General features: G+C 67.8%; 96 protein-coding genes, 2 tRNA genes, 1 pseudogene and 1 riboswitch (1 of these 100 running past the window's edge). Of the genes and pseudogenes, 57 read left to right on the top strand and 42 right to left on the bottom strand.

The window, feature by feature from the left end; all coding sequences use genetic code 11:
- The 3 genes in view from GVY41_RS11130 to GVY41_RS11140 are tightly spaced (at most 49 nt apart) and all read right to left on the bottom strand, a layout consistent with a single transcriptional unit that may run on beyond the window.
- Positions 1–300: the beginning of an SDR family oxidoreductase gene (locus GVY41_RS11130; protein WP_229726029.1), read on the bottom strand. 585 nt of this gene lie to the left of the window's left edge; the window shows 300 of its 885 coding nt (coding positions 1–300); its start codon is at positions 298–300; the stop codon falls past the left edge of the window.
- 27 nt (positions 301–327) lie between these two features.
- On the bottom strand, positions 328–621 hold the full coding sequence (locus GVY41_RS11135; RefSeq protein WP_161346415.1) for an Rdx family protein: 294 nt from the start codon (positions 619–621) through the stop codon (positions 328–330).
- Between the two features lie 49 nt (positions 622–670).
- Complete coding sequence (locus tag GVY41_RS11140; protein WP_161346417.1) at positions 671–1654, bottom strand: DNA topoisomerase IB; 984 nt, start codon at positions 1652–1654, stop codon at positions 671–673.
- 215 nt (positions 1655–1869) lie between these two features.
- Between GVY41_RS11140 and ade the strand changes: the two genes are divergently transcribed.
- The 4 genes from ade (at position 1870) to GVY41_RS11160 (ending at position 6554) form a co-directional block, all read left to right on the top strand.
- Positions 1870–3675 (top strand): adenine deaminase, encoded by a 1806-nt coding sequence (ade, locus tag GVY41_RS11145; protein ID WP_161346419.1) that lies wholly within the window; start codon positions 1870–1872, stop codon positions 3673–3675.
- Positions 3672–5156, top strand: a complete 1485-nt coding sequence (locus tag GVY41_RS11150) for an AMP nucleosidase (protein ID WP_161346421.1) — start codon at positions 3672–3674, stop codon at positions 5154–5156. Before ade ends, GVY41_RS11150 begins: the two co-directional genes overlap by 4 nt.
- A 127-nt stretch (positions 5157–5283) precedes the next feature.
- Positions 5284–5571 (top strand): HU family DNA-binding protein, encoded by a 288-nt coding sequence (locus GVY41_RS11155; protein WP_161346423.1) that lies wholly within the window; start codon positions 5284–5286, stop codon positions 5569–5571.
- A gap of 104 nt (positions 5572–5675) precedes the next feature.
- Positions 5676–6554, top strand: coding sequence for a DMT family transporter (locus GVY41_RS11160; protein ID WP_161346425.1), 879 nt, complete (start codon positions 5676–5678; stop codon positions 6552–6554).
- Between the two features lie 22 nt (positions 6555–6576).
- On the opposite strand, the gene GVY41_RS11165 is transcribed toward GVY41_RS11160, so the two are convergent.
- Positions 6577–7194 carry a glutathione S-transferase family protein gene (locus GVY41_RS11165; RefSeq protein WP_161346427.1) on the bottom strand — a complete coding sequence of 206 codons (618 nt, stop codon included), beginning with the start codon at positions 7192–7194 and terminating at the stop codon, positions 6577–6579.
- Between the two features lie 64 nt (positions 7195–7258).
- On the opposite strand from GVY41_RS11165, the gene GVY41_RS11170 reads away from it, so the two are divergent.
- Positions 7259–7945 (top strand): helix-turn-helix transcriptional regulator, encoded by a 687-nt coding sequence (locus GVY41_RS11170; RefSeq protein WP_161346429.1) that lies wholly within the window; start codon positions 7259–7261, stop codon positions 7943–7945.
- Here the strand turns inward: GVY41_RS11170 and aroC are convergent.
- Positions 7942–9045: a chorismate synthase gene (gene aroC, locus GVY41_RS11175; RefSeq protein ID WP_161346431.1), complete on the bottom strand. Its 1104-nt coding sequence runs from the start codon at positions 9043–9045 to the stop codon at positions 7942–7944. The genes GVY41_RS11170 and aroC overlap by 4 nt on opposite strands.
- Positions 9046–9136: 91 nt before the next feature.
- Positions 9137–9240, top strand: a riboswitch (TPP riboswitch).
- Positions 9241–9305: 65 nt separating this feature from the next.
- Between aroC and thiB the strand changes: the two genes are divergently transcribed.
- From thiB to GVY41_RS11190, 3 genes are read left to right on the top strand one after another with little or no spacing between them, the layout of a single operon-like run.
- Positions 9306–10289: a thiamine ABC transporter substrate binding subunit gene (gene thiB, locus GVY41_RS11180; protein ID WP_161346637.1), complete on the top strand. Its 984-nt coding sequence runs from the start codon at positions 9306–9308 to the stop codon at positions 10287–10289.
- Positions 10265–11833, top strand: coding sequence for an ABC transporter permease family protein (locus tag GVY41_RS11185; protein ID WP_161346433.1), 1569 nt, complete (start codon positions 10265–10267; stop codon positions 11831–11833). Before thiB ends, GVY41_RS11185 begins: the two co-directional genes overlap by 25 nt.
- Entirely contained in the window at positions 11820–12515 is a 696-nt protein-coding gene (locus tag GVY41_RS11190; RefSeq protein ID WP_161346435.1) for a thiamine ABC transporter ATP-binding protein, read from the top strand. The genes GVY41_RS11185 and GVY41_RS11190 overlap by 14 nt, the downstream gene beginning before the upstream one ends.
- A gap of 99 nt (positions 12516–12614) precedes the next feature.
- Here GVY41_RS11190 and GVY41_RS11195 read toward each other — a convergent pair whose 3' ends face one another.
- From GVY41_RS11195 to petA, 3 genes are read right to left on the bottom strand one after another with little or no spacing between them, the layout of a single operon-like run.
- Entirely contained in the window at positions 12615–13418 is an 804-nt protein-coding gene (locus GVY41_RS11195) for a cytochrome c1 (RefSeq protein ID WP_161346437.1), read from the bottom strand.
- Positions 13419–13435: 17 nt separating this feature from the next.
- Positions 13436–14773, bottom strand: coding sequence for a cytochrome b (gene petB / locus GVY41_RS11200; protein ID WP_161346439.1), 1338 nt, complete (start codon positions 14771–14773; stop codon positions 13436–13438).
- Positions 14774–14784: 11 nt separating this feature from the next.
- Complete coding sequence (gene petA / locus GVY41_RS11205; protein WP_161346441.1) at positions 14785–15351, bottom strand: ubiquinol-cytochrome c reductase iron-sulfur subunit; 567 nt, start codon at positions 15349–15351, stop codon at positions 14785–14787.
- A 262-nt stretch (positions 15352–15613) separates the two neighbouring features.
- Between petA and GVY41_RS11210 the strand changes: the two genes are divergently transcribed.
- Positions 15614–16282: an outer membrane protein gene (locus GVY41_RS11210; protein ID WP_161346443.1), complete on the top strand. Its 669-nt coding sequence runs from the start codon at positions 15614–15616 to the stop codon at positions 16280–16282.
- A 4-nt stretch (positions 16283–16286) separates the two neighbouring features.
- Here GVY41_RS11210 and GVY41_RS11215 read toward each other — a convergent pair whose 3' ends face one another.
- Positions 16287–16898 (bottom strand): glutathione S-transferase, encoded by a 612-nt coding sequence (locus GVY41_RS11215; RefSeq protein WP_161346445.1) that lies wholly within the window; start codon positions 16896–16898, stop codon positions 16287–16289.
- 316 nt (positions 16899–17214) lie between these two features.
- On the opposite strand from GVY41_RS11215, the gene GVY41_RS11220 reads away from it, so the two are divergent.
- Together GVY41_RS11220 and GVY41_RS11225 are read left to right on the top strand one after the other, a co-directional pair.
- On the top strand, positions 17215–18216 hold the full coding sequence (locus GVY41_RS11220) for a hypothetical protein (protein ID WP_161346447.1): 1002 nt from the start codon (positions 17215–17217) through the stop codon (positions 18214–18216).
- A complete protein-coding gene (locus tag GVY41_RS11225; RefSeq protein WP_161346449.1) occupies positions 18198–18788 on the top strand; it encodes a hypothetical protein in 591 nt (196 codons plus the stop codon). The genes GVY41_RS11220 and GVY41_RS11225 overlap by 19 nt, the downstream gene beginning before the upstream one ends.
- Before the next feature lie 46 nt (positions 18789–18834).
- On the opposite strand, the gene mtaB is transcribed toward GVY41_RS11225, so the two are convergent.
- Complete coding sequence (gene mtaB, locus GVY41_RS11230; RefSeq protein ID WP_161346461.1) at positions 18835–20094, bottom strand: tRNA (N(6)-L-threonylcarbamoyladenosine(37)-C(2))-methylthiotransferase MtaB; 1260 nt, start codon at positions 20092–20094, stop codon at positions 18835–18837.
- Entirely contained in the window at positions 20091–20930 is an 840-nt protein-coding gene (gene dapF / locus GVY41_RS11235; RefSeq protein ID WP_161346463.1) for a diaminopimelate epimerase, read from the bottom strand. Before dapF ends, mtaB begins: the two co-directional genes overlap by 4 nt.
- Positions 20931–21136: 206 nt before the next feature.
- On the opposite strand from dapF, the gene GVY41_RS11240 reads away from it, so the two are divergent.
- Positions 21137–21213: transfer RNA gene (locus tag GVY41_RS11240), tRNA-Lys, on the top strand.
- Positions 21214–21252: 39 nt separating this feature from the next.
- Here the strand turns inward: GVY41_RS11240 and GVY41_RS11245 are convergent.
- Positions 21253–21564: a DnaJ family domain-containing protein gene (locus tag GVY41_RS11245; protein ID WP_161346465.1), complete on the bottom strand. Its 312-nt coding sequence runs from the start codon at positions 21562–21564 to the stop codon at positions 21253–21255.
- A 193-nt stretch (positions 21565–21757) separates the two neighbouring features.
- On the opposite strand from GVY41_RS11245, the gene GVY41_RS11250 reads away from it, so the two are divergent.
- From GVY41_RS11250 to GVY41_RS11270, 5 genes are all read left to right on the top strand, one after another.
- On the top strand, positions 21758–22711 hold the full coding sequence (locus GVY41_RS11250) for a tripartite tricarboxylate transporter substrate binding protein (protein ID WP_161346467.1): 954 nt from the start codon (positions 21758–21760) through the stop codon (positions 22709–22711).
- A gap of 64 nt (positions 22712–22775) precedes the next feature.
- On the top strand, positions 22776–23252 hold the full coding sequence (locus GVY41_RS11255; RefSeq protein WP_161346469.1) for a tripartite tricarboxylate transporter TctB family protein: 477 nt from the start codon (positions 22776–22778) through the stop codon (positions 23250–23252).
- Positions 23253–23262: 10 nt separating this feature from the next.
- Complete coding sequence (locus tag GVY41_RS11260) at positions 23263–24792, top strand: tripartite tricarboxylate transporter permease (RefSeq protein WP_161346471.1); 1530 nt, start codon at positions 23263–23265, stop codon at positions 24790–24792.
- 185 nt (positions 24793–24977) lie between these two features.
- Entirely contained in the window at positions 24978–25406 is a 429-nt protein-coding gene (locus GVY41_RS11265) for a carboxymuconolactone decarboxylase family protein (protein WP_161346473.1), read from the top strand.
- Positions 25403–26383, top strand: coding sequence for a quinone oxidoreductase family protein (locus GVY41_RS11270; RefSeq protein ID WP_161346475.1), 981 nt, complete (start codon positions 25403–25405; stop codon positions 26381–26383). The genes GVY41_RS11265 and GVY41_RS11270 overlap by 4 nt, the downstream gene beginning before the upstream one ends.
- On the opposite strand, the gene GVY41_RS20545 is transcribed toward GVY41_RS11270, so the two are convergent.
- Positions 26380–26955 carry a TetR/AcrR family transcriptional regulator gene (locus GVY41_RS20545; protein ID WP_161346477.1) on the bottom strand — a complete coding sequence of 192 codons (576 nt, stop codon included), beginning with the start codon at positions 26953–26955 and terminating at the stop codon, positions 26380–26382. The genes GVY41_RS11270 and GVY41_RS20545 overlap by 4 nt on opposite strands.
- A gap of 113 nt (positions 26956–27068) precedes the next feature.
- Here GVY41_RS20545 and GVY41_RS11280 point away from each other — a divergent pair, with 113 nt between their 5' ends.
- The 8 genes from GVY41_RS11280 (at position 27069) to GVY41_RS11315 (ending at position 38552) form a co-directional block, all read left to right on the top strand.
- Positions 27069–28313, top strand: a complete 1245-nt coding sequence (locus GVY41_RS11280; protein WP_161346479.1) for an efflux RND transporter periplasmic adaptor subunit — start codon at positions 27069–27071, stop codon at positions 28311–28313.
- Between the two features lie 10 nt (positions 28314–28323).
- Entirely contained in the window at positions 28324–31404 is a 3081-nt protein-coding gene (locus tag GVY41_RS11285) for an efflux RND transporter permease subunit (protein ID WP_161346480.1), read from the top strand.
- A 150-nt stretch (positions 31405–31554) separates the two neighbouring features.
- Positions 31555–32406 carry a flagellar motor protein MotB gene (locus GVY41_RS11290; RefSeq protein WP_161346483.1) on the top strand — a complete coding sequence of 284 codons (852 nt, stop codon included), beginning with the start codon at positions 31555–31557 and terminating at the stop codon, positions 32404–32406.
- A gap of 83 nt (positions 32407–32489) precedes the next feature.
- Positions 32490–33797, top strand: coding sequence for a flagellar hook protein FlgE (locus GVY41_RS11295; protein ID WP_161346485.1), 1308 nt, complete (start codon positions 32490–32492; stop codon positions 33795–33797).
- An 88-nt stretch (positions 33798–33885) separates the two neighbouring features.
- Entirely contained in the window at positions 33886–35340 is a 1455-nt protein-coding gene (flgK, locus tag GVY41_RS11300) for a flagellar hook-associated protein FlgK (RefSeq protein WP_161346487.1), read from the top strand.
- Between the two features lie 3 nt (positions 35341–35343).
- On the top strand, positions 35344–36357 hold the full coding sequence (locus tag GVY41_RS11305; protein WP_161346489.1) for a flagellin: 1014 nt from the start codon (positions 35344–35346) through the stop codon (positions 36355–36357).
- The gene (locus tag GVY41_RS11310; RefSeq protein ID WP_161346490.1) at positions 36357–37454 is read left to right on the top strand and encodes a flagellar basal body P-ring protein FlgI; all 1098 of its coding nucleotides are present in this window, start codon (positions 36357–36359) and stop codon (positions 37452–37454) included. The genes GVY41_RS11305 and GVY41_RS11310 overlap by 1 nt, the downstream gene beginning before the upstream one ends.
- Positions 37455–38153: 699 nt before the next feature.
- Positions 38154–38552: a DUF2177 family protein gene (locus GVY41_RS11315; protein WP_161346492.1), complete on the top strand. Its 399-nt coding sequence runs from the start codon at positions 38154–38156 to the stop codon at positions 38550–38552.
- 51 nt (positions 38553–38603) lie between these two features.
- On the opposite strand, the gene pufQ is transcribed toward GVY41_RS11315, so the two are convergent.
- The 3 genes from pufQ to ubiA all read right to left on the bottom strand — a co-directional run bounded on the left by pufQ (position 38604) and on the right by ubiA (position 42297).
- On the bottom strand, positions 38604–38981 hold the full coding sequence (gene pufQ, locus GVY41_RS11320) for a cytochrome PufQ (protein ID WP_268234506.1): 378 nt from the start codon (positions 38979–38981) through the stop codon (positions 38604–38606).
- A 6-nt stretch (positions 38982–38987) separates the two neighbouring features.
- The gene (locus GVY41_RS11325) at positions 38988–41255 is read right to left on the bottom strand and encodes an OmpA family protein (RefSeq protein WP_161346496.1); all 2268 of its coding nucleotides are present in this window, start codon (positions 41253–41255) and stop codon (positions 38988–38990) included.
- A 61-nt stretch (positions 41256–41316) separates the two neighbouring features.
- The gene (gene ubiA / locus GVY41_RS11330; protein ID WP_229726028.1) at positions 41317–42297 is read right to left on the bottom strand and encodes a 4-hydroxybenzoate octaprenyltransferase; all 981 of its coding nucleotides are present in this window, start codon (positions 42295–42297) and stop codon (positions 41317–41319) included.
- A 12-nt stretch (positions 42298–42309) separates the two neighbouring features.
- Between ubiA and GVY41_RS11335 the strand changes: the two genes are divergently transcribed.
- The 4 genes from GVY41_RS11335 to GVY41_RS11350 are packed head-to-tail and all read left to right on the top strand — an operon-like array spanning position 42310 to position 45807.
- The gene (locus tag GVY41_RS11335) at positions 42310–43035 is read left to right on the top strand and encodes a 16S rRNA (uracil(1498)-N(3))-methyltransferase (RefSeq protein ID WP_161346500.1); all 726 of its coding nucleotides are present in this window, start codon (positions 42310–42312) and stop codon (positions 43033–43035) included.
- Positions 43032–43889 (top strand): GNAT family N-acetyltransferase, encoded by an 858-nt coding sequence (locus GVY41_RS11340; RefSeq protein WP_161346501.1) that lies wholly within the window; start codon positions 43032–43034, stop codon positions 43887–43889. The genes GVY41_RS11335 and GVY41_RS11340 overlap by 4 nt, the downstream gene beginning before the upstream one ends.
- Positions 43886–44404 carry a hypothetical protein gene (locus GVY41_RS11345; RefSeq protein ID WP_161346503.1) on the top strand — a complete coding sequence of 173 codons (519 nt, stop codon included), beginning with the start codon at positions 43886–43888 and terminating at the stop codon, positions 44402–44404. Before GVY41_RS11340 ends, GVY41_RS11345 begins: the two co-directional genes overlap by 4 nt.
- A 56-nt stretch (positions 44405–44460) precedes the next feature.
- On the top strand, positions 44461–45807 hold the full coding sequence (locus tag GVY41_RS11350) for a glutamate--cysteine ligase (RefSeq protein WP_161346505.1): 1347 nt from the start codon (positions 44461–44463) through the stop codon (positions 45805–45807).
- 12 nt (positions 45808–45819) lie between these two features.
- On the opposite strand, the gene plsY is transcribed toward GVY41_RS11350, so the two are convergent.
- From plsY to GVY41_RS11365, 3 genes are read right to left on the bottom strand one after another with little or no spacing between them, the layout of a single operon-like run.
- On the bottom strand, positions 45820–46428 hold the full coding sequence (gene plsY, locus GVY41_RS11355) for a glycerol-3-phosphate 1-O-acyltransferase PlsY (protein WP_161346639.1): 609 nt from the start codon (positions 46426–46428) through the stop codon (positions 45820–45822).
- On the bottom strand, positions 46428–47717 hold the full coding sequence (gene pyrC, locus GVY41_RS11360; protein WP_161346507.1) for a dihydroorotase: 1290 nt from the start codon (positions 47715–47717) through the stop codon (positions 46428–46430). Before pyrC ends, plsY begins: the two co-directional genes overlap by 1 nt.
- A gap of 10 nt (positions 47718–47727) precedes the next feature.
- A complete protein-coding gene (locus GVY41_RS11365; protein ID WP_161346509.1) occupies positions 47728–48690 on the bottom strand; it encodes an aspartate carbamoyltransferase catalytic subunit in 963 nt (320 codons plus the stop codon).
- Positions 48691–48804: 114 nt separating this feature from the next.
- Here GVY41_RS11365 and GVY41_RS11370 point away from each other — a divergent pair, with 114 nt between their 5' ends.
- Both GVY41_RS11370 and moaB read left to right on the top strand, forming a co-directional pair.
- A complete protein-coding gene (locus GVY41_RS11370; RefSeq protein ID WP_161346511.1) occupies positions 48805–49596 on the top strand; it encodes a uracil-DNA glycosylase in 792 nt (263 codons plus the stop codon).
- The gene (gene moaB, locus GVY41_RS11375; RefSeq protein ID WP_161346513.1) at positions 49593–50117 is read left to right on the top strand and encodes a molybdenum cofactor biosynthesis protein B; all 525 of its coding nucleotides are present in this window, start codon (positions 49593–49595) and stop codon (positions 50115–50117) included. Before GVY41_RS11370 ends, moaB begins: the two co-directional genes overlap by 4 nt.
- Positions 50118–50193: 76 nt before the next feature.
- Here the strand turns inward: moaB and GVY41_RS11380 are convergent, their stop codons facing one another.
- Positions 50194–51039, bottom strand: coding sequence for a protein-disulfide reductase DsbD domain-containing protein (locus GVY41_RS11380; protein ID WP_161346515.1), 846 nt, complete (start codon positions 51037–51039; stop codon positions 50194–50196).
- A 136-nt stretch (positions 51040–51175) separates the two neighbouring features.
- Between GVY41_RS11380 and GVY41_RS11385 the strand changes: the two genes are divergently transcribed.
- Positions 51176–51730: a YqgE/AlgH family protein gene (locus tag GVY41_RS11385; RefSeq protein WP_161346517.1), complete on the top strand. Its 555-nt coding sequence runs from the start codon at positions 51176–51178 to the stop codon at positions 51728–51730.
- A gap of 298 nt (positions 51731–52028) precedes the next feature.
- Positions 52029–53138: a 3-isopropylmalate dehydrogenase gene (gene leuB / locus GVY41_RS11390; protein ID WP_161346519.1), complete on the top strand. Its 1110-nt coding sequence runs from the start codon at positions 52029–52031 to the stop codon at positions 53136–53138.
- On the opposite strand, the gene GVY41_RS11395 is transcribed toward leuB, so the two are convergent.
- A complete protein-coding gene (locus GVY41_RS11395; RefSeq protein WP_161346521.1) occupies positions 53139–54686 on the bottom strand; it encodes a Na/Pi cotransporter family protein in 1548 nt (515 codons plus the stop codon).
- A 205-nt stretch (positions 54687–54891) separates the two neighbouring features.
- Here GVY41_RS11395 and GVY41_RS11400 point away from each other — a divergent pair, with 205 nt between their 5' ends.
- The 3 genes from GVY41_RS11400 (at position 54892) to GVY41_RS11410 (ending at position 56869) form a co-directional block, all read left to right on the top strand.
- Positions 54892–55881 carry a DMT family transporter gene (locus GVY41_RS11400; RefSeq protein WP_161346523.1) on the top strand — a complete coding sequence of 330 codons (990 nt, stop codon included), beginning with the start codon at positions 54892–54894 and terminating at the stop codon, positions 55879–55881.
- A gap of 62 nt (positions 55882–55943) precedes the next feature.
- Positions 55944–56020, top strand: a tRNA-Pro gene (locus GVY41_RS11405).
- A 138-nt stretch (positions 56021–56158) separates the two neighbouring features.
- On the top strand, positions 56159–56869 hold the full coding sequence (locus tag GVY41_RS11410; RefSeq protein WP_161346525.1) for a transporter substrate-binding domain-containing protein: 711 nt from the start codon (positions 56159–56161) through the stop codon (positions 56867–56869).
- Positions 56870–56928: 59 nt separating this feature from the next.
- Here the strand turns inward: GVY41_RS11410 and GVY41_RS11415 are convergent, their stop codons facing one another.
- Positions 56929–57954: a fatty acid desaturase gene (locus GVY41_RS11415; RefSeq protein WP_161346527.1), complete on the bottom strand. Its 1026-nt coding sequence runs from the start codon at positions 57952–57954 to the stop codon at positions 56929–56931.
- A 262-nt stretch (positions 57955–58216) separates the two neighbouring features.
- Here GVY41_RS11415 and GVY41_RS11420 point away from each other — a divergent pair, with 262 nt between their 5' ends.
- Positions 58217–59107, top strand: coding sequence for a glycosyltransferase family 92 protein (locus GVY41_RS11420; protein ID WP_161346529.1), 891 nt, complete (start codon positions 58217–58219; stop codon positions 59105–59107).
- Between the two features lie 134 nt (positions 59108–59241).
- The gene (locus GVY41_RS11425; protein ID WP_161346531.1) at positions 59242–59895 is read left to right on the top strand and encodes a peroxiredoxin; all 654 of its coding nucleotides are present in this window, start codon (positions 59242–59244) and stop codon (positions 59893–59895) included.
- Between the two features lie 15 nt (positions 59896–59910).
- Here the strand turns inward: GVY41_RS11425 and GVY41_RS11430 are convergent, their stop codons facing one another.
- The 3 genes from GVY41_RS11430 to GVY41_RS11440 all read right to left on the bottom strand — a co-directional run bounded on the left by GVY41_RS11430 (position 59911) and on the right by GVY41_RS11440 (position 62792).
- A complete protein-coding gene (locus GVY41_RS11430; protein ID WP_161346533.1) occupies positions 59911–60222 on the bottom strand; it encodes a DUF6525 family protein in 312 nt (103 codons plus the stop codon).
- Position 60223: 1 nt separating this feature from the next.
- Positions 60224–61453, bottom strand: a complete 1230-nt coding sequence (locus GVY41_RS11435) for a GTP-binding protein (protein WP_161346535.1) — start codon at positions 61451–61453, stop codon at positions 60224–60226.
- Positions 61454–61520: 67 nt separating this feature from the next.
- Complete coding sequence (locus GVY41_RS11440; RefSeq protein WP_161346537.1) at positions 61521–62792, bottom strand: Nramp family divalent metal transporter; 1272 nt, start codon at positions 62790–62792, stop codon at positions 61521–61523.
- Between GVY41_RS11440 and GVY41_RS11445 the strand changes: the two genes are divergently transcribed.
- Entirely contained in the window at positions 62791–63009 is a 219-nt protein-coding gene (locus tag GVY41_RS11445) for a hypothetical protein (protein ID WP_161346539.1), read from the top strand. The two genes, GVY41_RS11440 and GVY41_RS11445, sit on opposite strands and share 2 nt — an antisense overlap.
- Positions 63010–63124: 115 nt before the next feature.
- Here GVY41_RS11445 and pnp read toward each other — a convergent pair whose 3' ends face one another.
- The 6 genes from pnp to rbfA all read right to left on the bottom strand — a co-directional run bounded on the left by pnp (position 63125) and on the right by rbfA (position 69362).
- Positions 63125–65257, bottom strand: coding sequence for a polyribonucleotide nucleotidyltransferase (gene pnp, locus GVY41_RS11450; RefSeq protein WP_161346541.1), 2133 nt, complete (start codon positions 65255–65257; stop codon positions 63125–63127).
- Between the two features lie 277 nt (positions 65258–65534).
- The gene (rpsO, locus tag GVY41_RS11455) at positions 65535–65804 is read right to left on the bottom strand and encodes a 30S ribosomal protein S15 (protein WP_161346543.1); all 270 of its coding nucleotides are present in this window, start codon (positions 65802–65804) and stop codon (positions 65535–65537) included.
- Positions 65805–65954: 150 nt separating this feature from the next.
- The gene (locus GVY41_RS11460; protein ID WP_229726027.1) at positions 65955–67127 is read right to left on the bottom strand and encodes a calcium-binding protein; all 1173 of its coding nucleotides are present in this window, start codon (positions 67125–67127) and stop codon (positions 65955–65957) included.
- A 128-nt stretch (positions 67128–67255) separates the two neighbouring features.
- Positions 67256–68158, bottom strand: coding sequence for a tRNA pseudouridine(55) synthase TruB (gene truB, locus GVY41_RS11465; protein WP_161346545.1), 903 nt, complete (start codon positions 68156–68158; stop codon positions 67256–67258).
- Between the two features lie 54 nt (positions 68159–68212).
- The gene (locus GVY41_RS11470) at positions 68213–68962 is read right to left on the bottom strand and encodes a phosphodiester glycosidase family protein (RefSeq protein WP_161346547.1); all 750 of its coding nucleotides are present in this window, start codon (positions 68960–68962) and stop codon (positions 68213–68215) included.
- Positions 68946–69362, bottom strand: coding sequence for a 30S ribosome-binding factor RbfA (gene rbfA, locus GVY41_RS11475; protein ID WP_161346549.1), 417 nt, complete (start codon positions 69360–69362; stop codon positions 68946–68948). The genes GVY41_RS11470 and rbfA overlap by 17 nt, the downstream gene beginning before the upstream one ends.
- A gap of 111 nt (positions 69363–69473) precedes the next feature.
- Between rbfA and dapB the strand changes: the two genes are divergently transcribed.
- Positions 69474–70283, top strand: coding sequence for a 4-hydroxy-tetrahydrodipicolinate reductase (gene dapB, locus GVY41_RS11480; protein WP_161346551.1), 810 nt, complete (start codon positions 69474–69476; stop codon positions 70281–70283).
- 6 nt (positions 70284–70289) lie between these two features.
- On the opposite strand, the gene GVY41_RS11485 is transcribed toward dapB, so the two are convergent.
- Positions 70290–70463 carry a DUF1674 domain-containing protein gene (locus GVY41_RS11485; protein ID WP_161346553.1) on the bottom strand — a complete coding sequence of 58 codons (174 nt, stop codon included), beginning with the start codon at positions 70461–70463 and terminating at the stop codon, positions 70290–70292.
- Positions 70464–70552: 89 nt separating this feature from the next.
- Here GVY41_RS11485 and GVY41_RS11490 point away from each other — a divergent pair, with 89 nt between their 5' ends.
- From GVY41_RS11490 to GVY41_RS11530, 9 genes are all read left to right on the top strand, one after another.
- Positions 70553–71839, top strand: a complete 1287-nt coding sequence (locus tag GVY41_RS11490; RefSeq protein ID WP_161346555.1) for an RsmB/NOP family class I SAM-dependent RNA methyltransferase — start codon at positions 70553–70555, stop codon at positions 71837–71839.
- Between the two features lie 276 nt (positions 71840–72115).
- Positions 72116–73819: a heparinase II/III family protein gene (locus GVY41_RS11495; protein ID WP_161346643.1), complete on the top strand. Its 1704-nt coding sequence runs from the start codon at positions 72116–72118 to the stop codon at positions 73817–73819.
- Between the two features lie 22 nt (positions 73820–73841).
- Positions 73842–75428 carry a bifunctional phosphoribosylaminoimidazolecarboxamide formyltransferase/IMP cyclohydrolase gene (gene purH / locus GVY41_RS11500; RefSeq protein ID WP_161346557.1) on the top strand — a complete coding sequence of 529 codons (1587 nt, stop codon included), beginning with the start codon at positions 73842–73844 and terminating at the stop codon, positions 75426–75428.
- Positions 75429–75439: 11 nt separating this feature from the next.
- Positions 75440–75958 carry a signal peptidase II gene (gene lspA / locus GVY41_RS11505; RefSeq protein ID WP_308421084.1) on the top strand — a complete coding sequence of 173 codons (519 nt, stop codon included), beginning with the start codon at positions 75440–75442 and terminating at the stop codon, positions 75956–75958.
- A 95-nt stretch (positions 75959–76053) separates the two neighbouring features.
- Positions 76054–76599 carry a DUF3035 domain-containing protein gene (locus GVY41_RS11510; protein ID WP_161346559.1) on the top strand — a complete coding sequence of 182 codons (546 nt, stop codon included), beginning with the start codon at positions 76054–76056 and terminating at the stop codon, positions 76597–76599.
- Positions 76600–76707: 108 nt separating this feature from the next.
- Entirely contained in the window at positions 76708–78102 is a 1395-nt protein-coding gene (locus GVY41_RS11515) for a M16 family metallopeptidase (protein WP_161346561.1), read from the top strand.
- Positions 78099–79409, top strand: coding sequence for a M16 family metallopeptidase (locus GVY41_RS11520; protein WP_161346563.1), 1311 nt, complete (start codon positions 78099–78101; stop codon positions 79407–79409). Before GVY41_RS11515 ends, GVY41_RS11520 begins: the two co-directional genes overlap by 4 nt.
- A gap of 261 nt (positions 79410–79670) precedes the next feature.
- Entirely contained in the window at positions 79671–81491 is a 1821-nt protein-coding gene (gene mutL / locus GVY41_RS11525; protein WP_229726026.1) for a DNA mismatch repair endonuclease MutL, read from the top strand.
- On the top strand, positions 81488–82630 hold the full coding sequence (locus tag GVY41_RS11530) for a DNA recombination protein RmuC (RefSeq protein ID WP_161346565.1): 1143 nt from the start codon (positions 81488–81490) through the stop codon (positions 82628–82630). The genes mutL and GVY41_RS11530 overlap by 4 nt, the downstream gene beginning before the upstream one ends.
- A gap of 93 nt (positions 82631–82723) precedes the next feature.
- Here the strand turns inward: GVY41_RS11530 and GVY41_RS11535 are convergent, their stop codons facing one another.
- A complete protein-coding gene (locus GVY41_RS11535; protein WP_373283291.1) occupies positions 82724–83371 on the bottom strand; it encodes a ChrR family anti-sigma-E factor in 648 nt (215 codons plus the stop codon).
- Positions 83368–83946, bottom strand: coding sequence for a sigma-70 family RNA polymerase sigma factor (locus tag GVY41_RS11540; protein WP_237422090.1), 579 nt, complete (start codon positions 83944–83946; stop codon positions 83368–83370). The genes GVY41_RS11535 and GVY41_RS11540 overlap by 4 nt, the downstream gene beginning before the upstream one ends.
- A 227-nt stretch (positions 83947–84173) precedes the next feature.
- Between GVY41_RS11540 and GVY41_RS11545 the strand changes: the two genes are divergently transcribed.
- From GVY41_RS11545 to GVY41_RS11570, 6 genes are all read left to right on the top strand, one after another.
- Positions 84174–85466 (top strand): NAD(P)/FAD-dependent oxidoreductase, encoded by a 1293-nt coding sequence (locus tag GVY41_RS11545; protein WP_161346571.1) that lies wholly within the window; start codon positions 84174–84176, stop codon positions 85464–85466.
- On the top strand, positions 85463–86221 hold the full coding sequence (locus GVY41_RS11550; RefSeq protein ID WP_161346574.1) for a DUF1365 domain-containing protein: 759 nt from the start codon (positions 85463–85465) through the stop codon (positions 86219–86221). Before GVY41_RS11545 ends, GVY41_RS11550 begins: the two co-directional genes overlap by 4 nt.
- Positions 86221–86778 (top strand): DUF3833 family protein, encoded by a 558-nt coding sequence (locus tag GVY41_RS11555; RefSeq protein ID WP_161346649.1) that lies wholly within the window; start codon positions 86221–86223, stop codon positions 86776–86778. Before GVY41_RS11550 ends, GVY41_RS11555 begins: the two co-directional genes overlap by 1 nt.
- Positions 86775–87503 carry an SDR family NAD(P)-dependent oxidoreductase gene (locus GVY41_RS11560; protein WP_161346575.1) on the top strand — a complete coding sequence of 243 codons (729 nt, stop codon included), beginning with the start codon at positions 86775–86777 and terminating at the stop codon, positions 87501–87503. Before GVY41_RS11555 ends, GVY41_RS11560 begins: the two co-directional genes overlap by 4 nt.
- Before the next feature lie 151 nt (positions 87504–87654).
- The gene (locus tag GVY41_RS11565; RefSeq protein WP_161346577.1) at positions 87655–88389 is read left to right on the top strand and encodes a pseudouridine synthase; all 735 of its coding nucleotides are present in this window, start codon (positions 87655–87657) and stop codon (positions 88387–88389) included.
- An 83-nt stretch (positions 88390–88472) separates the two neighbouring features.
- Positions 88473–88865 carry a DUF3775 domain-containing protein gene (locus GVY41_RS11570; RefSeq protein ID WP_161346579.1) on the top strand — a complete coding sequence of 131 codons (393 nt, stop codon included), beginning with the start codon at positions 88473–88475 and terminating at the stop codon, positions 88863–88865.
- Here the strand turns inward: GVY41_RS11570 and GVY41_RS11575 are convergent.
- The 6 genes from GVY41_RS11575 to mbfA form a co-directional block, all read right to left on the bottom strand.
- Positions 88862–89788 carry an ornithine cyclodeaminase family protein gene (locus GVY41_RS11575; RefSeq protein WP_161346581.1) on the bottom strand — a complete coding sequence of 309 codons (927 nt, stop codon included), beginning with the start codon at positions 89786–89788 and terminating at the stop codon, positions 88862–88864. The genes GVY41_RS11570 and GVY41_RS11575 overlap by 4 nt on opposite strands.
- Entirely contained in the window at positions 89785–90405 is a 621-nt protein-coding gene (locus GVY41_RS11580; protein WP_161346583.1) for an HAD family hydrolase, read from the bottom strand. The genes GVY41_RS11575 and GVY41_RS11580 overlap by 4 nt, the downstream gene beginning before the upstream one ends.
- Positions 90395–90862 carry a YaiI/YqxD family protein gene (locus GVY41_RS11585; protein ID WP_161346585.1) on the bottom strand — a complete coding sequence of 156 codons (468 nt, stop codon included), beginning with the start codon at positions 90860–90862 and terminating at the stop codon, positions 90395–90397. Before GVY41_RS11585 ends, GVY41_RS11580 begins: the two co-directional genes overlap by 11 nt.
- Positions 90862–91695, bottom strand: coding sequence for an S-formylglutathione hydrolase (gene fghA, locus GVY41_RS11590; RefSeq protein WP_161346587.1), 834 nt, complete (start codon positions 91693–91695; stop codon positions 90862–90864). The genes GVY41_RS11585 and fghA overlap by 1 nt, the downstream gene beginning before the upstream one ends.
- Before the next feature lie 17 nt (positions 91696–91712).
- On the bottom strand, positions 91713–92645 hold the full coding sequence (locus GVY41_RS11595) for an AEC family transporter (RefSeq protein ID WP_161346589.1): 933 nt from the start codon (positions 92643–92645) through the stop codon (positions 91713–91715).
- A 299-nt stretch (positions 92646–92944) separates the two neighbouring features.
- A complete protein-coding gene (gene mbfA / locus GVY41_RS11600) occupies positions 92945–93922 on the bottom strand; it encodes an iron exporter MbfA (RefSeq protein ID WP_161346591.1) in 978 nt (325 codons plus the stop codon).
- Between the two features lie 184 nt (positions 93923–94106).
- Here mbfA and GVY41_RS11605 point away from each other — a divergent pair, with 184 nt between their 5' ends.
- Together GVY41_RS11605 and GVY41_RS11610 are read left to right on the top strand one after the other, a co-directional pair.
- Positions 94107–94277, top strand: coding sequence for a hypothetical protein (locus GVY41_RS11605; protein WP_161346593.1), 171 nt, complete (start codon positions 94107–94109; stop codon positions 94275–94277).
- An 80-nt stretch (positions 94278–94357) separates the two neighbouring features.
- Entirely contained in the window at positions 94358–94990 is a 633-nt protein-coding gene (locus GVY41_RS11610) for a TetR/AcrR family transcriptional regulator (protein WP_161346595.1), read from the top strand.
- Here GVY41_RS11610 and GVY41_RS11615 read toward each other — a convergent pair.
- Positions 94987–95748, bottom strand: a complete 762-nt coding sequence (locus GVY41_RS11615) for an NYN domain-containing protein (RefSeq protein WP_161346597.1) — start codon at positions 95746–95748, stop codon at positions 94987–94989. The two genes, GVY41_RS11610 and GVY41_RS11615, sit on opposite strands and share 4 nt — an antisense overlap.
- A gap of 109 nt (positions 95749–95857) precedes the next feature.
- A pseudogene (locus tag GVY41_RS11620) lies at positions 95858–95982 on the bottom strand (S-(hydroxymethyl)glutathione dehydrogenase); the annotation flags it as partial.

Below are 95982 nucleotides of genomic sequence, written 5' to 3' on the forward strand. Positions count from 1 at the left end.
GTGCGGGGCAGCGGCGATTTCATCGCGGTGGGCGGCCAGAACCGGGTCGCCATCTTCCTCGGGGGCGATGGAGGTCAGGAGGTGGGTCGCCTCGGCCAGCGCGGGGGCGATGGGGGTGCCGGGCCAGATCAGCGGCTCGATCCCGGTGGCGCGCAGCGCCTCGGCCTTGGCGGCAGAACGGGTGGTGCCGATGATCCGCCAGCCTTGCGGTAGCAGCAGGCGGGCGAGGGCCTGCGCCGAATAGCCGTGGCCGAGGGAGAGGAGGGTGCCGGGGCTGCTGGAAATATCTGGGTTCGTCAAGGTCATGCCCCCTATGTTGCGGGCAGTTTACGCGCTTGGGGACGTGCGGTCGAGATGGCCAAGATCGCGGTCCGGTGCGATGACGTCGCGGACCCTTTGTTTCAGCGCGCGGGCATCGGGGAAGCCGCCGTCGCGCTTGCGCTCCCAGATCACGGTGCCGTTCACCTGCACCTCGAACACGCCGCCGGTGCCGGGGATCAGGGCAACGGAGCCAAGGTCATGGCCGAAGGTCTGCAGCAGTTCCTGCGCCATCCAGGCGGCGCGGAGCAGCCAGTTGCATTGGGTGCAATAGGCGATGGTGACGGCGGGGGCATCAGGCATGGCGGGCTCCTTTGCGGCAGGATGGGCGCGCGGGCGGAGCTGCGCAAGCCTATCCATCCAGCAGGCGAAGCAGGGCGCGTTCGGGGAGGCGGAGGCCCTGGGAAGGGGGGAGGTCTGCGGCCAGTGCTGCGCGTTTGTCCAGTGAATGTGATGAAAAGTCAATGACTTGCGGGTGGATGTAGCTGCCGCGCGCGACGGTGGGGGTGTTGTGCAGGCGCGATGCCGCGGCCTGCGAGAGGCTGCGTATGGTGGGTTTCTCTTCGGAGAGGGCAGCCTCCAGCGCCGCGACGGAGCCGTTCCAGGTGCGGAAGGTCTTGGCCGTGGCGCCCGCATCGCCGACCAGATCCGCCAGACGGGCGTTGACCTGATCCGAGGTGACGGGGCGGGTGGTGCCGTCGTCATCCACCCATTTCGCGAGGCTCTGGCCGGGAAGATCGTCCAAAGCGGTTAACACCCGGTTGAGGGTGCGGTCCGCGACGGCGGCGCGGACGCGCTGGCCGCCCTTGGCGGTGTAGTCGAGGCTGAGACCGGAGGCGCTGAGCTTCAGGTGCTTGCGGCGCAGGGTAGTGGCGCCGAAACTGCCGTTCAGGCTGGCATAGGCGGGGTTGCCGACGCGGATCGACAGGCGGTCGATCAGCAGCAGCACGGCGGCGATGGCGAAGGCCTGGTCGCCCGCCTCGCCCTGCAGGTCGCGCAGGATGGCGCGGCGGATGCGGGGCAGGGCGGCGCCGAAAGCGGGCAGGCCGGCATACTTCTTCTCGGCCTGAAATGCAGTCCAATCAGGGTGATAGCGGTATTGCTTGCGCAGTCGGGCATCGCGGCCGGTGGCTTGAAGATGGCCATCGGGGCGCGGGCAGATCCACACATCCTCATAGGCGGGGGGCACGGCAAGGGCGGCGATCCGGGCGCGCTCGGCGGTGGCTGAGATGGTGGTGCCGTCGGGGGCCAGGTAGGAAAAACCGCGGCCGCGGCGCAGGCGGCGGATGCCGGGTTCGGTGTCGGGATAGTAGATCAGGGTGGGGCGGGGGGACATCGGCAGCGGCTCCTGCAGGGGCCACGGCGAAACCCGCGAGGTGCGTGGCGGGTTCCGAGCGGCCTGCGGGGGCGATGTGGAAACCATGCAGAACCCATACATATGTCATATGTAAAGGAAATCTGTCGGGCATTCGGTCCCGGTCCCTAGGCCGCACGCCGCCACGTCGTCAGATCGTCACTTGCAAGCCTTGCCGCGGTGAGAGAAGTTTCGGCATGGAACAGTCGAATTTCCCGCTGAAAAGCTGGGCGGACGCCGCCCCCCGCCTGATCGCCATTGCTGCCGGACGCGAGGCCGCCGATCTGGTGGTGCGCGGCGGGCAATGGGTCAACGTCCACAGCCGCGAGGTGCTGCCCGGCCATGACATCGCGGTGGCCGACGGGCGCATCGCCTATGTCGGCCCGGATGCGAGCCATTGCATCGGGCCCGAAACCGAGGTGATCGAGGCGGAAGGGCGCTTCATGATCCCCGGCCTCTGCGACGGGCACATGCATATCGAAAGCGGTATGCTGACGCCGGCGGAGTTTGCGGCGGCGGTGATCCCGCATGGCACCACGACCATGTTCACCGACCCGCATGAGATTGCGAATGTGCTGGGGCTGGCCGGCGTGCGGATGATGCATGACGAGGCGCAGATGCAGCCGGTGAACATCTTCACCCAGATGCCAAGCTGTGCGCCCTCGGCCCCCGGGCTGGAGACGACGGGATACGAGATCACCGCCGATGACGTGGCCGAGGCGATGCAGTGGCCGGGCATCATCGGTCTGGGCGAGATGATGAACTTTCCGGGCGTGATCGCCGGCGACCGCAAGATGCTGTCGGAGCTGAGCGTGACCCAGCGGGCGGGCAAGACCATTGGCGGGCATTATGCCAGCCCCGATCTGGGCAATGCCTTCTCGGCCTATGTTGCGGGCGGTGCGGCGGATGACCATGAGGGCACGTCCGAGGCCGATGCGATTGCGCGGGTGCGGCAGGGGATGCGGGCGATGCTGCGGCTGGGCTCGGCCTGGTATGACGTGGAAAGCCAGATCACGGCGATCACGCAGAAGGGGCTCGATCCGCGGAACTTCATCCTGTGTACCGATGATTGCCATTCGGGCACGCTGGTGAACGAGGGGCACATGAACCGGGTGGTGCGCCATGCCATCGCCTGCGGCTGTGACCCGCTGATCGCGTTGCAGATGGCCACGATCAACACCGCGACGCATTTCGGGCTGGAGCGGGATCTTGGCAGCCTGACGCCGGGGCGGCGGGCGGATATCATCCTGACCTCGGACCTGGCCAAGTTGCCCATCGAGCGGGTGATCGCGCGCGGGCGCACCGTGGCGATGGACGGCAAGCTGCTGGTGGAGTGCCCGCATTACGACTGGCCCGAGGAGGCGCGGGCCACGGTGCGGCTTGGCAAGGCGCTGGAGGCGGCGGATTTTGCGATTGCGGCGCCGGAGGGGGCGAACACCGTGACGGCCAAGGTGATCGGCGTGGTGGAGAACCAGGCGCCGACCAGGGCGCTGACCGCGGAACTGGCGGTGGTGGACGGGTTCGCGCAGCCCGATGAGGGCAAGGGCGTGGCGCAGATCGCGCTGGTGGAGCGGCACCGGGGCACCGGCAAGGTGGTGAACGGCTTCGTGTCGGGCTTTGGCTATACGGGGCGGATGGCGATTGGGTCCACCGTGGCGCATGACAGCCACCACATGATCGTGGTTGGGACCGACCCTGAGATGATGGCGGCGGCGGCGAACCGGCTGGGCGAGATCGGCGGCGGGATCACCGTCTGGAAGGACGGGGAGGAGATCGCGCAGGTGCCGCTGCCGATTGCGGGCCTGATGAGCGACAGCCCCGCGGTGGAAGTGGCGGCGAAGGCGGACCAGATGGTGGCGGCGATGGCGACGTGCGGCTGCACCCTGAACAACGCCTATATGCAGCATTCGCTGCTGGCGCTGGTTGTGATCCCCGAACTGCGGATTTCCGACCTCGGGCTGGTGGATGTGACGAAATTCGAACTGACGGGGCTGTTTGAATGAGCGGGCTGGACCATACGTTGCCGGTGGAAACGGCGCCGGTGCGCGCGGCCGAGAGCTTTACCGACCCCGAGGCGGCGGTGGCCCGGCTGGAAGAGCTGTATACCGAGGCGACGGAGTTCCTGCTGGACGGGTTCAACCGCACCCTGACCGGGGGGCGGCCGGGGGCGCGGATGCGGGCCTTCTACCCGGAGGTGCGGATCACCACGTCGAGCCACATGAAGGCCGACAGCCGGCTGAGCTTTGGCCATGTGGCGGTGCCGGGGACCTATTCGGCGACGATCACGCGGCCGGATCTGTTCCGCAACTATCTGGTGCAGCAGCTTGGGCTGCTGATCCGCAATCACGGGGTGCCGGTCAGCATCGGCCCCTCGACCACGGCGATCCCGGTGCATTTTGCGGTGGCGGGCAATCCGTCCGTCGCGGTGCCGCAGGAGGGGGTGCTGAGCTTCTCGCTGCGCGATGTGTTCGACGTGCCGGATCTGGCGACGATGGATGATGATATCGTCAATGGCACCAACCTGTCGCATCCTGACGGGTCTGGCCATCTGGCGCCGTTCACGGCGCAGCGGGTGGACTACTCGCTGGCGCGGCTGTCGCATTACACGGCGACCACGCCCGAGCATTTCCAGAACCACGTGCTGTTCACCAACTACCAGTTCTATGTCGATGAGTTCGAGGCCTTTGCCCGCTCGGTGCTGGCGGACCCTGACAGCGGGTATGAGGCGTTCGTGGGGCCCGGCAACATTTCGGTCACCACGGCCGACGGGGCGCTGCCGCTGCTGCCGAAGATGCCACAGATGCCGGCCTATCACCTGAAGCGCAAGGATGGGCAGGGGATCACGCTGGTGAACATCGGCGTCGGCCCGTCGAATGCCAAGACTGCGACCGACCATATCGCGGTGCTGCGGCCCCATGCCTGGCTGATGGTGGGCCACTGTGCCGGGCTGCGCAACAGCCAGAGCCTTGGGGACTTCGTGCTGGCCCATGCCTATCTGCGCGAGGACCATGTGCTCGATGCCGACTTGCCGGTCTGGGTGCCGATCCCGGCGCTGGCCGAGATCCAGATCGCGCTGCAGGAGGCGGTGGCCGAGGTGACCGAGCTGGAGGGGTATGAGCTGAAGCGGATCATGCGCACCGGCACCGTCGCCACCATCGACAACCGCAACTGGGAGCTGCGCGACCAGTCGGGCCCGGTGCAGCGGCTGTCGCAGTCCCGCGCCATCGCGCTGGACATGGAAAGCGCCACCATTGCCGCCAACGGGTTCCGGTTCCGGGTGCCCTATGGCACCTTGCTATGCGTCAGTGACAAGCCGTTGCATGGCGAGCTGAAGCTGCCGGGGATGGCGACGGAGTTCTACCGCACCCAAGTCAGCCGCCACCTGCTGATCGGGGTGCGGGCGATGGAGCGGCTGCGCGAAATGCCGCTGGAACGCATCCATAGCCGCAAGTTGCGTAGTTTCGAGGAAACAGCCTTCCTCTGAAGCCGGGAAAACTGGGCAAAACATGAGAAAAACGCTTGCCTTGCTGGCCGAAAACTTGTGTAGCAGCCGAATATGCCGAATAAGGCGCAGATGACCCTGAAATCGGGGCGCATGTGAGGAGATTCAAATGTCGAAACCGATGACGAAAGCGCAGCTGGTTGCCGCTGTGGCCGAGGCTATGGGCTCGGACAAGAAAACCGCCACCGCCGCGCTGGACGCGATCGGAACGGTTGTTGCCGCTGAAGTGACCAATGGCGGCGCCGTGACCATTCCGGGCATTGGCAAAGTGGTCTGCAAGGCCCGCCCCGAGCGCCAGGTGCGCAACCCGGCCACCGGCGAGACCATGACCAAGCCGGCCGACAAGGTCGTCAAGGTGACGATCGCCAAGTCGCTGAAAGACATCGTGAACGGCTAAGCCATCCGAGGCTGACGGTTTACGGCGGGGCTTGCGGCCCCGCACGCAATGGATAGGGTCGCGTTCCGGTCGGATACGCGGCCTTTTCCGTTTGAGGTGCAGGCATGGATATCCGCGCGATCCTGATGGGGCTGGCCTTTGCCTTCATGTGGTCCTCGGCCTTTACCTCGGCCCGGATGATCGTGGCGGATGCGCCGCCGCTGACGGCGCTGGCGGCGCGGTTCGCGCTGTCGGGGGTGATCGCCTGTGCCATCGCGCTGGCGATGGGGCAAAGCTGGCGGTTGACCCGGGCGCAGTGGCGGGCGGTGGTGATTTTCGGAATCTGCCAGAATGCCCTCTATCTGGGCCTCAACTTCGTGGCGATGCAATGGGTGGAGGCGTCGCTGGCGGCGATCATCGCATCCTCGATGCCGCTGCTGGTGGCGGGGTTCGGCTGGGCGCTGTTTGGCGACAAGGTGCGCCCGCTGGGGATTGCCGGGCTGGTCGCTGGCATGGCGGGCGTGGCGCTGATCATGGGGTCGCGCCTGTCGGGCGGCACCGATCTGGGCGGCGTGGCGCTGTGCCTGCTGGGATCGCTGGCGCTGACGGTGGCGACGCTGTCGATGCGCGGGGCGACGGGCGGCGGCGGCAATGTGATGATGGTGGTGGGTCTGCAGATGTTCGTGGGCGCCGCCGCGCTGGCGGTGGTGGCGGTTGCGACGGAGCCCTTCGTGGTCAACTGGACGCCGCGGCTGGCGGGGGCGTTCCTCTATACCACGCTGGTGCCGGGCGTGCTGGCGACCTGGGTATGGTTCCTGCTGGTGGGGCGGATCGGGACCATCCGCGCCTCGACCTTCCATTTCCTCAACCCGTTCTTCGGCGTCGCCGTGGCGGCGGTGCTGCTGGGAGAGCGGCTTGGCTGGGCCGATGTGGTCGGCGTGCTGGTGATCGCGGGGGGCATCCTGGCGGTGCAGCTGTCGCGGCAGGCGGACAGGCCGGCATAGCGCCGGCCCCCATGCGCCCCTGTCAGGCGGGCTGCCCCAGCCACGCCGCTTCGTCGGCCTCCCTCGTCCGCGCCGCTGCCGGGCGGGCCTCGCAGCGGGCCACCCAGTCGCGGATCGCCGGGTCATCGGGCGTGACGCCCGTCCACCAGGCATAGGGCGAATGGCAGAGCAGGTCTGCCGCGGTGAAGCTGTCCCCCAGCAGCCAAGGGCCCCGGTCCAGTGCCGCGCGCAGGCGGGCGTCGATCTCGGGATGGCCGCGCAGGGTGGCGTGCACATAGGGGTGGCTGATTCCCGCAGCCTCCAGAAGAAGCACCGGCTCCACCACGTTGCCATACCAGAACAGCCAGGTGAGGTAGGCGCCATGGCGCGGATCGCCCGGCTGCGGCGCGAGGCCTGTCTCGGGAAAAAGGCCCGTCAGATAGAGGATGACGGCGGCGGTTTCGGTGACCAGCGTGCCATCATGCAGCAGGGCGGGCACCTTGCGTTCGGGATGGGGGTTGGCGGCGTCGGGCTGGCCGGTGCCATCCACCCGCGGGATGGTGACGGTCTGGATCTTCACCCGGTCCTGCAGACCCATCTCGTCGATCAGCGTGACAAGGCGGGAGGAGCGGGACTGGGGCGCGTGGAACAGGGTGAGCATCTGGGTTCTCCATGGTTGAGGCCCATGGTATGGCTTGGTCCTCCTGTCAGAAGCTGTCAGCATCATGGCCCGATCCGACCGCCTGTTCCGCCTGCTCGATGCCCTGCGTCGGCTGCCCGCGCCGGTGACGGCCGCGCGGCTGGCCGAGGAGACCGAGGTGTCGCCCCGTACGCTGTACCGTGACATCGCGGCGCTGCGGGCGGGCGGGGCGCTGATCGACGGGGCGGCGGGGGTTGGCTATACGCTGACCGAGGACCCGGCCTTGCCGCCGCAGATGTTCACGCGGCTGGAGGTCGAGGCGCTGGTGCTGGGGCTGGCCGAGGTGCGGATGGCGGGCGACCCGGCGCTGGTGCGGGCGGCGGAACTGGCGCAGGCCAAGATCATCGCCACGCTGCCGGAACGGGTGCAGCGGCAGGCTCTGCATGCGGTGCAGCAGAGCTACCGCTTTGAGCGGCGCCCCGCCCCGCCGCCGCATCTGCCGTTGATCCGCGAGGCCTGCTGGGAGGAGCGCGCGCTGGACATCCGCTATACCGATCTGGAGGGGCGCAGCACCGTCCGCCGGGTGCTGCCGCTGTCGGTGGTGTTCCTCGACCGGGCGCTGATGCTGCTGGCCTGGTGCTGCCTGCGCAAGGATTTCCGCCGCTTCCATATCGGCATGATGGCCGGGGTGACCGCCACTGAGGAGAGCTTTCGCCCGCGCAGGGTGCCGATGCTGCGCGAGTTTCACGCGCAGATGCGGCGGCGGGTCTAGCCGATCTGGCCGCGGATGCCGCCGGTCTGGCCACGGTCGAGCAGCAGGTGGTCGAGCAGCACGCAGGCCATCATCGCCTCGCCCACCGGCACGGCGCGGATGCCGACGCAGGGGTCGTGGCGGCCCTTGGTGATGAGGTCGGTTTCCTTCCCCTCGACCGTGATGGTGCGGCGCGGGGTGAGGATCGACGAGGTCGGCTTGACCGCGAAGCGCACCACGACATCCTGCCCGGTGGAGATGCCGCCAAGGATGCCGCCCGCGTGGTTCGACAGGAACAGCGGCTTGCCATCATTGCCCATGCGGATCTCGTCGGCATTGTCGACGCCGGTCAATTCGGCGGCGGCCATGCCGTCGCCGATCTCGACCCCCTTCACCGCGTTGATCGACATCATCGCGGCGGCAAGGTCGGTGTCGAGCTTGCCATAGACCGGCGCGCCGAGGCCCGCGGGAACGCCGCTGGCGACCACCTCAATCACCGCGCCGACAGAGTTGCCGGATTTGCGCACGCCGTCGAGATAGGTGGCCCATTCGGTCGCGGCTTGCGCGTCGGGCACCCAGAACGGGTTCTGGTCGATCTGGGTGGCGTCAAAGCGGGCGCGGTCGATCCGGTGCGGGCCGATCTGCACCATGTAGCCGGTGATCGACAGGCCGGGCACCAGCGCTGCCAGCGCTGCCCGCGCCACGCCGCCCGCCGCCACCCGCGCCGCGGTTTCCCGCGCGCTGGAGCGGCCGCCGCCGCGATAGTCGCGCAACCCGTATTTCTGGTGATAGGTGATGTCGGCATGGCCCGGGCGGAAGGCCTGCGCGATCTCGCCGTAGTCCTTGGACCGCTGGTCGGTATTCTCGATCATCAGCTGGATCGGGGTGCCGGTGGTCAGCCCGCCGAAGGCGCCCGACAGGATGCGCACCTGATCGGGCTCCTGCCGCTGGGTGGTGTACTTGTTCTGGCCGGGTTTGCGCCGGTCGAGCCAGTGCTGGAGCATCGCCTCATCCACCGCGACGCCCGGGGGGCAGCCATCGACCGTGGCGCCAAGCGCGGGCCCGTGGCTTTCGCCCCAGGTGGTGACGCGGAACAGGTGGCCGAAGGTGTTGAGGCTCATGATGCGGGCTCCCTTTGCCCGGGGCATAGCGGGGCGGGGGAGGTCGCTCAAGACATTTCGGCTTGCGCGGGGGGCGGGGGTGGCTATGGTTGCCCCTACCTCGGGGTGCCCTGCGTTGCAGGGCTGAGATGCGCAAGCGAACCCGTCGAACCTGAACCGGTTAAGACCGGCGGAGGGAAGGTGGATGTGCAATCTCCTGTCCTTGCTCCGCCCGTCGCCGAATGGCTGGAGGTGTTGAGCCGATGAGACCGATCCCGTTGATGGCGCTGGCGCTGGTTGCCGCCCCCGTTGCACTGCCGGCCGCCGCGCAGGACCTGCCGGTGCTGACCGTCTACACCTATGACAGCTTCACCGCCGAATGGGGCCCGGGCCCGCTGGTGGAGACCGCCTTCGAGGCGACCTGCGGCTGCGACCTGCAGTTCGTGGCCGCCGGGGATGGCGCCGAGCTGCTGTCGCGGCTGCGGTTGGAGGGGGAGCAGACCGAGGCGGATATCGTCCTTGGCCTCGACACCAACCTGATGGCGGCCGCGGCGGAAACCGGGCTGTTCACCAACCATGCCCTGGGCGAGCGTGACTATGACCTGCCGGTGGTCTGGGACGATCCGATGTTCGTGCCCTATGACTGGGGCTATTTCGCCTTCGTCTACGACAAGACCCGCCTGCCGGAACCGCCCGCCAGCTTCGAGGCGCTGGCGGCGAGCGACATCAGCATCGTCATCCAGGACCCCCGCGCCTCGACCCCCGGCCTCGGGCTGTTGCTGTGGGTCAAGGCCGCCTACCCCGACCGTGCGGCCGAGATATGGGAGGCGCTGGCGGACAATATCCTGACCGTCACCCCCGGCTGGACCGAGGCCTATGCGCTGTTCACCGAGGGGGAGGCGGACATGGTGCTGTCCTACACCACCTCGCCGGCCTATCACCTGATCGCGGAGGGCGATGACAGCAAGGCCGCCGCCTCCTTCACCGAAGGCCATTACCTGCAGGTGGAGGTGGCCGCCCGGCTTGCCTCGACCGATGAGCCGGATCTGGCGGACAGGTTCCTGGCCTTCATGGTCAGCGAGGAGTTCCAGAAGGTGATCCCCGAAACCAACTGGATGTATCCGGCGGTGACGCCGCCCGGCGGGCTGCCCGCGGGGTTCGACACGCTGATCACGCCCGAGCGGGCGCTGATCTACCCGGCGGGCGAGGCGGCGCTGATCCGCGATGAGGCGCTGGCCGAATGGCAGACCGCGCTGTCGCGCTGAGCGGGCGTTTGGGGACGGCGTTTGGCCTCGCGGTGGCGGGGCTGGTGCTGTGCCTGACGCTGGGAACGCTGGCGGCCGTGGCCTGGCGGGCCGAGGCGGCGAGCGGGCTTGGCCCGGCCGACTGGGCGGCGGTGCGCTTCACCCTGCTGCAGGCGGCGCTGTCGGCGACGATATCCCTGCTGCTGGCGGTGCCGGTGGCGCGGGCCTTTGCGCGGCGGCGGTTCCGGGGGCGCAGCGTGCTGATCGCGCTGCTGGGGGCGCCGTTCATCCTGCCGGTGATCGTGGCGGTGCTGGGGCTGCTGGCCGTGTTCGGCCGGTCGGGCCTGCTCAATGATGCCCTGCGCGCGGTGGGGTTGCCGGAGGTCAGCATCTACGGGCTGCAGGGCGTGCTGGTGGCGCATGTGTTCTTCAACCTGCCGCTGGCGACGCGGCTGATCCTGCAAGGCTGGGCGGCGATCCCGGCGGAACGGTTCCGGCTGGCCGCCAGCCTTGGGCTCGGCGCGGCAGAGGTGGGGCGGTTCCTCGAACGCCCGATGCTGCGCGCGGTGCTGCCGGGGGCCTGGGTCGCGGTGTTCGTGGTGTGCCTGACCAGCTTTGCCGTGGCGCTGACGCTGGGGGGCGGGCCGGCGGCGACCACGGTGGAGCTGGCGATCTATCAGGCGTTCCGGTTTGACTTCGACCTGTCGCGTGCGGCGCTGCTGGCGGCGGTGCAATTCGCGCTGTGCCTTGCCGCGGGCGGGCTGGCGGGATGGGTGGCGCGCCCGGCGGGGTTTGGCGCGGGGCTGGACCGACCGGCGGATCGTTGGGACGCGCGCAGCGGCTGGCTGCGGGCGCAGGATGCCGGGGTGATCGCGCTGGTGTCACTGTTCCTGCTGCTGCCGCTGGCGCTGGTGCTGCTCCGCGGGGTGCCGCAGCTGGCGGCGCTGCCGGGGTCGGTCTGGGCGGCGGCAGTGCGGTCTGTCGTGGTGGCGCTGACCTCCACCGCGCTGTGCCTGGCGCTGGCCTTGCCGCTGGCGATTGCGGCCACCGGGCGCGGCGGGCGCTGGATCGAGGCGGCGGGGATGCTGGGCCTTGCCACCTCGTCGCTGGTGCTGGCGACCGGGCTGTTCCTGCTGCTGCGGCCCTTCGTGCGGCCCGGCGATCTGGCATTGCCGGTGACGGTGCTGGTCAATGCGGTGATGGCGCTGCCCTTCGTGCTGCGCGCCCTGCTGCCGGCGCTGCGCGACCTGCAGGCGGGCTATGGCCGGCTGGCGGCCTCGCTGGGGCTGCGGGGGCTGGCGCGGCTGCGGCTGCTGACCCTGCCGCGGCTGCGCGCGCCGCTGGGCTTTGGCGCCGGGCTGGCGGCGGCGCTGTCGATGGGCGACCTGGGGGTGATTGCGCTCTTTGCCGATCAGGGGACCGAGACGCTGCCCTTGCAGCTCTACCGGCTGATGGGCGCCTACCGGATGGATGATGCGGCGGGGGCGGCGGTGCTGCTGCTGGGGCTGAGCCTTGGGCTGTTCTGGGCATTTGACAGGGGAGGGCGCGGCCATGCTGGTCTTTGAGCGCGCACGGATCGTGCAGGGCGATTTCACGATGGCGGCCGATTTCGCGGTGCCGGAAGGTGCGCGGGTGGCGGTGATCGGCCCCTCGGGGGCTGGCAAATCGACGCTGCTGGCGGCGGTGGCGGGGTTCATCCCGCTGGCCGAGGGGCGGATCCTCTGGGCCGGGCAGGATCTGGCGCCACTGGCCCCGGGGGCGCGGCCGCTGTCGATCCTGTTTCAGGACCAGAACCTGTTCCCGCATCTGACCGTGCTGCAGAACGTGGGCCTCGGCCTGCGCCCCGATCTGCGGCTGGACCGCGGCCAGCAGGCGCAGGTCGCGGCCGCGCTGGAGCGAGTGGGCCTCGCCGGCCTTGGCGCGCGCCGCCCGGCGCAGTTGTCGGGCGGCCAGCAGGGCCGCGTGGCACTAGCGCGGGCGCTGCTGCGCGCCCGGCCCCTGCTGCTGCTGGACGAGCCCTTTGCCGCGCTTGGCCCGGCGCTGAAGGCCGAGATGCTGGACCTCGTCGCCGAGATTGCCGCCGAGACCGGCTCCACCGTGCTGATGGTCAGCCATGAGCCCGCCGATGCCCGCCGCTTCGCGCCGCTGTCGGTGCTGGTGGCCGAGGGGCGGGCAGAGCCGCCCTTGCCGACCGCCACGCTGCTGGACAGTCCGCCCCCGGCGCTGGCGGCCTATCTGGGCCATTGAAAAGCCGCCCGGCGGTCTCCCGCGGGCGGCTTTCCCATTCTTGCTGGCCTAAGTATCCCGGGGGTCCGGGGGCGGCGCCCCCGGCCTCTCCCCCGGCGCTCAGGCCAGTTTCTTGCCCTTGACGTTCGCCCAGATCCGCTTGTTCGTCAGATACAGCAGCACCGACAGCATCCCCAGGAACAGCACGGCGACGAAGCCGACCTGCTTGCGCGCCATCATCTTCGGCTCTGCCGTCCACATCATGAACGCCGCGAGGTCTTCGGCCATGTGCTCCACCGTGGCGGGATGCCCGTCTGCATAGGTCACAAGGTCTTCCGACAGCGGCGGCGGCATCGAGATCCAGCCGCCCGGGAAGGCGGTGTTGGCGTAGAACAGCGTGCCCGCTTCCTCTTTCTCCTCGCCGGTATAGCCGGTGAGCAGCGAGACCAGGTATTCCGGGCCGCCGGTGCCGTTCAGCAGCTGGCTGATGCCGGTGCCGTAGGGACCGTGAAAGCCGGCACGCGCCTTGGCCATCAGCGACAGGTCCGGGCCCATGCCCATCCCGGTCACGGTGGGGAAGTGGTCGGTCGGCACGCGGGGGCGGGTGTCATCCAGCTCGGCATCGTAGATGTCGAACTGGGCGGCATAGGCGCGGACCTGATCGGCGGGCAGATGCGGCCCGCCTTCGTCGGCCAGGCTGCGGATCGGCACGAACTTCATCCCGTGGCAGGCGGCGCAGACCTCGGTATAGACCTGAAGCCCACGCTGCAGCTGGAACTCGTCGAAGGTGCCGAACGGCCCCTCGAAGCTGAACGAGGTGTCGTGGATATGGCCTTCGGCGCCGGCGGCAAGGGCCGCGCTGCCGAACAAGGTGCCCGAGAGCGCCAGGGCCGAGAGGGCGGAGAGTGCGAGTTTCCTCATCATCTGTGCTGTCCTTTCGCTCATTCGGCCGCGACGGTCTTGGTGCCGCCGGTGTTCGGAGAGTAGTGGGCGTTGAAGTCTTCCTCGATCGTCGCCGGCGGCGTGAGCGGCTTTTCGATCACCCCCAGCAGCGGCAGAAGCACGAGGAAATAGGCGAACCAGTAGGTGGAGCCGATCAGCGAGATCCAGGGATAGATCCCCTCGGTCGGCATCGCGCCGACCCAGGTCAGCACCACGAAGTCGATCACCAGCAGCGCGAACCACCACTTGAACATCGGGCGGTAGCGGCCCGAACGCACCGAGGAGGTATCGAGCCAGGGCGCCAGCGCCATGACCGCGATGGCGCCGAACATGGCGACCACGCCGAAGAACTTGGCGTCGACGATGCCGAAGGTCACGAGCTGCACCAACTGCACCACCCAGACATCGGCGGTGAAGGCGCGCAGGATCGCGTAGAAGGGCAGGAAGTACCATTCGGGCACGATATGCGCCGGGGTCGAGAGCGGGTTCGCCTCGATGTAGTTGTCGGGGTGGCCAAGGTAGTTGGGCATGAAGCCGACGATGGCGAAGAACACCATCAGGATCACAGCCAGCGCGAACAGGTCCTTCATCACGAAATAGGGCCAGAACGGAACGGTGTCCTTGGCGGCCTCTTCCTTCGAGGTGCGGCGGACGTCCACCCCGGTCGGGTTGTTGTTGCCGGTGGTGTGGAAGGCCCAGATGTGGATGGCGACCAGCGCCGCGATCACGAAGGGCAGCAGGTAATGCAGCGAGAAGAAGCGGTTGAGCGTGGCGTTGTCGACCGCCGGGCCGCCAAGCAGCCAGGTCTGCAGCGACCCGCCGATGCCGGGGATGGCGCCGAACAGGCCGGTGATCACCGTGGCACCCCAGAACGACATCTGGCCCCAGGGAAGCACGTAGCCCATGAAGGCGGTGGCCATCATCAGCAGGTAGATGATCATGCCGATGATCCAGGTCACCTCGCGCGGGGCCTTGTAGGAACCGTAGTACAGGCCGCGGAAGATGTGCAGGTAGACGGCGATGAAGAACAGCGAGGCGCCGTTGGCATGCATGTAGCGCAGCATGTAGCCGCCGTTGACGTTGCGCATGATGTGCTCGACCGAGGCAAAGGCCATGTCGACATGCGGGGTGTAATGCATCACCAGCACGATGCCGGTCACGATCTGCAGGACGAGGCAGAAGGTCAGCACGATGCCCCAGATCCACATCCAGTTCAGGTTCTTGGGCGTGGGGATCATGATGGTGTCATAGAGCAGCCCGACGATCGGCAGGCGCTTGTGAAGCCATTTTTCGGCGCCCGACTTGGGCTCGTAGTGGTCGTGCGGGATACCAGCCATGGGTGCGCTCCTCAGCCCAGCAGAATAGTGGTTTCGTCGGAAAACTGCGCGGTCGGGACCGGCAGGTTCTCTGGCGCGGGACCTTTGCGGATACGGCCGGAGGTGTCGTAATGCGAGCCGTGGCAGGGGCAGAACCAGCCGCCGAAGTCACCGGCGCCATTGCCGATCGGCACGCAGCCAAGGTGGGTACACACGCCCATCATCACCAGCCATTCGCCGGCTTCGTCCATCGAGCGGTTCACGTCCGAGGCATCGGCATCGGCGGGCGCGTTGGCGTTGCGGGCGAAGCGGTCGATCATGTCGGCTGCGGTGTCTTCCGACCGGGCGCGCTCGATTTCCTCGGGCGTGCGGCGGCGGATGAACACCGGCTTGCCGCGCCATTTCACGGTCAGCTGGGTGCCGGTCTCGACACCGCTGATATCGACGAAGATCGAGGACAGGGCCTGAACGTCGGCAGAGGGGTTCATCTGGTTCACCAGCGTGAAGCCTGCCGCGCCCGCGGCGATGGCTCCGGCGCCGGCCGTGGCGTAGTAGAGGAAATCTCTGCGGGTGCCTGCGTGGTCTTCTGCGTGGGACACGTGTGTTCTCCCTTCCCTGGCCGCGGACAGGGCCAAATACGGTGATTGGGCCACGGTTTGCGCAGCCTTATGGGCCGGTGTTTAGCGGCCAATCCGGGGCCAGTCCAGCGGACAATCGGGCGCAGGCGGGCAGGGCGGCGCGGTTGTTGCAAGGCGATGACTCAGTGAACCTTGGAACCGAACGGGGTGGTGGTGCGTTTAGCCGCGTTACGCGGACCGTTGCATTTTGTCTGGCGGACCAGGGGTGGGCAAGGGGCTGCAGATGAGACATCAGGGGAGACGGGGCGCTGTCTTTGCGGCCGCGATCTGGGCGGCGGTGACCGGGACGGCGGTGAGCGGGACGGCGGCAGGGGCGGGACAGCTTGAGATCAGCGTGTATGGCGGCGTGCAATCTGCGCCGCCCAGCCGGATCGACAGCCCGGCGGCAGGCGGGGACCGCGTCACCTGGAAGGGGCGCTCGTTCGAGGAGCCGCCCTACTACGGGGTCCGGGCGACATGGTGGCAAAATGACCGCTGGGGTTGGGGCGTCGAGGTGAACCATGCCAAGGTCTATGCCGATGACCCCGAGGATTATGGCTACAACCGGCTGGAATTCACCGACGGGATAAACTTCGTCACCGCGAACGTCTTCCGCCGCTGGCAGCAGCCGGACAGGCGCATCACCCCATATGTTGGGGCGGGTTTCGGCGTCGCCATACCGCATGTGGATGTGCAGCCCATCGGTGGCGCGCAGACCTTCGGCTTTCAGGTCACCGGGCCGGTGGTGCAGCTGGTCGCAGGCGCCAGCTATGCGCTGGATGACCGCTGGTCGGTGTTCGGCGAGTACAAGGGCACCTGGTCGCGCCACAAGGCCGATCTCGACTCGGGCGGAAGCCTGAAGACCGAGCTTCAGACCAACGCGCTGAACATCGGGATCAGCCGCAAGTTCTGAGCCGTCAGGCGGGCGGCCGGGTTGCCTGCATCGAGGCGCGTTCCGCGAATCCGGCATACCAGCCGGCGAGGGTTTCGCGGCCCGCGCGCCAGTCGCGGGGGGCGTGGCGGAAGTCGAGATAGGACAGCGCGCAGGCGACGGAGATCTGGCCCATGTCCAGCGCCGGGTCTTCGAGATGGGCCATCCAGCGGTCCTGCAGCGTGTCGAGCGAGCGGGCGATCTTGGTCCATTGCCCGTCTTCCCAAGGGGCGAAGCGCTTGTCTTCAGGGCGAATTTTCTCTTCATACACCATCAGGATCGCCGCATCGAGGATGCCGTCGGCGGTGGCTTCCAGCACCAGCGTGTCCCACAGCCGCTCGCTATCGGGGTAGAGACCGGCGCCGGCGCGGGTATCTAGATACCGGCAGATCACCCGGCTGTCATAGAGGGCGCGGCCATCGGCCAGCTCCAGCGCCGGGATCTTGCCAAGCGGGTTGTGCATCACCGGCATGGAGCCGGGATCGACCGGGTTGCCGGTGGCGGGGATCAGCATCACATCGGCGGCCTGGCCGGTTTCCAGCAGGAGGACCATGACCTTGCGGACATAGGGAGAGGTGGGGGAGTGGAAGAGGCGCATGGGGGATCCGTTCGCGGGAGGGGATTGCGGACGGATGCTAGGGGCGCGGGGCGGGCGTGTCCATCGCCGGTGGGGTGGTTATGCAGAACCCGGTGCAAGCCCTTGGGAACATGAGATTTCAGTATATGGAACCCATATGGAAACCGTATGGGAGTCATACATACGAATTGCCGCAACCCTGCCGCCTCAGACCTTGCTCCCTTGAACGCTCGATGCGCGTTGAAGCAATCGCCAAAGATGTGGCGAACGAATGCTTGCAATGGCAAGGTGCGTAGGCGGGATTTTTCATTGGGGCTGTTAGGGAAGGGAATTTAGTTTGGGGAAGAAAGCAACGGTTCAATACCGGGAATTGAAGGCCGAGGGCCCGCTTGAGGGTGTCGAGCTCAAGGCGATGTTGGTCGGTATTTTACGACGTAGTAGAGAGCACCACACGATCGGAGAAAACGCCCGCCTGAGGGTCATCGATCTGGAGCAAGACGGGACGTTCGTGATCCTAAACAAGGTTTCATCTCCTGATACATGGGACGGTGCGATATTCTGCGGGCAACTGATCCATCTTCACACAGGTGCCGATGTGCAGGCCGTTCTTCAGTCACTCGACGAGGATACCGATGAGTTCATCCTGCAGAACGTCCAGCTTGGAGACGGCGCGCGGGTGGTTAAGGGGGTCTTGTACTTTGCGGTGCACAAGAACCACGTCGGGCTCATCGAGGGGCATTCCGTGAGGGGCCAGTTGCTGGAGAGATACTTCACCGCCCTGTTCCAGCAGGCCGGCGAACTTGAACCTGGACAGCAGGTGATTTTGAGAGGGCAGTTCTCGGCAGAAGGCCAGAAAGGGCTTACGGAATTTAGCGACCTGACGATCAATGCGCGACCAAAGCTCGCGTCCACTGCAGATGCTCTGCCTCAGATGATCGAAGAAGAACGCGCGGCCGGCCTAGCTAGGGATGAGGGACATAACGTCTTTGACATCCTGCGCTTGATGGGCTGGCCGGAGCAGGCGCTGGAGCGGCTTGAAGCTCAGATTCCGGTAGGTGGGCGGATCGAAGGGCTCTTCAAGGTGTTCATCAAGATCAAGCGGTCGAAGCTACGGATTCCTAGGGCCGCGGTCGATGAGGCCTTGCGGAACTTCGAACCTTCGGAGCTTGGCCTTCAAGGGGACGGGCGCGAGAAAGGTGGACTGGTGAAGCTATCTGTGGTGAAGGACGTCCGCACCGATGGCTCCCTTCTCGACCCCGAAGATGCTATGGCTAAGATCATCGAGGCCCTTCATGAGTGGGCCGCAGCAGGAAAAATCGATTGTCGCTTCGACAGCTGAAATGGCTTGCACTGATCGCGGCAGCGCTTAGCGGCGCGCTGCTGTCGCCGGACATTCTGTCCGGCGACCCTGCCCGCATGCTCGTCACTTTCTTAGGGCTCGTTTCTGCGAGCATCCTTCCGACCGCTTCCCTCGTCATCGGAAGTATGGCTGGGACCGGGCGATCAGTTAAGCAGATCGTGGGGCTCTTCGAAGAGCTGCAGGGAGCGATTCGCGCGCTTTTTTCGACGTTTGGCCTGGTAGCTTTGGCGTTTGGGATGCTGCTAGTTTTCACAATGGTGCCAAGATGGGACCTCCGGGTGACGGTGCAAGGCATTGAAGTGGTGGTATTGGATCTGCCGCGCAGGTGCGTGCAGGTGCTAGTTGCGATCAGTTCAGTCGTAGCAGCGATCAGGGCGATCAAGGTGCCAGATCTCCTGCTTCGGGTCTTAGAGATCAAAGCCGAAATCGCTGTTTTCGAGGCGCGAAAGTCCCTCCGCGAGCAAGCCCCGACCGAGGCGGACGTAAAGCAGATGTTCAAGAAAAAAGAAGGCTTCGGGGTGTCAGTGGTGCTTGAGCGCTCCGAGCACTAGCTTCCTTCCGGCCAGCATGCCATTCATGTGCCCCGCATCGCCCGCCTCAGGCCAGAAGCTGCGTCCCGTTCTGGCCGGTGATGGCGGCGGTCAGGATGGTGCCTTCGGGCTGATCGACGCTGAAGGCGACCTCGGTAAACTGCTCGGTGCGGCCCATGCGGGGGCCCTCGGTCAGGATCAGGTGGCGGCGGCCTTGCTGTGCTTGCAGGTGCCCGGCCAGCCGCGCCTGGCCGGCGGCGCGCAGACGGGCGGCGCGGTCCTTGATCGCCGGGCCGCGGACCTGCGGCATCCGGGCGGCGGGGGTGCCGTTCCGGGGGCTGAACGGAAAGACGTGCAGGAAGGTCAGCCCGCAATCTTCGACCAGTTTCAGCGAGTTTTCGAACATCGCCTCGGTCTCGGTCGGGAAGCCGGCGATGATGTCGGCGCCGAAGACCATGTCGGGGCGCAGGCGCCGGGCGTCTTCGCAGAATCGGATTGCGTCGTCGCGCAGGTGGCGGCGCTTCATCCGCTTCAGGATCATGTCATCCCCGGCCTGCAGCGACAGGTGCAGGTGCGGCATCAGCCGGGATTCGGTGGCGACGGCCAGCATCAGGTTGTCATCGGCCTCGATCGAGTCGATCGAGCTGATCCGCAGGCGGGGCAGGTCGGGCACGAGGCGCAGGATGCGCATCACCAGATCGCCGAGGCGCGGCGTGCCGGGCAGGTCGGCGCCCCAGCTGGTGAGATCGACGCCGGTCAGCACCACCTCGTTGAAGCCGCGCCCCACAAGGCGCTTGATCTGCTCGATCACCACGCCGGCGGGGACGGAGCGGGAATTGCCGCGGCCGAAGGGGATGATGCAGAAGGTGCAGCGATGATCGCAGCCGTTCTGGACCTGCACATAGGCGCGGTGGCGGCCGAAGCCGTCGATCAGGTGGCCGGCGGTTTCGGTGACCGACATGATGTCATCGACGAGGATCTTCTCGGTCGCGCCGATCAGGTCGGGCACGCGCGAGGCGAGGCCCTCCCAGGTGCCGGCCTGCATCTTCTCGGTATTGCCGATGACGCGGGCAACCTCGGGCATGGCGGCGAAGGTTTCGGGCTCTGTCTGCGCGGCGCAGCCGGTGACGATGATGGTGGCGCCGGGATGGGCGCGGGACAGGCGGCGGATTTCCTGCTTGGCCTTGCGCACCGCCTCGGCCGTCACGGCGCAGGTGTTGACGACCACGGCGTTTTCCACGCCTGCGGCCGCCGAAAGCTCTTTCATCGCTTCGGTTTCATAGGCGTTGAGGCGGCAGCCCAGGGTGGCGAAAACAGGGGCGGTCATGCGTGGCGGGCCAGGAAGTCGGGCGTCAGCCAGCCGTCGAAGACATGGGCCGTGGGGCCGGTCATCCAGACGCCGTCTTCGCGCCAGTCGATCTGCAGCGTGCCGCCATCGACATGCACGGTGACGCAGCGGCCGGTGAGGCCGCGGCGGGCGGCGGCGACCGCGGCGGCGCAGGAGCAGGAGCCGGAGGCGAGGGTGATGCCGGTGCCACGTTCCCAGATGCGCAGGCGGATCGAGTCGTGCGAGAGGACCTGCACGAACTCCACATTGGTGCGCTGGGGGAACAGCGGGTGATGCTCGAAGGCAGGGCCGTCGGCGGCAAGGTTCACGGCTTCGGCATCCTTCACGAAGAAGGTGCAATGCGGGTTGCCCATGCCGGTGCCGACCGGATCGCCCGGGACCGGCAGGTGCAGGGTGTCTGTGGGTTCGGCCAGCGGGATCTGGTCCCAGTCCAGCATCGGCGCGCCCATGTTGATGCGGGTCAGGCCATCCCCGGCATCCTCGGCCGCGAGCAGGCCGCGTTCGGTGCGCAGGGTCAGGGAGGGCAGGGCGGATTCGTCCATCAGGTAGCGGGCGATGCAGCGGGTGGCATTGCCGCAGGCGGCGGACAGCGAGCCATCGGCGTTGTAGAAGGTCAGGCGCGCCTCGGCGCCGGGATCTTCCTCGATCACCGCAAGCTGGTCGAAACCGACGCCCATGTGACGGTCGCCGAGCGCACGCGCCAGCGCCGCCGTCACCGGCAAAGTGCGGCGGCGGGCGTCGATCACCACAAAATCGTTGCCTAACCCGTGCATCTTCATGAACGGCAGGCCCTGCGGGGCGGATGAGTCCTTCATGGCGCGCGATATACGCGGGCGCCGGGGTTTTTGCCAGTGCCGCGATGTTTGCGCGGATTTTCCGCTTGACCGCACCGGAGGACGTTTCTAAGTAGGCGCCCTGTCGGGCCTGTCGCCCGGCCGGGGGTTCCGGCCGTGCTGCAGGGGTTTTTGCCAAGGGTCAAGTGATTGGCCCGGCTGGGGAAACGCCCGTATCGGGACGGTGAGGGCGGGTAGCTCAGTTGGTTAGAGCACGTGACTTTTAATCATGGGGTCGAGGGTTCGAATCCCTCCCCGCTCACCAGTCTCGGATAAGATCAATCAGATCATAGCGGTGGACGCGTCAGCAGCCCTGGAAGCGGCGCCGGGCCTCTTGCTCGATGGCGAGTCGCAGCTGCAGGTCGGCGAGTTTGGCCAGTTCCGGGGCGCGGGCGTCGCCGGTGATGCCTTGCAGGATGCGGGTCTGCTCCTCGATGGCCTTGCGCAGCTGGATCTCGCGCGGGAGGGCGCCTGCCTCGGCCATGATGCGGAAACCCACGGCTTCGGTGCTGGCATCTGCGCTGGCCAGCGGCTTGCCGGCGCCCTTGAGATTGTCCAGCTGCCCCTCGGCCTGAGCCTTCAGGATCTGCCGTTCTGCGAGGCTTGAGAAGCGCATTTTCCTGTCCTTCAGCGGCGGAAGGGCCTTCCCACCAATGTAATCGCGCGCCGGTCCCGCGCAAGGGATATGCCTGCCTGCCCCTTTTCGGCGAGGGGCACGGCGGGTCTAAAACCGTTGCATGTGAGATGCAAATATATTAGCACATCACTGTGGGAGAGCCCCATCCGGATTTTCTTGGGAGGAGAGACCAATGAAAACGCAGGTATTGCTTGCACTGACCGCCGCCGCCGCCCTGACGGCCACCAGCAGCCTTGCGCAGACGGCCTGGCCCGAGCGCACCATCAACGTCATCATCGGCGCCAGCCCGGGGGGCGACACCGATTTCAACGCCCGCACCATGGCGCGGTATTTCGAAGAGATCACCGGCACCGGCATGGTTATCACCAACATGCCGGGCGGCGGCGCGACCATCGCCACCTCGGCGGTGCGCGATGCCGAGGCGGATGGCTACACCATGCTGTTCGGCCATACCGGCCACCTGATCGTGACCGAGGTGTCGGGGCTGGCCGATTACGGCATCGACGACTTCGAGATCTGCTGCATTCCGGCGATCGACCAGGGAGCGGTGTTCGTGGCCAGCAAGGATTCGGGCCTGTTGACGGCGGCGGATGTCGCGGCGCGCGAGCCGGGCAGCGTGACATTTGGCACCGAGTTCGGCGGCTATTCGCATCTGCAGGGGCTGGTTTTCCAGCAGGCGACCGGGGCCGAGATGACCATCGTCGATACCGGGTCGGCGTCGGAGAAGATCGCGGCGCTGCTGGGCGGGCGGATCGACGTGGCCGGCATCGCCTATGGCGCGGTGCAGGACTATCACGCCGGCGGGCAGATGGTGGTGCTGGGGCAACCCAACCCCGAGCGTAACGCACTGCTGGGCGACATCCCGACCTTCACCGAGCAGGGCGTCGATTTCGTGATGAACAACCCCTACATCATCGCCTTCCCCAAGGGCACCGATCCCGAGATCGTGGCGAAGATGGGCGAGGTGATGCAGCAGATCACCGAGATCCCGGAATATGCCGCCGATCTGGAAGCGGGCTTCAAGCAGCCCGTCGCCTTCCTGCCGCAGGATGAGGCGATGACCCGGCTGAACGAGATCCGGGACGCCTACATGCCCTCGCGCGAGGCGCTGCAGGCCGCGCGCTGATCCATTGGCGCGGGCCGCAGGGCCTGCGCCGAACACCCCCACCTAGCAAAGGGAGGGCTGCGGCATGCGGCTCAAGGACGTGATCGTGGGCGGCGTGATGACCGCCGCGGGCATCCTCTATCTGCGCATGGGCAATGCGTTGCCGGAGAAGGAAGGCGTCGATGCCGCGACCGTGCCGGGGATCCTTGCGTGGATGATGATCGCGCTGGGGCTGATCGAGCTGGTGGGCGCGCTGCGCCGGCCGGCGGTTGCGGGCGAAGGGGCGGAGGCCACGGGCGCCATGGGCGGGCTGCTGACCGTCGGGCTGACACTGGCGCTGATCGCCGGGTTCATCGCGGCGCTGCGCCCGCTGGGATTTCCCATTGCCGCCGCGCTCTACCTCTTCTTGCAATTCCTGGTGCTGACGCCGCGCGGCGGCCGCCCGCCGGTGCCGCTCTATGCCGGGCTGGCCGTCGGTGCCGCCGTCTTCATCTTCGTCACCTTCCGCTATGGTTTCGACCTTTTGCTGCCCGCCGGCCCGCTGGTCGCCTGGCTGAACTGAGAGCTGATCCATGTTCGATCTTCTGATCCAGGGCTTCGCGGCGGTGCTGTCGCCGCAGATCTTCATCCTGATGGTGGCGGGGGTTGCCGTCGGCATCGTGTTCGGCGCCGTGCCGGGGCTGACGGCGGTGATGGCCGTTGCGCTGTGCCTGCCGATGACCTATGGCCTCGGCCCCGCCGCCGGCATCTCCTTGCTGATCGCGCTGTTCGTGGGGGCGACCTCGGGCGGGCTGATCTCGGCCATCTTGCTGAAGATCCCCGGCACGCCCGCCTCTATCGCCACCACCTTCGATGGCGGCCCGATGATGGAAAAGGGCGAAGGCGCCAAGGCGCTTGGGGTGGGGATCGTGTTCTCGTTCCTGGGCACCATCGCCTCTGTCGCGGCGCTGGCCTTCATCGCGCCCTCGCTTGCCAAGGTGGCACTGTCCTTCGGTCCGCATGAGTATTTCGCCATTGCGGTGTTCTCGCTGACGCTGATCGCCACGCTGTCCTCTGGCTCGATGGCCAAGGGCATCTTCGCGGGCGTGCTGGGCTTTGCGGTGTCCACTGTCGGCATCGCGCCGGTCGATGCGACCACGCGCTTCACCTTCGGGCAGGTGGAGCTGAACGCGGGCTTTTCGATCCTGACGGTGCTGGTGGGCATGTTCGCGGTGGCCGAGATCATCAAGGTCGCCGAAACCTCGCGCAACCCGGTCATCGGCGCGCCGCCGATCCTCATCAAGATCAAGGGTTTCGGCTTCAGCATGGCCGAGTTCATCGGCCAGATTCCCAATGCGACACGCTCGGCGGTGATCGGCATCGTGATCGGCATCTTGCCGGGAATCGGGGCGGGGACGTCCAACATCATCGCCTATATCGCGGCCAAGAAACGCTCGAAGACCCCCGAGAAATTCGGCAAGGGCACCATCGAGGGCGTGGTGGCCAGCGAGACGGCGAACAATGCCGGCATCGGCAGTGCGATGATCCCGTTGCTGACGCTGGGGATTCCGGGCGATGCGGTGACGGCGATCATGCTGGGCGGGCTGATGATCCACGGCATCCAGCCGGGGCCGATGCTGTTCCTGACGCAGGCGCCGCTGGTCTACACCATCTTCGCCGCGCTGATCGTGTCGGCCTTCCTGATGCTGCTGCTGGAGTTCTGGGGGCTGCGGATCTTCATCAAGCTGCTGGCGATCCCCAAGCACATCTTGCTGCCGGTGATCCTGGTGCTGTGTGCGGTGGGGGCCTTCGGGCTGGCGAGCCGGGTGTTCGACATCTGGACGATCCTGGCCTTCGGGGTGCTTGGCTATGGCTTCGTGAAGGCGGGGATCCCGACGGCGCCGTTCATCATCGGCTTTATCCTGGGGCCGATGGCCGAGACCAGCTTCCGCCGCGGGCTGCAGCTGTCGCGGGGGGATTACACGGGGTTCCTGACCAACCCGATCTCGGGCACGTTCCTGGTGCTGGCTGTCGTGTCGATCCTGTGGCAGGCCTATAGCGAATACCGGAGCACGCGGCGGCCGGCGGCGGTGAACCTGCTGAAGATGGGCGGCGAGGAGTGAGGGGCTGAGCCAGCCCTGCGGCAGCAGGGGGCGGCGCGCCCGGGGCCGGCGCCGGGGGTTTTCCACCCCCGGACCCCCGGAGGATATTTTTGCCAGCAAGAAGCCGAAAGCAGGGGCAATGCCATCGACTTGACGCCGCCCCGCGCGCTGCCATTGTCGGCGCGTGACATGCGGAGGAGGATGCCATGCCGACAGTCAGCCCGCCCGCCGAGCCCGAGGCCGACCCGCGCGTCAAGGCGGTGTTCGACGACATCCGGGCGACGCGGGACAGCGACTTCATCAACAACTTCTGGCTGTACCTGGCGTTCGATGCCGATCTGCTGGCGGCGACATGGGCCGAGGTGAAGGGGATCATGGCCGCGCCCTCGGCGCTGGATCCGAAGGTGAAGGAGATGATCTATGCCGCGGTGTCGGCGGCGAATGCCTGCGACTATTGCGTGCATTCACATCTGGCGGCGGCGCGGGCCAGGGGGATGACCATGGCGGAGCAGGCCGATCTGTTCCGGGTGGTGGCGCTGGCCGGGAAGACCAACCATCTTGCCAATGCAATCCGCCCGCCGGTGGACGCCGTATTCGTGCAAGGCATTGAGACCAAGAGGGAGAGAGACGAATGACAGACGCCTATGCGATGGCGGCGCGTGCGCCCGGGGGCAGCGACATGTTCCACAAGGTGGCGATCACCCTGCCGGAACCGGGGCCGGGGCAGGTGCGCATCCGCCATACGGCGGTGGGGGTGAACTTCCTCGACGTCTATTACCGGGGCGGCAGCTATCCTTGGCCGGTGGAGGCGGATCTGGTGACCGGGTCCGAAGGCGCGGGCGTGGTCGAGGCGGTGGGCGCGGGTGTGACCGAGTTCGCGGTGGGCCAGCGCGTGGCCTATACCACGCCGAACGGCGCCTATGCGACGCACCGGCTGCTGGAGGCCGCGCTGCTGGTGCCGCTGCCGGATGACATTGCCGACGAGATCGCGGCGGCGGTGATGCTGAAGGGCCTGACGGCGCAGTATCTGCTGCACCATTCCTTCCCGGTGCAGGCTGGGCAGACCGTGCTGTTCCATGCGGCGGCGGGGGGCGTGGGCCTGATCGCCGGGCAGTGGCTGGCGGCGAAGGGTGTGCGCGCCATCGGCACCGCGGGCGGGCCCGAGAAATGCGCGCTGGCGCTGCAGAACGGCTATGACGCGGTGATCGACTACCGCGCGCAGGACTTCGTGACCGAGGTGGGCACGCTGACCGATGGCAAGGGCGTGGCGGTGGCCTATGACAGCGTCGGCCGCGACACGATCATGGGCTCGCTCGATGCGCTGGAGCGGTTTGGCACGCTGGTGAGCTTTGGCCAGTCGTCGGGCGCGCCGGACCAGTTGAAGATCAAGGACCTGACCAAGGGATCGTACCGGCTGACGCGGCCGACGCTGTTCCACCATGTCGCGCGGCGCGACTGGCTGCTGCGGGCGGCGGAGGATCTGTTCGGGATGATCCGGTCGGGCAAGATCGTGATCCGCATCGACCGCACCTTGCCGCTGGCCGAGGTGGCCGAGGCCCATGACGGGCTGGAGGGGCGGCGCACGACCGGATCGACGGTGCTGATTCCCTAAGGGCAGCCCGCCTGATCGCCGGTCAGCAGCGCGGCCAGATCGCGCAGAACAGTGTCATTGCCCTCTTCGGGGCGATGTGCGTCTGTCAGCTTTTCATGCATCAGCCCCTCGCAGGCCAGGAACACGATGGCGGCCCGGCGCGGATCGGGACAGCGGGCGAAGAGGGCGCGCAGATCGTCGCGGAAGGTCAGAACCGGCTCCATGAAGGCCGGATCCTCGAGCATGGCGGCAAAGGCGCCGCTGGCGCCCGCGGGGGTGCTGCACATTTCTTCCCGCAATACATCAAGATAGCACAGCGCGGCGGTCAGCGCGGGCGCGGTGCCGGACAGGGCGCCGGGGGCGCGCGCCTCCAGCTCGGCCCGGACGCGGCTGACATGATCGGCGACCATGGCGCGCAGCAGCGCGTTCTTCGACGGGAAGTGATAGAGCAGGCCGCCCTTGGACACGCCGGCCTTTGCTGCGACAGCATCGAGCGACAGGCTGGAAGCCCCTTCCTCGCAGGCCAGTTCTCCGGCAGCATCCAGAAGACGCTGCCGTGTGGCCGCCGGGTTGCGTGTGCGCGGTTTTGTCACTGAAGTCTTTCCTCCCCGATTGACTTTACCGTCCGGACGGTACAGTTGTTGCCTCGAAAATGAAAGACTCAACTGCGAAGTACCTTTTCACGCCGGGGTCTCAGGAGACAAGAATGGTAAAGCGCCTTTTCATCGCCGTGATCCTGCTGGGCCTGGTCGTCGGCGGCATCGTCGGGTTCAACCTGTTCCGCGACAAGATGATCGGCGAGTTCTTCGCCGGGATGACACCGGCCCCCGTGGCCGTGTCGGTGACGGTGGCAGAGCCGATCACCTGGACCCCGGGGCTGGAGGCGGTGGGCACCGCGCTGGCCGCGCAGGGGGTGGACCTGTCGGTGGAGGCCGCGGGCGTGGTGCGCGAGGTGCTGTTTGCGCCGAACCAGCAGGTCAGCGCCGGCGACCAGCTGGTTCAGATCGACGACCGGATCGAGCAGGCCGACCTTGCTGCGGCGATTGCCGGGCAAGAGCTGGCCGAGACCGAGCTGACCCGCAGCCGCACCCTGCAGCAGCGGGGCGTGAGCACGGCCAACACGCTGGACACCGCCGAGGCGACGGCGACCGAGGCCCGCAGCCGGGTGCAAAGCCTGCGCGCGGTGCTGGAGCAGAAGCAGTCGGTCGCGCCCTTTGACGGGGTGATCGGGATCCCGCGGATCGAGGCGGGCGAATATGTGACCCCGGGCACCATCTATGCGACGCTTCAGGATCTGGACAGCATGCGGGTCGACTTCTCGCTGCCCGAACAGGAAGCCGGGATCGTGAAGATCGGGATGCCGGTGACGGTGTCGTCCGAAGTCGGCGGCGTGACCGCCACGGGCAAGGTGACGGGCATCGAGCCGAAGATCGACCCCAACTCGCGGCTGGTGACGGTGCGGGCCGAGGTCGAGAATCCCGAGACCGCGATCACCCCGGGCCAGTTCCTGCGGGTGCGGGTGGAATTGCCGGTCGAGGAGGGCGTCATCGCCCTGCCGCAGACCGCCGTCAGCTCCAACCTCTACGGCGATTCCGTTTACATCGTGCGGGCGCCCGAGGCCGAGGATGAGCCCGAACGGGTGGAGCAGGTGTTCGTGACGCTTGGCCGCCGGACGGGCAGCGTGATCGAGATCCGCGACGGCGTGGCGGCGGGCGACCGCGTGGTCAATGCCGGGCAGAACCGGCTGAGCGGCAATGCGGCGGTGACCATCGACAATACCGTGGCGCCGGTGGCTGCTGCGGTTCCGGCACCGGGCGAAGCTGCCGCCGCCGAAAGCGATGCGGCGGCCGATCCCGGTGCGGCCGACGCCGCACCTGCGGCACCCGATGCGGGCGACGCCGCGCCTGCGGCACCCGGTGCGGGCGACGCCCCACCTGCGGCAAACGAGTGAGGGCAGAGCGGTGAACTTTTCCGAAATCTTCATCCGGCGGCCCGTGCTGTCGACGGTGCTGGCCGCCTTCATCCTGCTGCTTGGCGCCCAAGGGCTGCTGAACCTGCCGGTGCGGCAATATCCCGAGGTCGAGGAGACGGTGGTGACCATCACCACGGTCTATCCCGGTGCCTCATCCGACCTGATCCAGGGCTTCGTGACGGCGCCGATCGCGGCCGCCGTGGCGACGACCGAGAACATCGACTATGTCAGCAGCCAGTCCACCCCCTCGGCCTCGGTCGTGTCGGTGAGCATGCAGCTGGGGGCGGACCCGGATGTGGCGCTGACCGACGTGCTGTCGAAGGTGCAATCGGTGCGCGGGCAGCTGCCTGCGGATGCCGAGGACCCGATCATCGTGAAGGGCACCGGCGATCAGTTCGCGCTGATGTATCTGGCGGCGATCAACCCCAACATGACCGCCGAGCAACTGACCGAGTATCTGGAACGGGTGATCCGGCCGCGGATGTCCACTATCGAGGGCGTGGCCGAGATCCAGGTGATCGGCGCGGCGAACTATGCGATGCGGGTCTGGATCGATCCCTTGAAGCTGGCCGCGCGGGGCGTGACGGCGGCGGAGGTGGCGCAGGCGATCCAGGCGTCGAACTTCCTGGCGGCGCCGGGCAAGACCGAGAATGAATTCTTCGCCCATGCGATCACGTTGCGGTCCACGCTGCAGACGCCCGAAGCCTTTGGCGCGCTGCCGCTGTCGGGCAGCGGCGACAATGTGGTGCGGCTGCGCGATGTGGCCGAGATCGAGCTGGCATCCGAGGACGGGGCCGAGATCGTCACCTTCAACGGCCAGTCGGGCACCTTCATCGGCCTGTTCCCGACTCCTGCCGCCAACCCGCTGGACACCGCCGCGGCCGTGATCGACGAGCTGCCGGCGATCAACGATGCGCTGCCCGAGGGCATGACCATCGAGCTGGTCTATGATTCCACCGAGACGATCAGCGCCTCGATCAAGGAAGTATTCAAGACCATCGCCGAGGCGGTTGCCATCGTGGTGGTGGTGATCTTGCTGTTCCTGGGCTCGTTCCGGTCGGTGCTGATGCCGATTGTCACCATCCCGCTGTCGCTGATCGGGGTGGGTATGGTGCTGCTGGCGCTTGGCTACTCGATCAACCTTCTGTCGCTGCTGGCGATGGTGCTGGCCATCGGCCTGGTGGTGGATGACGCCATCGTCGTGGTGGAGAACATCCACCGGCATATCGAGGATGGCATGACTCCGAAGCGCGCCGCCATCAAGGGTATGGAGGAGATCACCGGCCCGGTCATCGCCATGACGATCACGCTGGCCGCCGTTCTGGCACCGCTGGCCTTTACCGGCGGCTTGACCGGGGCGCTGTTCACCGAGTTTGCCTTCACGCTGGCCGGGTCGGTGATCCTGTCGGGGATCATCGCGCTGACGATCACGCCGATGATGGCGGCGCGGCTGCTGAAGCACGGGCAGACCAGCAAGTTCCAGCGGATCGTGGACGGGTCTTCGGACCGGCTGGCGAACTGGTATGAGCGGCGGGTGTCGTCCTCGCTCAATTACCGGCCGGTGACGATGCTGATGGTGCTGGCGCTGGTAGGCGTGACCGGGTTCATGTTCACCAAGACCTCGAGCGAGCTGGCGCCCGAAGAGGATCAGGGTGCGATGTTCGCCTTCCTCAGCGGGCCGCGCTACGCGACCAAGGACTACACCTCGCTCTATACCGATCAGATTTCCGGGCTGACATCGGAGATCCCCGAGGTGAACACCGAGTTCTCGATTGCGGGCTTCGGCGGGCAGACCAATTCGGGCATCTACATCTGGGTGCTGGATGACTGGGCCGACCGTGACCGCAGCCAGGCCGAGGTGCAGGCCGAGATCCAGGGCAAGCTTGACGGGGTTGCCGGGATCCAGGGCTTCGTCTTTGCGCCGCCGACGCTGCCGGGCACCGGAGGCGGGCTGCCGATCTCGATGGTGATCCAGTCGATCCATGCGCCCGAGCGGGTGGTTGAAGTTGCCGAAGAGATCAAGAACAAGGCGCAGGCCAGCGGCAAGTTCATCGTCGTGCAGAACTCGCTGGCCTTCGATGCGCCGCAGGTGACGGTGACGATCGACCGTGAGCGGGCGGCGAGCCTGAATGTGCCGGTGTCGGAAATCGGCTCGACGCTGGGGCTGCTGGTCGGGGGCGGCGCGATCTCGCAGTTCGACCGCGATTCCAACAGCTATGACATCATCACGCAGGTGCCGCGCGAATACCGCGAGAACCCGGACAGCCTTGGCAAGTTCTTCGTGCGGGCGGCCGATGGCGCGATGGTGCCGCTGTCCTCGGTGGTGACGATCTCGACCGGGGTGACGGCTGCATCCATCGAACAGTTCAACCAGCTCAACTCTGCCACGATCACCGCATTGCCGCTGCCGGGGATCTCGACCGGCGAGGGGCTGGCCGAGGTGGTGGCGGCGGCCGAGGAGCTGATGCCGGACGGGTTCTTCATCGACTATTCCGGCCAGTCGCGGCTGGAGGTTTCGCAGGGCAACACCATCGTCATCGCCTTCGCGGCGGCGCTGGTGGTGATCTATCTGGTGCTGGCGGCGCAGTTCGAAAGCTTCCGCGACCCGTTCATCATCCTGATGTCGGTGCCGCTGTCGATCTTTGGCGCGATCCTGCCGCTGAACCTCGGGCTTGGCACGCTGAACATCTACACGCAGGTGGGTCTGATCACGCTGATCGGCTTGATCACCAAACACGGGATCTTGCTGGTGGAGTTCGCCAACCAGCAGCGCGAGCAGCACGGGCTGACCAAGCGGCAGGCGATCATCGCTGCGGCCAAGGTGCGTCTGCGCCCGATCCTGATGACGACGGCCGCCATGGCGCTGGCTGTGGTGCCGCTGATCATCGCCGAGGGCGCCGGGGCTGCGGCGCGGCAGGCGATGGGGATCGTGATCTTCTCGGGCCTGATCCTTGGCACGATGTTCACGCTGTTCGTGGTGCCGATGTTCTACACGCTGATCTCGCGCTCTGACGGGGCCTTCGCGCTGGAGAAGCTGCAGCACGAGGCCGAAGCGCAAGGCCGCGCCTGAGCCGGACTATCTGCGGAACCGCCGCGTGCCCTGCCGGGTGCGCGGCGGTTTTGCGTTTCGGGCCAGCCGAATAGGCGCAATTGCGGCGGTTAAGGCGCGGGTAAGCGGGCGCTGCTATCCCTTACCACGGGTGAATATGTGGGTGGTGGGATGGGCGCGGTTAAAAACGCGGCACCAGTCATCATCAAACGGAAGAAGGTCGTGGTTGGCGGGGGCCACCACGGCGGCGCGTGGAAGGTGGCTTACGCCGACTTCGTGACCGCGATGATGGCGTTCTTCCTGTTGATGTGGCTGCTGAATGCGACGACGGAAAAGCAACGCAAGGGCATCGCGGATTACTTCAATCCGACGATTCCGATCAACCGGATTTCTGGCGGCGGCGAGGGTGCCTTTGGCGGCGATAGCGTGTTCTCGGAAGAGGAGATCGCGCAGAACGGCACTGGCGCGTCGGGCTTCAAGCCCACCGAGGAGCGGCAGGCGGTGGGCCGGACCGGCACCACGGTGCAGGACGAGCGGGCGGCGGAGGCCGAGGCGCGCGACATGGCGCGCATGGAGTCGATGCTGAAGGGCTTTGGCGGCGAAAGCATGGTGACAGAAAACCTTGCGCGCCACATCGTGACCCGCCTGACCGACGAGGGCCTGATCGTGGAGTTTTTCGATCTGGAGGACGCGCCGCTGTTCGCGGAAGGCACCGCCGATCCGATGCCTGTGACGCGCGAGCTTGCCGGGATGATCTCGCGGGTGTTCGGGCTGGTCGACAACGAGGTGGCGGCGCAGGGCCATATCAGCGCGCCGCCCGAGGTTTTGCGCAAGGACCCGTCCTGGGACCTGTCCACCGCCCGGGCGCAGGCGCTGCGCATCCTGATCGAGGAGGCGGGATTCGAGCCGCGGCGGGTGCAGCGGGTGACGGGCTTTGCCGACCGGATTCCGGCGGTGCGCAACCCGATGGCGGTGCGCAACAACCGGGTGGAGGTGATCTTGCTGCGCTCGAACCGGGTCTAGGGCGGCGTTAGCGGGATGTTAAGCGCCAGTGCGGCAGGGTGTGTCCGATCGAGGGACGCAGCAGCAGAAAGGCGCTAACCCGCATGTCCATCTCCTCCTCGCTGAATTCCGGCGTGGCCGGCCTTGCGGCCAATGCCACCCGGCTTGCGACCATTTCCGACAACATCGCCAATTCCAGCACCTTCGGCTACAAGCGCGCCGAGGCCGATTTCGAAAGCCTGGTGATCACCAGCACCTCCGGCTCTGGCACCTATTCGGCGGGCGGGGTGCGGGCGACCACCTCGCGCCTGATCGACCAGCAGGGCGCGCTCGTCTCGACCTCCAACGCGCTTGATATCGCCATTTCGGGCCGCGGGATGCTGCCGGTGACCACCGAAGTGTCGCTGAACGCCACCACGGGCGACAAGCCGATGATGATGACCTCGACAGGGTCATTCCACACCGACGCGGACGGGGTGCTGAAGACCAATTCCGGACTGGTCCTTCTGGGCTGGCCGGCCAATGCCGATGGCACGATCTCGACCTTTCCGCGCGATACGCTGGCGGGGTTGCAGCCGGTGGTGATCAACGCCAACCAGACCGCGGGCGACCCGACGACCGAGATGAACCTGGGCGTCAACCTGCCCGCGACCGAAACCGAAACCGGATCCAGCGGCGATGCGCTGCCGCTGTCGGTGGAGTATTTCGGCAACCTCGGCACCTCGGAGACGCTGGATATCTCCTTCACGCCGACGGTTCCAGCCACGGGCTCCTCGAACGAATGGACGATGGTGATCCGCGATTCGGCGCAGGCCGGGGCGGTGATCGGGGAATATACCCTGACCTTCGATGACAGCCGCGGATCGGGCGGCACGCTGGCCTCTGTGGCGGTGGTGTCGGGCGGCGCCTATGACAGCGTGGAGGGCACCCTGGCGCTGACGGTGGCGGGCGGCCCGCTGGTGATGACCATCGGCAAGATCGGTGATGTCAACGGGCTGACCCAGCTCTCTGACAGTTTCGCCCCGACCTCGATCACCAAGGATGGCTCGCCAGTGGGCAACCTCACCGCGGTCGAGATCGACGAGAACGGCTATATCACCGCCACCTATGACACCGGATTCACCAGGCGGATCTATCAGATCCCGCTGGTCGATGTGCCCAATCCGAACGGGCTGACGGTGATGAACAACCAGACCTTCCAGGTCTCGCCCGATTCGGGGTCGTTCTTCTTGTGGGATGCGGGGGACGGGCCCACCGGCGCCGTGGTCGGCTATGCGCGCGAGGGATCGACCACCGATGTGGCCGGGGAGCTGACCTCGCTGATCCAGACCCAGCGGGCCTATTCCTCGAACGCCAAGGTGATCCAGACGGTGGACGAGATGCTGCAGGAGACGACGAACATCAAACGCTGATCGTGAACACTGAGCCGCGCCAGAAGGCCGCGGTGGACACTTGCAGGCGGAACGCGGCGGGCACCCGGAACGCGGGCGGAGGACGGGCATGAGCATTTCCAGCGCGCTGTCGAACGCCCTGTCTGGGCTGACCGCCAGCGCCCGCGCGGCCGAGGTCGTGTCGAACAACGTGGCGAACGCGCTGACCGAAGGCTATGCACGGCGCGAGCTTGGCCTGTCGACCCGCAGCCTTGGCGGTGAAGGTGCGGGGGTGAAAGTCGACGGTGTGGCGCGGGTGCAGAACCGCACCATCCTTGCCGACCGCCGGCTGGCCGATGCCGCCGCGGGCAATGCCGCGCTGCGCCAGAAGTTCCATACGGATCTTGAGCAGTCGATCGGCACCTCGGACCAGCCGGGATCGCTCACGGCGCGGATGAACGATCTGGAATCGGCGCTGATCGCCGCCGCCAGCCGGCCGGACAGCGAGGCGCGGCTGCAGGACGTTCTGGCCAGCGCCAAGGGTCTTGCCGGGCATCTCCACGCCGTCTCGGACGATGTGCAGGCGATGCGGATGGCGGCCGATCAGGAGATCGCGGCGCAGGTCACCGCGCTGAATGACGCGCTGGTGCGGATCGACAGGCTGAATGCCACCATCCTCGCGCAGCGCAGTTCCGGCAGCGACGCGACCGCGCTGATGGACCAGCGCCAGCTTCTGGTGGACCGGGTGTCTGCCATCGTGCCGGTGCGCGAGGTGATGCGCGACAATGACCAGATCTCGCTCTACTCCACCGGCGGCGCGGTGCTGCTGGAGGGCAATCCGGTCACGATCGGCTTCACCGCGGTGGGGATCATCACGCCGGACATGACCCAAGCCTCGGGCGCGCTGTCGGGGCTGACGCTGAATGACCAGCCGATCCGCAGCGCCGAGAATGGCATCCTGGGCGGCGGCACGCTGACGGCGCTGTTCGCGGTGCGGGACGAGCTGGCGGTCTCTGCGCAATCGCAGCTGGATGCGGTGGCCCGCGACCTGATCGGCCGCTTTGCGGCGCCGGGAGTGGATCCGACGCTGGCGCCGGGTGCGCCGGGCCTGTTCACCGATGCCGGCGCCGCCCTCGATCCACTCAACGAGGAAGGGTTGGCGGCACGCCTCTCTGTGAACGCGCTGACCGATCCGGGCCAGGGCGGCGCGCTGTGGCGGCTGCGCGCCGGCCTGGGGGCCACCTCCCCCGGCGATGTCGGCAGCGCCGCGATCTTGCAGGCGTTGGCAGACGCCCTGGCCGCACCGCAGGTTCCGGCCTCGGGCAGCTTTCTGGGCGCGGCGCGCTCTGCCTCGGGTCTGGCGGCGGACCTGCTGTCGCAGGTCTCGGGCGCAAGGCAAAGCGCCGATGACAGCAGCGCCTTTGCCGGCGCCAAGCAGCAGACGCTGGCCATCGCGCTGGCCTCGGACGGGGTCGATACCGATGCGGAGCTGCAGAACCTGCTGATGGTCGAGCAATCCTACGCCGCCAACGCGCGGGTAATCTCGGCGCTCGACGAGATGATCCAGCAGATCATAGGGATGTAGGCGATGAACTTTACCTCGATCGGAGATCTCGCCATGGGCCTGCAGATGCGCCAGCAGAACCAGCAGCTCAAGGAGCATCTGACCCGGCTGTCCTCCGAGGTGATCTCGGGTGTGAGGCAGGATGTGGGCGCGGCGGTCTCGGGCGATTTCGCGGCGCTGTCGGGGATCGAACGCGGGCTGCGCACGCTGGAGGCCTACAAGCTCTCGACGGGCGAGGCGGCGCTGTTCACCGGCACCTTGCAGACGGCGCTTGGCCAGGTGGCCGAGATGGGCGCGGGGCTTGGCGTGCCGCTGCTGGCGGCGGCGACCACGGCCAATCCGGTGCAGGTGGATACGCTGGCCTACACCGCGCGGCAGAAACTGGGTGCGATGGTCGGCGCCCTGAACCTGCGGGTGGCGGATCGCTATGCGCTGTCGGGGGCTGCGACCGACACGCCGCCGCTGGCGGGGGCCGGGACGATCCTGTCGGCACTGCAGGGGGCGGTGGCGGGTGCGAGCACGGTCAGTGACATCGCCGATGCGGTAGCCGACTGGTTTGACGCGCCGGCGGGGGGCGGCGGGTTTCTGGACGTGGCCTATCAGGGTGCGGCTGCCGGGCTGTCGCCGTTCCTGCTGGGGGAGGGGGACAGCGCCGAACTGGCGTTGACCGCGGCCGATCCGCGGCTGCGGGCTGCGCTGGCGGGTGTGGCGCTGGCGGCGCTGCTGGATGATGGTTTGCTGGGCGGCGATACGCTGGCGCGGGGCCAGATCGCGGAGCGCGCCGGCACCTGGATCCTGAATGCCGAACCGGGGCTGACTGCCCTGCGGGCCGAGCTTGGCACCACCGAGGCGCGGATCGACGAGGCCGCGACCCGCAACTCGGCCGAGGTGGCGGCGCTGAAGATCGCCCGCAACACGCTGATCGGCGCCGACCCCTATGAGTCGGCCGCCGAGCTGGAGGCGGTGCAGAGCCAGCTGGAAACGCTCTACACCCTGACTGCGCGGGTCGCGCAGCTGTCATTGGCGGATTACCTGTGATGCTGAGGTTGACCTTGCTGCTCTTGTGCCTGCTGCCCTCGGCCTTGGGGGCGGCGCCGATCCGCATCAAGGATCTGGTCGAGTTCGACGGGGTGCGCGGCAACGATCTGGTGGGCTACGGGCTGGTCGTGGGCCTCAACGGCAGCGGCGACGGGATCCGCAACGCGCCTTTCACCGAAGAGATCATGGCCAATATCCTTGAGCGGCTGGGGGTCAATGTCTCGGGCGAGGAGTTCCGGCCCAAGAACGTGGCCGCAGTGCTGGTGACGGCGGCACTGCCGCCCTTCGCACGGGCCGGCGGGCGGATCGACGTGACGGTGTCGGCCATCGGCGATGCCAAAAGCCTGCTGGGCGGCACGCTGGTGATGACCCCGCTGAACGCCGCCGACGGGCAGATCTATGCGGTGGCGCAGGGCACGATCATTGCCGGCGGCGCCGCCGCCGGAGGGGCGGGGGCGCAGGTGGTGCAGGGGGTGCCGACCTCTGGCTCCATTCCTTCCGGCGCGCGGGTGGAGCGGGAGCTGGACTTCGACTTTGCCGGGCTCAACGCGCTGCGGCTGGCGCTGCGCAGCCCGGATTTTACCACTGCCGCCCGGATCGAGACCGTGATCAACCGCGAATTCGGGCGCAACGTGGCGGTGATGACCGATTCGGGGACGGTAGCGCTGGATATTGCGGCGACGCGGATGGCCTCGCCCGCCCATGTGCTCTCGCGCGTGGAGAACCTGACGGTGGAGCCGGAGGGGCGGGCGCGGGTGGTCGTCGACCAGCGATCGGGCACCATCGTGATGGGCGCCGATGTGCGGATCAGCCGGGTTGCCGTCAGCCAGGGCAACCTGACGCTGCGGATCGAGGAGGCGCCGCTGGTGGTGCAGCCGAACCCCTTCTCGGAAGGCGAGACGGTGGTGGTGCCGCGGACCGAGGCCGAGATCATCGAAGAGCCGGGGATCGGCATGGCCGAGGTGACGGGCGGCAGCAACCTGTCGGAGGTGGTGGCGGGGCTGAACGCGCTTGGCGTCAGCCCGCGTGACATGATCGACATCCTCAAGAGCATCAACGCGGCGGGCGCGCTGCATGCGGAGTTTCTGGTGCATTGAGGGGACTGTGAAGGCGGGCCGGACTGTCAGGCTGAGTTCCGCCCAGACGCGCCAGCGGAGGTCCGGGTCAGCCGCCGCTTGGGCGCGGGCGGGAGGTTCAGCGCCTGTCGTTCGGGGCCGGTGTTTCTGGGGCGGGGGGCAAGGCAAGGAAACAAGTTTCCGCAGACCCGCCCGTCAATGCGGTGTAGCGCGGCCGGGTGGTCGCGGGAGGCTCTGCGCAAGCCGGTGTGACGCGATGCGCCCAGGCAGTGCAGCGGGGTGCGTGGCCGGCGCTCGGCGGCCGGTCGCTGGGGGAGTTGGCGGTGCAGCTTGTGCAGAGCGCGCGGTGCGGGGCAGAGGGGTTGCAGCGAAGCCGGTGCAGGCAGGCGCTCCTTCTTCTCCCCAGCTGGTAGCAAGGCTGGCTCGATCGGCGGGCGGTCTGGCCTGGCGTGCGGGCGCGTCTGCGCGTCTGTCGCGGCGGTGGCGCCCGGGCGAATCCTGCCAGTCTGGTGGCCATCGGATGCCATCTCAGCCTATCGCGCAAGACAGGTGCCTGAACCGCTTCCTCTGGCGCGGTTGCGGGCAGAACGGCATCCTTCGCAAACTGGCAGCGGCGATGGTCGGGTGCAGGCGCGAGCCAGTCCTTCCGCGTCGCGCCCCGCCGCACTGGTCTGCGCCCACTGCGGCGCTATCTGAGGGCAAGCAACAGCGGAGCCCTTCATGCAGATCGCCATTCTCTACCTCTCGACCGCCGCCATCTTCCTTGCGCTGGATGCGCTGATGCTGACCCGGGTGATCCGCCCGCTGTTCGAGCGGCATATCGGCGAGATGCTGCTCCCCGATCTGCGGCTGGGGGCGGCGGCGGCGTTCTACCTCGCCTATGTTGCGGGCGTGGTCTGGCTGGTGTCGCTGCCGGCGCTGCGGGCGGGCGCGCCGCTGCAGGCGCTTGGCACCGGCGCGCTGATCGGCGCAATGGCCTATGGCACCTACGAGTTCACCAACTATGCCACGCTGAAGGGTTGGCATCCGGTGATGGTGGCGACCGATCTGGCCTGGGGCACGGTGCTGACGGCGGTGTCGGCCTGGGGCGGGGTGATGATCGCCTCGGCGCTGCGCTGAGCGGTCCGGAGCATTGACCCGGGTGCCGAGACGGCGCCGCGCGCGTCCCCCTCAGCCGCGGTTCACCCGTTCGATGTAGCTGCGCAGTTCTTCGGCTTCCTGCCGTGCGTCGCGCAGGCCTTCCATGGCGGCGCGCAGTTCGGCCTCGGTCTGGTTCAGCTGGCTGACCAGTTCCTGTTCGCGCTGTTCAAGATAGGCCAGCGCCTGGTCGCGGGTTTCCTCTGCCTCGTGCAGGGCCTGGGCCATCTGGTCCAGCTCACCCATCTCGGCCTGGGTGACGCGGGTCAGGCGGTGCAGCAGCCAGGAGGCAAACCACCCCAGGCCGAAGGCGACAAAGAGAATGATCGCCGTGGCGATGATGAATTCGGTTCTGTTCATGTCATGTCCCCGTCGCCTGTCCCGTGTGTGTGTTCGTCTGGCGGGTTGGATCCCGTCCTAGTCTGCCGTGTCGCCCCCGGCCGCCTCGGCTGCGCGCGCTTCAATGGCCGCCGGTCGAACCGGAGGCTTGATGGTGTCGTCGCCGGGGGTCTGCACCTCGACAGGGGCGACCTCAGGGACCGCGTCCGCGGAGCCGACGGCCGCTGCGCCCTCGGCGCCAGCGGCAAGCTGCGCCTCGGCGGCGGGTTCAGGTGCGGCGTCAGCTGCCGTCTCTGCCGCGGGGGGGGCTGCCGGGGTCACTGGTTCCGAGACGACCTCTGCGGTTGCCGCCGCAGGCTCCTCATCGCCGCTGCCCTCGTCTCCACTTCCGGCCTCCTCCGCCACCGCGTCTTCGGGGCGAGGTTCCGGCCGGCCCGCCTCGGGGGCCGCAGCAAGCTCTGCGGCATCGGGGATTTCGGCACCCTCTGCCAGCGGCGCGTCGGCGGGCATTCCGGGGTCCGTGTCACCCCCCAGCAGGGTGAACTCGATCCGCCGGTTCGCCTCGCGGCCTTCCTCGGTGCCATTGTCGGCGACCGGACGGCTTTCGCCATAGCCGGTGGGGCGCAGGTTGCCGGTCAGGATCCGCCGTTCCATCAGCGAGGCGACGACGGCCTCTGCCCGGTCTTCAGAGAGGGCAAGGTTCATCTCGTCGCCGCCCTGGCTGTCGGTATGCCCGGCAACCTCGATCGGGTAGTCGGCGCAGTCCTTCAGCGCCTCGGCGATCTGGTCCAGCAGCGGCCGGGCGGAAGGCGAGAGCGTGGCCGAGCCGGGTTCGAAGGCGATTGCGCCCCCGTCGAGCACGGCGGCGATTTCGGCAATGCACTCCTCGGCAGTGGGCAGGGCCAGAACCGGGTCGAGCTTGGGCTCATAGCGCACGCGGATGTCGAATTCCTGCCCCTCGCCCAGCTTTGCCGAGAGCAGCCGCGCAATCTCGGCGGCGGTATTGGTATTGCCGGTCACGCCTTGCACGCGCACCAGATCGGGGCGCACCAGCACATTTCCCTCGGCCAGCGCGTCGAGCGCCTCCAGCGCGGCGAGGGCGCGCACCGGCCAGCCCTCGGGCAGGGCCGGGTCTATGCGGGTGGCGATATAGACATTGCCGATGCTGAACCGGGCGCGGGCGAAGTTTTCCACCGCGCTGCGGGTCAGCGCATCGGGCAGGCGGCCCCGGACCTGAACCCGGCCTTCGGCCGACAGGGTCGCGGTGAACTCGGGCGGGCCCTGGTTGGCGGTCGCCTCGGGCTTGGGGGTCAGCACCGCGGTCAGCGAGAACACCTCGGGCAGGGCGGTGTCGAGCTCGCCCACCACATGGTCGAAATCGGCCTGGCTCACGCTGTCGGCGGCGATCAGCGAGACATCGGCATCGGACAGCGTGACCGACCCGGCGCCGAGTTCGGCCATCGCGGCGATGGCGGCCTCCGAGGCTTCGGCCCAGGCAGGCGAGGGGACGCCCATGCCGATGGTGCAATCGCCGGCGGCGGCCCCGGCGGCGCGGGCCGCGGCAAGGATCCGGCCACGGGCCTTCTCGGTATCGGCAGAGCACGCATCGAAGCGCGGGCCTTCCTCGTCGATCAGGAAGCGCAGGGTGAAGGGGGTGATCACGGGGCGCGGGGCGGATATATCCAGCGTCAGGATAAGGCCGGCGGGCACGTCGCGGCGCAGCGCAGCCTCCAGCCTTGCCTTCTGGTCGGCGCTGTCGGTGATGGCGGTGATCGCCACCCGCGCCGCGCCGATGGAGATCTTCGAGCGCGGCAGGTCGGCCAGCGCATCGAGGCCGAAGTCCAGCGCATCGTCCCAGCCGTCGGGCGCGGGGTGGCTGGCGGTTTCCAGCATGTCGGTGACGGTGCCGCCGCGGGCGAGCGAGGTGATGCGGGTGACGATGTCGTCACGGCCTTCCGAGGCGGGGACGAGCCCGATCAGCGAGATGCCGTCATCGTTGCGCAGCACCTCGACCGAAAAGTCGGGCGCCTTGATCGCGGCGGGGTCGGGCACCGTCATCGCGTCGATCACCCTTCCGGCATCGACCACCGAGCCTGCGGCACCAAGGGCGCGGAAGCGCGTCGCCTCGGTCGGGGCCTCGCCGGTCAGGGTGATGCTGAGCCCGTCGGCATGGACCCCGGCCCAGGAATGGCCCTCCTCGGTCAGGGCGCGGCGGACGGTGGTGGCCGAAACATCCTCGATGGCCGAGGCCGCCCAGGTGGCGGCCATGAAGGACAACAGCGCAGCCAGGCCGAAGGCGATGAGGCCGATGGACTGGATGCCGAGGAGTTTCGGGGCAAGACGCATTCGGGCGGCCTTTGTCTGTTGCAGGATGGGCCTTGCATAAGGGCAGGCCGGGGGGAGTCAATCAGACCAGGGCGGCAGCGGCAAGAAACAGCGTAGTGATCAGCCCGGCATCACGGTTCGATCGGAAGAGATGCAGGCAGCGGGCGGGGTCGTCGATATCCAGCCGCCGCATCTGCCACAGCAGGTGCCAGCCCATTGCCCAGGCGGCGGCCAGCCCCAGCAGCAGCGCCAGCGGCCCGGCCTGTGGCAGCAGGGCGATCAGCACCGCCAGCCCGATCAGCGATACCGTCAGCACCATGAACAGCGCCAGCCAGCGCGGGGTATGGGTGCCGAACAGGCGCGCGGTGGATTTCACGCCGATCAGCGCGTCATCCTCCTTGTCCTGATGGGCATAGATGGTGTCGTAGAACAGCGTCCAGGCGATGCCTGCGACGTATAGAAGCACCGGCGGCCAGGACAGGCTGCCGGCATGCGCCGCCCATCCCAGCAGTGCGCCCCAGTTGAAGGCGAGGCCCAGGAAGACCTGCGGCCACCATGTGAAGCGCTTGGCGAAGGGGTAGATCGCCACCGGGATCAGCGCGGCGATGCCAAGGGCGATGGCGAAACCGTTGAAGGTGAAGAGGATGGCGGCGGCGACCAGCGCCTGCGCCGCCATCCAGACGGCGGCCCCCTTGGCGGTGACCTGACCGGAGGGGATCGGGCGGGACCGGGTGCGCGCCACCGCCGCGTCGATATGCCGGTCGGTGATGTCGTTCCAGGTGCAGCCCGCGCCGCGCATCAGGAAGGCCCCCATGGCGCAGGCCAGCGCGATCCACAGGTCGGACCAGCGCGGCGCGTCGGCGGCGGCAGCCAGCGCAAGGCCCCACCAGCAGGGGATCAGCAGCAGCCAGGTGCCCACCGGGCGGTCGGCGCGCGACAGCCGCAACCAGGGGCGCGACCAGGCGGGCGCGGTATGGTCCACCCAGTTGCCGCGCACGGCGTCGGCGACCTGCCCTGTCGGCGGGGCAGTTTCTGGCTCTGGCATTCCGGGGGGCGCGGTCATAGGTTCGGCCTCATGGCAGCAGCGAAGATCAGGCTTTGTGTAGACCACCCGCTTGGTCAGGGGCAATCGCTTCCCCTGACCGAGGCGCAGGCGCATTACCTGTTCGGGGTGATGCGGCTGGCCGTTGGCGCGCCTCTGCTGCTGTTCAACGGGCGCGATGGCGAGTGGCTGGCGCGCGTGGCCGAGGCCGGCAAGCGGGGCGGCACCCTGACGTGCGAGGCGCAGACGGCGCCGCAGCGGATGCCGCCCGACCTGTGGCTGCTGTTCGCGCCGATCAAGAAGGCCCGCACCGATTTCATCGTGGAGAAGGCGGCAGAGCTGGGTGCCGCGCGGATCCTTCCAGTGCAGACAGACTTCACCAATGCCGACCGCATACGTCAGGACCGCCTGCAGGCCCATGCGCTGGAGGCGGCAGAGCAATGCGGCGGCACCTTCGTGCCCGAGGTGGCCGAGCTGGCGCCGCTGGCGCGGGTGCTGGCGGGATGGGATGCGGGGCGCCGTATCCTGTGGGCGGATGAATCGCTGCTGGGCGCGGCGGAGACTCTGGCCGGGGAAGCCCCCGGCCCCTGGGCGGTGCTGATCGGGCCGGAGGGCGGGTTTTCCGAAGCCGAGCGGGCGCGGCTGCGGGCGCTGCCCTTCGTGCGGCCGGTGTCGCTTGGCCCGCGCATCCTGCGCGCCGATACCGCGGCGGTGGCGGCGATCACGCTGTGGCAGGCCGCCCTGGGGGATTGGCGATGATCCGCGTTGCGGTCGCCGCCGATGCCCCGGCGCTGGAGGCATTTCTGGCGCGGCATCCCGAAACCTCGATGTTCCTGCGCCAGAATCTTGCCGCGCATGGCCCCGAGGGCGGCAGCCATGCCCATGCGGCGCGGTTCTGGTGGCTGGAGGATATGGGCGAAGTGGCCGGCGTGGTGGCGCTGACCCGGCAGGGGATGCTGCTGATGCAGGTGCCGGGCGTAGAGGCGCTGGCACCGGTCCGGCAAGCCTTGGCGGGCGAGCGCATTTCGGGCATGAACGGCGAGGCGGCGCAGGTGGCGCGGCTGCGTGCGGCGCTTGGGTTGGCGACTGAGCCGTGCAGTCTGGACCGGACCGAACCGCTGTATCGGATGGCGCTGGCGGATCTGCTTGTGCCGGGAGCGACGGACCTGCAGTTGCGCCCGGCAACGCCCGCCGATGCCGGGCTGCTGACCGGCTGGCGCGCGGACTATCTGGTGGAGACGCTGGGGGCCGTTCAGGGCCCGCGGACCGAGGCGGATGCGGCGGCGCAGGTTTCGGCCCTGACTGCGCAGGACCGGCTGCGGGTGTTGGAGCAGGCGGGCACGCCGGTGGCGATGACCAGCTTCAACGCGGTGCTGCCGGGGATCGTGCAGGTCGGCGGGGTGTTCACGCCCCCCGCCCGGCGCGGGCGCGGCCATGCCCGCGACGCGGTGGCGCTGCATCTGGCCGAGGCGCGGGCGGCGGGGGCAGGCGAGGCGATCCTTTTTGCCTCCGGCCCGCCGGCGATGCGCGCCTATGAAGGGATCGGGTTCCAGCGCATCGGGGGCTATCAATTGGTGTTTTTCGCAGCCCCCGCCGAGGTGCCCGCGCCATGATCCGCCCCGAGCTTGCAGCCGTCCTGCACCGCTGGCGCGAACCGCTGATCGCCGCCGCTGTGGCGCTGGCGGGGATCTGGGTGGCCACGCGCGGCGGCTGGCTGCTGGGGCCGATCGGCCTGATCTTCGCGGCACTTGGCACGGGGCTTGGCCTATCCGCCTTCCGCCGGGTGCGCTTTGCCCGGCAGGTCGGCGCGCCGGGCATTGTGGAGCTGGACGAGGGGCAGGTGGCCTATCTCGGCCCGGCCTCTGGCGGGTTCCTGTCGCTGCGCGAGCTGGCCGAGATCCGGCTGATCGCCGTGCAGGGCCAGCGGCACTGGCGGCTGAAGCAGGCCGACGGGCAGGCCCTCATCATTCCGGTGGATGCCGCGGGGGCGGAGGCGCTGTATGATGCCTTCGCCGCGCTGCCGGGCGTTGATATGGGCCGGTTTTTGGCGGCGATGGAGGCGGATGCCGTTCCGCCGGACCTGGCGCCGCCGCTGTGGCGCAGCATGACCCCGCTCGCGCGGCCTTGACTTGGCGCGCGCCGCGCTCCACCTCTGGCTCCGCGAAAAGAACGAACGAGGGGCCCATGTCCATTCCACAAAGCGGCGGCGGCCCGATCGAGCATTTCGACGAGCTGGCGGCCTATATCGCCAGCGGCGAGAAGCCGAAGGCGGATTGGCGCATCGGCACCGAGCATGAAAAATTCGGCTTCACCACCGGCGATCTGCTGCCGCTGCCCTATGAGGGTGCCGCCTCGATCCGCGCGATGCTGGAGGGGTTGCAGGCCCGCTTTGGCTGGACGCCCATCTTCGAGCAGGACAAGATCATCGGCCTGACCCGTGATGGCGCCAATGTCAGCCTGGAGCCGGGCGGGCAGTTCGAGCTGTCGGGCGCGCCGCTGGAAACGCTGCACCAGACCGCGGCAGAGCTGGATGACCATCTGCGCGAGGTGGCCGAGATTGCCGGGCCGATGGGCGCGGGTTTTGCCGGGCTTGGCGCCGCGCCGGTGTGGACCCATGCGCAGATGCCGATGATGCCCAAGGGCCGCTACCGGCTGATGACCGATTACATGGGCCGGGTCGGCACGCTGGGAACCCAGATGATGTACCGGACCTGCACCGTGCAGGTGAACCTCGATTTCAGCTCCGAAGCCGACATGGTGCAGAAGATGCGCGTCGCGCTGTCCCTGCAGCCGGTGGCGACGGCGCTATGTGCTTCCTCGCCGTTCCTCGAGGGCAAGCCGAACGGGCATAAAAGCTGGCGCAGCCGGATCTGGCGGGACCTTGACGCCGCGCGCACCGGGATGCTGCCCTTCATGTTCGAGGATGGCGCGGGATATGAACGGTGGGTGGATTACGTGCTCGATGTGCCGATGTATTTCGTCTACCGCGACGGGCAATATATCAACGCCCTTGGCCAGTCGTTCCGCGACTTCCTGAACGGCAAGCTGCCGGCGCTGCCCGGTGAGGTGCCGACGCTGTCGGACTGGGCCGATCACATGACGACGGTGTTCCCCGAGGCGCGGGTGAAGAAATACATCGAGATGCGCGGCGCCGATGCAGGCTCGCGCGACCAGATGGTGGCGCTGCCCGCGCTGTGGGTGGGGCTGACCTATGACCAGGGCGCGCTGGATGCGGCGACCGATCTGGTGAAGGGCTGGACCCATGAGACCCGCGAGGGGCTGCGCAAGGCGGCCTCCATCGACGGACTGCAGGGCGAGGCGGGCGGGGTGCGGCTGCAGGAACTGGCGGGCCGGGTGCTGGAGATTTCGGCGGCCGGGCTGGCGGCGCGGGGGCTTGGTGAAGAAGTCCTGCTCGACCCGTTCCGCGAGAGCGTGGCCAGCGGCAAGGTGCCGGCGGATCGGCTGCTGGACGCCTTCCATGGCGAATGGCAGGGCGATCTGGGCAATGTCTATGAGGCGACGCGGCTGTAACGCCGCGCGCCGCTAGCCCTTCTTGCCGATCTTCGGCTCGGTTCCGGCGCGCAGGCGCTGGATGTTGGCCCAGTGGCGCAGATAGACCAGCGCGGTCAGGATCATCCCCAGCAGGATCATGCTGTGGTTGCCGGTAAGCTGCATCCATAGCACCGAGGTTGCCGCCGCCACCAGCGCCGACAGCGAGGAATAGCGGCTGGCGATCGCCACGACCAGCCAGGTGGCGCAGCACAGCGCGCCCACCGGCCAGGCCAGTGCCAGCATGGTGCCAAGGAAGGTCGCCACCCCCTTGCCGCCCTTGAAGCCCAGCCAGACCGGGTAGAGGTGGCCCAGGAAGGCCGCGAGCCCCGCCAGTTGCGCCGCATCCGGCCCGACCAGCCAGCGCGCCAGCAACACCGCCGCCGCGCCCTTGCCGCCATCGAGCACCAGCGTCGCCGCCGCCGCGCCCTTGTTGCCGGTGCGCAGAACGTTGGTGGCGCCGATATTGCCCGAGCCGATGGCGCGCAGGTCGCCAAGGCCCATCATCCGGGTGATCAGCACGCCGAAGGGGATGGAGCCCAGAAGATAGGCGAGCAGCGCCGTTGCCAGCAGCATCCCGGCTCCGGTTTCGATGATCGGCATCATGCGGCTTCTCCCTGATCCGGCCCGAAGACCTGCTGCCCGCCGACGAAGGTTGCCAGCACCTTGCCCTCCATCCGCTGCCCGTCAAAGGGGGTGTTCTTGGATTTCGACCGCAGGGTGAAACGGTCCAGCACGAAGGGCGCATCGGGATCGAACAGTACCAGATCGGCCGGTGCCCCTTCGGCCAGACGGCCCTGCGGCAGGCCGAGCCGTTTGGCCGGGTTCAGCGACAGCGCGCGGAACAGCTGCGGCAGGTCGATATGGCCGGACTGATAAAGGCGCATCGCCGCGGGCAGCAGCGTCTGCAGCGCCACCGCGCCACTGGCGGCATCCTCATAGGGCAGGCGCTTGCTTTCCTCATCCTGCGGGGTGTGCATCGAGCTGATGATGTCGATCAGCCCGCTCGCCACCGCCTCCACCACCGCCAGCCGGTCCTGCTCATCGCGCAGCGGCGGCTTGACTTTGAAGAACGTGCGGTAGTCGCCGACATCGAGGTCATTCAGCGTCAGGTGATGGATGGAAACGCCTGCGGTCACATCCAGCCCGTTTGCCTTGGCCCGTTCCAGCGCCGGCAGGCTGCGGGCGCAGGTGATCTGGTCGGCATGCCAGCGCACCCCCGTCATCTCGACCAGCGCCAGATCCCGGTCGAGGCACATGGGTTCCGCCATCGGCGACACACCCGGCAACCCGCGCAGGCTGGCGAACTTGCCGGTGGTGACGGCGGCACCCGCCGAGAGGCCGGGGTCTTGCGGATGGCCGATCACCAGCGCCCCAAGGCTGCGGGCATAGGTCAGGGCGCGGGACAGCACCTTGGTATCGGTGACGACATGGTCGCAATCGGTGAAGGCGACGGCGCCCGCGTCGAGCAGGAAGCCGATCTCGGTCATCTCGCGGCCCGCGCGGCCCTTGGTCAGCGCGGCCATGTGGCGGATGCGCACCGGGCTGGCGCTGGCGGCGCGGCGGGTGACGAATTCCAGCATCTCGGGCGTGTCGAGCGCAGGCGTCGTATCGGGCCGCACGATCATGGTGGTGACGCCGCCCGCGGCCGCGGCAAGGCCGGCAGAGCGGAAGCTTTCCTTGTGCCGCTCGCCCGGTTCGCCGACCTTCACGCCGATATCGACGATGCCGGGGGCAAGGCACTTGCCGCCGCAGTCGATGATCCGCGCGCCCTTGGGGGCCGAGAGTGCGTCCACCAGTGCGATCACCCCGCCATCGAGGATCAGGTTGCCGTGGCGTTCCGTGCCCGCCTCGGGGTCGATCAGGCGGGCGTTTTCAAGGTAGATCGTCATGTTGCCAGCCCTATACCATTGTTCCAAGCGCCGCGCGGCCGCGTTCGGCGCGCAGGTTGCGGGCCAGAAGGTCCATGCAGGCCATGCGGACGGCCACGCCCATCTCTACCTGCTCCTGAATGACGCTGCGGTTGATGTCGTCGGCGATGGTGCCGTCGATTTCCACGCCGCGGTTCATCGGGCCCGGATGCATGACGATGGCATCGGGCTTGGCATGGGCGAGCTTTTCGGCATCCAGCCCGAAGCGGTGGAAATATTCGCGCTCGGACGGGATGAAGCCGCCATCCATCCGCTCTTTCTGAAGGCGCAGCATCATCACTACATCGGCATCCTTCAGCCCGGCGGCCATGTCGTCATAGACCTCGCAGCCGAACTCGGCGACGCCGGCGGGCATCAGCGTGGGCGGGCCGATCAGGCGGACGCGGTTTTCCATTTTTCCCAGCAGGATCAGGTTGCTGCGGGCGACGCGGCTATGGGCGATGTCGCCGCAGATCGCCACAGTCAGCCGATGGATCCGGCCCTTGGCGCGGCGGATGGTGAGCGCGTCGAGCAGCGCCTGCGTGGGGTGCTCGTGCCGCCCGTCACCGGCGTTCAGCACCGCGCAGTTTACCTTGGAGGCCAGCAGGTTGACCGCTCCACTCGCGCCGTGCCGCACCACCAGCAGGTCGGGGTGCATGGCGTTGAGGGTCAGGGCGGTGTCGATCAGCGTCTCGCCCTTCTTCACGCTGGACTGGGCCATGGTCATGTTCATGACGTCGGCGCCAAGGCGCTTGCCGGCAAGTTCGAAGCTGGATTGGGTGCGGGTGGAATTCTCGAAGAACATGTTGATCTGCGTCATCCCCGCCAGCGCATCGGTGCGCTTGATGGTGCGGCGGTTCAGGTCAACATATTGATCTGCAAGGTCAAGGATGGTGCGGATCTCGTCGGGGGCGAGATGTTCGATGCCCAGAAGGTGACGCGCGCGAAAGGACATGGGCGGGTTCCTGTGGCTGGATCGGTTGGGCGCTTATCGCAAAAGCCTCGGCGCGCGGCAAGGTCGCGGGCGCTTTACCTGAGGGGCCGGGACGCCTAGCTTGCGGCCATGTTGATGCCAGACCTTTCCCACCTCGATTCCCTGACGCTTCGGGCCATGCTGGAATGGCAGATGGAACTTGGCGCGACCGAGGCGATTGGCGATGTGCCGGTGGATCGCTATGCCGAGGTAGTGGCGCCGAAGCCTGTGGCGGCGCCCGTGGTGGCGCGGGCGGCGTTTCCTGATCCGGTGGGCGAGGTGGATTGCGTGGCCGAGGCGCGCAGCGCGGTTCAGGGGGTGCAGAGCCTTGCGGAGCTGGCGGCGGCGCAGGCGGCGTTCGAGCATTGCGAGATCCGGAAGGGTGCCCGCAACTTCGTGTTTTCAGACGGAAATCCTGCCGCGCGGGTGATGGTGATCGGCGAGGCGCCGGGGCGGGATGAGGATATCGAGGGCAAGCCGTTCGTGGGGCGGGCGGGGCAGCTTCTGGACCGGATGTTTGCGGCGATCGGGCTGGCGCGGGGAGCCGACGATCCGGCTAAGTCCTTGTATATCACGAACGTTATGCCGTGGCGGCCGCCGGCGAACCGCACCCCGGATGCCGACGAGATAGCGATGATGCTGCCGTTCCTGGAGCGACATGTGGCGTTGGCGGAGCCGGAGATCATCGTGCTGATGGGGAACACGCCCTGCAGCGCGGCGCTGGGGCGGGCGGGGATTTTGAAGCTGCGTGGCCAATGGGTTAGCGCCTTCGGCAAGGCGGCTATGCCTATGACGCACCCGGCCTATCTGCTGCGCAACACGGCGGCGAAACGCGAGGCCTGGGCGGATTTGCTGGCGGTGCAGGCAAGGTTGAGGAGCGGGGCATGAGAGAGTTCATTCCGGTGCGGATTGCGGTGCTGACGGTGTCGGATACGCGGGGGCTGGCCGAGGACCGGTCGGGCGATACCCTGGTCCAACGCATTGAAGATGCAGGACATATTCTGGCGGCGCGGCACATCTTGCCCGATGAGCGCGACCAGATCGCGGGGCAGCTGCGGGAATGGATCGCCGATCCGGGGATCGACGTGATCCTGAGCACGGGGGGCACCGGGCTGACCGGGCGCGACGTGACGGTAGAGGCGCACCGGGATGTCTATGAGAAGGAGATCGAGGCGTTCGGAACCGTCTTCACCCTTGTTTCCATGAAGAAAATCGGCACCAGCGCCGTGCAGAGCCGGGCTTGTGGCGGGGTGGCCGGGGGCACCTATCTGTTCGCGCTGCCGGGCAGCCCGGGGGCGTGCAAGGATGCCTGGGACGAGATCCTGAGCCTGCAGCTGGACTACCGGCACATGCCCTGCAACTTCGTCGAGATCCTGCCGCGGCTGGAGGAGCACCGGCGGCGGAAGTAGGGTCCGGCCGCTATGCGGAAACCATGCAGAACCCATACATATACCGTATGTAAACCGGAACTGTCGGGAATTGCCCCTAGCTGGGGCAGCCGCGCAGTTCCACGGCGCGGCCGTCGCCCAGAACGGTGATGGTCACGCGCGAGCGATCCAGCGCCACCGGGCCGCCCCGGGCCGGGATCAGGTCAGAGGTGCTGACCAGCCGTCCGCCCTCGCGCCGGGTTTCGGATTCGGAGACCCAGAGCTCGGGATCGGCGGTTTCGAACACCGCCACATCCTCGGCGCCGCCGGGAAGGTCGATCTGGGCGGTCAGCCGCAACCCGTCGCGGATCGGTTCGACCTGACAGCGGATCCCGTTGAAGCCGGCAGCCTTGGCGCCCATCGGTTGATCGGCCAGCGCGGCGCGGATCGAGGCATCGGGGGCACCGCCGCGGGGGATGTCTGCGCCGAGTTGCAGCGAGACCGGGACGCAGATGTCGCTGCACACCCCCATGTCGATGCTGGCCTGCAGGCGGATCGGTTGGGCCGGATCGCGCGGGGTGATTTCCAGCGGCAGCACCAGTTGATGCGTGTAGCCGATGGTGCGCATGCCGTTCAGGTAGAATACCTCGGGCGTCGGCCAGTGGAAACGGACCGAGGCGACGTTCTGGGACCCCGACCAGTCGAATTGCGGGGGGATGCCGGCATCGCCGGGCGCGCGCCAATAGGTCTTCCACCCGTCCGCCAGATCGAGGCGCAGGGCGGCCATCTGGGTGCCGCTGTCCGTGGTCCAGCCGCCGAGGAAGCCGGCGCGGATCAGGTCATGCGGCACCGCCTCGGCCGTGGCCGGGAGCGCGCCCGACAGGCACAGCGCAAGGGCTGCAGCGAAACCGCGAAGGGCCGCGGCGGGGCGGCGGGGGGTGCTGGACGACGGTTTTGCAATCATGGCGCGAGGTTTATCCCCCGCTGGCCCAGAGGGAAGTCACATTTCCGCCAATGGACGGGGACTGTGGCCGGTGCGCCACCTCAGATCCCTTGCGCAGGTGCGCGCCCGGCGCGATGGTCGGGGCATGGAAGAGCACATGGACCTGACCGGAAAACTGCTGATCGCCATGCCCGGCATGGGCGATACGCGCTTTGACAAGAGCGTCATCTACCTTTGCGCGCATTCGCCCGAGGGGGCGATGGGGCTGATCGTCAACAAGCCGGCGCATGACCTGTCGTTCTCGCATCTGCTGGCCCAGCTGGGGGTACAGAAGGGGCCGGGCAGGGCGGATATCCGGGTGCATTTCGGCGGGCCGGTGGAGCATGGGCGGGGCTTCGTGCTGCATACGGCGGACTATCCGGGCGGGGATGCGACGCTGAACGTGGATGCGCGGTTCTCGATGACGGCGACGATGGATATTTTGCAGGCGATTGCCGAGGGGCAGGGGCCGGAGCGGTTCATCATGGCGCTGGGCTATGCGGGCTGGGGGCCGGGGCAGCTGGAGCAGGAGATCTTGCGCAACGGCTGGCTGACGGCCGAGGCGGGGCCGGAGCTGGTGTTTTCGGTGCAGAACTCGGCCAAGTGGGAGCAGGCGCTGCGGACGCTGGGGGTGGACCCGGTGGGGCTGTCGGGGGCTGCGGGGCGGGCTTAGGGCAAGTCGCAACGGAGGGCGGGGCCCGTCCGCCGGGTGGGCGTGCGACGCCTGTTCTAGGCACTTTATGGTGCGGCTTACCTCCACCGAATTTCTAGGCGGAACCGTGAGGAGCGCCCGCCCGGGGGGCGGACGGGCGCTGCCCGGCGGCGCCAAGGCGCCTTGATCCCGGGCAAGAGGGAAGTGGGTCGCTGAACGGCCCCAAGCTTGACCCTGCGAGAGCCATTGGCTACCCCGGTGCCCAACGCTTTTCGCAGTTTGGCCGGGCGGCGCTGCGCTGCTGGCCCTTGGAGGACATATGGCAAATCCCTCGATCCTTATCCTGGCCGGCGACGGCATCGGCCCCGAGGTCATGGCCGAGGTCAAGAAGATCATCGGCTGGTTCGGCGACAAGCGCGGCATCGCGTTCGATGTCACCGAAGATCTGGTCGGCGGGTCGGCCTATGATGTGCATGGCACGCCGCTGACCGATGAAACGATGGCCAAGGCGCAGGCCGCGGATGCGGTGCTGCTGGGCGCTGTCGGCGGGCCGAAATATGACGTGCTGGATTTCAGCGTGAAGCCGGAGCGGGGCCTGCTGCGCCTGCGCAAGGAGATGGACCTGTTTTCCAACCTGCGCCCGGCGCAGTGCTTTGACGCGCTGGCGGATTTCTCGTCGCTGAAGAAGGAGGTCGTCGCGGGCCTCGACATCATGATCGTGCGCGAGCTGACCTCGGGCGTGTATTTCGGCGAGCCGCGGGGGATTTTCCCCGACAACGAGGGCGGGCGCGTGGGGGTGAACACGCAGCGCTATACGACGGATGAGATCCGCCGGGTGGCGCGGTCGGCCTTCGAACTGGCGCGGCGGCGGGGCAACAAGGTCTGCTCGATGGAGAAGGCCAATGTCATGGAATCGGGCATCCTGTGGCGCGAGGAAGTGCAGTGGGTGCATGACAACGAATACCCGGATGTCGAGCTGTCGCACATGTACGCCGATGCAGGGGCGATGCAGCTGGTGCGCTGGCCCAAGCAGTTCGACGTGATCGTGACCGACAACCTGTTCGGGGACCTGCTGTCCGACTGCGCGGCGATGCTGACGGGCAGCCTGGGGATGCTGCCCTCGGCCAGCCTGGGCGCGCCGACGGAAAGCGGGCGGCCGAAGGCATTGTACGAACCCGTGCATGGCTCGGCGCCCGATATTGCCGGGCAGGGCAAGGCCAACCCGATCGCCTGCATCCTCAGCTTTGCGATGGCGCTGCGCTATTCCTTCGATCTGGGCGAAGAGGCGAGCCGGGTCGAGCGGGCAGTGGAAGCGGTGCTGGCGGATGGCGCGCGCACGGCGGACCTGATGGGGCCCGAGGGCGGCGTGCCGGTGAGCACGGCCGGGATGGGCGACCTGATCGTGCAGGCGCTGGACGCGAGCCTCTAACTACAGCGCGTAATGGGCGATCCGCTCGGCATGATGCGCCGAGCGGGTCAGCCAGCGCGAGGCGTCGGTCAGGTCGAAGACGCCCTCGGGGCTGACGAGGCCGGCATGTTCGCGCAAGAGCGCCGAGCGGCGCAGGCGATGGGCGCGGTGCAGGAGGGTGGCTTCGAGTCGGGCCAACTGGCGGGCGGTGGCGGGGTCACGCGGGGCCTGCGCCGCGCGGGTCAGGGCGGCGCCGAAGGCATAGGCGGGGCGGCGCAGCACCGGGTCTCGGGCCAGAAGCGCGATGCGGTCCGTCTGCGCGGCGCGATGGGCGAGGCGCTGCAGGTGGTCGAAGCGGTGCAGCGCGGCGGACCTGCGGGCGAGGGTGGCGGCATCGCCCTCGGCCACGCGGATGCGGGTCAGGAAGGATTCCAGATCGTCGAGGGCGGGCTGGAGGAGGGGCGCCAGTTCGTCCAGCGGGGCGGTGTCGCCGGTGGGGCCGAGCCGGGTGCCGAGGGCGGTACAGAGGGCCGAAGCAATGGCGTCGGTCGCGGCCCCGGCGGCATCGAGCGCGGCGCCGGGATCGGCCAGCAACGCCGGGTCCAGCTTCTGGGTCAGGCTGGGGCTGCGGCCGGGAACAAGGCGCTCTATCAGCCGGGCGAACGGCGCGGTGAGCGGCAGCATCAGCATAACACCCAAGAGGTTGAAGGCGGTGTGGAAGGCGACCAGCGCGGCGGGCGCGTCGCCCCCGGTCAGCATCGCCAGCGCCGGCGCGGCCCAGCCGACCACGGCAAAGGCGGCAAGCCCGGTCACCACGTTATAGGCCACATGCGCCATCGCGGTGCGGCGCATGTCGCGCGAGCCGCCGATGGTGGCGATCAGCGACTTGAAGGTGGTGCCGATATCCATGCCGATCACCATCGCCGCCGCCTGCGGCAGGCTGATCGCGCCAGAGGTCAGCAGCACCAGCGCCATTGCCACCCCGGCGCTGGAGGACTGGATCACCAGTGTCACGCCGATGCCGATGCCCAGGAGGGCCAGCCGCCCGGCCAGCGTGTCGCCGGGCAGGCGGTCGAAGACCAGCCAGGTCTCGAAGGCGCCGGTGCCCTGCTGCATCAGGTCGAAGCCGAGGAAGATCAGGCTGAACCCGGCCAAGAGCGTGCCCGCCCGCGCCCAGGCGCCCCCGGCCAGCGCCCGGAGCAGGGCCGCCGCCAGCAGCATCGGCAGCGCGGCCATGCCGAGCTGCAGCTTGACCCCCAGCAGCACGACCATCCATCCGGTGATCGTGGTGCCGACATTGGCGCCATAGATGATGCCGATGGCCTGTGGGAAGGTCAGCAGCCCGGCGCCGACAAAGCCGATGGTGGTGACAAGGACCGCGCTGGAGGATTGCACCACGGCCGTGGCGGCGGCCCCGGTCACCGCGCCGGAGAGGGGCGAGGTGGTGAAGCGGCGCAGCGCCTCGCGCAGCTGGCGGCTGGCGAGTTGGCGCAGCGCGTCGGTCATCATCTGCATCCCGAGGATGTAGAGGCCGATGCCGCCGGCCAGCAGCAGAAGGTTCTGGGTCATCGGTGTCGTCCCCCGCGCAGGCGGGATCCCGCGCTGGGCGCAGGATCGCAGAGCCGGGAACCCGGGGCAAGAATGCTGCGTTTGCGAAAGGCCGGCCGCGGCGGCAAAGGTGCGTTGAGTTGCCGCGGCAAATCTGGCAGCACGGGCGCAGAGGGTGCCCGGACCCGGCACGGTTCCCGGCGCGCAGCGAAGGAAGGCAATCACCATGGCCATCGGCAATTCAAGCCTGCGCGGCGCGGTGCTGGCGCTGGCGGCGATGGGGATCTTTGCCACCCATGACGTGGTGGTGAAGCAGTTGGGGACAAGCTATTCCGCCATCCAGATCGTGTTCTTCGCCGCGCTGATGAGCTTTCCGGTGGTGTCGGTGATCCTGCTCAGCGACCGGACCTCGGGCACGCTCAGGCCGGTGCATCCCTGGTGGATCTTGCTGCGCAGCGTCTGCACGGTGACCTGCGGGGTGACGGCGTTCTATGCGTTTTCCAAGCTGCCGCTGGCGCAGACCTATGCGATCCTGTTTGCCACGCCGCTGCTGATCACGGTGATCGCCATCCCGCTGCTGGGCGAGACGGTGCGGCTGCGGCGCTGGGCGGCGGTGATCTGCGGGCTGGTGGGGGTGATGGTGGTGCTGCGGCCGGGATCGACCGACCTAGGCAGCGGCCATCTGGCGGCGCTGGTGTCCGCCATGACCGGGGCGCTGGCATCCGTCATCGTGCGCAAGATCGGCAGCGAGGAACGGTCGGTCGTGCTGCTGCTGTTCCCGATGGTGGGCAACTTCCTGGCGATGGGGGCGCTGCTGCCTTTCGTCTATCAGCCGATGCCGATCGAGCATCTGGGGCTGATCTGCATCATCGCTTTGTTCGGGATTGCCGGGTCGCTGCTGGTGATTGCCGCCTACCGGTCCGGCGAGGCGGTGATCGTGGCGCCGATGCAGTATTCGCAGATCCTGTGGGCGACCGGCTATGGCTGGTTCCTGTTCGATGAGCGGCTGGACGGCGGCACCGTGCTGGGCGCGTCGATCATCATCGGGTCGGGCCTGTACATCCTGTTCCGCGAGAGCCGGTCGGACGCGTCGCAGAACCAGCCGGTGCTGCAGACGCGGCTGCGGCAGGAGACGGTGACCACCCCGCGCGCCGGGCTGCTGCAGCGCATCCTGCGTCTGGGCGGCGACCGCACGATGACCGGGCAGGGTCGCTGAGGGCTGTGCTTGCGATGCCCCTTGCAAATGCGCGCGAGACCCGGTAACTCGCCGCTCACGGTCGGAGCGTAGCGCAGCCTGGTAGCGCACCTGCTTCGGGAGCAGGGGGTCGGAGGTTCGAATCCTCTCGCTCCGACCAATGAAATCCCGAGGCTTCCGGTGGGATTTCGAGTGAGGGACGGTGGCTGCCTTGCGGGGTGGCGGGACGTCCGGGTTGATCTGATACAGACATTGATGGTTCGGACTGCGCGGGTTGGTTCGTTGCGGGGGATGCGGGATGAAATTCGCCTATCTGATAGAGCCGCCGTTCAATGACCGGGATGCCTCGGGCGCGGTGCTTGGCCATGACGTCGAGATCGCCCGGCATGTGTTTGCCGAGTTGGGGGCGCCGTTCGAGCCGGTGGAGGCGGAGTTCGCGCAGCTTCTGCCGGGGCTTGCGGAGGGGCACTGGCAGATGACGACCGGCCTCTTCGCGACACCGGAGCGCGGACGGATTGCGGCATTCACGCATCCGATCTGGGCACTGCCGGACGGGTTGCTGGTGCGCGCGGGCAACCCGCTGGGGCTTGCCGGCTATCGCTCGGTGGCCGCGCATGGGTCGGCGGTGCTGGCGGTGATCCAGGACCAGTTGCAGCACCGATCCGCCGTGGCGTTCGGGATGCCGGACGCGCGGCTGCGGATCTTCGAGACCTATAGCGAGGCTGCCGAGGCGGTGCGGGACGGGCGCGCGGATGGCTATGCCAGCGTTGCGCGCGCACATGCGGGGTTTTTGGCGCAGAGGCCGGGGTTGGGGCTGGAGTCCGTGGATGTGCCCCATGCGGAGAAGCCGCCGGCGTTCGGGGCCTTCGCCGTTGCGCTGGACGACCGGGAGCTTCTGGGGCGCGTCAATGCGGTGCTGGCGGGGTTCCTTGGTTCGGTGGAGCATCGGGATGTTGCCGGACGGTATGGGTTCTCGGACGGCGAGGTCGATCTGGTGACGAGAGAGTGATGCCGAGCCTGGACTACCGGGCCGCCGCCAAGCGCTAAGGTTAGCGGCGGCCTTCGGCGTCACGCAATCCCATACCGCGTCCGGGCCTCGGCGAAGGACAGCAGCCGGCCCTGCGCCTCGTCCCACAGGTGCAGCTTCACGGTGGCGAGGCTGTCGCGGATGGTCATCCGCTGCGCATCGGCCAGTTCGCGGTGGTCGCGGATCACCTCGGGCAGCCGGTAGAACGGGATGCGCGAATAGAGGTGATGCACGTGGTGGATGCCGATATTGCCCGAGAGCCAGCGCAGCGGGGGCGGCAGGACATAGTGCGAGCTGCCCTCGAGCGCGGCATCGTGCAGCTGCCAATCCTCTTCCTTCGACCAGTGGGTGTCTTCGAACTGGTGCTGGACGTAGAACAGCCACATGCCGATGGTTGCCGCCATGACCGAGGTGGGCAGGAAGACCAGCAGCACCGGCCAGAGACCGCCGAACCAGATGATCAGCCCCACGGCGATGCCGATCATCGCATTGGTGCCCATCGCCGAGGTCCAGTGCCGCCAGCCGGAGTTCATCAGGCCGAAGGGCAGCCGGTTCTGCAGGATGAACAGGTAGCTGGGCCCCAGCAGGAACAGCACGACCGGGTGACGATAGAGCCGGTAGAGCAGGCGCCCGGAGGGGGAGCGCGCGCGGTATTCCTCGATCGTCAGGGTCATCACATCGCCGATGCCGCGACGGCCGAGATTGCCGTGATGGGCGTGATGGATGGAATGGGTGCGCCGCCAGACGGCATAGGGCGTGAGGGTGAGGACGCCGAGCACGCGCCCGACCCAGTCCTGCGCGCGGCGGTTCTTGAGGAACGCGCCGTGGCCGCAATCATGCTGGATGATGAAGATCCGCACCAGGAAGGCGCCGTTGGCGACGGCAAGCGCAAGCGCAAGCCAGGGGCTGACCGAGAGCGCCATCCAGGCCAGCGCCCAGAGTGCAAACAGCGGGATCAGCGTCACCGCCAGCTCGAACAGGCTGCGCCGGGTCGAAGGTTCGCGGTAGCGCGCCAGAATGCTGAGCCATTCGCGGGCGGTTCGGGGGGATTGGCTGGGTTCGGACATCAACGCCTGCGGTTTCGTGCCGGGTGTGTCCCGGCAGGTTCCTGTCGAGCCTTGGCAGAAAACCATCGAGCAAGCGGTCCGTTCAGGCACGTATGAGCTAAGGCCTGTTGCCCGCATTTTCAACTGGTTTGATTGTCTCAGGCCGATCACTGCCGATCACGATCGGAGGTTGGGACCATGCCCCCGACGGCATGATCGCCGCGCCTTTGCCAACCCTCCGCCGCGCTGCTATGCCAAGACAAACCCCTTCGGCGGAGGCCCCATGCTGCGATTGTTCGGGCGCAAGCGCGCCATCACCCGGATCGGGCTGACCCCGCCGCCGGCGGAGCCGGGGCGGGCGGGGCTGGCGATCGTGCTGATCGTGCGCAACGAGGCGCGGCATATCGGGGAATGGGCGCGGTTCCATGCGGCGGCGGGGGTGCGGCGCTTCATCGTCTATGACAATGGCTGCACGGACGGGACGCTGGAGGCGCTGGAGGCGGCGGTGCCGGGGATGGCGGTGGTGATCCCCTGGGACCAGAAGTTGACGGCGGGGACGGCCGAGATCCACAATCAGGTGCTGGCCTATGCCCATGCCACGCGCAACTTTGGCGGGGCGTTCCGCTGGATGAGCTATCTGGATGTCGACGAGTTTCTGGTGCCGAAGCGGGCGGCCAGCCTGACGGAGGCGCTGGCGCATCTGGAAAAGTGGCGGAACATCAGCCTGCCCTGGCACATGTTCGGGCGGAACGGGCATGGGGAGGCTCCGGCAGGCGGGGTGGTACAGAACTACACCCGGCGCAATCCGGGTCCGATGAGCGCGGCGAAGGGGCTGCGGAACTTCAAGATGATCGTGGACCCGTGCCATGTGACGGCGATCCGGGTGCATACGATCTGGACGGATGGCAGCGATGCGACCTGCAATGACCGGGGGCAGCAGTTCAGCGCGGCGGGGCGCGAGGCGCCAGGGTTCTATTCGGCGGATCACATCCAGCTGAACCATTACTACACCCGGTCAGACAGCGAATTGCGCGCCAAGATCGCGCGGGGGCCGAACCTGACCACGCCCGATGCCGACCATCTGCGCCGGGTGATGCGCAAGGTGGCGCATATCGAGGCGGGGGAGATCGAGGACCGCAGTGCGCCGGAGTTTCTGGCACGGATCGGGGGCTGAGGGTGGTTGTTCGCGTTTCGGGCGCGGCGCGCGGAAACTTGTCCTTTTGCAGGGTGCGACGACGCGGGGGCTGAAATCCTGTTCCGGTTCGCCTATCTGGGAGGGGACCGCGAATCTTTACAGGAGAGCCGAACATGGGCCTGCGCATCAACGATATCGCCCCCGATTTCACCGCCGAGTCGACCTCCGGCACCATCAGGTTCCACGACTGGATCGGCGACAGCTATGCGATCATCTTCTCGCATCCCAAGGATTTCACCCCGGTCTGCACCACCGAGTTCGGCGCGGTGGCCCAGCTGGCCGGCGAGTTCGAGGCGCGCAAGACCAAGGTGATCGGCGTGTCGGTGGACAGCGTCGAGGAACACCACAAGTGGATGGCGGATATCGAGAAATTCGCAGGCGCACCGGCGAACTTCCCGATCATCGACGACACCTCGCTGACCGTGGCCAAGGCCTATGACATGCTGCCGGCCGATGCCTACCTGCCCGATGGCCGCACCCCGGCGCATTCGGCGACGGTGCGCACCGTGTTCATCATCGGGCCGGACAAGAAGGTGCGGCTGACGATGACCTATCCGATGTCGGTGGGCCGCAACTTCGCCGAAGTGCTGCGCGCGCTGGATGCGGTGCGGGCGACCGATGGCGTGCCGTTTGCCACCCCGGCCAACTGGGTGCCCGGGCAGGACGTGATCGTGGCGCTGTCGGTTCCGACCGACGAGGCGACGGCGAAATACGGCGAGCTGGACATCAAGCTGCCCTATCTGCGCTTTGCCAAGGCGCCGGTCTGAACAATTCCTGAAGTTTCAGGATTGCGTGAAAGCCCCCGCTAGCGGGGGCTTTTGCATGTTCAGGGTGGCGGGGTGGCCCGGCCCCCAGATGCGCGCGGCATCGCGGGCCAGCAGCCGCGCCTCGGCCGCGTCGAGCCGGGCGCGGGCACGTGCCTCGCATCCGGTCTCGCGCAGCGCCTGCCGCCAGAGCCGCAGCAAGGACGCCGCGCTCCACGGCAGGGCGGCCGTCGCTGCCCAGTCCCGCAGCGCCGGGGGCAGGCGGTCATGCGCGTCCATCGGTGCCAGCCGGGACCGGGCGCGCAGGGTCGTTGCCAGGTTGCGGCGCATGTCAGGCGGCGCCCTTCTTCCACACCGGGAACGGATCGGCCATGCGCTTCCAGTCGCGCGGCCGGAAGTCGTTGGCGGGGACCAGCGCGGCATCCAGCGCGGCGGTGATCGCCGCCTTGTCCATGCCCGAGCCGATGAAGACCAGCTCTTGCCGGCGGTCGCCCCACGGGTCTAGCCATTTCGCTTCCAGTTCGGCCATCGCCTCGGGGTGCTTCGGCCAGCGCGCCTTCGGGACGCTTGCCCACCAGCCGCCAAGCGGGGTGATGGAGGAGACGGCGCCGGCCAGCGAGTATTCCACCGCCCAGTCTGGCCGCGTCGCCAGCCAGAAATGGCCCTTGGCGCGGATCACGCCGGGCAGGTCGCCGGTCAGCACCGCATGGACGCGGGCGGGGTCGAAGGGCTGGCGGGCGCGGTAGACGAAGGAGGAGATACCGTATTCCTCGGTTTCCGGCACATGATTGGCAAAGCCGTAAAGCTCCTTCGCCCAGAGCGGATGTTCATGGGCGCGGTCGAAATCGAAGCGGCCAGTGTCGAAGATCTGGGCGGGGTCGACCGAGGAATTGTCGGTCTCGATCAGCAGCGCATCGGGGTTGAGGGCGCGGACGATGCGGCGGGCGGCCTCTGCCCGTTCCGGCCCGGCATCGGTGATCTTGTTGAGGATCACCACATCGGCAAATTCCATCTGGTCGGTCAGCAGGTTCACCAGCGTGCGGGTGTCGGCATCGCCCAGGCTCTCACCTCGGTCGGTCAGAAAGTCGTGGCTGGCGAAGTCCTTCAGCAGGTTGATCGCGTCGACGACCGTCACCATCGTATCCAGCCGGGCGACATCGGACAGGCTGTCGCCCGCCTCGTCGCGGAAGTCGAAGGTGGCGGCGACGGGCAGCGGCTCGGCGATGCCGGTGGATTCGATCAGCAGGTAATCGAAGCGACCCTCGGCGGCGAGGCGGCGCACCTCGACCAGCAGGTCATCGCGCAGGGTGCAGCAGATGCAGCCATTGGTCATCTCGACCAGCTTCTCCTCGGTCCGCGACAAGTCGGCACCATCACGGACCAGATCGGCGTCGATGTTCACCTCGGACATGTCGTTGACGATCACGGCGACGCGGCGGCCCGAGCGGTTGTTGAGGATGTGGTTGAGCAGCGTGGTCTTGCCGGCGCCGAGGAAGCCGGACAGGACGGTCACGGGCAGGCGGGGATCGGTGCGGGTGTCGGTGGCTGAGGATATGGACATGGAAGGCTCCCGGAGATGTATCCGGGAGCTTCTAGCATGTTATGTTATAACGTAGCAAGGCGACAGCTCAGCCTGTGATCAGCCGCGCAATCTCTGCAATGCTCAGGACGATGAACAGCAGGGCCGCCCCCCCGAGCAGGGTGTTGGAGAGCCAGCCGTTGCGCCACTCTTTCGGCACGCGCGAGGAATTCAGCAGCCAGATCAGCGTGATGGCGAGGAACGGCATGAAGAAAGCCCCAAGCGCGCCATAGACCACCACAAGCCCGAAGGGGCGCCCGAACGCGAGCAGCGCCATCGGCGGGATCGTCAGCCAGAACAGGTAGAAGCGGAAGGCGGGGCTGGTCGTCAGCTCCTCCCGGCTTTCGGTGCCGCCGCGAATGTTGCGCACGAAATCGGCAAACAGCAGCGACACGCCCTGCCAGACGCCGAGGATCGAGGACATGGCGGTGGCGAAGAAGCCGACAAGGAAGATGGTGGCGACGGTGGGGCCGAAGCGGTCCGCGAGCACTTCGCGCAGGTCCAGCAGGCCGCGGTCGCCCTCGGTCAGCGCGATCTGCGCGGTGTAGAGCAGTTCGGCGCCGATGATCAGCATCGCCACCACGAAGATGCCGGTCACGGCATAGGCAACGCGGTTGTCGAGCCGCATGATCCCCATCCAGGCGGGGCTGCGCCAGCCCTTGGCATTCACCCAATAGCCATAGGCGGCCATGGTGATGGTGCCGCCGACGCCGCCGATCAGGCCAAGCGTGTAGATGGCCGAGCCTGCGGGGACGGTGGGGATCAGCCCCCTCAGCGCCGCGCCGACATTGGGCAGCACCATGATCGCCACCGCGACCACGATCACGAACATGACGCCGATCAGCAGCTTCATCACCGTCTCGAACACCTCGTAGCGGTTCAGGGCGACGAAGGCGGCGCTGACAAGGCCGGCGATCATCGCCCATGCCCAGAGCGGCAGGAAGGGGAACAGCGCGGCGAGGGGCAGGGCGGTCGCGCTCATCGCCGTGGCGCCATAGACGAAGCCCCAGATCAGGATGTAGATGCCGAAATACCAGCTGGTCCAGCGGCCGAGCGAGCGCCAGCCGTCAAGGATGGTCGAGCCGGTGGCGAGGTGGTAGCGCGCGGACCCCTCGGCCAGCGCGATCTTGACGATGCAGCCGACGACCGCCGCCCAGAGCAGCGCATAGCCAAAGCGCGAGCCGGCGATGAGGGTGGCGACAAGATCGCCCGCGCCGACGCCGGTGGCCGCCGCGACGATGCCGGGGCCGATCAGCTTCCAGTGGCCCGTGCGAGGGGGGGCGCCCGCATCAGGCGGCGCGGCTTGCGCGGTATCGGACATGACTTTCCCCTTCTGCCGGCCGGTGTGGAAAGGGAAAGCCGCGGCGGGTGGGGCGGGTTCCGCAGCGCTGACGTTTTCCAAGACACGGGAACCAGCAGCGGGCGGGGCGGTTGTGATGGCAGGTAAACTGAGGAGAAACGCAATGCCTATCCTTCTTTGGCTGCTGGGCGTTCCCGGCGTGGTGATCATCATTCTGCTGCTTATGGGCGTTTTTTGAGCCGATTCTGACGCAGTCCGTCGGCACTTAGCGTGCCGACGTGAAAAGGCCCCGGCAATCGCTGCCGGGGCCTTTCTTGTTGGGGCGGAAGCCCAAGACCCTACGAGTCTTCGGCTTATGCGTCTTCGGAATCGCTGATCTCGGCGCCGGTGGTCTGGTCGACCATCCGCATCCCGAGGCGAACCTTGCCGCGATCGTCAAAGCCCAGCAGCTTGACCTTCACTTCCTGGCCTTCGGTCAGGATTTCATTCGGGTGCTTCAGCCGCTGCTTGGCGATCTGCGAGACGTGCACGAGGCCGTCACGCTTGCCGAAGAAGTTCACGAAGGCGCCGAAATCGACCAGCTTCACGACCTTGCCGGTGTAGACCTTGCCTTCTTCCGGCTCTGCCACGATCGACCAGATCATGTCATAGGCCTTCTTGATCGAGTCGGCATTGGCCGAGGCGATCTTGATGACGCCGTCATCGTTGATGTCGACCTTGGCGCCCGACACTTCCACGATCTCGCGGATGACCTTGCCGCCGGAGCCAATGACTTCCCGGATCTTGTCGGTCGGGATGGTCATGGTCTCGATGCGCGGGGCATGGGCCGAGAATTCCTGCCGGCCGGCAGCGAGCGCCTTGGACATCTCGCCCAGGATGTGCAGTCGGCCGTCCTTGGCCTGTGCCAGCGCCTGTTCCATGATGGCGGGGGTGATGCCCGCAACCTTGATGTCCATTTGCAGCGAGGTGATGCCGGCTTCGGTGCCCGCGACCTTGAAGTCCATGTCGCCGAGGTGATCCTCGTCGCCAAGAATGTCGGTCAGCACCGCATAGCGGCCGTCATCTTCCAGGATCAGGCCCATCGCCACGCCGGCAACCGGAGCCTTCAGCGGAACGCCGGCATCCATCATCGACAGTGAACCGCCGCAGACAGAAGCCATCGAGGACGAGCCGTTGGACTCGGTGATCTCGGACACGACGCGGACGGTATAGGGGAAGTCGGTCGCGGCGGGCAGGACGGCCTGCAGCGCACGCCATGCCAGCTTGCCATGGCCGATTTCGCGGCGGCCCGGGCCAGAGACGCGGCCAACTTCGCCAACCGAGTAGGGCGGGAAGTTGTAGTGCAGCAGGAAGTTCGACCGGCTGTTGCCGTGCAGCGCGTCGATGATCTGCTCATCGTCGCCAGTGCCGAGCGTGGTGACCACGAGGCCCTGGGTTTCACCGCGGGTGAACAGCGCCGAACCGTGGGTGCGCGGCAGGATGCCAACTTCGGCCACGATCGGGCGGACAGTCTTGTTGTCGCGTCCGTCGATACGGGCGCCACCGTTGATGATGTCACCGCGCAGGATCGAGGATTCGAGCTTCTTGAACGCCGAACCGAGGTTGGCGTTGGCAAGCTCTTCTTCCGACAGCGCGGCCTTGGCGGCAGTGCGGGCGGCGTCGATGGCGGTGGTCCGCTCTTGCTTGTCCTTGATCGCGAAGGCGGCGCGCATCTGGGTTTCGGCCGCAGCCTTCACCTTGGCATAAAGCGCCGAATAGTCCGGAGCCTGGAAGTCGAAGGGCTCTTTCGCGCTGTCTTCGGCGAAGTCGATGATCAGGTCGATCACCGGCTGCATCGCGTCATGGCCGAACTTGACCGCGCCCAGCATTTCCTCTTCCGACAGCTCGTAGGCTTCGGATTCGACCATCATCACGGCGTCCTTGGTGCCGGCGACAACCAGATCGAGCCGCTGCTCGGGGTTGCCCCGCAGCTTGTCCATGTCCTGCACTTCAGGGTTCAGGACATAGGCGCCATGGGCGAAGCCGACGCGCGCAGCGCCGATCGGGCCCATGAACGGCACGCCGGAAATGGTCAGCGCCGCTGAGGTGGCGATCATCGCGACCATGTCGGGATCGTTGACCAGATCGTGCGACAGCACGGTGCACATCACCAGCACTTCATGCTTGAAGCCGGGGACGAACAGCGGGCGGATCGGACGGTCGATCAGGCGCGCGGTGAGGGTTTCCTTTTCGGAAGGACGCGCCTCGCGCTTGAAGAAGCCGCCCGGGATCTTGCCGGCGGCGTAGTATTTTTCCTGGTAGTGAACCGTGAGCGGGAAGAAGTCCTGGCCCGGCTTCGGTTCCTTGGCAAAGGTCACGTTCGCCATGACGCTGGTTTCGCCCAGCGTGGCGACGACCGAACCGTCAGCCTGACGCGCGATCTTGCCGGTTTCCAGCGTGAGCGTTTCATTGCCCCACTGGATGGATTTCCTGATAACGTTGAACATTCAATTTCCTCTTGGGAGCGCTGCCGGCCCCTGCCGGGTCTCCCGATGTCTGGCGGCCCCATTGCCGCCGCCCCTATCCTTTGCATGTGCCCGGGGCCAAGGGCGTCACGTCGCAGATAGCGCGGGCCCTACAGGAAAATGGCCCGGATTGGAAGCGGGGAGTTTGCGCGGCCCGCCGGCGATGGCCAATGTCCGCAGGGCCGGAGCTGCGCGGGCCCAAACGCAAAACGCCCGCACCTTCCGGCGCGGGCGTCGTGTCGTACCTCTGGGATCGCGGTTAGCGACGCAGGCCCAGACGCTCGATCAGCGACTGGTAGCGGGCTTGGTCCTTGCCCTTGACGTAGTCCAGCAGCTTGCGGCGCTGAGCCACCATCATCAGAAGGCCACGACGCGAGTGGTTGTCCTTCTTGTGGGTCTTGAAATGCTCGGTCAGCGTGGCGATGCGTGAGGTCAGGATCGCGACCTGAACTTCGGGCGAGCCGGTATCGCCGGGCTTGGTGGCGAATTCGCTGACAAGGCGGTTCTTTTCTTCGACGGTGATCGACATCGGGATCTCCTGTTACGGAAGGGTTATGGCGCAGGCCGGGATGTCGTCCAGCAAGGCCCTTGGAGGCTGACCGCCAAGCGTGGCGGATGCGCGCGTATAGGGGAATTGCGCCCGAAAGGGAAGCGGGTTCTGCAGGGGGGCGGTTGGCGATCAGGCCGCCAGCGCGCCGCCACCCGGAAGGCCGTTTTGCAGAATCTCGGGCGTGCCGATCAGCAGGATGTCATCTGCGGTCAAGCCCGCGGCGCCGGTCACCTCGGCGATGCGGATGCCGTCGATCAGCACATGGGCGGTGCCACCTTCGGTTTCCACCGTTACATCGGGGTCGGGATGGGCCCCCGGGTCGTAGGCCAGCACGATCTGGTCTTCGGCCGGGTCATAATCGGCGATCACCGCCACTGCCTCGCCGCCCATCAGCCAGTCGCCCAGAACGAAGGTGTCGGCATCCTCGCCGCCCGAACCGATATCGCCCGCGCCAAGGATCAGCGTGTCCTCGCCGCGCCCGCCGTTGAGGTAGTCGGCATCCTCGGCGGAATCGTCGGCCGGGTTGGCGGGGATGCCGACCAGCGTATCGTTGCCGTCATTGCCATAGAGCGTGTCGCGCCCGGCGCCGCCGTCAAGCCAGTCATCGCCGAGGCCGCCTTCGAGGCTGTCATCGCCGGCCTCACCGCGCAGGATGTCATCGCCCTCGCCGCCGATCAGATGGTCATCGCCCTCGCCGCCCAGCAGGATGTCGTCACCCTCATGGCCGGCAAGCAGATCATCGCCCGCCTCGCCCAGCAGAAGGTCATCGCCTGCCTGGCCGTGCAGGCTGTCATCGCCCTCGCCGCCCAGCAGGGTATCGTCGCCCTCGGCGCCGTGCAGATCGTCGTCACCCCTGCCGCCGACCAGCAGGTCATCGCCCGCGCCGCCGTGCATCTGGTCGTCGCCGTCCAGCCCTTGCAGCGTGTCATCGCCCGCGCCGCCCGCGATGATGTCATCCTCCGGACCGCCGGAAAGGTCCTGCCGGGGGGCGGCGCCGGTGACTTCTGGTTCGGCGTCGTCCGTGTCTGGCGTGTCGTGGTCGCCGGTTTCCGGCTCCACCTCTGGCTCAGTCCCCGGCTCGGCCTCATCCGGCAGGTCGTCTTCCCAACCGGTTTCCTCGCCGGCCTCTGGCGCGTCGTCCCACTCATCCCACAGATCGCCGAGGCTCTCGTCCTCGTCATCCCCGCTACCCTCCGGCTCGGGGGTCTGTTCGTCGTCGTCTTCATCGTTCCGCGAGAGAAACGAAAAATCCATCATCGACCCGGCCACCATCAGGCCGAGCAGTCCCGTCAGCATAAGCATGACGCCCACCCCGTTCCTTGCGCCCCGAGGCACTGCCCCGAGGCCCCACTTCACCCGGGACCAGCGAACGCGATTCGGCTTTCCGAAAGGACAACGCCGTTAACCATTGGGCGCGATTCCCGGGAGGATCAGAGGTTGAACACGCGGCTGGGATGCAGCTCGCCGGCCTTGTAGATGCCCACAGCGACCGGCTGGCCCTCATGGCTGGCCCAGGCTTCGTCGCCATAATCCACGCCCGACGCAATCACCATGCCGGGGTTGCCGTTCCGCAGCCGCACGGCGCCCTCGTCGGTGGCGCGCAGTTCGGGCAGATCGGCCAACCCGATCTGCAGCGGCAGCAGATGCGCGTCGAGCTCCGGCGTCTGCGCCAGTTCCTCGATCCGCTCGAGGCTCAGGCCATCCTCGGCATCGAACGGGCCCGACCAGGTGCGCCGCAGCACCAGCACATGGCCAAGGCAGCCCAAAGCCTGTCCCAGATCGCGGGCGATGGAGCGGACATAGCCGCCCTTGCCGCAGACCATTTCCAGCTCGACATGGTCGGCATCGGGGCGAGAGATGAACTCGAGGCTCTCCACCCACAGCGGGCGGGCGGCAAGCTCCATTTCCTCGCCGTCACGGGCCAGCGCATAGGCGCGCATCCCATCGACCTTCACGGCGGAAAACTGCGGCGGCACCTGCATCGTCTCGCCCACGAAGGCGGGCAGGGCGGCGCGGATATGGTCATCCGTGGGGCGGAGGTCCGAAGTGGCGATGACCTCGCCCTCGGCATCGTCGGTGTTGGTGGCAGCGCCCAGCCGCACGGTGAAGCGGTAGCATTTCAGCGCGTCGGTGATGTAGGGCACGGTCTTGGTCGCCTCGCCCAAGGCCACCGCCAGAACGCCGGTCGCGGCCGGGTCGAGCGTGCCGGCATGGCCGGCCTTCGCGGCGCCAAAGGCCCAGCGGACCTTGTTCACGACGGAGGTCGAGGTGATGCCGGCGGGCTTGTCCACCACCAGCCAGCCATTGACGGCCCGGCCTTTCCTGCGTCCCATGATCAGATCCCCTTTGCGGCAAGCCGCGACTGCTAGCGGCGCGGGCCGCTTTCGTCAATCGGCCAGCAGCCCGACGATCGGCCCCATCGGGCGGCCGCCCTGATCGCGGCCAAGTTCCGGCGCGTAGATCCGCGAGATGCTGCCATCGAGATAGAGCGCCTCAGGCGTGTCCAGCACATCGCGGAAGAAGCGGCCGAAGCTGTGAAAGGTCACCGGGCCTTGCGAGAGGGCGAAGCGCGCGGTCTGGCCATCGGCGCTGACGCCGACGCCGTTGCGGATGTAGGTCGAGTCGGAATCCACCAGGAACCGAGGATGCAACTCGCCGTCGATCACCAGCATCGGGCCGGATTGGGTGGCGTGGGTGCAGGCGGGCGGAGCGGCGAGGAAGGTCTTGGTTTCCAGCACCGCGAAGCGGCCGGGCAGGATGCAGAAGATGCCGTTCGGCAGCAGCCCGAAATTGCCGCCGCCGCCGGCGGTGACGGCGTCGGAGAGCGTCTCGCCATTCTCGATATGCAGGCCCACCGCGCTGCGGTCGGCATGATACATCCCGGCGTTCATCGCAAAGACGACGTCGCGGCCCTCGGCGGCAGCAAGGTCGCGCAGCCGTTCGAAGCTGCCGACGGGGCGGCCATCGGGCGCGGTCAGCCACAGCCGCAGATCGGCGCCGGCGGGCACGTCGCAGACTGTGTAGCCCACGCCCTCGAAGGTGGTGTCCGTGCAGGTCTGGGCGGCAGATTGGGCTGGGGCCATGCCGCCGCCCGTCAGCAGCAGCGCAAGGGCCAGCGCCTTACGCTTCCGCGTCATCGTCCGGTTGCGCGATGTCGCGCTGCACGGTTTCATCGGCGAACAGGCGGCGGGTTTCGTCCATGCGGTCGAAGGTTTCGTCCAGCACGAAGCGCAGCTGGGGCGTGAACTTCAGTGTCATGTTCTTGGAAATCAGGTGCCGCAGCTCGCCGGTATTGCGACGCAGCGCCGCCAGCGCCTCATCGGCGAACTTGCCGCCAAGGGGCAGCACATAGGCGGTGGCAACCTTCAGGTCCGTGGACATCCGCACCTCGCCCACGGTGATCGAGATCCGCTCCAGGTCCGGGTCATGCACGTCGCGGCGTGCCAGAACGTCCGACAGGTTGCGGCGGATCAGCTCGCCGACGCGAAGCTGGCGCTGCTTGGGGCCTGCGCCCTGGGAAGTGCTCTTGGATGCCATTCCCCGCATGTAGGGCATGAATGCCGCCCCCGCAACGGGGTTTGGGCGCAACGGGCTTTGCCAAGCAGGCGCGCGCGCGGTAACTGGGGGGCGAAAGACAAGGAGAGTGCCATGACATATCTGCCGGGTATCGTCGTCACCGGAGCCTCGGGCCGGATGGGCCGGATGCTGATCGCCGCGGTGGCCGCGTCCGGCAAGGCCCGGCTGGTCGGCGCGCTGGAGCGCGAGGCGCACCCCTGGGTCGGGCAGGATGCCGGCGTGGCGATGGGCGGCGCGCCTTTGGGGGTGCTGGTGACGGATGATCCGCTGGAGGTGTTCGCCAAGGCGCAGGCGGTGATCGACTTCACCGCGCCCGACGCGACGGTGGCATTCTCGGTGCTGGCCGCGCAGGCCCGCGCCGTGCATGTGATCGGCACCACCGGGCTGGAGCCGGCGCATCTGGCGAAGATCGCGGCAGCCGCGCGCCATGCGGTGATCGTGCGGGCGGGGAACATGAGCCTTGGGGTCAACCTGCTGACGCAGCTGACGCAGCGGGTGGCGGCGGCGCTGGATGCGGACTGGGATATCGAGATCGTCGAGGCGCATCACAACCGCAAGGTGGATGCCCCCTCGGGCACGGCGCTGATGCTGGGCGAGGCGGCGGCGGCGGGGCGCGGCGTCGATCTGGCCGCCGTGTCGGACCGGGGCCGCGACGGCATCACCGGGGCGCGCGAGCGCGGCCATATCGGCTTTGCCGCGATCCGGGGCGGCGATGTCGTTGGCGAGCATGACGTGATCTTTGCCGCGGCGGGCGAGCGGATCGTGCTGCGCCACATCGCCACCGACCGCGCCATCTTTGCCCGCGGCGCGCTGACGGCGGCGCTGTGGGGCCAGGATCGCATCCCCGGCGAATATGACATGCTCGACGTGCTGGGGATCTGATCCGCTTCAGAAGTCGATGGCGATGCCCTTCTTCTCCCAGTCGCCATAGCGCACCGGCTCTGGCCCGTCCCGCCCGCCAAGCTCGGGGGGAAGGGCGGGGCCGGTGGCGGCACGGCGGCGCTCCTCGGCCTCGGCCAGGGCACGAAGGGCGGCGGGCGGCAGTTGGGGTGCGTCGGTCATGGCGGGTTCCTTGTATCGTCGCACCCTGTGATATACGCGGGCCGACGATGGGAACAAGGTTCCCGCAGATTTCAGGGGGCGCAGCGCGCATGAGCAAGGACGCACATTCGGCCCGCATGGCCGCGGCGGATCTGGTGGCGGCAGTCACGGGCGAGGGGCAGCTGTTGTCCGACGCGCTGGGGCAGGGCGCGCTGACGGCGCTGGCCCCGGCCGACCGCGCCCGTGCGCAACGGCTGGCGACCGAGACGCTGCGGCAGATGCCGCGCGCCGATGCGGTGCTGAAACCCTTCCTGCGCCGGTCTCCCCCGGCCCCGGTGCTGGCCGTGCTGCGCATCGCCACGGTCGAGATGCTGGCGCTTGGCGCCGCGCCGCATGGCGTGGTGGGCGCGGCTGTGGATACACTGCGCGCCGGCGGGATAAGGACCGACAGCTTCGCCAGCCTTGGCAATGCCGTGCTGCGCAAGGTCGCGGCGACCGATCCGGCGGTGTGGGCCACGCTGCCGGTGCCGGAGCTGCCAAGCTGGCTGCGCGGGCGGCTGATGTCGGCCTGGGGCAAACCCGCCACCCGCGCGATGGAGGCGGCGCATCTGGCCGGCGCCCCGCTGGACCTGACGCCGAAGGATGGCGATGCAGAAGCTCTGGCGACGCAGCTGGGGGGCGAGGCCTTGCCGGGCGGTTCCGTGCGGCTGACGGTGCCGGGGCAGGTCAGCGAACTGGGCGGCTATGCCAGCGGCGACTGGTGGGTGCAGGATGCGGCGGCGGCAATGCCGGCGCGGCTGCTGGCGGCGCAGCCGGGCGAGCGGGTGGCCGACCTCTGCGCCGCGCCGGGCGGCAAGACGCTGCAGCTGGCGGCGGCGGGGGCCGAGGTTACCGCGCTGGATATCTCGCAAGGCCGCATGGACCGGGTGGCCGAGAACCTAGGCCGCTGCGGGCTGGCGGCAAACCTTGTGGTCGCCGACGCGCTCGACTGGCAGCCAGAGGCGCTGCTGGATGCGGTGCTGCTCGACGCGCCCTGTTCGGCGACCGGCACCATCCGCCGCCACCCCGACCTGCCCCATGCCAAGGGCGGCTACGGGCTGCGCGAGCTGTTCGCGTTGCAGGCGCAGATGCTGGACCATGCGCTGACGCTGCTGCGGCCCGGCGGGAGGCTGGTGTTCTGCACCTGCTCGCTGCTGCCCGAGGAAGGCGAGCAACAGATCGCCCATCTGCGCGACCGGCACCCCGATCTGCTGGCCGACGTTGCGGCAACCGACCTGCCCTGGATCGCGCCGGAATGGCGGGCCGGGGACGGGATGCTGCGCCTGCGCCCCGATTTCTGGGCAGATCGGGGCGGGATCGACGGGTTCTTCATCGCCTGCCTGCGCCTGCCGGGCTGAGTTCGGAAGCCTCCGGCGGGGATATTTTGACCAGCAAGAAATCCCTGCTTCTTGCTGGAAAAATATCCTCGGGGGGTCCGGGGGGCAGACGGCCCCCCGGCTTCGGGCTCCGCGGCAATCCCGGGCTTTAGGCGGTGACAGCGGCGCTCGCCGTGGCTATGGTTCCCCCCGAGCAGTCCCCGAAAAAACCCGCGGAACCCCACGCGAATCCCCATGACCCAAGGCACGGCAGGCGCGATCCAACCCGAAGGCTGGACTGCCCGGCGCATCGCCCTGATGCACCGGTTGGCGGCGCGCCTTGCCACGCAGGCGCGCCCTGCGACCGGCTTTGTCAGCCAGCCCGAGCCCAAGACCATCGGCTCCTTCGCCCGTGGCAAGCAGCTTTGCGCCGGCAACTTCCTGTTCGCGGGCTATCTGGTCGAGGCGAAAGATCGCCCACTGTGGGACCTGCCGATGCCCGCCCCGGCCTTCGAGGAGGCGCTGCACGGCTTCGCCTGGCTCGATGATCTGGCCGCCGTGGCCGATGGTCCGGCCCGCGCCCGGGCGCAGGCCTGGACCTGGGACTGGATCACCCGTTTCGGCCGTGGCCGCGGGCCGGGCTGGACACCGGACCTGACCGGGCGGCGGCTGATCCGCTGGATCAACCATGCGCTCTTCCTGCTGAACGGGCGTGAGAGGGCCGAGGCGGATGCCTATTTCCGCAGCCTTGGCCAGCAGACCATCTTCCTGGCCCGCCGCTGGCACACGGCCCGCCCGGGCCTGCCCCGGTTCGAGGCGCTGACCGGGCTGATCTATGCCGGCCTGTCGCTGACGGGGATGGAGCGGCATGTGGGGCCCGCGGCCAATGCGCTCGCCAAGGAATGCGCGCACCAGATCGATGCACAGGGCGGCATCCCGACACGAAACCCCGAGGAACTGCTCGAGGTCTTCACCCTGCTGACCTGGGCGGCGGCGGCGCTGGCCGAGGCGGGGCGCAGCCCGCAGCCCGCGCATCTGCAGGCCATTGAGCGGATCGCGCCGACGCTGCGGGCGCTGCGCCATTCCGATGGCGGGCTGGCGCGCTTCCACGGCGGCGGGCGCGGCACCGAAGGGCGGCTCGATCAGGCGCTGGCCTCGGCGGGGGTGCGGGCGGTTCCGGCGACGGGTCCGTCGATGGGCTATATCCGACTGGCGGCTGGCCGCAGCACGGTGATCGTCGATGCCGCGCGGCCTCCGGTGGGGGCGGCGTCCTCCAATGCCCATGCCTCGACCCTGGCCTTCGAGCTGACCTCGGGCCGCCGTCCGCTGGTGGTGAATTGCGGATCTGGCGCGGGTTTTGGCCCCGACTGGCACCGCGCCGGGCGGGCGACGCCCAGCCATTCGACTTTGGGGATCGAGGGCTTCTCCTCGGCTCGGCTGGGGACGGACGGTCTGGTGCTGAAGGGCGGCCGCCGCCTGCTGGGCGATGCGCCGGGCGAGGTGCGGGTGGATCTGGAGCATGGCGAGGATGGCATCCGCCTGATCGCCGGCCATGACGGTTATGCCCCGACCCACGGCATGACCCATGTGCGGGAACTGCTGCTGGACACCAGTGGCCGGGTTCTGCGCGGCGAGGATACGCTGGGGGCGCTGACCTCGGCGCATCGGCGGCGGTTCGATGTGCTGATGGACCGCACCGGGCTGCAGGGCATCCCCTTCGACATCCGCTTCCATCTGCATCCCGATGTGGATGCGGCGCTGGACATGGGCGGCACCGCGGTGTCGATGGCGCTGAAAAGTGGTGAGATCTGGGTGTTCCGTCACGACGGCACCGGTGCGCTGCGACTGGAGCCTTCGGTCTATCTGGAGCGGGGGCGGCTGAAGCCGCGCGCCACCCGGCAGATCGTTCTGTCTGCGCGGGTTATGGACTATGCCTGCCAGATCGGCTGGACCTTGGCGAAGGCACAAGATACCCCCGCCGCCATCCGCGATCTGGAACGCGACGACACGACCCATTTCTGACCATTTCTGAAGGACGCTTGCCTTGACCGATCTTGTTGCCCTGCGCCGTGCGCTGATTTCCGTTTCCGACAAGACCTGCGTGGTGGAGTTTGCCCGGGCGCTGGCGGCGCGGGGGGTGGAACTGCTGTCCACGGGGGGCACCTCGGCGCTGCTGCGCGAGGCGGGGCTGACCGTGCGCGACGTGGCCGATGTGACAGGCTTCCCCGAGATGATGGATGGCCGGGTCAAGACGCTGCATCCAGCGGTGCATGGCGGGCTGCTGGCGCTGCGGGGCAATGCCGAACATCAGGCGGCGATGGCCGATCACGGGATCGACCCGATCGACCTGCTGGTGGTCAACCTCTATCCGTTCGAGGCGACGGTGGCCAAGGGCGCCGACTATGACACCTGCATCGAGAATATCGACATCGGCGGCCCGGCGATGATCCGGGCGGCGGCGAAGAACCATCTGTTCGTGAACGTGGTGGTGGATGTCGAGGATTACGCCGCGCTGCTGGCCGAGCTGGACGCCCACGACGACCGCACCAGCCTGGCCTTCCGGCAGCGGCTGGCGCAGGCGGCCTATGCCCGCACCGCGGCCTATGACGCAGCGGTCAGCACGTGGATGGCGGCGGCGATTGGCGAGGGCGCTCCGCGCCGCCGCGCCTTTGCCGGAACGCTGGCGCAGACGCTGCGCTATGGCGAGAACCCGCATCAGTCCGCCGCCTTCTACACCGATGGCAGCGGCCGGGCCGGGGTGGCGACCGCCAAGCAGTGGCAGGGCAAGGAGCTGTCCTACAACAACATCAATGACACCGATGCCGCGTTCGAACTGGTGGCGGAGTTTGGTGGCGAGGCGCCCGCCTGCGCGATCATCAAGCATGCCAATCCCTGCGGCGTGGCGACCGGCGCGACGCTGCTGGAAGCCTATACCCGCGCCTATGATTGCGACCGCACCTCGGCCTTTGGCGGGATCGTCGCACTGAACCGGCCGCTGGATGCGGCGACGGCGGAAGAGATTGCCAAGATCTTCACCGAGGTGGTGATCGCCCCCGGCGCGGATGCGGCGGCGATGCAGGTGTTTGCCGCCAAGAAGAACCTGCGGCTGCTGACGACGGACGCGTTGCCCGATCCGGCGGCGCCGATCCTGACCTTCCGGCAGGTGGGCGGCGGGTTCCTGGTGCAGGGCAAGGACAATGGCCGGATTGCGATGCCCGACCTGAAGGTGGTGACCAAGCGCGCGCCGACCGAGGCGGAACTGGCCGACATGCTGTTCGCCTGGCGGGTGGCCAAGCACGTGAAGTCGAACGCCATCGTCTATGTGAAGGACGGGGCCACGGTCGGCGTGGGCGCAGGGCAGATGAGCCGCGTCGATTCGACCCGCATCGCTGCCCGCAAGGCCGAGGACATGGCCGAGGCGCTTGGGCTGGCGGAACCGCTGACCCGCGGTTGCGTGGCGGCCTCGGATGCGTTCTTCCCCTTCGCCGATGGCGTGGAAGTGCTGGCCGACGTCGGCGCCACGGCAGTGATCCAGCCCGGCGGGTCGATGCGCGATGCCGAGGTGATCGCCGCCGCCGATGCCGCGGGGCTGGCGATGGTGTTCACCTCCATGCGCCATTTCCGGCACTGAGGGGCAAGGGCATGACACAGGCCAAGACCAAGTCGATGCGGGCGGTGATCTGGACGGCGGCGGTGATCTTCGTGCTGGACCAGCTGTCGAAATACATCGTCGTCCACATGATGCAGCTGGACCGCAAGATGCAGATCGACGTGCTGCCGCCCTGGCTGCAGTTCCGGATGGCGTGGAATCAGGGCATCAACTTCGGCCTGTTCTCCAACTCGGCCGAGACGATGCGATGGGTGCTGATCGCGCTTGCGCTCGCGATCTCCACCTGGGTCTGGCTGTGGATGCGGCGCGAGGCGCAACCTATCCGCGCCCGCATCGCCTCGGGCCTGCTGATCGGCGGCGCGCTTGGCAATGTGCTGGACCGGGTGCTGTATGGCGCGGTGGCCGACTTCCTGAACATGAGCGTGCCGGGCATCGCCAACCCGTTCTCGTTCAACGTGGCCGATATTGCGATCTTTGCCGGCGCGATCGGGCTTGTGCTCTTTGCCGGCGACGGCAAGGATACGGCAAAGGCGGGCCGCACGCAGGGCTGAAGCGGGGCGCAAGATGCCCCCGTGACGCGGGCCATGACATGCGCTAAGACGGGCGCGGCGCTAAGTGGGGCCGGGAACTGCAAGGGGGAAGGCCGATGCGGGCGAAATTTGGCATCATCGTGATTGCGGGCGCGACCCTCATGTCGCTGGCCGCCTGCGGTGACCGCAATGGCGTCCCCGAGCTGATGAACCTGCGCCAGACAGGTGAGGGCGCCGATGAGTTCGGCATCCTTCCCACCAAGCCGCTGGAAGTGCCCGTCGACGTGGCCGCCTTGCCCGAGCCGACGCCGGGCGGCAGCAACCGCACCGATCCGACGCCTGAGGGTGATGCCGTCGCCGCGCTTGGCGGCAATCCCGCCGCGCTTGGCCGCACCGGCGTGCCGGCGGGCGATGGCGGGCTGGTCGGCCATGCCGCGCGCTTTGGCACCACCCCCGCGATCCGCGCCCAGCTTGCGGCCGAGGATCTGGACTATCGCCGCAGCAATGACGGCCGTCTGCTGGAGCGGGTGTTCAACGTGAACATCTACTACAAGGCCTACGAGCCGCTGTCGCTAGACCAGTATGCCGAGCTGGAGCGCTGGCGGGCTGCCGGCGCGCGCACCGTGGGTGCCCCGCCCGAGGCCGTCGAAACCCCCCGCTAAACCGCCCCGGCCGCTCACTTCCGCGTCACCCGTCTTGCGCCGTCCCGCCTTAGGGCTAGGGTGCGGATCAGACGCGGTATCCGGCCGTGGGCATCTTGGGAGAGCGCAATGTGGATCAGGCATATTTGGGCTGTGGCGCTGGCCTTGCTGGTGGCGGCACCCGCCGCGGCTGAGGATGTGACCACCTTCACGCTGGAGAACGGTCTCGAGGTCGTGGTGATCGAGGATCACCGCGCCCCTGCCGTTACCCATATGGTCTGGTATCGGGTCGGCGCCGCGGATGAGAAGCCCGGCGTGTCGGGCGTGGCGCATTACCTGGAACACCTGATGTTCAAGGGCACCGAAGAGATCGCGCCCAAGGAATTCTCGCGCATCGTCGAGGCGAATGGCGGGTCCGACAATGCCTTCACCTCGCAGGATTATACCGCCTATTTCCAGCGCATCGCCGCCGACCGGCTTGGCCTGGTGATGGGGATGGAGGCGGACCGGATGCGCAATCTGGTGCTGTCCGAGGCGGATGCCGCAACCGAACGCGCGGTGATCCTCGAGGAGCGCAGCCAGCGCACCGACAGTGACCCCGCCGCCCTCTTTTCCGAACAGCGGATGGCGGCGCAGTTCCTGAACCATCCTTACGGTATCCCGATCATCGGCTGGCGGCATGAGATGGAGCAGCTGAGCCTTCAGGACGCGCTGGACTGGTATCGCCTGTATTACGCGCCGAACAACGCGATCCTGATCGTCGCGGGTGATGTGGAGCCTGCCGAGGTGCGGCGACTGGCCGAAGAGCATTACGGCCCGCTGGAGCCCTCGGCCAATCTTCCCGAACGCCGCCGCACCAGCGAGCCGCCGCAGCTGGCGGAGCGGCGGATCGAATTCTCGGATCCGCGGGTGGCGCAGCCCTATGTGGTGCGCAGCTACCTTGCGCCCGAGCGCAACGCCGGCGCGCAGGAAGAGGCCGCCGCGTTGACGATGCTGGCCGATCTTCTGGGCGGGAACCAGCAGACCTCGGTTCTGGGCCGCAAGCTGAGCTTCGAGACGCAGGTCGCGCTCTACACCTCGGCCTTCTACGATGCGGTGTCGCTGGACGCCTCCACTTTCGGGCTTGCCATCGTGCCGGCGCCGGGCGTGAGCCTTGCCGAGGCCGAGGCGGCGCTGGATGCGGCCATTGCCGAGTTTCTCGCCGAGGGCGTCGATGCCGCGCAGTTCGAGCGGATCAAGACCCAGATCCGCGCCGATGAGATCTATGCCCGCGACAGCGTCGATGGCCTCGCCCGCCGCTATGGCGCCGCGCTGACCTCTGGCCTGACCGTGGCCGATGTGCAGGCCTGGCCGGATGTGCTGGAGGGGGTGACGGAGGCCGACGTGATGGCTGCCGCCGCCGAAGTGTTCGACAAACGCCGGGCCGTGACCGGCTGGCTGATGCAGGCCGAGGCCGGGGGCAGTCCGGAGCCAGAGGCCACGCCCGACCCTGCTGCGGCCGACCCTGTGGAGGTGATGCAATGATCCGCGCCCTGTTTGCGGCCTGCGCCGCCCTGCTGCTGGCCTTTCCCGCCAATGCGGTGGACATTCAGGAAGTCACCTCCCCCGGTGGGATCAAGGCCTGGCTGGTCGAGGATCACTCGATCCCCTTCACCGCGCTGGAGCTTCGATTCCGCGGCGGTGCCAGCCTGGATGCCCCCGGCAAGCGCGGCGCCATCAACCTGATGACCGCGATCATCGAGGAAGGCGCCGGCGATCTCGACGCACAGGGCTTTGCCGAAGCGCGCGAGGCGCTGGCGGCCAGCTATCGCTTCAGCGTCGGCGATGACACGCTGTCGGTCTCGGCCCGGATGCTGACCGAGAACCGCGATGCGGCGGTCGATCTGCTGAAGCTGGCACTGACCGAGCCGCGGTTCGATGTGGACGCGGTGGAGCGGGTGCGCGGGCAGGTGCTGTCGGGCCTGCAATCGGATGAGCAGGACCCGGGCACGCTGGCCGGGCGTGCCTTCAACGCGCTGGCCTTTGGCGCGCATCCCTATGCCACGCCCGCCGATGGCACGCTGGAAAGCGTCGCGGCCCTGACGCGCGAGGACATGCTGGACGCCAAGGCCCGCACCATTGCCCGCGACCGGGTGGTGGTGGCGGCGGTGGGCGACATCACCGCCGAGGATCTGGGCGCGATGCTGGATCACTTGCTGGGGGATCTGCCCGAAACCGGCGCACCGCTGCCCGACCGGGCCGAGATGGGCCTGACTGGCGGCGTGACCGTCGTCGATTTCGACACCCCGCAATCGGTGGTGGTGTTCGGCCATGAAGGGCTGAAGCGCGACGATCCCGACTTCTTCCCGGCCTATATCCTCAACCAGATCCTCGGCGGCGGCGGCTTCTCCTCGCGGCTGATGCAGGAGGTGCGCGAGGCGCGGGGGCTGACCTATGGCGTCTATTCCTACATCGTGCCGCGCGACCATGCCGAGACATGGCAGGGCAGTTTCGCCTCGTCGAACGACCGGGTGGCCGAGGCCATCGAGGTGGTGCGCGCCGAATGGGTGAAGGCGGCAGAGGGCGGCGTGACGGAGGCGGAGCTGGAGGCGGCGAAGACCTATCTGACCGGATCGTATCCGCTACGCTTTGATGGCAACGGCCAGATCGCCGACATTCTGGTGGGGATGCAGCTGGATGATCTGCCAGCGGATTACGTCAACACCCGCAATGCCGAGGTGGAGGCAGTGACGCTGGAGGATATCGCCCGGGTTGCGGCAGAGCGGCTGCATCCGGATGGGTTGCGCTTTGTGGTGGCGGGGCGCCCGGTGGCGCTTGAGGCGTCGAACTGAGGCGGCCTAACGCCAAGTCGAGCACCCTTTCTTGCCCGGAATCAAGGCGCTTCAGCGCCGCCGGGCAGCGCCCGTCCGCCCCCCGGGCGGGCGCTACTCTACCGCTCCGCCTAGAACTGCGGTGGAGGTAGGCCGCACCATAAAGTGCCTAGAACGAGCGTTGCAGCGCCCACCCGCGGACGGGCGCTTCCCTCTGACTGTGCAGGCTCCTCGTTTCCGAAGGCATGGCCGAATCTCCAGCCCCATGCTAATTCTGGTGGCATGAACGCCCCCACCCCCCATATGTCCCTCCCGCGCCCGGTGATCCGCCAACTGGATGAGGGCGCCGTGAACCGCATCGCCGCCGGCGAGGTGGTCGAGCGCCCCGCCTCGGCGGTCAAGGAGCTGGTGGAAAACGCGCTTGATGCCGGGGCGCGGCGGATCGAGATTGCCTATGCCGATGGCGGCAAGACCCTGATCCGGGTGACGGATGATGGCTGCGGGATGACTGCCGCGGACCTGCCGCTGGCGCTGTCGCGCCATGCCACGTCGAAGATCGACGGGTCCGACCTGCTGGCGATCCACAGCTTCGGCTTTCGCGGTGAGGCGCTGCCCTCGCTGGGGGCCGTCGGACGACTGACCATCACCTCGCGGGTTCAGGGCCTCGAGGCGGCGCGGATCGCGGTCGCAGGCGGGCGCGAGGAAGCCGTGCGCCCTGCGGCGCTGAGCTGCGGCACGGTGGTGGAGCTGCGCGACCTGTTCTATGCCACCCCCGCGCGGCTGAAATTCCTGCGCGGTGACCGGGCCGAGGCGCAGGCGATTGCCGATGTGGTGCGGCGGCTGGCAATGGCGGAGCCCTATGTGGGCTTCACCCTGCGGGATGAGAGCGGTGGTGATTCCCGGGTGATCCTGCGCGCCGATGCGGAACAGGGAGAGCTGTTCGGGGCCTTGCAGGCAAGGCTTTCCCGCATTCTGGGGCGCGAGTTTGCCGATAACGCGCTGCCGATCGATGCCGAACGCGAGGGGCTGCGGCTGAGCGGCTATGCCGCGCTGCCGACCTATTCGCGCGGCGCGGCGGTGGAGCAGTTCCTGTTCGTCAACGGTCGTCCGGTGCGGGACAAGCTGCTGATCGGGGCGCTGCGGGCGGCCTATATGGATTTCCTGTCGCGCGACCGGCACCCGGCGGCGGCTTTGTTCCTGACCTGCGACCCGCAGGCGGTGGATGTGAACGTGCACCCGGCCAAGGCCGAGGTGCGGTTCCGCGAGCCGGGGATTGCGCGGGGGCTGATCGTTTCGGCGCTGCGCCATGCGCTGGCGGGGGCGGGGCATCGGGCATCTTCCACCGTCGCGGGCGAGACGCTGGGGGCGATGCGGCCGGAAATGACCGGCGCGCCAAGGGTTTACCAGATGGACCGGCCCTCGCTTGGCGCGGTGCGGACGGCGTGGGAGTTCCAGGCGCCGCTGGCGCCGGAGCTGGCCGAGGCCTCGGCGCGGTATGAGGTGCCAGCGGCGGCGCCGACCGGCCTGCCGCTGGGGGCGGCGCGGGCGCAGGTGCATGAGAACTACATCATCGCCCAGACAGAGACCGGGATCGTGATCGTCGATCAGCATGCGGCGCATGAACGGCTGGTCTATGAGCGGCTGAAGGCGCAGCGGGCGAGCAGTGGCGTGCCTTCGCAGGCGCTGCTGATCCCGGAGATTGTCGAGCTGTCGCAAGGCGATGCATCGCGGCTGCTGGAGCTTGCGCCCGAACTGTCCAAGCTGGGGCTGGTGCTGGAGCCGTTCGGGGGCGGGGCGGTCGCGGTGCGCGAAACGCCGGCGATTCTGGGCGTGATCGATGCCGCGGCGCTGATCCGCGATATTCTGGATGAGCTGGCTGATCTGGGCGACAGCCAGCAGGTGCAGGCCCGGATCGATGCGGTGCTGAGCAAGATGGCCTGCCACGGCTCGGTGCGCTCGGGCCGGCAGATGCGGCCCGAGGAAATGAACGCCCTGCTGCGCGAGATGGAAGCGACGCCGCATTCGGGCCAGTGCAACCACGGGCGGCCCACCTATGTGGAACTGAAGCTGGCCGACATCGAACGGCTGTTCGGACGTCGATGATTTCCGTGTCCGGACAACAGCTTGACCTGACGGACCCGGCTGTGCTGGTCGGCGGCGGATTGGCGGTGACCTTGCTTTTGGTGCTGCTGATGCTGCGCTCTGCCGGGCGGTCCGCTCAGCGGCTGGAGCCGCTGTTGATGGCGCTTGGCAACCGGGTGCAGGGGCTTTCCGACGGCCAGCACCAGCTGGCGGGCGGGCTGCATCATGTGTCCGAGGCGCAGGCGGCCAGTCAGGCGCGGATGTTGGCGCTGATGGAGGCGCGGCTGGCAGAGGTGAGCCGGGGCATGACCGACAGCCTGCACGGGTCGGCAACGCGGACCGCGCGGAGCCTGGGCGATCTGCAGCAGCGGCTGGAGACGATCGACCGGGCGCAGGCGAAGATCGAGAAGCTGTCCGGGGATGTTCTGGGGCTGCAGGACATCTTGTCGAACAAGCAGACGCGGGGGGCGTTTGGCGAGATCCAGCTGCATGACATCGTGCAGAAGGCTTTGCCGTCAGACAGTTACACGATGCAGGCGACGCTTTCCAACGGGCGGCGGGCCGACTGCCTGATCCATCTGCCGAAACCGCCGGGGCCGATTGTCGTCGATTCGAAATTCCCGCTGGAATCCTATGAGGCGCTGCGGCGGGCCGAGAACCAGAGCCAGACCATCGAGGCGCAGCGGATGCTGCGGATTGCGGTGCGCAGCCACATAAGGGCGATTTCCGAGCGGTACATCATCGAGGGCGAGACCGCGGATGGCGCGCTGATGTTCCTGCCATCCGAGGCTATCTATGCGGAACTGCACGGGAATTTTCCGGAACTCGTGCGCGAGGGATTCGCGGTGAAGGTTTGGATCGTGTCGCCCACCACATGTATGGCGACTTTGAATACCATGCGTGCGGTGCTCAAGGATGCGCGGATGCGCGAGCAGGCGGGGGCGATCCGCAAGGAGCTGGCGCTGCTTTATACCGATGTGGAACGGCTGGGTGAGAGGGTCGGGAACCTTGACCGGCATTTCGGGCAGGCGGCCAAGGACCTGGAAGATATCAAGATTTCCGCCGACAAGGCCGGGCGGCGGGCGCGGCGGCTGGATAATTTCGACTTCGAGGAAATCGCCCCCGAGGCGGCGGCGAAGGTTGTGCCGCTCAAACCCTGAAAAACCGCGCAAGCCTTTGGGGTGGCGCGGTTTTCGGGATACAGAACCTATGCAGAAATCATGCGGATGTTATGCAGCCGCCACTCACCCCGCTCAGATCCTGAAGAACGGCTGCGCGAGGCGCGGGATCAGGCTGCGGAAGCGCAGCGGCGCGTCGGTGGCCGCCAGGCAGATGCAGGGCAGGCCGGCTTCGGCGGTGGGCGTGTGTTGCACCGCTTCATCCGCAATCTCGATATCGCCGGGGCCGAAGCGGCCATCCTCATCGCGGAAGGCACCCTGCAGCACCAGCGTCAGCTCGCGCCCGCGGTGGCTGTGGTCGGGCACCGCGGCGCCTGCGGGGATATACAGCAGCCGCGCCGTGGCATTCCTGTCGGTGCGCAGAATCGCCTGACGCACGCCCATGCCCACCGGGCGCCAGCGCACCGCGGCCAGATCGCCGCCGACATAATCCTGCAGCGGCGCCGGGAACAGGGCGCCGGACTTGCGCGGACGCTCGGACGGCGGACCGGCGGCGATGCGGCGCAGGGTGGCTTGCAGGCTGTCTTCGGCAAGCTCTGCCGTCTCCAGCGCACCGAGCAGCGAGCCGCCAAGCGCGTCATAGGCTTCGGACCGGGCGCGGCAGTCGTCACAGAGCGAGAGATGGGTGGCGACGACAAGGCTGAACGCCTCGGGCAGGGTGCCGGCGGCATAGCCCATCAGAAGATCGTCGGTCAGGTGATGTTGAATGGTCATGTTGGTCATTTCAGTTCATGGCGCAGGCGATCCAGCGCGAGGCGGATCCGGGATTTGATGGTGCCGAGCGGCAGGCCGGTGGCTGCCGCAATCTCTGTATGCGTGCGGTCGCCGAAATAGGCCTGCTCGATCAGCTCGCGTTGCTTGGGCGGAAGCTGGGTCAGCGCGGCGCCAAGGCGGGCGCTGTCCTGTCGCTGGGCCAGGATGTCGGCTTGGTCGGGCTCGTGATCCGGGCCCCATGTCAGGTCTTCGGGTTCCGGCCGCCTCGCGCGGCGCAGCGCGTCGATGCGGCGGTTGCGGGCGATGGTGAAGATCCATGTCGCCACGCTGGCGCGGGCCGGATCGTAGAGATGCGCCTTGTGCCACAGCGTCGCCATCACGTCCTGCGCGCATTCCTCGGCCAGGGTGGCATCGGCGCCGGATTTCATCAGGAACGCCTTCACACGCGGCGCGAAATGCCGGAACAACGCGGCAAAGGCGGCGTTGTCGCGGGTGTCGCGCACCTGCAGCAGCACGGCGCTCCAGTCGATGTCATCAGTTGCAGGCTGCACGGTCGGCTTTGTCTCCGAGATCGGGGCAGTCATCGGTGGCGCCCGGCGCAGGGCAGCCCTTACCCTGCCACTGTAGGCAGGGCGCGGCGGGGATGCATCCGCAAAGTCGAGGGTGAGGGCATCGGTCAACATGAGGCTGTTACGCGGCGGCGCGCTGGGCGGATCACTGGCGCCGCAGAAATGCTGCGATGCAGGAGCGGCGAGTGATCCGCAGGGGGCAAACCCGCGTAGCCGTAGGATGAATATGACCGGAGTGCCGAATGCCGTTTGAACACTTGCCCGCCCCGCCCCGCCGCATCGCCGTGATCGGTGGCGGCATTTCCGGGATGGCGGCGGCGCATCGGCTGGCAGCCGATCACCGGGTGACGCTGATCGAGGCGGCGCCGCGGCTGGGCGGCCACGCCCGCACCGTGCTGGCCGGCAAGCGCGGCGATCAGCCGGTGGATACCGGGTTCATTGTCTTCAACAAGGTGAACTATCCGCATCTGTGCGCGCTGTTTGCCGAACTGGATGTGCCGATTGCGCAAAGCGACATGAGCTTTGGCGCGTCCATCGACGGGGGCCGGTTCGAATACGGGCTGAAATCGCTGGGGGCGGTCTTCGCGCAGAAGCGTCGGGCGGCGGACCCGCGGTTCTGGCGGATGCTGCGCGACATCCTGCGCTTCAACAGCCAGGCTCTGGCGGCGGCGGATGATCCGGCGATGACCATTGGCGGGCTGCTGGACAAGCTGGGCACCGGCCCGTGGTTCCGCGATTACTACATCACCCCGCTGTCGGGGGCGATCTGGTCCACGCCGACGCGGGGGATCCTGGAGTTTCCGGCGCAGGCGATGCTGCAATTCTTCCGCAACCATGCGCTGCTGAGCCATACCGGCCAGCACCAGTGGTTCACGGTGCGGGGCGGGTCCGTCGAATATGTGCGGCGGCTGGAGGCCAGCTTGCGCAGCCGTGGGGTGGAGATCCGCACCGGCGCTGTGGTGTCGGGCGTGCGGCGGCCGGGCTATGGCGCGGAAGTTCGGATGGCGGGCGGTGAGTGGGAGCTGTTCGACGAGGTGGTGATGGCGGTGCATTCGGATGATGCGCTGGCACTGCTGTCGGATGGATCGGGGCCTGAGCGTGCGGCGCTGTCGGCGATCCGCTATCAGCCGAACGAGATGGTGCTGCATTCGGATAGCTCGGTGATGCCCAAGCGGCGGGCGGCCTGGGCCAGCTGGGTCTATACCGAGGAGGCGGGGCAGGCGGCGGATCGGATCGACCTTACCTACTGGATGAATTCCTTGCAGCCGATCCCGATGGAGGACCCGCTGTTCGTCACGCTGAACGGGCGGCGCAAGATCGACGAGCGGCTGATCCATGACACGGCGACCTTCCGGCACCCGGTCTACGATCTGGCGGCGCTGCAGGGGCAGGCGCGCGTTCGGGCGCTGAATGGCACGAACCACAGCTGGTTCTGCGGGGCCTGGATGAAGAACGGCTTTCACGAGGACGGGATCGCAAGCGCGGTCGAGGTGGTGGACGGGATCGCGGCGCAGGCGCTGAGGGCGGTGGCATGAGGGTCGAGCACATCCGCGGCCAGACCTACCATGCACGGCATGGCGGGCCAGTGAACGCCTTCCGCTATGGCATCGACTATGTGCTGCTGGAGGATGCCGAGGCGCCGGTTGCCGGGCCGCGGCTGTTCTCGCGGGGCCGGGGCAATGTGGCCTCTGTGCAGGACCGCGACCACGGCGGCGCGCCGGGGCGGGGGCGGGGCGCGATGTGGGTCCGCGAGGTGCTGATGGCCGAGGGTGTCCTGGTGCCCGGCCTGCGCATCGGGCTGCTGGCGCAGCCGCGGCTGCTGGGCCATGTGTTCAATCCGGTATCGTTCTGGCTGTGCCGGGATGGCGGCGGCGCGTTGCGCGCTGTGGTGGCCGAGGTGACGAACACCTTTGGCGACCGGCACTCCTATCTGTGCGTGCGCCCGGGGCTGGAGCCGATCCGGCCCGAGGATGAGATCGTGGCGACGAAAGTGTTCCACGTCTCGCCGTTTCAGGATGTGGCGGGGGAGTACCGGTTCCGCTTCGACATCGGCGCCAGGCGGGTCGGGATCTGGATCGACTACCACAATGGCAAGGGCGGGGTGCTGGCGACGCTGACCGGTCGCCGGGCGCCGCTGACCAATGCCGGGCTGCTGGGCGCGCTGCTGCGGCGGCCGTTTGGCAGCCGGCGGGTGCTGGCGCTGATCCATTGGCAGGCGCTGAAGCTGTTCGTGAAGGGCGCGCGGTACCGGGACCGGCCGCTGCCTCCGGTAGAAGAGGTGACGCGGTGATGGGGTTTGTGCTGGGGGCGGCAGCGGCGCTGCTGCTGGTCTGGCTGCGCGGGCGGCTGGCGGGGTTCGGGGCGCAAGCCAGCGGCGATTATGCAGGCGGGCCGGCGCTGGACATCCGCAGCGCGCTGAACGGGCCGCTGCTGTGCGAGGGCGTGATCTATGGACCGACGGGGCGGGCGAAGTCGCGCTTTGTCGGTGAGTTCGATGCGCAGTGGCAGGGCGCGACGTGCCGCATGGCGGAGGTGTTCCGCTATGAGGGCGGCGCGGTGGACCGGCGCGACTGGGTGCTGCAGCTGGGCAATGACGGCGCGATCAGCGCGACGGCGCCGGATGTGCTGGGCCGCGGTGTGGGGCGGCAACAGGGCAGCGCGGTCGTGCTGCGCTACAAGATCAGGCTGCCGCAGGATGCCGGGGGGCATGTGCTGTCGGTCACCGACTGGATGTATGCGACCCCGGGCGGCAGCATCGTCAACCGCAGCCAGTTCCGCAAATGGGGGGTACTGGTGGCCGAACTGGTGGCGACGATCCGCAAGGCGCCAGTTGAGGTGCAAGCATGAGCGTGAAGGGCCAGCGCTGGTGGCTGGTCGGCGCCAGCGAGGGGCTGGGCCGGGCGCTGGCGCAGCAGATGAGCGCGGCGGGGGCCGAGTTGGTGTTGTCGGCGCGCAGCGAGGTGCGGCTGGAGGCGCTGGTGGCCGAACTGCCGGGCCCGGCGCGGGCCGTGCCGATGGATGTGGCGGATATGGGGTCCGTCCGGGCGGCGGCGGCGCAGGTCGGTGAGATCGACGGCCTGGTCTGGCTCGCCGCGACCTATTGGCCGATGGCCGCGCAGGACTGGGACGCGGACCGCGTGGCGCAGATGTGCGACGTGAACCTGACCGGCTGCGCGCGGGTGCTGGGGCAGGTGGTGCCGGGCTTTGCGGCACGCGGGCGCGGGCATGTGGTGCTCACCGGCTCGCTGGCGGGCTATCGCGGGCTGCCCGGCGCCATCGGCTATGGCGCGTCCAAGGCCGGGGTGATGGCACTGGCCGAGGCGATGCACGCCGATCTGCGCGGGTCTGGCGTGAAGGTGCAGCTGGTCAACCCCGGCTTCATCCGCACCCGGCTGACCGAGCTGAACGATTTCGACATGCCATTCCTGATGGAGCCCGAAGACGCCGCGGCGCGGATCCTGAGGCATATGGGCACCCGGCGCTTTGCGCTGAGCTTCCCGCGGCGGTTTGCGGCGATGTTCCGGCTGGGGCAGTTCCTGCCCGATGCGCTGTGGTATCGGATCATGGGGTAGGGGCACGAGGTTGTCCCGGGCTCTGCACCCAGCGGACTTCCAAGAGCCCACCTGTCACCTTTGCTTGTGATGTCGCACGCGGGACTTTAGGCAGGCGCCAACCGATGTCGCAGCGCGCCGCGCTTGCGGGCTGCTTGAGGAACCAAAATCAATGGCCAAGACTCCCACCTCGCGCGTCGACAGGCTGTTGTCCTCCATGGGCTATGGCTCGCGCACCGAAATGGCGCGGATGGCCAAGGCTGGCGGGATCCTTCTGGACGGTGCCGATCTTCTGGACGTCACCAAGCGCATCCCTGTCACCAGGGATCTGCCGAGCCGGATGCAGATCGACGGCGAGCCGCTCGATCCGGTGGTGGGGATGGTCATCTTGCTCAACAAGCCCCTGGGAATGACCTGTTCGCACAAGGAAGACGGCCCGCTTGTCCATGACATCCTGCCCAGACGCTGGAAATTGCGGGATCCGGCGATCTCGACCATCGGGCGCCTCGACAAGCAGACCACCGGCCTTTTGCTGCTGACCGATGACGGTGACCTCTTGCACCGGGTCATCAGCCCTAAACGCCACGTCAAGAAGACCTACCGCGCCAGGCTGGCCCGCCCGCTGGCGGGCAGCGAGGGCGCGCTGTTCGCCTCGGGCACCCTGATGCTGGAGGGCGAGCACAAGCCGCTGGCGCCTGCCGAGTTGGAGGTGGTGTCGGACACCGAAGCCCTGCTGAGCGTGACCGAGGGCCGGTACCATCAGGTGCGCCGCATGTTCGCGGCCACCGGCAACCATGTCGACGACCTGCACCGCGAACGTCTGGGCGGGCTGTCGCTGCCTGAAGATCTGGCGCCCGGTCAGTGGAAGCTGCTGAGCGAGGATGAGCTCGCCCTGATCTTTCAGTAGGCGCGCGGCGGACCGCCGCCACCGCCCACCCTTGCACCCGCCGTCGCTTTGCCCGAGGGTCGCCCCTAACAAGGGAGGCCCCAATGCTGCAGATCAGCCCCGACAAGATTGCCCATGTGATCGTGCGCGCGCGCGAACTGGATGCCAAGGTCGGCACCTGGGACAGCCCCGGCGACAGCGTCGATTCCGACTCCATTCTGGAGGCCCGGTCGGGCGATGCGACCGAGCAAGAGCTGCGCGCCTTCATCGGCGCGCTGAATGTCGATGAGCAGGCCAGCCTTGTCGCGGTGATGTGGATCGGCCGCGAGACCTATGGCGCCGATGAGCTGGACGAGGCGATCGAGACCGCCCGCGCCGAGGCGACGGCGCCCACCGCCGATTACCTGCTGGGGGTGCCGCAGCTGTCGGATTACCTCGAGGACGGGCTCGATGCCTTGGGAATTTCGGTGGAGGATGCCGAGGACGGGGTGCTTTAACGCCCCTGCCAGGCGGCGAGGATGTATTTCGCCGTCATCAGGTCCAGATGCGCGCCGCCGCCGTTTTTGGACAGGGTGATCTCGTCCTCGGTCCCGCGGGCATAGGTTCCGGCGGGCAGGTCATAGAAATCGGCGATCACGTCCTCGGGGGTGATGACGCCTGTCGCCAGCGGCTGCTTCAGCTCTCCGATATGGCCCATCGTGGTGGCGCGGGCATCGACGAAGATGCGGGCGCGGCGCAGCACGTCGTCATCCGCCTCGCGCATGTCGGGGCGGTAGGCGCCGATCAGGTCGAGATGGGTGCCGGGCGAGAGCCACGCGCCCTGGATCACCGGAGTTGAGGACATGGTCGTGGTGGCGATGATCTCGGCCCGCGCCACGGCTTCGGGCAGGTCAGTGACGGCAACCACCGGGGCGCGGCCGGCGAGGGCCTCGGCCAGCGCATCGGCGGCGGTGGCGGTGCGGTTCCAGACCTCGAAGCTCGCATCGGGGAAGGCAGCGCCGTAGGCCTCGATCATCGAGCGGGCGACATTGCCGGCGCCGACGATCAGGATGCGGCGCGCGCCCGGGCGGGCGAGGCGGCGGGCGGCCAGCAGCGAATCGCCGGCGGTCTTCCACTTGGTCACCAGATGGAAATCGACGATCGCCTCCAGCCTTCCATGCGCGTCATCGAACAGGTTCACCGCGCCGTTGACCATCGGGATGCCGGCGCCCGGATTACCCGGCATCACCGTCGCGCCCTTGATCGCCAGCCCCAGCCCGTCGATCCAGGCAGAGCGGGTCAGGAGTGTGTCCTTGCCGCGGTAAAGGAAGGTATCGGCCACCTCGGCGCGCGGCAGGGCGTGGCCCGCCGCCAGCGCGTCGGTGAGGGCGATCCAGTCCAGATGGGCTTCGGCCTCGGGTCCGATGATCGGGGTGGTCATGCTGCCTCCTCGGCGGTCAGGAAGCCCTCGGCGACCAGACGCGCGGCCCAGCCTTCGGGGCCGGTGAAATGGTGGGTCTGCCAGCCGCGGGCATCGGCGGCGGCGATATTGTCGGCGCGGTCGTCGGTGAAGAGCAGCGCGGCGGGGGGCAGGCCGCAATCGGCCTCGACCGCGGCATAGATCGCGGGGTCGGGCTTGATCAGGCCCATGTGGCCCGAGACATAGGCGCGGTCGAATTCGGACAGGAAGTCATATTGCGTCTGCGCATAGGCAAAGCTGTCGATGCCGAAATTGGTCAGCGCAAACACCGGCACGCCCTTGCCGCGCAGCTTGCGCAGCAGGCGGACGGAGTGGGGGGTCGCGGGGCTGGCCATGTGGATCCAGTCGTCATGCCAGCGGCGGATGTGCTCGCGCCATTCCGGGTAAAGCTCGGCATGGGCATAGATCGTGGCCTGGAACGGGGCGCCGCGGTCCACCTCGTCGTTCATCGCGTGCAGATCGACGGCGGCGAACATCCGGGCCCGCTCGGCCGGGTCCATCACCCTGTCGTAATGCCGCTCGGGGTTCCATTCGATCAGCACATTGCCGATGTCGAAGACCACTGCCTCAGCTGTCATCCGTGCTCTCCTTGATCGCCGCCCGCAGCATCCGGTCCAGCGCGTCGAGAAAGCGCGAGCGGTCGGCCTTTGTAAAGCCCTTGCCCCCGCCCTGCCGGAACGGATCGGCGGCGCGCAGATCGGCCATCAGGTCGCGCGTCGCCAGCACGTTGCCGATATTGGCCGGCGTCAGCGCCTCACCATTGTGCTTCAGCACCCGGGCGCCCGCGGCCACGCATTTGGCGGCCAGCGGAATGTCCCCGGTCACCACCACATCGCCGCGGCCCGCCCGCTCGGCGATCCAGATGTCCGCCAGATCGGGGCCATCGGGCACGAAGACCATCTCCACCAGCGGATGCGGCGAGATGCGCAGGCCCCCGTTGGAGACAAGCAGCATCCGCACGCCAAGGCGTTCGGCCACGCGCAGCGCCTCGTCCTTCACCGGGCAGGCATCGGCGTCGATATAGAGCGCAGTCATCAGCGCGCGTAGAGGTTTTCGGCGTGGAAGGCGACGTGGTCGGCCATGAAGGTCGAGACGAAGTAATAGCTGTGGTCATAGCCGGGCTGCATCCGCATCTGCCCGGGCTGGCGGCGGGCCATCATCGCCTCGGCCAGCACCTCGGGTTTCAGCAGGTGCAGGAACTGGTCCTTGGCGCCCTGGTCGATCAGCACCGGGCCGTCGAAGCCCACGGCGCGCATCCGCAGGCTGGCGTCATGGTCGGCCCAGGTGGATTCGTCGGGGCCAAGATAGGCCGCGAACTGCTTGCGGCCCCAGTCCGATGTGGTGGGGCTGGCAATCGGCGCGAAGGCGGAAACCGAGCGGAAGCGGCCCTGCAGCCGCATCGCCAGCGTCAGCGCGCCATGGCCGCCCATCGAATGGCCGGTGATCGACTGGCGTTCGTCATCCACCTCGAAATTCGCGGTCACGATCCGCGGCAGCTCCTCGGAGATGTAATCCCACATCTTGTAATGCTTGGCCCAGGGGTCTTGGGTCGCATTCACGTAGAACCCCGCGCCCTGGCCCAGATCGAAGGCTTCGTCATCGGCCACGCCCTTGCCGCGGGGCGAGGTGTCGGGGAACACCACCGCCACCCCGTATTCCGCCGCCCATTGCTGCGCGCCGGCCTTCACCATCGCATTCTCATGCGTGCAGGTCAGGCCCGACAGATACCACAGCATCGGCACCGGATGCTCCTCTGCCTCCTCGGGCAGGAACAGGCCAAAGGTCATCTCGCAGCCGCAGGTATCCGACTCATGCGCATAGACGCCCTGCACGCCGCCAAAGCTCTTGTTTTCCGAAATCGTCCGCATTGCAGTCTCCTATGGGTTCAGACGCCTGTGACCCAGGCGATGACCGCGGGCACCGTGAGGATGCTGGCCGCGGTCGAGATCAGGATCGCCGCGGACACCCGTGCCTGCGCGACCCCGTAATGATGGGCAAGGATATAGACATTGCCGGCAACCGGAAGGGCGGCCGCGGCGATCATCACGCCGGCGGCGTAGGGATCGACGTTGAAGATCCAGAGCGCGGCGATGGCGACAGCGCCCGGATGCAGCACCAGCTTGGCGAAGGACAGCCAGACGGCCGGCGCCACCCGTTCCGCCGCGCGCCGCGCCGCCAAGGATGCGCCGATGGCAAACAGCGCGCCGGGCGTGGCGGCGGCGCCGAGGATCTGCGTGAACTCGTCCAGCGGCGCGGGCATCGGCAACTGCAGGCCCGACCAGGCCAGCCCCGCCAGCATCGACATGATCATCGGGTTGCGCAGCAGCCCCATCGCCAGCGCGCCGAGCAGGGCTATCGACACCCGCCCCTGACGCGCCCCGGTGATCAGCAGGGTGACGAGGGTCGAGAACACGATCATGTCGATGGTCAGCACCATCAGCACCGGCCCCGCCGCCTGCACCCCCAGCAGCACCACCAGCATCGGCACACCCAGAAAGCCGGTATTGCCGGTCATGGCCGTGTGCGCCTCCATCGCCGAGGCCGCCAGATCCTGTCCGCGGAACCGGGCCACGGCCATTCCCAGCACCCAGATCACGGCCGACCCGCTAAGGTAGGCCAGCACGAATCCGGTATCGAAGATCTCGGCTAGCGACAGGTTGGCAGCAAAGCGGAACAGCATCGCCGACAGCGCGAAGTAGAACACGAACTTCGTCAGCCAGGCCGTTGCCTCCTCGGGGAAAAAGCGGGTTCGGCCAGCCAGCCAGCCAAGGCCGATCAGCGCGAAGAAGGGCAGGGTCTTCAGGAATATCGCCAGCATTGGGCAAGGCGTATCACGCCGCGCTGCCGCGTGCCATATGCGGAGCCCGTCTGCGAGCGTGAACTCCCTCTGTTTCCGGCGCGAAAAGGGGACTTGCCTGTGGCAAGTCACCCGTGCCGGTTGCCTGGAGGCGCAAGCCGGAAGGCAAGGGGGGTGCGGCCAAGCCGGACGGTGCCAAATTCTGAGGTGACCGCCCGGAGCGCACGTTATGTGCCCGCCAAGGGGGGGCGGGCACATCAGAATTTCGTCGACGGCCGAAATTCTGAAAAAGGCCGACGTTGGGCCAAGTTTCCGGTGCTCTACCCTGCCCCGATCAACGCCCCCGCGGCGAACACCAGCGCGCCGCCCAGAACCACCTGGAAGGTCGCCCGCAGGAAGGGGGTTTCCATGAAGCGGTTCTGGATCCAGACGATGGCCCACAGCTCCACGAACACCACGATGATGGCGATGACCGTCGCCGTCCAGAAATCGGCGATCAGGTAGGGCAGCGCGTGCCCCAGCCCGCCCAGCGTCGTCATCACGCCCGAGGCGAGGCCCCGCTTCCACGGCGCGCCGCGGCCCGACAGCACCCCGTCATCATGCGCGGCCTCGGTGAAGCCCATGCTGATCCCGGCACCGATCGACGCCGCAAGCCCGACCAGCAGCGTGGTATGCGGATCGCGGGTGGCGAAGGCGGTGGCGAAGATCGGCGCGAGCGTGGAAACCGACCCGTCCATCAGCCCCGCCAGTCCCGGCTGCACCCAGGTCAGCAGGAATTGCCGGTGCCTCACCCGGTCCTCGGTCTCACGCGCCTCGGGCTCCAGATGCTCGGCGGTCAGCGCATCGGCGCGGATCTTGTGGCCCGCCTCTGCCGCCGCGAGGTCCCCCAGCAGCTTGCGGGTAGCGGCATCGGTGCTGGCCTGCGCCGCGGCCGTGTAGAAGCGCGCCGCATCCTGCTCCATCGCCGAGGCTTCGGCGCGGATCCGGTCCAGCCCCAGCCCCTCGATCAGCCAGACCGGGCGGCGGGCGTAATAGCCCGCCACATGTTCGCGCCGGATCAGCGGGATCACCTCGCCAAAACGGGCGCGGAACGCCTCGATCAGCCGCTGGCGATGCCCGTTCTCCTCATCTGCCATGCCGTCGAAGACCGCTGCCGAAGACGGATAGTCTGCGCGCAGGCCTTCGGCATAACTGCGATAGATGCGCGCGTCGTCCTCTTCCGAGAAGATCGCCAGCGCCAGGATCTCGCGCTCGGACAGGTCACTGAACTTTCGCCGCGAGGCAAGGCCGGGGATCATGGGGGAAACTCCTAGTTTAGAATGGTTCCAATCTATTCCTCCGACGGGCTGTGGGCAAGGCCGCAAGGTGCCGCAGTCAGAAAAATGAACTCATCGGTTCATTTTCTTCTTGAGGATCTGAACCGATGAGTTTAGATGATCCGTATCTGAACCGATCAGTTCAGCTCTAACCCGGAGCATTCCCATGAAACGCCTTGTCCTCGCTGCGAGCCTTGCCCTGATCCCGCTTTCGGCCCTGCCCGTGGCCGCTGGTTCCTTCGGCATCGACCTGCCGCGGCTCGACTTCCCCGCCCCGACCACGGACGGGCAGACCACCCGCGCCGACCAATCGCCCGCGACCGAGGCGACCCGCTGACCCATCGCTCCCCGGCCGGTCCGCCTTGCTGTTCACCGCGCGCTGCGTCTATGATCGCCAGCGCAGCAAAGGGTGGCGGCATGGCCGACGGGCAGGAAATCAAGAAGGGCCGCAAGTTCGACCAGGTGCTGGATGGCGCCCGGACGGTCTTTCTGCGCGACGGGTTCGAAGGCGCCAGCGTCGATGACATCGCGCGCGAGGCGGGCGTGTCGAAAGCCACCCTCTACAGCTACTTCCCCGACAAGCGCCTGCTGTTCATGGAAGTGGCCAAATGCGAATGCGCCCGCCAGGCCGATGAAGCGATGGAGGTGCTGGACCTGACCGCCGCGCCCGAGACGGTGCTGCGCGGCGCGGCCGAACGCATCGTGGCCTTCATCTCGTCGGAATTCGGGCAGCGCGTGTTCCGCATCTGCGTGGCAGAGGGCGACCGCTTCCCGCAGATCGGCCCGCAATTCTACTGTTCGGGCCCGCAGCTGGTCCGCGACCGGCTGGCCAGCTACCTGCGGCAGGCGACAGAGCGGGGCCAGCTTCGTATCGACGATATCGAGCTGGCGGCGGAGCAGTTCGCCGAGCTGTGCAAGGCCGGGATCCATGACCGGATGATCTATGGCATCGGCGAGGCCGGAACCCCCGCCGACGCCCGCCGCACCATCGACGGCGCGGTCGAGATGTTCATGGCGCGGTATGGGGCCCGCTACGGGGTGAAGCCCTAGGCGAGGTCGCGGGCCAGCAGCGTGTTGCCGGGGCCCTGCTTCACCTCGAAGCGGCCGGTCTTCTTCACCAGATCGCTGAACTTCGACGCGCCATAGCTGCGCACGTCGAAATCCGGGTTCGCCTGTGTGATGAACTGCCCGATCGGCCCCAGCGAATACCATTCGCCATCCGGGTCGATCGCCCGCATCGCCGCGATGATCAGCGGGATCGCCATCGCCGGCGCTTCCTTGCCGCGCCGCGCCGGCTCGCCCTGCCGCACCGGGCCGGGGGCGGTGTCGCCGCTCTGCGGCTCTGCCGGCTCCGCGGGGCTGTCATCCGCCCCGAGGTTTTCCACATAGATGAAGCGCTTGCAGGCCATGCGGAAGGCCTCGGGCGTCTTCTTCTCGCCGATGCCATAGACATCCAGCCCCTGCTCGCGGATCCGCGCCGCCAGCCGGGTGAAGTCGCTGTCGGAGCTGACCAGCACAAAGCCGTCGAACAGCCGCGAATGCAAGAAATCCATCGCGGCGATCACCAGCCCGATGTCGGAGGCGTTCTTGCCCTTGGTGTTGGAGAACTGCTGATCGGCCACCAGCCCCAGGGCCGCGACCTTCTCGGCCCAACGGTTCAGCCGCACTGCCGACCAGTCCCCATAGATCCGCCGGACCGAGGCTTCGCCAAGGCTCGCCACCTCGTCAAAGATCGCGCCGGCATAATGCGCGGGCACGTTGTCGGCATCGATCAGCACACAAAGGCGGGGGGCGCGGTGGTCAGCCATCATTCGGTCTCCTGACATCGGATCATGTCGTAAGGGGCCGCTGCGGCCCGCGTCCTGTCATCCTTCAACCCGGGCGGAAGGACAAGTCCCCCTCCGCCCGGGGCTTGGCTCAATACACCACCACGCTGCGGATGCTTTCCCCCGAATGCATCAGGTCGAAGCCCTTGTTGATGTCTTCCAGCTTCAGCGTATGGGTGATCATCGGGTCGATCTCGATCTTGCCGTCCATGTACC

Origin of the sequence: Frigidibacter albus, assembly GCF_009908165.1 — a bacterium.
Lineage (GTDB): Bacteria > Pseudomonadota > Alphaproteobacteria > Rhodobacterales > Rhodobacteraceae > Frigidibacter > Frigidibacter albus.

Coding starts and splice junctions, on each gene's coding strand:
- GVY41_RS11295 (WP_161346485.1), top strand. CDS start 32,490: ATGTCCATCTCCTCCTCGCTGAATTCCGGCGTGGCCGGCCTTGCGGCC.
- aroC (WP_161346431.1), bottom strand. CDS start 9,045: ATGAGCCTCAACACCTTCGGCCACCTGTTCCGCGTCACCACCTGGGGC.
- GVY41_RS11215 (WP_161346445.1), bottom strand. CDS start 16,898: ATGCGCCTCTTCCACTCCCCCACCTCTCCCTATGTCCGCAAGGTCATG.
- GVY41_RS11565 (WP_161346577.1), top strand. CDS start 87,655: ATGGCCAAGACTCCCACCTCGCGCGTCGACAGGCTGTTGTCCTCCATG.
- GVY41_RS11340 (WP_161346501.1), top strand. CDS start 43,032: ATGATCCGCGTTGCGGTCGCCGCCGATGCCCCGGCGCTGGAGGCATTT.
- GVY41_RS11560 (WP_161346575.1), top strand. CDS start 86,775: ATGAGCGTGAAGGGCCAGCGCTGGTGGCTGGTCGGCGCCAGCGAGGGG.
- GVY41_RS11595 (WP_161346589.1), bottom strand. CDS start 92,645: ATGCTGGCGATATTCCTGAAGACCCTGCCCTTCTTCGCGCTGATCGGC.
- pyrC (WP_161346507.1), bottom strand. CDS start 47,717: ATGACGATCTACCTTGAAAACGCCCGCCTGATCGACCCCGAGGCGGGC.
- GVY41_RS11165 (WP_161346427.1), bottom strand. CDS start 7,194: ATGCTCACCCTGTTCCACGCGCCCCAGTCCCGCTCCTCCCGCCTTGTC.
- GVY41_RS11575 (WP_161346581.1), bottom strand. CDS start 89,788: ATGACCACCCCGATCATCGGACCCGAGGCCGAAGCCCATCTGGACTGG.
- mbfA (WP_161346591.1), bottom strand. CDS start 93,922: ATGATCCCCGGCCTTGCCTCGCGGCGAAAGTTCAGTGACCTGTCCGAG.
- GVY41_RS11415 (WP_161346527.1), bottom strand. CDS start 57,954: ATGTCCGAACCCAGCCAATCCCCCCGAACCGCCCGCGAATGGCTCAGC.
- fghA (WP_161346587.1), bottom strand. CDS start 91,695: ATGCGGACGATTTCGGAAAACAAGAGCTTTGGCGGCGTGCAGGGCGTC.
- GVY41_RS11430 (WP_161346533.1), bottom strand. CDS start 60,222: ATGCGCCGCAACCTGGCAACGACCCTGCGCGCCCGGTCCCGGCTGGCA.
- rpsO (WP_161346543.1), bottom strand. CDS start 65,804: ATGTCGATCACCGTCGAAGAAAAGAACCGCCTTGTCAGCGAATTCGCC.
- GVY41_RS11210 (WP_161346443.1), top strand. CDS start 15,614: ATGAGACATCAGGGGAGACGGGGCGCTGTCTTTGCGGCCGCGATCTGG.
- GVY41_RS11545 (WP_161346571.1), top strand. CDS start 84,174: ATGCCGTTTGAACACTTGCCCGCCCCGCCCCGCCGCATCGCCGTGATC.
- rbfA (WP_161346549.1), bottom strand. CDS start 69,362: ATGGCATCCAAGAGCACTTCCCAGGGCGCAGGCCCCAAGCAGCGCCAG.
- GVY41_RS11345 (WP_161346503.1), top strand. CDS start 43,886: ATGATCCGCCCCGAGCTTGCAGCCGTCCTGCACCGCTGGCGCGAACCG.
- truB (WP_161346545.1), bottom strand. CDS start 68,158: ATGGGACGCAGGAAAGGCCGGGCCGTCAATGGCTGGCTGGTGGTGGAC.
- GVY41_RS11395 (WP_161346521.1), bottom strand. CDS start 54,686: ATGACCCAGAACCTTCTGCTGCTGGCCGGCGGCATCGGCCTCTACATC.
- GVY41_RS11150 (WP_161346421.1), top strand. CDS start 3,672: ATGAGCGGGCTGGACCATACGTTGCCGGTGGAAACGGCGCCGGTGCGC.
- GVY41_RS11135 (WP_161346415.1), bottom strand. CDS start 621: ATGCCTGATGCCCCCGCCGTCACCATCGCCTATTGCACCCAATGCAAC.
- GVY41_RS11315 (WP_161346492.1), top strand. CDS start 38,154: ATGCAGATCGCCATTCTCTACCTCTCGACCGCCGCCATCTTCCTTGCG.
- GVY41_RS11195 (WP_161346437.1), bottom strand. CDS start 13,418: ATGATGAGGAAACTCGCACTCTCCGCCCTCTCGGCCCTGGCGCTCTCG.
- GVY41_RS11490 (WP_161346555.1), top strand. CDS start 70,553: ATGAGCAAGGACGCACATTCGGCCCGCATGGCCGCGGCGGATCTGGTG.
- GVY41_RS11540 (WP_237422090.1), bottom strand. CDS start 83,946: ATGACTGCCCCGATCTCGGAGACAAAGCCGACCGTGCAGCCTGCAACT.
- GVY41_RS11255 (WP_161346469.1), top strand. CDS start 22,776: ATGCGGCTCAAGGACGTGATCGTGGGCGGCGTGATGACCGCCGCGGGC.
- GVY41_RS11265 (WP_161346473.1), top strand. CDS start 24,978: ATGCCGACAGTCAGCCCGCCCGCCGAGCCCGAGGCCGACCCGCGCGTC.
- GVY41_RS11380 (WP_161346515.1), bottom strand. CDS start 51,039: ATGATTGCAAAACCGTCGTCCAGCACCCCCCGCCGCCCCGCCGCGGCC.
- GVY41_RS11350 (WP_161346505.1), top strand. CDS start 44,461: ATGTCCATTCCACAAAGCGGCGGCGGCCCGATCGAGCATTTCGACGAG.
- GVY41_RS11425 (WP_161346531.1), top strand. CDS start 59,242: ATGGGCCTGCGCATCAACGATATCGCCCCCGATTTCACCGCCGAGTCG.
- GVY41_RS11520 (WP_161346563.1), top strand. CDS start 78,099: ATGATCCGCGCCCTGTTTGCGGCCTGCGCCGCCCTGCTGCTGGCCTTT.
- GVY41_RS11245 (WP_161346465.1), bottom strand. CDS start 21,564: ATGCGCTTCTCAAGCCTCGCAGAACGGCAGATCCTGAAGGCTCAGGCC.
- GVY41_RS11585 (WP_161346585.1), bottom strand. CDS start 90,862: ATGACTGCGCTCTATATCGACGCCGATGCCTGCCCGGTGAAGGACGAG.
- GVY41_RS11270 (WP_161346475.1), top strand. CDS start 25,403: ATGACAGACGCCTATGCGATGGCGGCGCGTGCGCCCGGGGGCAGCGAC.
- GVY41_RS11190 (WP_161346435.1), top strand. CDS start 11,820: ATGCTGGTCTTTGAGCGCGCACGGATCGTGCAGGGCGATTTCACGATG.
- GVY41_RS11290 (WP_161346483.1), top strand. CDS start 31,555: ATGGGCGCGGTTAAAAACGCGGCACCAGTCATCATCAAACGGAAGAAG.
- plsY (WP_161346639.1), bottom strand. CDS start 46,428: ATGCCGATCATCGAAACCGGAGCCGGGATGCTGCTGGCAACGGCGCTG.
- lspA (WP_308421084.1), top strand. CDS start 75,440: ATGACACAGGCCAAGACCAAGTCGATGCGGGCGGTGATCTGGACGGCG.
- petB (WP_161346439.1), bottom strand. CDS start 14,773: ATGGCTGGTATCCCGCACGACCACTACGAGCCCAAGTCGGGCGCCGAA.
- pnp (WP_161346541.1), bottom strand. CDS start 65,257: ATGTTCAACGTTATCAGGAAATCCATCCAGTGGGGCAATGAAACGCTC.
- moaB (WP_161346513.1), top strand. CDS start 49,593: ATGAGAGAGTTCATTCCGGTGCGGATTGCGGTGCTGACGGTGTCGGAT.
- GVY41_RS11615 (WP_161346597.1), bottom strand. CDS start 95,748: ATGGCTGACCACCGCGCCCCCCGCCTTTGTGTGCTGATCGATGCCGAC.
- GVY41_RS11420 (WP_161346529.1), top strand. CDS start 58,217: ATGCTGCGATTGTTCGGGCGCAAGCGCGCCATCACCCGGATCGGGCTG.
- ubiA (WP_229726028.1), bottom strand. CDS start 42,297: ATGACCGCGCCCCCCGGAATGCCAGAGCCAGAAACTGCCCCGCCGACA.
- thiB (WP_161346637.1), top strand. CDS start 9,306: ATGGCGCTGGCGCTGGTTGCCGCCCCCGTTGCACTGCCGGCCGCCGCG.
- GVY41_RS11335 (WP_161346500.1), top strand. CDS start 42,310: ATGGCAGCAGCGAAGATCAGGCTTTGTGTAGACCACCCGCTTGGTCAG.
- GVY41_RS11550 (WP_161346574.1), top strand. CDS start 85,463: ATGAGGGTCGAGCACATCCGCGGCCAGACCTACCATGCACGGCATGGC.
- GVY41_RS11325 (WP_161346496.1), bottom strand. CDS start 41,255: ATGCGTCTTGCCCCGAAACTCCTCGGCATCCAGTCCATCGGCCTCATC.
- dapF (WP_161346463.1), bottom strand. CDS start 20,930: ATGAAGGACTCATCCGCCCCGCAGGGCCTGCCGTTCATGAAGATGCAC.
- GVY41_RS11310 (WP_161346490.1), top strand. CDS start 36,357: ATGCTGAGGTTGACCTTGCTGCTCTTGTGCCTGCTGCCCTCGGCCTTG.
- dapB (WP_161346551.1), top strand. CDS start 69,474: ATGACATATCTGCCGGGTATCGTCGTCACCGGAGCCTCGGGCCGGATG.
- GVY41_RS11530 (WP_161346565.1), top strand. CDS start 81,488: ATGATTTCCGTGTCCGGACAACAGCTTGACCTGACGGACCCGGCTGTG.
- GVY41_RS11445 (WP_161346539.1), top strand. CDS start 62,791: ATGACTTTCCCCTTCTGCCGGCCGGTGTGGAAAGGGAAAGCCGCGGCG.
- GVY41_RS11305 (WP_161346489.1), top strand. CDS start 35,344: ATGAACTTTACCTCGATCGGAGATCTCGCCATGGGCCTGCAGATGCGC.
- GVY41_RS11510 (WP_161346559.1), top strand. CDS start 76,054: ATGCGGGCGAAATTTGGCATCATCGTGATTGCGGGCGCGACCCTCATG.
- GVY41_RS11140 (WP_161346417.1), bottom strand. CDS start 1,654: ATGTCCCCCCGCCCCACCCTGATCTACTATCCCGACACCGAACCCGGC.
- GVY41_RS11410 (WP_161346525.1), top strand. CDS start 56,159: ATGAAATTCGCCTATCTGATAGAGCCGCCGTTCAATGACCGGGATGCC.
- GVY41_RS11460 (WP_229726027.1), bottom strand. CDS start 67,127: ATGCTTATGCTGACGGGACTGCTCGGCCTGATGGTGGCCGGGTCGATG.
- GVY41_RS11370 (WP_161346511.1), top strand. CDS start 48,805: ATGCCAGACCTTTCCCACCTCGATTCCCTGACGCTTCGGGCCATGCTG.
- GVY41_RS11610 (WP_161346595.1), top strand. CDS start 94,358: ATGGCCGACGGGCAGGAAATCAAGAAGGGCCGCAAGTTCGACCAGGTG.
- GVY41_RS11250 (WP_161346467.1), top strand. CDS start 21,758: ATGAAAACGCAGGTATTGCTTGCACTGACCGCCGCCGCCGCCCTGACG.
- GVY41_RS11580 (WP_161346583.1), bottom strand. CDS start 90,405: ATGACAGCTGAGGCAGTGGTCTTCGACATCGGCAATGTGCTGATCGAA.
- flgK (WP_161346487.1), top strand. CDS start 33,886: ATGAGCATTTCCAGCGCGCTGTCGAACGCCCTGTCTGGGCTGACCGCC.
- GVY41_RS11495 (WP_161346643.1), top strand. CDS start 72,116: ATGCACCGGTTGGCGGCGCGCCTTGCCACGCAGGCGCGCCCTGCGACC.
- GVY41_RS11385 (WP_161346517.1), top strand. CDS start 51,176: ATGGACCTGACCGGAAAACTGCTGATCGCCATGCCCGGCATGGGCGAT.
- GVY41_RS11555 (WP_161346649.1), top strand. CDS start 86,221: ATGGGGTTTGTGCTGGGGGCGGCAGCGGCGCTGCTGCTGGTCTGGCTG.
- GVY41_RS11185 (WP_161346433.1), top strand. CDS start 10,265: ATGGCAGACCGCGCTGTCGCGCTGAGCGGGCGTTTGGGGACGGCGTTT.
- GVY41_RS11170 (WP_161346429.1), top strand. CDS start 7,259: ATGGCCCGATCCGACCGCCTGTTCCGCCTGCTCGATGCCCTGCGTCGG.
- GVY41_RS11570 (WP_161346579.1), top strand. CDS start 88,473: ATGCTGCAGATCAGCCCCGACAAGATTGCCCATGTGATCGTGCGCGCG.
- GVY41_RS11485 (WP_161346553.1), bottom strand. CDS start 70,463: ATGACCGACGCACCCCAACTGCCGCCCGCCGCCCTTCGTGCCCTGGCC.
- GVY41_RS11280 (WP_161346479.1), top strand. CDS start 27,069: ATGGTAAAGCGCCTTTTCATCGCCGTGATCCTGCTGGGCCTGGTCGTC.
- GVY41_RS11440 (WP_161346537.1), bottom strand. CDS start 62,792: ATGTCCGATACCGCGCAAGCCGCGCCGCCTGATGCGGGCGCCCCCCCT.
- GVY41_RS11155 (WP_161346423.1), top strand. CDS start 5,284: ATGTCGAAACCGATGACGAAAGCGCAGCTGGTTGCCGCTGTGGCCGAG.
- GVY41_RS11160 (WP_161346425.1), top strand. CDS start 5,676: ATGGATATCCGCGCGATCCTGATGGGGCTGGCCTTTGCCTTCATGTGG.
- ade (WP_161346419.1), top strand. CDS start 1,870: ATGGAACAGTCGAATTTCCCGCTGAAAAGCTGGGCGGACGCCGCCCCC.
- mtaB (WP_161346461.1), bottom strand. CDS start 20,094: ATGACCGCCCCTGTTTTCGCCACCCTGGGCTGCCGCCTCAACGCCTAT.
- GVY41_RS11535 (WP_373283291.1), bottom strand. CDS start 83,371: ATGACCAACATGACCATTCAACATCACCTGACCGACGATCTTCTGATG.
- GVY41_RS11515 (WP_161346561.1), top strand. CDS start 76,708: ATGTGGATCAGGCATATTTGGGCTGTGGCGCTGGCCTTGCTGGTGGCG.
- GVY41_RS11260 (WP_161346471.1), top strand. CDS start 23,263: ATGTTCGATCTTCTGATCCAGGGCTTCGCGGCGGTGCTGTCGCCGCAG.
- GVY41_RS11470 (WP_161346547.1), bottom strand. CDS start 68,962: ATGACGCGGAAGCGTAAGGCGCTGGCCCTTGCGCTGCTGCTGACGGGC.
- leuB (WP_161346519.1), top strand. CDS start 52,029: ATGGCAAATCCCTCGATCCTTATCCTGGCCGGCGACGGCATCGGCCCC.
- GVY41_RS11365 (WP_161346509.1), bottom strand. CDS start 48,690: ATGTCCTTTCGCGCGCGTCACCTTCTGGGCATCGAACATCTCGCCCCC.
- GVY41_RS11605 (WP_161346593.1), top strand. CDS start 94,107: ATGAAACGCCTTGTCCTCGCTGCGAGCCTTGCCCTGATCCCGCTTTCG.
- GVY41_RS11400 (WP_161346523.1), top strand. CDS start 54,892: ATGGCCATCGGCAATTCAAGCCTGCGCGGCGCGGTGCTGGCGCTGGCG.
- mutL (WP_229726026.1), top strand. CDS start 79,671: ATGAACGCCCCCACCCCCCATATGTCCCTCCCGCGCCCGGTGATCCGC.
- GVY41_RS11435 (WP_161346535.1), bottom strand. CDS start 61,453: ATGTCCATATCCTCAGCCACCGACACCCGCACCGATCCCCGCCTGCCC.